This window comes from Alkanindiges illinoisensis, assembly GCF_004377485.1.
In the GTDB taxonomy this organism is placed as follows: Bacteria; Pseudomonadota; Gammaproteobacteria; order Pseudomonadales; family Moraxellaceae; genus Alkanindiges; species Alkanindiges illinoisensis_A.
On record NZ_SNTY01000005.1, the window covers coordinates 1 to 98,264 of the forward strand.

Annotated in this window: 88 protein-coding genes and 2 pseudogenes; 58 read left to right on the top strand and 32 right to left on the bottom strand. The window is 45.9% G+C overall.

Annotation, left to right across the window (positions count from 1 at the left end):
* Positions 1-136 precede the first annotated feature (136 nt).
* Positions 137-1,291: pseudogene (locus E2B99_RS00460) on the bottom strand (carbon starvation CstA family protein); the annotation flags it as partial.
* 758 nt (positions 1,292-2,049) lie between these two features.
* Here E2B99_RS00460 and E2B99_RS00465 point away from each other — a divergent pair.
* Positions 2,050-3,828 (top strand): hypothetical protein, encoded by a 1,779-nt coding sequence (locus E2B99_RS00465; protein ID WP_134243055.1) that lies wholly within the window; start codon positions 2,050-2,052, stop codon positions 3,826-3,828.
* Positions 3,829-3,851: 23 nt separating this feature from the next.
* The gene (locus tag E2B99_RS00470) at positions 3,852-5,951 is read left to right on the top strand and encodes an EAL domain-containing response regulator (RefSeq protein ID WP_134243056.1); all 2,100 of its coding nucleotides are present in this window, start codon (positions 3,852-3,854) and stop codon (positions 5,949-5,951) included.
* An 88-nt stretch (positions 5,952-6,039) separates the two neighbouring features.
* Here E2B99_RS00470 and rpmE read toward each other — a convergent pair whose 3' ends face one another.
* From rpmE to E2B99_RS00490, 4 genes are all read right to left on the bottom strand, one after another.
* Positions 6,040-6,261 carry a 50S ribosomal protein L31 gene (gene rpmE, locus E2B99_RS00475; protein WP_026470662.1) on the bottom strand — a complete coding sequence of 74 codons (222 nt, stop codon included), beginning with the start codon at positions 6,259-6,261 and terminating at the stop codon, positions 6,040-6,042.
* A gap of 254 nt (positions 6,262-6,515) precedes the next feature.
* Positions 6,516-7,514, bottom strand: a complete 999-nt coding sequence (locus E2B99_RS00480) for a bile acid:sodium symporter family protein (protein ID WP_134243057.1) — start codon at positions 7,512-7,514, stop codon at positions 6,516-6,518.
* Between the two features lie 2 nt (positions 7,515-7,516).
* Positions 7,517-7,900, bottom strand: coding sequence for a lactoylglutathione lyase (gene gloA, locus E2B99_RS00485; RefSeq protein ID WP_026470664.1), 384 nt, complete (start codon positions 7,898-7,900; stop codon positions 7,517-7,519).
* A 19-nt stretch (positions 7,901-7,919) separates the two neighbouring features.
* A complete protein-coding gene (locus E2B99_RS00490) occupies positions 7,920-9,473 on the bottom strand; it encodes an AmpG family muropeptide MFS transporter (protein ID WP_205669612.1) in 1,554 nt (517 codons plus the stop codon).
* Between the two features lie 309 nt (positions 9,474-9,782).
* On the opposite strand from E2B99_RS00490, the gene E2B99_RS00495 reads away from it, so the two are divergent.
* A complete protein-coding gene (locus E2B99_RS00495) occupies positions 9,783-12,413 on the top strand; it encodes a Lon protease family protein (protein WP_240687673.1) in 2,631 nt (876 codons plus the stop codon).
* A 1-nt stretch (position 12,414) separates the two neighbouring features.
* Positions 12,415-12,753 carry a DMT family transporter gene (locus E2B99_RS00500; RefSeq protein ID WP_134243059.1) on the top strand — a complete coding sequence of 113 codons (339 nt, stop codon included), beginning with the start codon at positions 12,415-12,417 and terminating at the stop codon, positions 12,751-12,753.
* A 74-nt stretch (positions 12,754-12,827) separates the two neighbouring features.
* On the opposite strand, the gene E2B99_RS00505 is transcribed toward E2B99_RS00500, so the two are convergent.
* Complete coding sequence (locus tag E2B99_RS00505; RefSeq protein ID WP_134243060.1) at positions 12,828-14,066, bottom strand: diguanylate cyclase; 1,239 nt, start codon at positions 14,064-14,066, stop codon at positions 12,828-12,830.
* A 262-nt stretch (positions 14,067-14,328) separates the two neighbouring features.
* Between E2B99_RS00505 and E2B99_RS00510 the strand changes: the two genes are divergently transcribed.
* Positions 14,329-15,147: a TenA family transcriptional regulator gene (locus E2B99_RS00510; protein ID WP_134243061.1), complete on the top strand. Its 819-nt coding sequence runs from the start codon at positions 14,329-14,331 to the stop codon at positions 15,145-15,147.
* Between the two features lie 107 nt (positions 15,148-15,254).
* Here E2B99_RS00510 and grxD read toward each other — a convergent pair whose 3' ends face one another.
* Positions 15,255-15,617 carry a Grx4 family monothiol glutaredoxin gene (grxD, locus tag E2B99_RS00515; protein ID WP_051526578.1) on the bottom strand — a complete coding sequence of 121 codons (363 nt, stop codon included), beginning with the start codon at positions 15,615-15,617 and terminating at the stop codon, positions 15,255-15,257.
* Between the two features lie 191 nt (positions 15,618-15,808).
* Between grxD and E2B99_RS00520 the strand changes: the two genes are divergently transcribed.
* Positions 15,809-17,041 (top strand): aspartate aminotransferase family protein, encoded by a 1,233-nt coding sequence (locus E2B99_RS00520; RefSeq protein ID WP_205669613.1) that lies wholly within the window; start codon positions 15,809-15,811, stop codon positions 17,039-17,041.
* A gap of 96 nt (positions 17,042-17,137) precedes the next feature.
* Here E2B99_RS00520 and E2B99_RS00525 read toward each other — a convergent pair whose 3' ends face one another.
* Together E2B99_RS00525 and E2B99_RS00530 are read right to left on the bottom strand one after the other, a co-directional pair.
* A complete protein-coding gene (locus tag E2B99_RS00525; RefSeq protein WP_134243062.1) occupies positions 17,138-18,082 on the bottom strand; it encodes a LysR family transcriptional regulator in 945 nt (314 codons plus the stop codon).
* A gap of 71 nt (positions 18,083-18,153) precedes the next feature.
* Entirely contained in the window at positions 18,154-18,915 is a 762-nt protein-coding gene (locus tag E2B99_RS00530; RefSeq protein ID WP_240687674.1) for a peptidoglycan DD-metalloendopeptidase family protein, read from the bottom strand.
* 473 nt (positions 18,916-19,388) lie between these two features.
* On the opposite strand from E2B99_RS00530, the gene E2B99_RS00535 reads away from it, so the two are divergent.
* From E2B99_RS00535 to E2B99_RS00575, 9 genes are all read left to right on the top strand, one after another.
* Positions 19,389-19,796, top strand: a complete 408-nt coding sequence (locus E2B99_RS00535; RefSeq protein WP_134243064.1) for an MCR_0457 family protein — start codon at positions 19,389-19,391, stop codon at positions 19,794-19,796.
* A gap of 98 nt (positions 19,797-19,894) precedes the next feature.
* Entirely contained in the window at positions 19,895-21,052 is a 1,158-nt protein-coding gene (locus E2B99_RS00540) for a D-alanyl-D-alanine carboxypeptidase family protein (protein ID WP_134243065.1), read from the top strand.
* A 125-nt stretch (positions 21,053-21,177) separates the two neighbouring features.
* Positions 21,178-21,663, top strand: a complete 486-nt coding sequence (locus E2B99_RS00545; protein ID WP_134243066.1) for an NUDIX hydrolase — start codon at positions 21,178-21,180, stop codon at positions 21,661-21,663.
* Positions 21,664-21,764: 101 nt separating this feature from the next.
* Entirely contained in the window at positions 21,765-22,955 is a 1,191-nt protein-coding gene (gene mnmA, locus E2B99_RS00550) for a tRNA 2-thiouridine(34) synthase MnmA (protein WP_134243067.1), read from the top strand.
* Positions 22,948-23,733: a DUF489 family protein gene (locus tag E2B99_RS00555; RefSeq protein ID WP_166738949.1), complete on the top strand. Its 786-nt coding sequence runs from the start codon at positions 22,948-22,950 to the stop codon at positions 23,731-23,733. The genes mnmA and E2B99_RS00555 overlap by 8 nt, the downstream gene beginning before the upstream one ends.
* A gap of 197 nt (positions 23,734-23,930) precedes the next feature.
* Entirely contained in the window at positions 23,931-25,334 is a 1,404-nt protein-coding gene (gene purB / locus E2B99_RS00560) for an adenylosuccinate lyase (protein ID WP_134243069.1), read from the top strand.
* A 269-nt stretch (positions 25,335-25,603) separates the two neighbouring features.
* Positions 25,604-26,254, top strand: a complete 651-nt coding sequence (locus E2B99_RS00565; protein WP_134243070.1) for a DUF2238 domain-containing protein — start codon at positions 25,604-25,606, stop codon at positions 26,252-26,254.
* Positions 26,255-26,268: 14 nt separating this feature from the next.
* Complete coding sequence (locus tag E2B99_RS00570) at positions 26,269-27,441, top strand: cupin domain-containing protein (protein WP_134243071.1); 1,173 nt, start codon at positions 26,269-26,271, stop codon at positions 27,439-27,441.
* 96 nt (positions 27,442-27,537) lie between these two features.
* Complete coding sequence (locus E2B99_RS00575; RefSeq protein WP_134243072.1) at positions 27,538-28,248, top strand: hypothetical protein; 711 nt, start codon at positions 27,538-27,540, stop codon at positions 28,246-28,248.
* Between the two features lie 88 nt (positions 28,249-28,336).
* On the opposite strand, the gene E2B99_RS00580 is transcribed toward E2B99_RS00575, so the two are convergent.
* The 3 genes from E2B99_RS00580 to ppsR all read right to left on the bottom strand — a co-directional run bounded on the left by E2B99_RS00580 (position 28,337) and on the right by ppsR (position 32,488).
* Positions 28,337-29,338: an alpha/beta hydrolase gene (locus E2B99_RS00580; RefSeq protein ID WP_134243073.1), complete on the bottom strand. Its 1,002-nt coding sequence runs from the start codon at positions 29,336-29,338 to the stop codon at positions 28,337-28,339.
* A 431-nt stretch (positions 29,339-29,769) separates the two neighbouring features.
* Complete coding sequence (locus E2B99_RS00585; RefSeq protein ID WP_205669614.1) at positions 29,770-31,479, bottom strand: FMN-binding glutamate synthase family protein; 1,710 nt, start codon at positions 31,477-31,479, stop codon at positions 29,770-29,772.
* A 172-nt stretch (positions 31,480-31,651) separates the two neighbouring features.
* The gene (gene ppsR / locus E2B99_RS00590) at positions 31,652-32,488 is read right to left on the bottom strand and encodes a posphoenolpyruvate synthetase regulatory kinase/phosphorylase PpsR (RefSeq protein WP_134243074.1); all 837 of its coding nucleotides are present in this window, start codon (positions 32,486-32,488) and stop codon (positions 31,652-31,654) included.
* Between the two features lie 147 nt (positions 32,489-32,635).
* Here ppsR and ppsA point away from each other — a divergent pair, with 147 nt between their 5' ends.
* The 5 genes from ppsA (at position 32,636) to E2B99_RS00615 (ending at position 39,101) form a co-directional block, all read left to right on the top strand.
* The gene (gene ppsA, locus E2B99_RS00595) at positions 32,636-35,017 is read left to right on the top strand and encodes a phosphoenolpyruvate synthase (protein ID WP_134243075.1); all 2,382 of its coding nucleotides are present in this window, start codon (positions 32,636-32,638) and stop codon (positions 35,015-35,017) included.
* Positions 35,018-35,192: 175 nt separating this feature from the next.
* On the top strand, positions 35,193-35,990 hold the full coding sequence (locus tag E2B99_RS00600) for an RDD family protein (protein WP_134243076.1): 798 nt from the start codon (positions 35,193-35,195) through the stop codon (positions 35,988-35,990).
* Between the two features lie 252 nt (positions 35,991-36,242).
* The gene (locus tag E2B99_RS00605) at positions 36,243-36,839 is read left to right on the top strand and encodes an ANTAR domain-containing response regulator (protein WP_166738955.1); all 597 of its coding nucleotides are present in this window, start codon (positions 36,243-36,245) and stop codon (positions 36,837-36,839) included.
* A complete protein-coding gene (locus E2B99_RS00610) occupies positions 36,839-37,996 on the top strand; it encodes a CmpA/NrtA family ABC transporter substrate-binding protein (RefSeq protein WP_134243078.1) in 1,158 nt (385 codons plus the stop codon). Before E2B99_RS00605 ends, E2B99_RS00610 begins: the two co-directional genes overlap by 1 nt.
* A 91-nt stretch (positions 37,997-38,087) precedes the next feature.
* Positions 38,088-39,101, top strand: a complete 1,014-nt coding sequence (locus E2B99_RS00615) for an MBL fold metallo-hydrolase (RefSeq protein WP_134243079.1) — start codon at positions 38,088-38,090, stop codon at positions 39,099-39,101.
* 29 nt (positions 39,102-39,130) lie between these two features.
* On the opposite strand, the gene E2B99_RS00620 is transcribed toward E2B99_RS00615, so the two are convergent.
* From E2B99_RS00620 to E2B99_RS00635, 4 genes are all read right to left on the bottom strand, one after another.
* A complete protein-coding gene (locus tag E2B99_RS00620; RefSeq protein WP_134243080.1) occupies positions 39,131-39,775 on the bottom strand; it encodes an ATP-binding cassette domain-containing protein in 645 nt (214 codons plus the stop codon).
* The gene (gene modB / locus E2B99_RS00625) at positions 39,762-40,496 is read right to left on the bottom strand and encodes a molybdate ABC transporter permease subunit (protein ID WP_134243081.1); all 735 of its coding nucleotides are present in this window, start codon (positions 40,494-40,496) and stop codon (positions 39,762-39,764) included. The genes E2B99_RS00620 and modB overlap by 14 nt, the downstream gene beginning before the upstream one ends.
* A 49-nt stretch (positions 40,497-40,545) precedes the next feature.
* Positions 40,546-41,316 carry a molybdate ABC transporter substrate-binding protein gene (gene modA, locus E2B99_RS00630; RefSeq protein ID WP_134243082.1) on the bottom strand — a complete coding sequence of 257 codons (771 nt, stop codon included), beginning with the start codon at positions 41,314-41,316 and terminating at the stop codon, positions 40,546-40,548.
* A gap of 386 nt (positions 41,317-41,702) precedes the next feature.
* The gene (locus E2B99_RS00635) at positions 41,703-42,053 is read right to left on the bottom strand and encodes a winged helix-turn-helix domain-containing protein (protein ID WP_134243131.1); all 351 of its coding nucleotides are present in this window, start codon (positions 42,051-42,053) and stop codon (positions 41,703-41,705) included.
* A 367-nt stretch (positions 42,054-42,420) separates the two neighbouring features.
* Between E2B99_RS00635 and E2B99_RS00640 the strand changes: the two genes are divergently transcribed.
* The 25 genes from E2B99_RS00640 (at position 42,421) to E2B99_RS00760 (ending at position 69,873) form a co-directional block, all read left to right on the top strand.
* A complete protein-coding gene (locus E2B99_RS00640; RefSeq protein WP_134243083.1) occupies positions 42,421-43,761 on the top strand; it encodes an MFS transporter in 1,341 nt (446 codons plus the stop codon).
* A gap of 28 nt (positions 43,762-43,789) precedes the next feature.
* Complete coding sequence (gene nirB / locus E2B99_RS00645; protein ID WP_134243084.1) at positions 43,790-46,327, top strand: nitrite reductase large subunit NirB; 2,538 nt, start codon at positions 43,790-43,792, stop codon at positions 46,325-46,327.
* A gap of 11 nt (positions 46,328-46,338) precedes the next feature.
* On the top strand, positions 46,339-47,934 hold the full coding sequence (gene nirD, locus E2B99_RS00650) for a nitrite reductase small subunit NirD (RefSeq protein ID WP_134243085.1): 1,596 nt from the start codon (positions 46,339-46,341) through the stop codon (positions 47,932-47,934).
* A 200-nt stretch (positions 47,935-48,134) separates the two neighbouring features.
* Entirely contained in the window at positions 48,135-50,978 is a 2,844-nt protein-coding gene (locus E2B99_RS00655; protein WP_134243086.1) for a nitrate reductase, read from the top strand.
* A 56-nt stretch (positions 50,979-51,034) separates the two neighbouring features.
* Complete coding sequence (gene mobA / locus E2B99_RS00660) at positions 51,035-51,757, top strand: molybdenum cofactor guanylyltransferase MobA (protein ID WP_166738950.1); 723 nt, start codon at positions 51,035-51,037, stop codon at positions 51,755-51,757.
* Positions 51,757-52,824 carry a GTP 3',8-cyclase MoaA gene (gene moaA / locus E2B99_RS00665; RefSeq protein WP_134243088.1) on the top strand — a complete coding sequence of 356 codons (1,068 nt, stop codon included), beginning with the start codon at positions 51,757-51,759 and terminating at the stop codon, positions 52,822-52,824. Before mobA ends, moaA begins: the two co-directional genes overlap by 1 nt.
* Positions 52,825-52,829: 5 nt before the next feature.
* Positions 52,830-53,192 (top strand): hypothetical protein, encoded by a 363-nt coding sequence (locus E2B99_RS00670; protein WP_134243089.1) that lies wholly within the window; start codon positions 52,830-52,832, stop codon positions 53,190-53,192.
* Positions 53,193-53,215: 23 nt separating this feature from the next.
* Positions 53,216-53,464 (top strand): MoaD/ThiS family protein, encoded by a 249-nt coding sequence (locus tag E2B99_RS00675; protein WP_134243090.1) that lies wholly within the window; start codon positions 53,216-53,218, stop codon positions 53,462-53,464.
* A 30-nt stretch (positions 53,465-53,494) separates the two neighbouring features.
* Entirely contained in the window at positions 53,495-54,055 is a 561-nt protein-coding gene (locus E2B99_RS00680; RefSeq protein WP_430981433.1) for a molybdenum cofactor biosynthesis protein MoaE, read from the top strand.
* A 90-nt stretch (positions 54,056-54,145) separates the two neighbouring features.
* Positions 54,146-54,742, top strand: coding sequence for an RBBP9/YdeN family alpha/beta hydrolase (locus E2B99_RS00685; RefSeq protein WP_205669615.1), 597 nt, complete (start codon positions 54,146-54,148; stop codon positions 54,740-54,742).
* A gap of 122 nt (positions 54,743-54,864) precedes the next feature.
* Entirely contained in the window at positions 54,865-55,788 is a 924-nt protein-coding gene (gene moaCB, locus E2B99_RS00690; RefSeq protein WP_134243092.1) for a bifunctional molybdenum cofactor biosynthesis protein MoaC/MoaB, read from the top strand.
* Positions 55,785-57,017, top strand: coding sequence for a molybdopterin molybdotransferase MoeA (locus E2B99_RS00695; RefSeq protein WP_134243093.1), 1,233 nt, complete (start codon positions 55,785-55,787; stop codon positions 57,015-57,017). Before moaCB ends, E2B99_RS00695 begins: the two co-directional genes overlap by 4 nt.
* 471 nt (positions 57,018-57,488) lie before the next feature.
* Entirely contained in the window at positions 57,489-58,523 is a 1,035-nt protein-coding gene (cyoA, locus tag E2B99_RS00700; protein ID WP_134243094.1) for a ubiquinol oxidase subunit II, read from the top strand.
* Between the two features lie 3 nt (positions 58,524-58,526).
* Complete coding sequence (gene cyoB, locus E2B99_RS00705) at positions 58,527-60,512, top strand: cytochrome o ubiquinol oxidase subunit I (protein ID WP_134243095.1); 1,986 nt, start codon at positions 58,527-58,529, stop codon at positions 60,510-60,512.
* A gap of 3 nt (positions 60,513-60,515) precedes the next feature.
* Positions 60,516-61,133: a cytochrome o ubiquinol oxidase subunit III gene (gene cyoC, locus E2B99_RS00710; RefSeq protein ID WP_134243096.1), complete on the top strand. Its 618-nt coding sequence runs from the start codon at positions 60,516-60,518 to the stop codon at positions 61,131-61,133.
* Positions 61,133-61,480, top strand: a complete 348-nt coding sequence (gene cyoD, locus E2B99_RS00715; RefSeq protein WP_134243097.1) for a cytochrome o ubiquinol oxidase subunit IV — start codon at positions 61,133-61,135, stop codon at positions 61,478-61,480. Before cyoC ends, cyoD begins: the two co-directional genes overlap by 1 nt.
* A gap of 12 nt (positions 61,481-61,492) precedes the next feature.
* Positions 61,493-62,377 (top strand): heme o synthase, encoded by an 885-nt coding sequence (cyoE, locus tag E2B99_RS00720; RefSeq protein ID WP_134243098.1) that lies wholly within the window; start codon positions 61,493-61,495, stop codon positions 62,375-62,377.
* 326 nt (positions 62,378-62,703) lie between these two features.
* Positions 62,704-64,884, top strand: a complete 2,181-nt coding sequence (locus E2B99_RS00725) for a hypothetical protein (RefSeq protein WP_134243099.1) — start codon at positions 62,704-62,706, stop codon at positions 64,882-64,884.
* Positions 64,885-64,886: 2 nt separating this feature from the next.
* Positions 64,887-65,627: a DUF3142 domain-containing protein gene (locus E2B99_RS00730; RefSeq protein ID WP_134243100.1), complete on the top strand. Its 741-nt coding sequence runs from the start codon at positions 64,887-64,889 to the stop codon at positions 65,625-65,627.
* Between the two features lie 138 nt (positions 65,628-65,765).
* The gene (gene rpsF, locus E2B99_RS00735; RefSeq protein ID WP_026470710.1) at positions 65,766-66,167 is read left to right on the top strand and encodes a 30S ribosomal protein S6; all 402 of its coding nucleotides are present in this window, start codon (positions 65,766-65,768) and stop codon (positions 66,165-66,167) included.
* An 11-nt stretch (positions 66,168-66,178) separates the two neighbouring features.
* Positions 66,179-66,406: a 30S ribosomal protein S18 gene (gene rpsR, locus E2B99_RS00740; RefSeq protein WP_026470711.1), complete on the top strand. Its 228-nt coding sequence runs from the start codon at positions 66,179-66,181 to the stop codon at positions 66,404-66,406.
* 8 nt (positions 66,407-66,414) lie between these two features.
* Entirely contained in the window at positions 66,415-66,861 is a 447-nt protein-coding gene (rplI, locus tag E2B99_RS00745; RefSeq protein WP_026470712.1) for a 50S ribosomal protein L9, read from the top strand.
* Between the two features lie 218 nt (positions 66,862-67,079).
* Entirely contained in the window at positions 67,080-68,531 is a 1,452-nt protein-coding gene (dnaB, locus tag E2B99_RS00750) for a replicative DNA helicase (protein WP_134243101.1), read from the top strand.
* A gap of 19 nt (positions 68,532-68,550) precedes the next feature.
* Entirely contained in the window at positions 68,551-69,645 is a 1,095-nt protein-coding gene (gene alr, locus E2B99_RS00755) for an alanine racemase (protein WP_134243102.1), read from the top strand.
* A complete protein-coding gene (locus tag E2B99_RS00760; protein ID WP_134243103.1) occupies positions 69,646-69,873 on the top strand; it encodes a hypothetical protein in 228 nt (75 codons plus the stop codon).
* 279 nt (positions 69,874-70,152) lie between these two features.
* On the opposite strand, the gene E2B99_RS00765 is transcribed toward E2B99_RS00760, so the two are convergent.
* From E2B99_RS00765 to E2B99_RS00780, 4 genes are all read right to left on the bottom strand, one after another.
* Positions 70,153-70,890 (bottom strand): proteasome-type protease, encoded by a 738-nt coding sequence (locus E2B99_RS00765; RefSeq protein ID WP_134243104.1) that lies wholly within the window; start codon positions 70,888-70,890, stop codon positions 70,153-70,155.
* A gap of 83 nt (positions 70,891-70,973) precedes the next feature.
* Positions 70,974-71,750, bottom strand: a complete 777-nt coding sequence (locus E2B99_RS00770) for a transglutaminase family protein (protein ID WP_134243105.1) — start codon at positions 71,748-71,750, stop codon at positions 70,974-70,976.
* A complete protein-coding gene (locus tag E2B99_RS00775) occupies positions 71,747-72,349 on the bottom strand; it encodes an alpha-E domain-containing protein (RefSeq protein WP_026470718.1) in 603 nt (200 codons plus the stop codon). Before E2B99_RS00775 ends, E2B99_RS00770 begins: the two co-directional genes overlap by 4 nt.
* Positions 72,346-73,935, bottom strand: a complete 1,590-nt coding sequence (locus tag E2B99_RS00780) for a circularly permuted type 2 ATP-grasp protein (protein ID WP_134243133.1) — start codon at positions 73,933-73,935, stop codon at positions 72,346-72,348. Before E2B99_RS00780 ends, E2B99_RS00775 begins: the two co-directional genes overlap by 4 nt.
* A gap of 465 nt (positions 73,936-74,400) precedes the next feature.
* Between E2B99_RS00780 and E2B99_RS00785 the strand changes: the two genes are divergently transcribed.
* Complete coding sequence (locus E2B99_RS00785) at positions 74,401-75,546, top strand: helix-turn-helix transcriptional regulator (RefSeq protein ID WP_134243106.1); 1,146 nt, start codon at positions 74,401-74,403, stop codon at positions 75,544-75,546.
* 34 nt (positions 75,547-75,580) lie between these two features.
* On the opposite strand, the gene E2B99_RS00790 is transcribed toward E2B99_RS00785, so the two are convergent.
* Positions 75,581-76,996: a M48 family metalloprotease gene (locus E2B99_RS00790; RefSeq protein WP_166738951.1), complete on the bottom strand. Its 1,416-nt coding sequence runs from the start codon at positions 76,994-76,996 to the stop codon at positions 75,581-75,583.
* A gap of 412 nt (positions 76,997-77,408) precedes the next feature.
* Here E2B99_RS00790 and E2B99_RS00795 point away from each other — a divergent pair, with 412 nt between their 5' ends.
* From E2B99_RS00795 to E2B99_RS00810, 4 genes are all read left to right on the top strand, one after another.
* The gene (locus tag E2B99_RS00795) at positions 77,409-77,975 is read left to right on the top strand and encodes a hypothetical protein (protein ID WP_134243108.1); all 567 of its coding nucleotides are present in this window, start codon (positions 77,409-77,411) and stop codon (positions 77,973-77,975) included.
* Between the two features lie 39 nt (positions 77,976-78,014).
* Positions 78,015-79,829: a copper resistance system multicopper oxidase gene (locus E2B99_RS00800; RefSeq protein WP_134243109.1), complete on the top strand. Its 1,815-nt coding sequence runs from the start codon at positions 78,015-78,017 to the stop codon at positions 79,827-79,829.
* Between the two features lie 12 nt (positions 79,830-79,841).
* The gene (locus E2B99_RS00805) at positions 79,842-80,915 is read left to right on the top strand and encodes a copper resistance protein B (protein ID WP_134243110.1); all 1,074 of its coding nucleotides are present in this window, start codon (positions 79,842-79,844) and stop codon (positions 80,913-80,915) included.
* Between the two features lie 182 nt (positions 80,916-81,097).
* A complete protein-coding gene (locus tag E2B99_RS00810; RefSeq protein WP_134243111.1) occupies positions 81,098-81,952 on the top strand; it encodes an SDR family oxidoreductase in 855 nt (284 codons plus the stop codon).
* A 146-nt stretch (positions 81,953-82,098) separates the two neighbouring features.
* Here E2B99_RS00810 and E2B99_RS00815 read toward each other — a convergent pair whose 3' ends face one another.
* Positions 82,099-82,809, bottom strand: coding sequence for an NAD(P)H-dependent oxidoreductase (locus E2B99_RS00815; protein WP_134243112.1), 711 nt, complete (start codon positions 82,807-82,809; stop codon positions 82,099-82,101).
* Positions 82,810-83,222: 413 nt separating this feature from the next.
* On the opposite strand from E2B99_RS00815, the gene E2B99_RS00820 reads away from it, so the two are divergent.
* From E2B99_RS00820 to E2B99_RS00830, 3 genes are read left to right on the top strand one after another with little or no spacing between them, the layout of a single operon-like run.
* On the top strand, positions 83,223-84,131 hold the full coding sequence (locus tag E2B99_RS00820) for a pirin family protein (RefSeq protein WP_430981434.1): 909 nt from the start codon (positions 83,223-83,225) through the stop codon (positions 84,129-84,131).
* 48 nt (positions 84,132-84,179) lie between these two features.
* The gene (locus E2B99_RS00825; RefSeq protein WP_134243113.1) at positions 84,180-84,584 is read left to right on the top strand and encodes an OsmC family protein; all 405 of its coding nucleotides are present in this window, start codon (positions 84,180-84,182) and stop codon (positions 84,582-84,584) included.
* 32 nt (positions 84,585-84,616) lie between these two features.
* Positions 84,617-84,985, top strand: a complete 369-nt coding sequence (locus tag E2B99_RS00830; RefSeq protein ID WP_134243114.1) for a glyoxalase superfamily protein — start codon at positions 84,617-84,619, stop codon at positions 84,983-84,985.
* A 105-nt stretch (positions 84,986-85,090) separates the two neighbouring features.
* Here E2B99_RS00830 and E2B99_RS14520 read toward each other — a convergent pair whose 3' ends face one another.
* Together E2B99_RS14520 and E2B99_RS00835 are read right to left on the bottom strand one after the other, a co-directional pair.
* Positions 85,091-85,246, bottom strand: coding sequence for a hypothetical protein (locus E2B99_RS14520; protein WP_166738952.1), 156 nt, complete (start codon positions 85,244-85,246; stop codon positions 85,091-85,093).
* 152 nt (positions 85,247-85,398) lie between these two features.
* Positions 85,399-86,376: a 2-hydroxyacid dehydrogenase gene (locus E2B99_RS00835; RefSeq protein ID WP_134243115.1), complete on the bottom strand. Its 978-nt coding sequence runs from the start codon at positions 86,374-86,376 to the stop codon at positions 85,399-85,401.
* 133 nt (positions 86,377-86,509) lie between these two features.
* On the opposite strand from E2B99_RS00835, the gene E2B99_RS00840 reads away from it, so the two are divergent.
* Genes E2B99_RS00840 through arsB form a run of 3 tightly spaced genes read left to right on the top strand, consistent with a single transcriptional unit; the run spans position 86,510 to position 88,352 of the window.
* On the top strand, positions 86,510-86,851 hold the full coding sequence (locus E2B99_RS00840) for an ArsR/SmtB family transcription factor (protein WP_134243116.1): 342 nt from the start codon (positions 86,510-86,512) through the stop codon (positions 86,849-86,851).
* 2 nt (positions 86,852-86,853) lie between these two features.
* On the top strand, positions 86,854-87,288 hold the full coding sequence (gene arsC / locus E2B99_RS00845) for an arsenate reductase (glutaredoxin) (RefSeq protein WP_134243135.1): 435 nt from the start codon (positions 86,854-86,856) through the stop codon (positions 87,286-87,288).
* A 44-nt stretch (positions 87,289-87,332) separates the two neighbouring features.
* Positions 87,333-88,352, top strand: coding sequence for an ACR3 family arsenite efflux transporter (gene arsB / locus E2B99_RS00850; protein ID WP_134243117.1), 1,020 nt, complete (start codon positions 87,333-87,335; stop codon positions 88,350-88,352).
* Between the two features lie 32 nt (positions 88,353-88,384).
* Here the strand turns inward: arsB and E2B99_RS00855 are convergent, their stop codons facing one another.
* The 6 genes from E2B99_RS00855 to E2B99_RS00880 form a co-directional block, all read right to left on the bottom strand.
* Positions 88,385-89,161, bottom strand: a complete 777-nt coding sequence (locus E2B99_RS00855; protein WP_134243118.1) for a hypothetical protein — start codon at positions 89,159-89,161, stop codon at positions 88,385-88,387.
* Positions 89,162-90,709 (bottom strand): 2-isopropylmalate synthase, encoded by a 1,548-nt coding sequence (locus E2B99_RS00860; protein ID WP_134243119.1) that lies wholly within the window; start codon positions 90,707-90,709, stop codon positions 89,162-89,164.
* A gap of 140 nt (positions 90,710-90,849) precedes the next feature.
* On the bottom strand, positions 90,850-92,775 hold the full coding sequence (locus tag E2B99_RS00865) for a M48 family metalloprotease (RefSeq protein ID WP_134243120.1): 1,926 nt from the start codon (positions 92,773-92,775) through the stop codon (positions 90,850-90,852).
* 68 nt (positions 92,776-92,843) lie between these two features.
* The gene (locus E2B99_RS00870) at positions 92,844-93,440 is read right to left on the bottom strand and encodes a LemA family protein (protein WP_134243121.1); all 597 of its coding nucleotides are present in this window, start codon (positions 93,438-93,440) and stop codon (positions 92,844-92,846) included.
* Between the two features lie 171 nt (positions 93,441-93,611).
* Positions 93,612-93,986, bottom strand: coding sequence for a DUF962 domain-containing protein (locus E2B99_RS00875; RefSeq protein ID WP_134243122.1), 375 nt, complete (start codon positions 93,984-93,986; stop codon positions 93,612-93,614).
* 192 nt (positions 93,987-94,178) lie between these two features.
* Positions 94,179-95,315, bottom strand: coding sequence for a GNAT family N-acetyltransferase (locus tag E2B99_RS00880; protein ID WP_166738954.1), 1,137 nt, complete (start codon positions 95,313-95,315; stop codon positions 94,179-94,181).
* A 142-nt stretch (positions 95,316-95,457) separates the two neighbouring features.
* Between E2B99_RS00880 and E2B99_RS00885 the strand changes: the two genes are divergently transcribed.
* Positions 95,458-95,772 carry a DUF3144 domain-containing protein gene (locus tag E2B99_RS00885; RefSeq protein WP_134243124.1) on the top strand — a complete coding sequence of 105 codons (315 nt, stop codon included), beginning with the start codon at positions 95,458-95,460 and terminating at the stop codon, positions 95,770-95,772.
* 109 nt (positions 95,773-95,881) lie between these two features.
* On the opposite strand, the gene icd is transcribed toward E2B99_RS00885, so the two are convergent.
* Positions 95,882-97,138, bottom strand: a complete 1,257-nt coding sequence (gene icd, locus E2B99_RS00890; RefSeq protein WP_134243125.1) for an NADP-dependent isocitrate dehydrogenase — start codon at positions 97,136-97,138, stop codon at positions 95,882-95,884.
* A gap of 202 nt (positions 97,139-97,340) precedes the next feature.
* On the opposite strand from icd, the pseudogene E2B99_RS00895 reads away from it, so the two are divergent.
* A pseudogene (locus E2B99_RS00895) lies at positions 97,341-97,862 on the top strand (pseudouridine synthase); the annotation flags it as partial.
* Between the two features lie 41 nt (positions 97,863-97,903).
* Here E2B99_RS00895 and E2B99_RS00900 read toward each other — a convergent pair.
* Positions 97,904-98,264 (bottom strand): IS5 family transposase (locus E2B99_RS00900; RefSeq protein WP_134243127.1); only part of this gene is annotated, 361 nt, incomplete at its 5' end.

A 98,264-nucleotide genomic window follows, 5' to 3' on the forward strand; every position in this document is an offset into this window, starting at 1 on the left:
AATCACATAGTATCTTGAATTTGCTGCCAGATATCATCGGTAAGAAGAGTACGTGCCATTGAAAATATAGAAATAAAAATAACTCAAAGGAAGATCTTAAGTATGTAAAACCAATTCTTCAAATGAGGACACGCCCTAGTACAGATGCACAAATCAGCGCCATAATGGCGACAAAGGATTCCATTAGCATTGCGCCATAGCCAATAAAGCGAATATGACTTTCATTCTCAACCAGTTTTGGCGTTGTTCCACTGGACACTAGCGCGTGGAAACCGGAAATTGAACCACAGGCAATCGTGATAAATAAAAACGGGAACAGGCTACCGGCAAATACAGGGCCAGTCCCATCAATAAACGTCGTTACTGCGGGCATTTTAAGCATGGGCATGGCAAACACAATTCCAATAGCCAGCCCGACAATCACGCCAATTTTTAAAAAAGTAGACAAGTAATCCCGCGGTGCCAGTAGCAGCCATACTGGCAAAACAGATGCAATAAATCCATAAATTACCAGCACCCAGGTTAAAGTGGTGCCGGATAGCGTAAACAATGGGGCCCAGTAAGGATCAGCTGCCACATTACCACCATAAATAATGGCCAGCATCATTAGCACAAAGCCAATAATGGACACTTCAGCAATTTTACCCGGTCTTAAGTAGCGCATATAAACGCCCATCAACAAGGCAATGGGAATCGTTGCAGCAATGGTAAATGTGCCCCACGGACTATTGGTTAAAGCCTTTACCACTACCAGTGCCAGTGCTGACAAAATAATAATCATTACACCCAGCGCACCTAGCATGACCACCACACCCGCAAATGAACCCAGTTCCTGCTTGGCCATTTCTCCGAGCGAACGGCCATCACGGCGTGTGGAAATAAACAGAACCAGAAAATCCTGCACGGCACCAGCAATCATGACCCCAACCAGAATCCATATCGTCCCAGGCAAAAATCCCATTTGCGCCGCTAGAATTGGCCCAACCAGTGGCCCTGCACCGGCAATTGCTGCAAAGTGATGGCCAAACAATACCCATTTATTGGTAGGGACGTAATCCAGTCCATCATTTAATCGTACTGCAGGTGTCAACCGACGGGCATCCAGCTCAAACACACGTTTTGCAATAAACAGGCTATAAAAGCGATAAGCAATGCTATAGCAGCTGACAGCGGCAGCTACCAGCCATAAGGCATTGACCTGTTCTCCCCGGCTTAGTGCCAGCATGGCAAATGAAAAAGCACCTATCAGTGCAACAACAAACCAGATGAGTTTGGATTTAAGCTGAGTCATTCAAGCGTCCCTGTCTTATTCTTGATGTTTTTCACTGTCTTGCTGAATTTACAGTGACAGTCAAAATTAAAATATTCTTAAAAATACTCTTTTTATTTTCTGCATCAAAGTAGACTTTGGCCTAGATTGACAAATCCGCTACAACAAAAACTGTCTTTTAGATGGATTTGCTCAACTATGTAAAACTTTAAATCCTATAATCTTATCTATGTATTAACCCTTTATCATAAATAGAGTTACCTGATTTTAGGTTATTAACCCAACAAAAACCGGGAAGCAATCATCGATTCATGTACTAGAATTAATAGAATAAAATACTTTGCGTCTTTTTAAGCACTCAAACAAATGAAAGTTGAAGTAAGAAAAAAAGAATTGTGCTGCGCTAGCAACTTGCACAATAGTAATGCAAGCTAACCCTTATAATCTTATAAAAATAAACAAATAATCATGTTAAATCAAACTGTTCTTTTGCGCGGAATCAATGATAATATAGATACACTTGTTGCATTAAGCGAACAATTATTTGAAAGCCAAGTGCTACCCTGTGATCTAAGTGTAGTTGGACGGTAGAAGCGCCACTTATTTTGATAGAATGAACAAGATGTAATAGCCTTTTACAGGGTACTGATGTCTATGTCACCGGGCTATTTATTGCCAAAGCTGGTACGTGAAATTGCAGGCAAATGCCACAAGATTCCGTGAAACCGAAATAGGCTTGGTTATATGGAGAATCTTGGTTTTAAGGGAAAATAACTTCAATGAATCAGAACATTAGCAATTTGCTTATTAATGATCAGCCAGAAATGACCGTTGCACAGTTAAGTCTTGTGCAAGCCAATAAAAATAGCGTGCGGGACTGGCTTGCCAATCTTTCCATGCTTAACCTCGGTGATACAGCACGTCAGTTGTACACTACCCTTAAAGAATTGTCCCAGTTGCAAACTGATGAACAGACTCGCTTTGAGCTGATTGAACTGTTGCGCCCTTCTGTTCATACCATTATTTCTTCCCTAAGCAAGCATTACTTTAGCCAGAATTTTTCGCTTGACCAGCGTGCACAGCGCATTGCCACACTGGTTGAAGAAATCCGTGTGTATCTCATCGTTATTTACGATACGATTTCAATGCACTGTTACCAGAAACTACAGTCACAAAACTTTGGCCTATTTAATATCAAAAACAAGAAAAATCTGCTGGATCTGATTGGTCTGTCTAGCCATCGTGCACTGACCGAAATGACAGGTTTGCTCTATGAGCTGCAATCACTGTACTTAACCATTCCCAAAGGTTTATGGAAAAAAACTCATACCCTGTATCAGCGGGCACTCCAATTACATCTCACCAAGATGGAAATTGAGGACAAAACCAATCCTATTATTGTATTGTCCAATATCAAGCGTGCTTATAGCCGCATGATTATCATGGGAGCGAGTAATACCAACAAATTGCGCCAATCGGAAATCAAAGCTATCTATCAGTCTACTATCCTATGGGCAGACCTGATTTCACTGGATAACACGGAAACACCGTATCACCTGTTTAGCATTGACCTCGAACTGGATCAGCCCCCTATTTATATTACAAAAAGAGCAGGTTCGCCTGCGTCCATGCTTTTTGTCAATGCGCAAAAACTGCTGCAACACTTTAAAAATCTGATGAATCAGTATCCGCAGTATTTGCACGCCAGCGAACAAAAACAGTTTAGTACAGCCCTGAAAGTGCATTTGGTAAACAATTTTTCAGCGCCTTCTGAGCGTATTCATACCCGCCATCCCTACTCTGGCAAGGTAGATATTGCTTTTGGATTGCTTGGAATTCATTACCATTTATCGAATGGTAAAACCTTTGAAGACATTATCAATATTCATCGTGACTATTTACTTACCAGTGATACTGAAGTTAAAAGCCTGTTTGGTCAGGTTGAATATGATGTAGATATTGACTTTCCGGGTCAGAATAGCCTGAAAAAAACCGAAGCTGTGGCAGAAATGTCAGAGCTTTATTCGTGCGAAATTGTCAATATCAGTCCGGGTGGCTATTGCCTGCGCTGGCAGGGTGAAAGCCCTACCACACTGCGTACGGGTGAACTTGTGGTAATTTGCGAGCCATCTGACAAAGTATGGCACATTGGCCTGATCCGCTGGGTAAAACAGATTCCAATTAAAATTATTGAGTTTGGCATCGAAATCATTTCGTCTCGTGCCAAAATTTGTGGTATTCGTGCTTCACAGCGCAACGATAGCATTGACAGTTTCAAGCGGGCAATCTTGCTACCGGAAATCCAGAGCTTAAACCGTCCTGCCACTTTAATTACTCAGGCTTTTGCCTTCCATAGTAATCAGCGCGTGATTATCCGTTATGGCAATGAAGAAATCCGTGCCATTTTGAATAAAGAATATCTTATTACCCAAAGTTTCATTCAATTTGAATATACAATTGAGGAAGATGACTTAAACTCGACGAAAATTGAGAACCAGTCTACAATTAATACCAATGCATTAGTAAGTCCTGACGATGAAGTCTGGAAGATACTGTAATCTTTTAAGGGATTTAAATTTTTATGAATAGTCGCTCTCAACACCTCCAACTTCTGGTTATTGATGATGAGCAGACGACTGCAAATAATCTTGCACAATTGCTGGAACAACAACACACAACAACTCAGTTTCAACTACTGGATGATCAGGAAGAATTTGAAAAAGCCATCCGTACCCATTGGGACGTCATCTTATTTGGCCACGCGTATGATCTGGATTACCAAAAAGTTCTCCAGTTATTAAAAGATAATAATCTCGAAATTCCAGTTATTGCTATTCCTGACGAAATGGCTGCCCCTGCTGATAATCAGGATACCTCGCCTGATCTGGTGGCCGGGTTTAAGCTGGGTTTAACTGATATAATTCCCCGCCATCGCTTAACCCATCTGGCTTATGCAATACAGCGGGAGGCAAAACACTCCCGCAATATCGCACGTAATCTTAAGCTTAGTAATCAGTTCAAGGAAGCAGAACGACGCGCCCAGCTATTAGTAAAAAACTCAAAAAGTGCCGTAGCCTATATTCATGATGGCGTTCATATTTATACTAATGAAACCTATAACGAACTGTTTGGTTATCATTCTCTTGAAGATTTGGTAGGTATGCCGGTTATTGACCTGATTGAAGGCAAGGACATTAATTCTTTTAAAGAATTTTTACGGGCGTATAGCCGCGGTGCAACCCAGCAATCTGAATTCAAGTTTAATGGCATCAAGGCCGATGGCACTGAATTTGAAGCACTGTTGCAGCTTGCACCTGCAAGTTATGATGGTGAAGACTGTATCCAAATCATTATTCAGCCGCAGCTACAGTCCAGCGCTGCGCTGGCTGCACAGCTTGCAGTAATTGAACGGGTTGATAATCTAACCAAGCTTAACAACCGGCTTGCCTTTGAAGAAGACCTGACCAAAACACTGGCTCAGCTACGCATCACGCCTGCTGAGCATGCCGTACTATATATTAATATTGGCAATATTGGTCATATTCATGCCATTGCCGGTCTTTCAGGTAGCGACACTGCCATTCTGGATATTGCCAAACTCCTGAAAAAAGAGTTAGCACCAAACGAGCTTTATCGTTTCCGCGAATCCAGTTTTACTGTTATTTTGAATGGCCAGAATATTGAGGAAGCGAGAGCTACTGCCAAAAATCTATGCCATCTCGTGTCTGAACACTTGATTATGGTTGATAAACGTACTGTTCAGGCAACCATTAGCATTGGCGTTGTGCCCATTAACCAAAGCTCACCAGGTCAGGCTGAAATACTGGATCGTGCATATCAGTCCTCGGAAAAGGTTAGATTACAAAATCAGGGCAGCGGTAATGGGATATATGTGTATAACCCTGCCGAAAATGCTAACAACTCTGATAGTGCCTTGCGTGAACTTCTGGAAAATGCACTAAATCGTGGGCAGTTCCAGCTGATGTTCCAGCATATTTATGATACGACTGAACAGGATCAGGAGCTATTTGAGGTGTATGTTCGCCTGCCGCTGGGTGATGGTAAAGTCATGGGCCCGGATGAATTTCTGGCAGTTGCCCAGCAATATCATCTTGAAGGCAGAATTGACCGCTGGGTGCTGTTAAATGCCTCGAAACTGCTCAAAGCGTTTATGACTCAGCATCCTAAGGCCCGATTACTCATTAATCTGGGTGCCGAATCCATTCAGGATCCAAGCCTGCCTGATGTCATTACTAAGCTGCTGGGTGCGCTTAACTCGCCTTATAAGCCGTTAATCCTACAGTTTAATGAAGCCAATGTATCAACTTATATGCAATTGGCGAAAACCCAGCTGGAAGCTTTAAGAAATGTGGGAGCGAAAGTTTCTGTCAATGACTTTGGTTCAACTTTAAATAGCAAGAATCTGCTGAACTATCTAAAGCTGGATCTGGTTAAGCTAGACAAAGCATTTATGACCAATCTGAATAATGATGATAATTACAATGCCACACAGGCACTGGTATCAGAAATTCAGGGATATGAAATTGATATTATTGGTGGTTATATTGAAGCACCCCAAGAGGTTGCCAAGGCATGGACACTGGGTGCACGCTATCTGCAAGGCTATTACTTCCAGAAACCCATGGACAAACTGGTATTGAATCAGGAAGAGCAAATTTGACAGCTATGGCCTCTTAAACCCTAAAAGCAGACAAACAAAAAACGGGCAATTGCCCGTTTTTTGATTTTTGACATACTGCTGCAAATAATTAACGCTTGATGCTGCGGCTCATGCCAAAACGCTGCTTGAACTTGTCAATACGGCCACCAGTATCTACTGATTTCTGTTTGCCTGTGTAAAACGGATGGCAAGCAGAACATACGTCGAGGTAAAGAGCATCTTTACCAATCGCAGAACGGGTTTCAATGACGTTGCCACAAGAACAGGTAGCAGTTAATTTTTCATATTTTGGGTGAATATCGGCACGCATGGCGATCTCCTAAACAAGATTGGCTTATGCTGTCATCGCAATTTACCACTCCCAAAGTATTTTTAACTATCATTAAAAATCTTTGAGGAAGCTTTCAAAACTTAATGTTTTTAAAAGCAGGTAAACACCACAACAGACCAGTCTTTTGGCTCACCGAGATTCGTAATCAGGGCCAAGCTCAACAAGGTGATCTATTCTAGCACAATATTGCAAAATTTTCACGTCTTGTGCTGATCAATTGACCATTATGACTATTACTCAGTTATTGCGGGTTTTTCCTGACGCCTTGCATAACGCGCTGCCAGAATCCCGCACACGACGAGTTGAATCTGATGGAATAAGATCAGCGGTAAAATCAACATGCCGATGGGATGACCAACGAACAGAATTTTAGCCATTGGCAAACCACTGGCCAATGTTTTCTTGGAACCACAAAAGACAATGGTGATTTCATCTTCCTTGTTAAATCCAAGTGCACGGCTGGCATATGTCAAACCAATCATTACGATTGCCAGAAGAATGCAGCAAATAATGACCAGTGCCAGAAGAATGGAACCGGAGACCTGCTGCCATAAACCTTCATTAATGGCTTCACTAAACGCGGCATATACCACCAGTAAAATTGAGCCTTGATCGACCACTTTCACCATTACCGGGTAACGCTGAATCACCGGAAAAACCTTGCTACGACATAACTGACCCAGCACGAAAGGTACCAATAGCATTAGTACGATGCTCAAAGCCGCTTTTGAAGAATCAACATCCTGCTGGTTGGCCTCAGCATTAATCAAAAGTCCGACCAGTACAGGGGTTAAAAACATACCCAGAATATTGGATAGCGATGCGCTACATATTGCTGCAGCGACGTTGCCTCGCGCTACTGAGGTAAATGCAATGGATGACTGCACTGTAGATGGCAGGACACAAATATATAAAATACCCAAGTATAAGGTTGGGGTGAGAAATGGTTCAAAAATAGGTCTGAATATCAGACCTAACACAGGAAACAGCATGAAGGTTGCTGCAAAAATAAATAGATGCAAGCGCCAGTGCGTAATGCCTTGCCCAATTGCTTCACGGGACAGTTTGGCACCATGCAAAAAGAATAACAATGCAATTGCAATGTCAGTACCATGATTAAATACAATCGCTGCCTGACCTTGCACTGGCAATAAGCTAGCCAGTATCACCATGACAAACAGCAAAATCGTAAAGTTATCAAAAAACATGCGCAGGGATTTGAAAATATTCATTCTCACTCTTGCTGTATCAGTTCAACCTTATAGCCATCAGGATCTTCTACAAAAGCAATCACCGTTTTGCCATGTTTCATTGGCCCTGCTTCACGTACTACTTTACCGCCTAAAGATTTTATTTTTTCACAAGCGGCGTACGCATCAGGTACACCCAATGCAATATGTCCATAAGCATTGCCCAGTTCATAAGCAGATGTATCCCAGTTATGGGTTAATTCCAGCACGGTATTGGTATCTTCCGGTCCATACCCTATAAATGCCAGCGTAAAGCGGCCTTCGGGATAATCATTCTGGCGCAGGAGCTGCATGCCCAGCACTTCAGTATAAAACTGCAATGATTTTTCCAGATTACCCACCCGTAACATGGTATGAAGCATACGCATTACAAACTCTCCTATTGCGTTAACTTTCAGTTGATGAACTTGAATGTTGACCAAGCTGACGTTGCACCAGCACAATCAGCAACAAAACCGGCAAGCCAATCAAGGCAGTAAACAAAAAGAAATTTGGATAGCCAGCGCTTTCTACAATAGTTCCGGAATAACCACCAATCACTTTAGGAATCAGGGTCATCAGTGAGCTAAAAATGGCATATTGTACGGCGGTAAATGATACGCTGGTTAAGCTGGATAAAAATGCAATAAATGCCGCACCAGCCAGACCCGACGCCAGATTATCGGCCACAATGGCAAAATACAGCCACGGCAGGCTATGTCCGGCATGAGAAAACCCAATAAATATCAGATTGGTTGCACTGGATAAAATTGCGCCGAGCATTAATACTTTTAGCACTGAAAACCGTTGTGACATCAAGCCGCCTAAAAAGCCGCCAGCTAGACTAAATACCACCCCGAACACTTTAACCGCAGTGGCGATTTCATCCTTGCTAAAGCCCATGTCCTGATAAAACACATTGGAAATGACCCCTGCGACAATATCTGAAATGCGATACAGGCCAATCAATAAAAGCAATAATGAAGCTGTTTTAACCCCATAGCGTTTAAAAAAGTCTTTTACAGGTGCAATCCAGGTTTCTATTGCCATTTGTGAATTGACCAATCCGGCTTTAACCAGTAAATAACCCGCAGCCCCCGCAGCCCCAATGGCGCATAAAATTCTTAAAGCTTCATGCAAAAATAATAAAAACGGGTTAGCATCTTCGCTGATCACCCACAACCGACCAACCTCGATAAAGGTCGCTACAAATGCTGAAACTGCAATTAAAAACACCAATACCAGCCGCACATAATCACTACCCTGATAAGGCCGTGGCGGACGCTGGCGCGCTGGTTCACGAATTATCAAGGTCGTGAACACCCCAACCAGCATGACAGCGGCCATAATTAGATAAGTCGATTGCCAAGCGCTATACAGGTAATGACCCTTTTCAGAACCAAAGCCACTGGCCAGGAATAATGCCCCAGCACCAGCAACAATCATGGCTATCCGGTAGCCTGCGTTATAGGTTGCCGCCAGTGCCGACTGCATCTCTGCTTCTGCCAACTCAATCCGGTAGGCATCAATCACAATATCCTGCGTTGCTGCTGAAAAACCCAGCAATACAGCACCTATGGCCATTTGTATCAGACTATCCTGTCCCTGCGATGGGTCAGTCATGGCCATAATAGCAATGCCAGTCATAATCAGTAGTTGTGCAATCAACAGCCATGCGCGGCGGCGACCCAATGTGCGCGTTAAAAAAGGTAGCGGCAACTCATCAATTAAAGGTGCCCAGACAAACTTGAATGAATATCCCAGCGCTGCCCAGCTAAAAAAAGTCACTGCTTTTTTTTCAATTCCTGCTTCACCCAGCCACAGCGATAAACTGGAAAAAATCAGTAAAATCGGTATGCCCGCTGAAAATCCCAAAAAAAACATAATTACTGCACGTCTGTCAGCAAATACAGAGAGCGCCTGTCCCCATCCTGACAGTCCTGATATTTTGGATGATTTCATGTTTTTATTAACCAGAAAAAGTCCTAAAACAGCCAGATTACCCTGATGCGCCACACAAAGCTATGGTCTAAAAACAACTGTTCAAATATTCTGCAAACCTGATGTTCAGGTATTAAAAAAGCCCAAAAACTTGATGGATTAAACTAATGAAACTGGCATTTTTCCTGCTACACTCATGTGATATTACAATTTTTTAGAGCAATGTTTTAAATAATGACTTCCAGACAAAGTATTCAATTGAATGAGCAAAAGGTCACCTCCTTAGCAGAAGCTGCTGTAGCAAAGCCATCAAAACGTCGGGATAAGTCTATGAAAACTACCTCTATGCAAAGCACGTCTATCATTGCCCCTACCCATACCCGTGAAAAAACCCGGCTGCAACCCAATCAGCTAACACGCCTGCCGAATCTGGATAATATTCCTGCATCTACCCGTCGCATCAAGCCTTTAAATGATTTTTTAGGCCAGCAGCGAGCACGAGCCTCGGTTGAGGCTGCCTTATCCTTACCTTACGATGGCTATAATATTTTTGCTGTCGGCCCTAGCGGACTGGGCAAGCGCACCATGCTCAAGCGTTTGTTGCTTAAGCAGGCAGCGCAAATGCCAACGCCAAGTGACTGGGTGTATGTCAATAATTTTGCCGACACCCGTCAGCCGATTGCACTGGAATTACCGGCGGGACAGGGTCCAAAACTTAAAAAAGCCATGCACCAGCTTTGGCAAACCATGCTGAATACCCTAGAGCGCCGCTTTACCACCGATAGTTATCACGCACGCATTGAAACCATTCGCCAAGCCACTGGTCAGCAACAGCAGGATGCTTTAATCGAGCTAACCCAGGAAGGTGAAGCGCTGGATTTGCGCCTGATTTCGCGTAATGAAGAACACCGTTTTGTCCCTGTGCATCATGTTGAGCCGCCATCAAATGCTGGACAGTCAAATGTTGAACAGCCACAAAACAACTTGCCGCCTGAATTAACCGAAGAAGAAATGGCTGCACTGGCACCCAGTGTACGTGCCCGTATTGCCCAGAATGTGCGGCAAATGGACAAAAAACTGGAAAAACTGGGGTCACAACTGGGCCAAATGGAAGAACAGGCCCGTGCCAAGGTTTCTACCATCAACCGCGAGCTGGCCAGCAGTGTAGTTGAACCCAAGATTATGCAAATTGCCCAGCGCTTTGAGCATGTCAATGGTCTAGATTCATATTTAAAAGTATATGCACAGGATGTAATTACGCATGTTGAGCATATTCTGGCACAGGATGAAGAAGACTTTTTACCGGGCATCTTTGACCGTGTACCACCGCGTTATCAGGTAAATGTCGTGGTTACCCACAAGCCCAACAGTGGTGCGCCAGTCATTTTTGAAGACCTACCAACCCACTATAACCTATTGGGTCATGTTGAACAGCTCACCCAAATGGGCACAATTACCACTGACTTTACTCTGATCCGCTCCGGGGTACTGCATCATGCCAATGGCGGTTTTTTAATTCTGGAAGCAGATCAGCTGCTAGAACAACCTTATGCCTGGCAAGGCCTAAAACGGGCATTGCGTTCCGGTCACATCAAGCTGTCTTCTCTGGAACACATGATTACCCTGACTGGCAGTATTTCCATTGAACCGGCAGCTATTCCGCTACAGGTGAAAGTGGTACTGCTGGGCGAACCCTATATTTATTATGAACTGCTGGAATTTGAACCCGAGCTTAACAGCCTGTTTAAGATCAGGGCAGATTTTACCGATACCCTGCCGCGCAATGATGAAAATGAACAGGCTTATATGCGCCTGATTGCCGATTATGTGCAAAAGGAAAAATTGCTGCCGTTTGATCGCAGTGCATTGGCTGCCCTGCTAACTGACTCCAGCCGTCAGGCCGAAGACCAGACTTCTCTGTCCCTGCATGCAGCAACTTTAGGTGACCTGCTCCGTGAAGCAGCGCATCTTGCTGCCAGTCGGGACGCTAGCATGGTGAGTGCCCAGCACATTGCTGATACCTTAGAACAGCGCCGCTACCGCTTGGGCTATTTACGTGAACTGTATTGGCAGGACTTGTCACGTGGTACACAACTGATTGAAACCAGCGGCCTGCGTTATGGTCAGATTAATGCGCTCACGGTCGTGCATTATGCTGATAGCGAATTTGGCCTGCCTGCCCGTCTCACTGCCTCGGTCTATCAGGGCGGCGGCGATATTCTGGATATTGAACGCAATGTTGAGCTGGGCGGTTCACTGCATGCCAAAGGCATCCTGATCATGTCGAGCTTCCTGCGCTCGCACTTTGGCCGCTCACAGCCCCTGCATTTTTCAGCAGCATTGGCCTTTGAGCAAAGCTATGGCGAAATTGATGGTGACAGTGCAACTTTGGCTGAATTAAGTGCCCTTATTTCTGCCATCAGCCATATTCCCATTGATCAGTCATGGTCTATTACCGGCTCCATGAACCAGTTGGGTCAGGTACAGCCTATTGGTGGTATTAATGCCAAGATTGAAGGTTTTTATGATGCCTGCAAACTGCAAGGTCTAAGTGGCAAGCAGGGTGTTATTTTCCCGGTACAAAACATGCAGCACCTGATGCTGCGTCAGGATGTGATTGAAGCGGTGGAACAAGGCAAGTTTCATTTACATGCAATCGACACCATTGAACAGGCGCTTGAGCTGTTAATGGATCGCCCGGCAGGTCAAATTGACGCAAAAGGTAAATACACCAAAGGCAGTATTTATGCCGAGGTCATGCGTCAGCTTAAATCATGGCAAGTGCTGGAAAGTGGTGAGCCGGAAAAGGATAAAAAGCGCAAAAAAAAGAAATCCAAGTCCAAAAAGGCTGGCTTGCAAAAGCAACCAGTTGAAGAGATTAATGAGGATAGTTCAACTGCTCTCAATGAAGCTGGTGAAGTGAAAACCAGCTCTAGTCAGCCAGATGAGCAAGGTAACTGAGATGTTATGGCAAGCAATCATTTATCTGGCGCTGGCCATTGCCTGCGAAATTGCCGGAACCATCTGCCTGCGCCTGTCTGATGGCTTTAGCAAATGGCCGTATATTATCGGAATTGCCGCAGGTTATGGCCTAGCTTTCTGGTTTTTATCATTAAGCCTAAAGCTAGGTATGCCGCTTGGCATGGCCTATGCCATCTGGGCAGGACTTGGCACTGCCATTATTGCAGTGGTTGGCATTCTGGTATTTAAAGAACCCTTGGCCTTGCTGCAATGGCTTGGCATTTGCTGCATTATTGTTGGTGTTGTCTTACTGAATCTGGGTGGCAAAGTAAGCCATTAGTTTTAATGGCTTGTTTTAAATTCCAGATTGATTCTCAGCTATAAAACTCCACAATGAACTGATTCACTGCGCGTTTATGACGCTTTGGTATTCGATAAGGATTGGGGCGCCAGATGGGCAAATACATAGCCATCACGGCCTCTGTTCTTGGCCTTATATAACGCATGATCGGCACAATATAAAAAGTCATTCACGTCTTCATTCATTTGCGGTACATAGGTTACAACACCAATACTTAAAGTCACATGCTGCGATATTTCGCTGGCCGGGTGTGGAATGTGCAGGTTTTTAATGGCCCGTAACAACCTCTCAGCCTGGCGAATGGCATGTTGCTGGCTGGTCATCGGTAGTAAAATCACAAACTCTTCACCACCGTAACGTGCTACCAATTCACCACTCCGCGTGGCAACCTTGGTAATGGCGTGAGCGATTTTAAGTAAACATTGATCGCCTGCCAGATGCCCCAGTGAATCGTTATAGGCCTTAAAATAATCAATATCAATCATCATCATGGATAGCGGAGTCTGGTGACGCATGGCGCGATACCATTCTTCTTCCAGCATTTCATCCAGATAACGGCGGTTGGCAATCCCGGTTAGGGCATCCTGACGTGACATGACTTCCAGTTGCTGGGTCTGCTGTACCATTTCAATGCGATGTAATTCCAGCAGACAGGATTGCAAATAATTTTCGCGATGATGGCGATCAGTCACATAGGCCAAAGCCATGCCCAGAAAACTACTGAATGTATAGGTGCGGTTGAGCAGGGTCCATGCAATTTCATTACTAAAATACATGCTAACCAATGTGCCTAATGCACCCCCTACCCAGCCTGCCAGAATGGCCACATAAAAACGCAGCCCCACAAAACCATAAACAATTACTACAGCATACATAATAGCGGCATGTAACAGCACACTACCCTGTTCATCATGAACCAGATTAACAATCGTAAAGGAAATGGCAATTGCAATTGTCGAACCAATGGTGGCATACCAATCAAACCACTGGTGCATTTTTTCAAACCAGCTAAAACCCCAGGCTGTCAGGATAATAATGCCCACACAGCCATACAGCTTTAGCCACAGGCCCACTTGTTCAGCAGGTAACAGCTGATAAATGCCATAACTCAAGAATAGGTAAAGCAGCAGGATAATTGGGCCACGATAACGAAATTCGTGTGCAGCTTCATTTTGATATTGAAATCGATAGTCTTTTTCCAGTTTTGCAGGAAACCAGACAAAGTTCAAATCCTTACCCAGTAATTTTTGGATTTCTTTACGTTCCAGCAGATTGGAACCTTGTAGTTTCATTATGGCCGCATCCTTGGTGGAAGTGCTTAAACACCTCACTGTCCTTATAACAATCCCACAGTCATCCTAACATTGGGAAAAAGTAGTTCTATTAGTTTTATATTGTGTAAAAATAGCAGAAGTTTTATATTTTTTAATAGTTCGAATTACAAAATGTAATAAAAGGCTTACACGTTAGGTCACGAAATAACCTTGCCAATACGTACTGGAAATTATTAACTTCTATAAAGGATAAATATAAGCTACAGGTTAGGGATAAACCATGAACTCATTGAATAACTCTATAGATAGCATCACTCCCACTTTAAATGGCAGTCAAACCAAGGATTCTCAAGCTAAAAAAGCTTACAGCCATGAGCTGGAAATAACGCCACACAATGAATGGTCACAGGCTTTCTGGGATCAGTTATTGCCTGCCAAAAATCGGGTTAGCCAGCATCCCTTATTTCAGGATCTGGCAACCGGACGGCTAAGCCTGGCCTGTTTTAAACATGCACTGTTAAATTTCTACCCACTGGTTGCCCATTTTCCTTCCTATATGGCAATGAGTTTGGCAAAAGCCACTGCATTTCAGCTGCCTGGTGTGACTGAAGCACGTAACTGGCTTATCCAAAACATCAAGGTAGAAGAGCGACACTTGTACTGGTATCAGGACTGGGCGTTGGGTTTTGGTTTAACTGTTGATGAGCTTGATCATGTCTGCCCACCAGCCGCCATGAATGCCGTGAACCATTATTTATGGAGCGTGGCCTATCGCGGAACTTTGGCAGAAACTATTGCAGCAACCAACCTTGCCATTGAATGGGCGACTGGCGACTGGACAATTCAGGTTTATAAAGGCATAGAAGCCTATGCCAAGCATCCTGAAATCCAGATTAGCAGCAGAACAGTGGCATGGTTGCGTGCACATGCGCACTATGATGATTTGCATCCTTATGAAGCCATGGAACTGATCAAGCGCCTGTGTAATCACGATGTTGTAATGCAGCAAAAGGCCTTACAGGCTGCCCAGCAGGGCTTGGCTTACTATGAGCTGGCGCTGGACGAATGCTACAAAATCCAGAAACTATCCAAGGCTTAATTTTAGAACTCTCAGTTATTTTAGATTTTAGATTTGACCAATAAAAAAGAGCCTGATTTGAGGCTCTTTTTTATTGATTTATCTTTTATGGATTCATCATGCAACGCTTATTGCGCTTCTGGACTATTTTGTTCAATCAGAGGCTTAAGCTCACCTTTTTGGAACATTTCCAGCACGATGTCACTACCACCAATCAGCTCACCACCGACCCAAAGCTGCGGAAAAGTAGGCCAGTTGGCAATACGCGGCAGGGTTGCCCGAATGTCCGGGTTTTCCAGAATATTCACGTAGGCAAAAGGACGACCAATCTGGCTTAAAGCTTCAACTGCACGCGCCGAAAAGCCACACTGTGGAAACTGGGGAGTGCCTTTCATGTATAAAATCACAGGATGCTTGGCAATTTGCTCACGAATCAAAGTTTCGGTGCTGTTGTCAGCATGAGCTGGGTTAGGGTTGGCTGCGTCAGTCATAAAACAAACCTCTTTAAATGTCGCGCTATTATAGCGGTGATTCACCATAACGGCTATTGGATTAAATTAGGCTTACATGCACTGATTTCAAGCCTGCCCTTTGGTGAAAATTCTGCAAAAGCGTCTCACCTTGGATAAAAGTTTTGTTAAGATGCTTAACTCCTGTTTTGTCCCAACAAAGAGCGCTGACAATGACCGTGCCCCCTGATTTTACTTCTGTAAAAAAACAAACCAATAATCAAACTAGCAGTTTAATGCCCACTTATGCACGTCAACCCATTGCTTTTGTTCGAGGCCAGGGCAGTTATTTATATACTGAAGATGGCACAGCCTATCTGGATGCCTTAACTGGGATTGCCGTGTGCGGGCTGGGTCATGCGCATCCTGTAGTAGCGCAGGCTATAAGTGAACAGGCTAGCCTACTGGTGCATACCAGCAACCTGTTTGAAATTCCCTGGCAGGAAGCTGCTGGCCAGCTCCTGACCCACGTTGCAGGCATGCAACAGGTATTTTTTAGCAACAGTGGTGCCGAAGCCAATGAAGCAGCGATTAAGCTGGCACGCATTAGTGGGCATAAAAAAGGTTTTAGCTCACCAAAAATTATTGTCATGGAAAAATCATTTCATGGCCGCACGCTGGCTACATTGTCTGCGACTGGCAATGCCAAGGTACAGGCTGGCTTTGCCCCACTGGTCGAAGGCTTTTTGCGTGTTCCCTTTGGTGATGTTGAAGCTATCAAGCAACTGGCCAGCCAGCATGATGATATTGTGGCCATTCTGGTCGAGCCCATTCAGGGCGAAGGTGGCATCAATACGGCGCCCCAGGGTTTTGAGTACTTAAACCAGCTACGTGATTTGTGTGACCAGCATGACTGGCTATTGATGCTGGATGAAATTCAAACCGGTAATGGCCGTACCGGTAAATATTTTGCCTTTCAGCACACCAGCATTACACCTGACGTCCTCACGACTGCCAAAGGTTTAGGTAATGGCTTTCCGGTTGGCGCCTGTATGGTGCAAGGCAAGGCGGTTAACCTGTTTGCTGCCGGTAATCATGGTTCTACCTATGGCGGAACGCCCCTAGCCTGTCGCACGGTCTACACGGTAATCGATTGTCTGCAAAAAGAAGGCGCTATTGAAAACGCTGCCAAAATGGGAACTTATCTGGTTGAACAACTCCAGCAAAAACTGGCACAGCATCAGGTGAGCGTACGTGGTTTTGGCCTGATGATTGGTATTGAGCTGCCAATTGCCTGTAGTGAACTCGTGGCTCAGGCGCGTGATGAAAAGCAGCTGATTATTAATGTCACAGCGGACAAGGTGGTACGCCTGCTCCCTGCCCTGAATATTTCACAAGCGGATGCTGATGAAATTGTAAACCGACTGGTGCCACTCATCAGCAATTTTATTCAAAGCAAAGCCTAAACTGGCCTAATTTTCAGCCTTAAAACATAGCTGCATAAAAAAACCGCCCAGTTTCAATCCTGAGGCGGTTTTTTTATAACAATAGAAAATTAAATTTTAGCCAGTGATTTCATCGGTTAAACGGCGTACCGAACGGCCACCGGGTAACTGGCTAAAATATTGTGACAGGGCGTCCAGACAGCGATAAATCTTGGTAGGTTGCTGCTCACGTTTTAAGGTTACAGCATACAGAATATAATCCTGCATTTTCCATTGGGGCAAGACTTCGACCAAATCACCCCGTGCCAGTTCCTTCTGCACATCCAGATATAAAATGCGTCCAACCCCATGCCCTGCCAGACACAATGACTTGGTAACAAACACATTATTATTATGAATGCGCGCAGGCATAAACACATGCTTTTGCTCACCAGTGGCTGCGTTGGTCAGGTAGATATCCTGCGGATTTTGCACCAGATCAATCGGCAAAAGCTCAAGCTGGGTTAAATCCTCCGGTGTTTGAATAGGTGCAAATTTTCTTAAATACGTGGGTGATGCACACAGGATCTGGTCAACACGTGCCATAGGCCGGGCAATTAATGAAGAATCGGCCAGTGTTGGACTCATACGAATGGCAATATCAATGCGCTCTTCAATCAGGTCAATATAGCGATTATCCGCCTCAAAATGCACTTTTAGGCTAGGATGCGCTGCCAACCAGCAAGACAGTGCAGGCACCACATGCATTGCTCCAAGCTCTGGTGTCGTGGCAATCCGCAAATCACCTACCAGATCATCACGCAATTCACTAATACGGATGCGCCCGCGCTCAGCAGCAGCTACCATTTCCTGACAACTATGAAAAAATGCCTGACCCGCTTCTGTTAAACTCAATTTACGGGTAGAACGATGCAACAGCAGTACATCCATTTCCTCTTCCAGCGAACGAATCTGCTGGCTCACTGCACTGGTGGTTATTCCCAGTTCTCTGGCTGCACCACTAAAAGAACGACGTTCCACCACGCAGGCAAATACTGCCATACTTCGTAAATTATCAAGCATTGTTTGCGCTCACCTCAAAAGGATGTTACTGATTTATTTATTTTATGGTTTTCGCTTAATTATCATAAACCCTAACGGGCAGGCAGCAAGCTGGCTGGATTAATCGGTTTACCATTTAAACGAACCTGAAATTCTAGCATAGTTTGCGTCGTTCCACTGGAACCCATTTCGGCAATTTTCTGGCCTGCTTTCACACGGTCATTCTCCTTAACGATCATTTTACTGTTATGGGCGTATGCCGTGACATAACCATTGCTATGACGCACCAATACCAGATTGCCATATTCTGTCAGCCGGTCACTGGCATAAACCACCTCTCCATCAGCCGCAGCCCGTACGGGATCACCTGGGTTACCGCTGATACGCACCCCTTTAATATCGCGTGCCAGATCAAATTGCTGAAGCACCGGCCCACTTGCCGGCCATTGCCAGCTCAGACCGGAGGGCAATGTCGTTGGGGTATTGGGCAAAATAGGTGGTGGGGTTACTGTCGGCGTATTACGCACTGTGCTGGCAGGCTGTGGCGTGGTTCTTACAGGCTGCTGTACCGGTAAGGTCGTGGTTTGAATGGCCACAGGTGCAGGCGTTGCAGAGGTTTTTACCTGGATGCGTGGTGCATCCTTACCGCCGTTATGCAAGCGCAAGCTCTGGTTGGTATATATGGTATAGCTGGAATCAATATTATTAATGCGTGCAATTTCGCGGTAATCCAGATTATAACGTGAAGCAATCTGGCTTAAGGTATCGCCTGCTTTAACCGTATAATATTGAGGAATAACAATCAGGCGAGACTGGGTTGGATTCACAACCGGTTTTGATGCACAACCTGCCATTAGCAATACAACAGCACTGCATAGGATGGGTCTGTATTTAAAAGGGAAATTTCTGTGTTGATCGGTTGCTATCTTTGTCTGCTTTGGTGCGCAATTTTGCATGGAAAGCCCTGATAAATAGCTCAACCACTTCATAAAATACCCCTGCTTTGAATAACTTTATCTCACTTGAAAATTTGCGTTTGCTCAGCTAATTTTTTACAAACACCGTGAAAGCATAACAAGAAAAATAGTTTAGAAACGTTTTTTTCACGAACTGATAACGAAAACTCACAGTATGCTTTAGAAAAAATCAATAATCGCTCAACGCTAATAGTTTTAAGGGATTGCTATAAATTTTTCTTATGAAAAATCAACAAAAAGCTTCAGTAACTGTTGAGGAATTGGCTTTATGCTAGCGCTGCTTATAATCTGGAATTTTATACATGACTAGAACAAACCTGAATTTAATAAACCTTTCCTGGGTTAAAACAATGGCATTTGTAGTGTTGTGCACTGGCGGTATTACCTTTGCAAATGCAGCACCGGCCAGCAATGCAGCAAGCCATACAGCCAGTAAAGGCGATAAGGTTGAGTTTAAAAGCTCATTACCTGTCACTCAAGAAGAAATTGCCGCAGTCGATGTTCTAGGGGAAATTTGTCCCAAATTAATTGGCAACAATAAAAAATTTGATGCTGGTTATGAGCGACTGCTTAAAGACCTGATGCCGAATATTGATCAGCCCGTGCTGGCCCTAAAAGCCCTGGCAGACGATGCTGAATATCAGGGCAAGCTAAAGGAAGCACGTGAAGATGCTAATCGTGCCAGTGTGCAGGATAATCGTGAAGTTTGCCAAGATATCCTGAATTATCCGGCAAATAGCAAGAAAACTAAAAAATAATTTTTTTGCATTGTCTGGGCAATCATGCTTGGTTGCTCAGGCTTCATGGCTTAGAATCTCCGGCTTATGTTTATTTTGCTAAAATGGAAATTCTAGCCATGTCTAGCCTACGCGCCTTAGCTGTTGCTGCTGTGTTTACTGGTTTTACAATTAATGCACATGCTGTGACAGCATTACCTCTTCCTCCTACCCTTGATAATAAAGCATACGTACTCGTAGACTATGACACAGGCCAGGTTTTGGCGGGTTCTAATGAAAATGCAGAGTTGCCTCCTGCATCCATGACCAAAATGCTGACCAGTTTTATTATTGAAAAGCGCCTGATGTCTGGTCAGCTCAAAGAAACTGACATGGTACGCATGAATGAATCCGCATGGTGTCGTGGCAGTAGTTCAGAATCCTGTATGTATGTACCGCTCAATGGTTCAGCCAGTGTCATTGACATGCTGCGCGGCATTATTATCCAGTCTGGTAATGATGCCTCCAAAGCGATGGCTGAGCATATTGCTGGCAATGAAGGCGCTTTTGCCGAGATGATGAATCAGGAAGCCAAGCAGCTGGGCATGAATCATAGTCATTTTATGAATGCAACTGGTATGCCTATGGATGGTCATTATTCATCGGCACTGGACATGGCTATTCTGGCACGTAACATTATTAAGGATAGTGCCAAATATTATCCAATTTACTCTGAAAAAGAATTTACCTACAACGGGATCAAGCAAGGCAATCGTAATGCTCTGCTATATACCGATCCTAGCGTGGATGGTTTAAAAACGGGTCACACGGATGCAGCAGGTTACTGTCTGGTTGCTTCCAGTAAGCGTGGTCCGATGCGCCTGATTGCCGTGGTCATGGGTACACCCAGCATGGATGAACGTGCTAGCCAGACCCGTGCCATTTTAAACTGGGGCTTTAGCAATTTTGAAAATACCACGCTGCGTCCAGCAGGTCAGTCGCTGGCCACTACACCGGTATGGTTTGGCCAAACAGACAAGGTATCTGTAGGTCTGGCAGAAAATATGGCGGTAACCCTGCCACGTGGTCAGGCTGCCAATATTAAAACCCAGCTGGTCATTAACCCTGATTTGAAAGCCCCGATCCAGAAAGGTCAGGTTATTGGTAAAGTGGTTGCCAATCTTGATGGTAAAATGCTGACTGAAAAACCATTGGTTGCTCTGGAAGCCGTAGAAGAGGCAAGCTTTTTCGCCCGCATGATTGACCATATCAAGATTTTCTTTAGCAAGTTTTTTTAATTGAGCGTTGATACATTGCTAATGAAAGCCGGATTAAATGTCCGGCTTTTATTTTTTACCTTCATTGCCCAAAACTGGCAACTTTCGTATCATACTCACTTTATTGTCTAAATGTGATTTCGCCTATGTCCTGGATGCCTCATGTGACGGTTGCCACCATTGTGCAGGATGAGCAATGTTTCCTGTTTGTGGAAGAACAAAGCCTGTCTGTCAGTCATCTGGTGATTAACCAGCCTGCCGGTCATGTGGAAGCCAATGAAACCCTCATTGAAGCAGCTATTCGTGAAACGCTGGAAGAAACAGGCTGGATTGTTGAAATTACAGGCCTGCTGGGCATTTATACCTATACACCGCCAGCCGATCCGGACTGTACCTATTACCGGTTTTGTTTTCTGGCCAAAGCCCTGTCACATGATGCCAGCCGTCCACTCGATACCGGCATTGAACGGGCCACCTGGATGACGCTCGAACAGCTTGAGCAAACAGCCCGCGCGCGTAGTCCGCTCGTCACTCGCTGTGTACAGGATGCGTTGCAGGGCAAGCACTATCCACTGGATATTATTTTTGAACAGCCTTTATTTAATGCTTCACCTGATCTGCTCAATGCTTGAGAAAAGACATTCTGCCATATGAGCATTTGGTTCAATGCAGGTTTTCAAGTAATAGACAATGCACGGCAACAGCCAGTCTTAAATTTTAAAAAGGTTTACTGATGAGTAACTATGTCATTGTAGGCATGTCAGGCGGTGTGGATTCATCGGTATCTGCGGCATTACTGCTGGAACAGGGCTATCAGGTTGAAGGCCTGTTCATGAAAAACTGGGAAGATGACGACGGCACCGAGTATTGTACGGCCATGCGTGATCTGGCTGATGCGCAAAGTGTCTGTGACCGTCTGGGTATTCCCTTGCGTACTGCCAATTTTTCCATGGAATACTGGGACCGTGTGTTTGAGCATTTTTTAAAGGAATACTCGGCAGGCCGTACACCCAACCCGGATATTTTATGCAATAAGGAAATCAAGTTCCGGGCTTTTCTGGATCATGCCTTAACACTAGGTGCTGATTTTATTGCAACAGGTCATTATGCACGCCGTGGTGCGGTACAGACCAATAGCCTCGGTGAGCAATATGCGCCGCTATTACGCGGACTGGACCAAAACAAGGATCAAAGCTATTTTTTACATGCCGTCCACGGCCGTGAAATTGCCAGAACCCTGTTTCCAGTGGGTGAACTTGAAAAGCCACAGGTTCGTCAAAAAGCCATTGAATTGGGCTTAAGCACCGCCAGTAAAAAAGACTCCACTGGCATTTGCTTTATTGGTGAACGTCGTTTTAAGGACTTTTTAAAGCAATACCTGCCTGCCCAGCCGGGTGAGATTATTACTGATGCCGGGGAAGTGGTTGGCCGTCATGATGGCCTGATGTATTACACACTGGGGCAACGCGGTGGTATTGGCATTGGTGGTTTGAAGAATCAGGCAGAAGGAGCATGGTTTGTGCTGGCCAAGGATATGCAGAATAACCAGCTGATTATTGGACAAGGGCATGAGCACCCCCTAATGCAAAGTAACATGCTTTGGAGTGAAAGCATTGACTGGGTTGCTGGTGTTGCCAATATTCCACCGCAAGCCCTGGCTTGTACGGCCAAAACGCGTTATCGCCAGCCCGATCAGCACTGCATGGTTTATCGGGACGATAGTCTACAACCTGGTGGTGTACGGGTTGAATTTAATGATCCCCAACGTGCAGTGACACCGGGACAATCTGTGGTTTTTTATCAGGATGACGTTTGTCTGGGTGGTGGAATTATTCACCATACCAATGCAGGTACATTAACTTCAGACCAGCTGCCGATTGCAGCAATCAGTAATATGACAGATGACAGGCTACTTCATGGCTAAGCAGCGTTTTACCACAGAGGTTCAACAGCATCTTGATGATGCCCTCACCAATTCAGGTATTACCGAACGGCAGAATCGTCTGCTGGCGCTGGTTGCCCTGTTTCAGGCTGCACAACTCACCTACTCACTGGCGACACAGGGTAAAAACACCCTGACAGGGCTGTCAAACCAGAGCTTTAATGCCCTGCTACAGGCTAGCCTCAAGATTCATGATAGACAGCCGGACAGCCTGTTTAGCCTTGATCTGTATGGCAACATGGAAAACCTGAATATTGGCCTGCGCAGTCTGGAAGGTGCTTTAATCCAGCCTTACCAGAATACCCGTTCACGTTTGCCTTTACCGCGCCAGTATGGTGAAACATTCCGCTATGCCATGGCGCTCATGCAGCTTGAAAAGAAGGTTTATAAAAAGCCTGCGTTTGCCCAGCGCATTACCGGTGAACAGGCCAACATTAAACAGCGCCTGAGTTTTTTTGACCATAATGTGCAGCATCCCGCAATTTTAGCCAGCCTTGCCAGTTTATATATTGATACTGCCGGCCAGTTGACGCCGCGCCTATCGGTGCGCGGTAAACCGGAATACCTTAAAAATCAGTCAACCATTGATGCCATCCGCGCTTGTCTGTTCTCAGGCTTGCAGGCCGCGCATTACTGGCGACAACTGGGTGGTAACCGTTTTCAGCTGGTATTTGGCCGTAAGGCCATGCTGGACGACCTGCGCCATTTGGCACGGATTCGCTATCAGGCCGCGCCCGGTTTTTATGAACCTGAAGCCTAAAACCATTACATGGTAATTTTTGGATCGACCTTTTAAATCAGGCTTGCCATCAGAATTTGCTGGGTTTTAATGGATGTTTTGACATAAAATCGCGGCAATTTTAAACCCTACTGTTTGACTGGTTTATCGGCCTCACTTTAATTGATTTATATTGATTCGCTTTTAATTTTTAGTTTGTCATTAGGAAGCAACCTCGCATGAACTCTTTAACCGCGCTTTCTCCACTTGATGGCCGTTATGCCAAAAAATGTGATGCCCTTCGCCCCTATCTTTCAGAATTTGGCCTGATTGCGGCGCGCGTTACCGTTGAGGTCCGCTGGCTACAATCGCTGGCTCGCCATGAAGGCATTGCTGAAGTCGCCCCATTTTCTGATGCCACCAATGCTGCCTTAGATGCCATTGTCAGCAACTTTAGTGAAGATGATGCCCTGCGCATCAAAACCATTGAAGCCACTACCAACCATGATGTCAAAGCAGTGGAATATTTCCTCAAGGAAAAAATTGCCGGCATTGATGAATTGGCCACGGTTGGCGAGTTTATTCACTTTGCCTGTACTTCAGAAGATATCAATAACCTGTCACACGCCCTGATGCTAAAAAATGGCCGTGAAGTACTGCTGGACAATATGCGCCAGCTTCGTGATGCCATTACAGCGCTGGCACTGAAACATGCTGACCAGCCCATGCTGTCCCGTACGCATGGCCAGACTGCCAGCCCAACCACTTTAGGCAAGGAAATGGCCAACGTGGCGTATCGTCTGGCACGCCAAATCAAACAATTTGAACAGGTCGAACTGCTGGGCAAAATCAATGGTGCAGTGGGTAACTACAATGCCCACCTGTCTGCCTATCCTGACATCGACTGGGCAGCGCATGCCGAAGGCTTTGTGACTTCGCTGGGTCTGGATTTTAACCCGTACACCACCCAGATTGAGCCACACGACTATATGGCTGAACTGTTTGATGCTCTCAAGCGTTTTAATACCATTCTGATTGACTTTAACCGCGATGTCTGGGGCTATATTTCTCTGGGTTATTTCAAGCAAAAGCTCAAGGAAGGCGAAGTGGGTTCTTCCACCATGCCGCACAAGGTTAATCCCATTGACTTTGAAAATTCTGAAGGCAACCTGGGGATTGCCAATGCCGTGCTGGCTCATCTGGGCGAAAAGCTGCCTGTATCGCGCTGGCAACGTGACTTGACCGACTCTACGGTACTGCGCAATATGGGTGTGGGTTTTGCACAAAGCCTGATTGCCTTTGAAGCCTGCCTAAAAGGCATTGGCAAGCTGGAACTCAACAGTGACCGTCTGCTGGCTGATCTGGATGCCGCGCAGGAAGTGCTGGCCGAGCCAATCCAGACCGTAATGCGCCGTTATAATGTAGAGCAGCCTTACGAAAAACTGAAAAAGCTCACCCGTGGTCAGGCCATGACTCGTGATGTGATGGTGAGTTTTGTACAAAGCGAGGAACTGGCTGCCGTGCCTGAAGCTGACCGTCAGCGTCTGGCTGAAATGACCCCTGCCAGTTATACCGGTAGTGCAGCCGAGCAAGCCAGAAATCTGCCACAGTTACTGGACAAGTTAACAGGTTCTGCACGTTAATTAGCCAGTGTTGCAGTTCATCAATGCAACTGCTTATAGCTGTAGAAGGTGTTGATATTAGGTGGTAGTTATTAAAAGGGTGAATTGGATTTGCCCTTTTAATTTGCTAGCTGTTTTAAATTTACACTAGGATATTAAGTTAGCAAGGTCATCCTTGCCTAAAACAAGCTTTAAGTCATTACCATGACGGTCGCTTTACCCTAAAACCTTATCGACTTTAAGCACACAGCCTATAAAAAATGGATTACACAACAAAGGAAATCATGTAAATGTCTTTTTTCAGCCCTTATCGACAATTTCCAAAAACCGGCCCGTGGCATTGGATGTTATTGGCGCTTGTGGTTTTGGCCAGTGTGGTTGCTTCAATTCATCCACTGGATTTTAATTCTTATCTATTACATCAAGTGGGCACTGTGCTGGGCCTGGCTGTATTAATGACATTGCAATTACAGCGTAAAGTCAGCATTTCAGGCTTTACCCTAGCCGTTTTATTTATACTGCTGCATATCTTAGGTGCACACTATTTATATTCTTACGTCCCTTATAATGACTGGATAAAAGCATGGTTTGACTTTGACCTGAACGGGCATTTTGGCTGGTCACGCAACATGTATGACCGCCTGATTCACTTTGGCTATGGCCTACTGTTATTTAAGCTATGCCGCGATGTATTTTCACTGTGGTTGCCACAGACCAGGTCTTTTAAAATTACCCTGATTGCCATTCAATTTATTATGGCATCCAGTATGGTGTATGAATTGATTGAATGGTGGATTGCCATTGGCATGTCGCCAGAAGCAGCTGAAAACTATAATGGTCAGCAGGGCGACATCTGGGATGCACAAAAAGATATGGCGCTTGCCACTATAGGTGCCCTGTTTGCCGCGTTTATTCACCGTTTTTATTTATTGTTTAAATAGGAAGATGCAGGAAAATGCAAAATCTACAGGTACTGGGAGGCATTAGTGCAGCCGAATTTTTTGCTGAATACTGGCAAAAAAAACCGTTGCTGGTCAAAAATGCACTGCCAGATGTCAAGGGCTTACTGGTACCAAATGATATTCTTGAACTGGCACAGGAAGAGGGTGTTACCGCCCGCTTGCTGACCCAGCAAGGCGCCAGTAACGAGCAATGGAAGGTCAAAAATTCTCCATTGAACGCCAAGGACTTTAAAAAACTCCCGCCGTTATGGACCTTGCTGGTGCAGGCACTGGATCACTTTTCACCGGAAGTTGCCCAGCTTTGGCAGCATTTTGATTTTATTCCACAGTGGCGTCGCGATGACATTATGGTGTCCTATGCGCCCAAAGGTGGTTCAGTAGGCCGTCATTATGACCAGTATGATGTGTTTCTGGTACAAGCTTACGGCAAACGCCGCTGGCAACTGGGCCAGTATTGCACGCCTGATTGCGAGCTAATCCCTAACCAGCCGCTGCGCCTGTTGCCCGATATGGACGTACATTTTGATGAAATCCTTGAACCTGGGGACTTGCTATATGTACCGCCCACCCTGTCACATTATGGCGTGGCCGAAGACAACTGCCTGACCCTGTCATTTGGTTTCCGGATGCCGGATAGCACCCAATTGCTGGATCAGTTTACTGATCATCTGCTCAGTAAGCCCGATACCCAGATTCCGGTTGCTGACCTGGCTGCGCGTTCTATTCAGTCTGCGGGCGAAGTCAGCCCAACTGACCTGGCCATGTTAAAGCAGCAGGTTATTCAGTTACTGCAACATACCAGTTATTTTGACGAAGCAGCGCTGAGCTTGCTCACAGAAACCAAATACCCTGACAGCCTGCCGGAGAATGAATCTCTCAGCCCTGAAGAACTCAAGGAATTACTTGAGGAAGGCGCAATCATTCAGCGTGAACCTGCCACACGGCTACTGTATCGCCATACTGAACAGGCGCAACTGGAATTCTGGGCTCAAGGTGAAAAACTGGATGTTCCTGCTGCGCTTACACCCATCTTAAAACGGCTGGCAGATGGTGAACCTCTTAACTTGCAATCCCTGGATCTGCAATCTGTGGAAGCTGATCAGCTCTTGGCCATGTTTTGCGATTTATACGAAGATGCCATTGTGCTGGTTTATATTCCCGAATAAGGTTTTAGTACAATTGTGAGCAATAAATCTGGCACTTTATTGCTACAGTTTAAGGATCAAACCTATAGCGTTGGAATAGCCAGCAGGAGAATTGCAATGCATGACGCCAGTTCTACGCCGCCTGAGCAAAGCATTGGTACCAATGACCCGGCTGGTGAGTTGAATGATGGTATAGACTATGTTCCTGTTCGGGTGCAGGCTGATGCAAACGCCGCGCGTGTGGTAAAGGTTGAGAACCCGGAAACGCTTAAGCAAAGTAAGCACTCTGCTAATTCATCCACTCAAAAGGCTGATGAAGATTCTACTGGCGAAGAACAATTACCAGATCAACGGGTGGCTATTGCAGGTAAGGATGTTCTTCAGCAAGCAATAGTCAAACTGCTTGGTCTGGCCCGGCGGGAAGTCTTGATTGTGCTGCCATCCATGCACGAATTATTTGATGATGCGCGAATTGGCCAGGGTTTGCTGGATTTCATCAAGCCTTCTCCCAGGCGTGAGGTATTAATGCTGCTTAATAGCCTTGCTGACCAGCAGGCTACTACCCATCAATTGATTAAACTGGCTCAGCGCATTTCCAGCCGGATACAGCTTAAACAGGCCAGCAGCCTGCTGGAACCGCCAGTGATGGAATCAGATTATCTGGTGGTAATAGACAGGAGTCACATTTTGCGTATTGATGATATTGATAAATATTCTGGCTGGTTTGATGTCAACTTTGCCAGTCGTGCGCAAAAATACGCTGGTAGCCTTTTACAGCAATGGCCCAAGGCTAGGGAAATTACTGAATTTCGCCAGTTTAGTCTTTAGTTTTTGTTCGATCTGTACTGGTTAAAAATATAAAAAGATAGCACAGTCAATGTAATATCTTTTTATATGAAAAATAATTAGTAAAGTTTTAAAAGTTACGATTATCGTTGGCATTAAATGCTTTATGTAAATTACTCACTGCAAATTCTACAGCCTCCTTAGCCTTTCCTACTGCGCCGCCTAGACCAAAGAACTCATGGGTTACCCCAGCATAACGCCGGGTGCTCACCTGCACACCTGCATCTGCCAGACGCTGGGCATAGGCTTCCCCTTCATCCCGTAATGGATCAAGCTCAGCAGTAATTACAATAGCGGGTGGCAAGCCGGTGAGATCAGGGGCACGCAGCGGTGAGGCATAAACATGCTCCCCTTCACTCATGGTATTGAGATAGTGTTCCCAGAACCATTTCATCATGGCAGCATTGAGCGGTTTGGCTTCGGCTTGCTCGGTATAGGATGGGGAATTCATCTGGCTATCTGTCACAGGATAAACCAGTAATTGTGCCACCGGCAGCAGGCCACCTTCATCCTTGGCACGCAAGCAGGCTACCGTGGCCAGATTACCACCGGCACTTTCGCCAGCCACCGCTACCCGCAGCGGATCGCCATTTAAGGCTGACGCATTTTCCAGCACCCATTGCAGTGCTGCATAAGCATCATCCGTTGCTGCCGGGAACTTATATTCGGGTGCTTGTCGATAGGCAACCGATACCACAATGCTATCTGCTGTATTGCATAAGCAACGACAGGTTGGCTCATAGACATCCAGATTTGCAATAACCCAGCCACCGCCATGAAAATAGACAATTACTGGAAATGGTCCATCACCCTCTGGGGTAAATACGCGAGCCAGTAGTTCGCCGCTGTCTGCTGGAATTAAAATATGGTCAATGCGTCCTACAGGCTCTGGCAAGCTCGGCATCAACAGATTCTTGGAACGAATCAAGGCACTGTCTGCCGACATTTCCTCTACCGCATTTTTTAAGGTCGGGTTATTTCGCGCATTTTCTGGAGATAATTTTTCAATGGGTGGTGCATTAAATTGAGCAAATTGATCAAGTACAGTCTGCATTTGTGAATCAGTGGTCATGTGTTGTAGATCCAGTTTTTATAAGAGTATTGATCCTAAAAGTTTTTTTTCTTGATCCTGTATAAGAACCTTAAGGGATGTGACAAAGTACCCAAGTGCTTTGCCACTTATTCCTCAATCTATTCACGCTTAAATCATTTATTTATAATTACTTTTTAAAGATAAATTATTTTAATTTAATATTGGGTTTTGTTGAGGCTGCTATAAACAATTACTTAACTTTGCTTAAAATTACATCAGCTTGCTTAAATAATATGTGATTGCATATTGCTTTATAGATTAGGTCTCTTGCATAAGTCTGGTTTCGACAAGCTCAACCAACGCTGCCTTAGCCTGTCGAAGGCAAGTTGGTACAACTTATGAAAGAAGTCTATTAAAAAGTCAGCGCAAACCTGATAAGAGACTATGCAATTTTGCGCGATGATGCAATTCTATGTAAAGCATTCGGTTAAGCACTCGAAAGATTCAGCTTGCGCTTTTTTCCACATATCATGGTAAAAATTGCTGTCTATAGTGTCTTTAAGCAAATCACCCGGTTTCAAGAAAAAGTGGATTTGCTCATAGTTTTTGATTTCAGTGGCTGAATAACGACGTACCAGATGATGCGCTTTAATATCGCATGGATGATGCAAACCTGCGGCCGCAATCATTTCTGCCAGTGCGTGCAAAGTATTTCGATGGTAACGATACACACGTTCGCCTTTATCGGTTACTACCAGCGCCTTTTGCCGTGATTCACTTTGGGTTGCAACGCCAGTTGGACACTTATTGGTATTGCAGCTTAGAGACTGAATACAACCCAGTGCAAACATAAAACCGCGTCCGGCATTAACCCAGTCCGCACCCAGTGCAAAAACCCGTGCAATATCAAAAGCACTGACAATTTTTCCTGCTGCACCAAGCTTGATTTTGTCACGCAGATTTACCCCAACCAGCGTGTTATGCACAAATAACAAGCCTTCCCGTAAAGGCGCACCGACATGATTGGTAAATTCCAGTGGCGCTGCACCTGTACCACCTTCTGCACCATCGACCACAATAAAATCAGGCACAATACCGGTTTGCAGCATGGCTTTGACAATGCCCATAAACTCCCAGGGTTGACCAATACAAAGCTTAAAGCCGACGGGCTTGCCGCCGCTTAATTCACGCAAACGCTGAATAAACGCCATTAATTCCAGCGGATTGGAAAAAGTAGAGTGGCCTGCGGGCGAAATACAATCCTCTGTCATGGGAATACCGCGCACAGCAGCAATTTGCGGGGTGATTTTTTCTTTGGGCAAAATGCCACCGTGTCCCGGTTTTGCCCCCTGGCTGATCTTGATTTCAATCATTTTTACCGATGGTAAGGCAGCCTGTTTGGCAAATTTTTCCGGGTCAAACTGGCCGAAACCATCACGGCAGCCAAAATAAGCACTACCCAGCTCCCACACCAGATCACCACCGAATTCGAGGTGATAGGGGCTAATGCTACCCTCGCCGGTATCATGCGAAAAATTGCCTTTTTTGGCGCCCTTATTTAAAGCACGAATCGCATTAGCACTTAAGCTGCCAAAACTCATGGCCGAGATATTAAAAATTGAACAGGAATAAGGCTGCTTGCATTGTTCATTGCCAATTGTAATCCGGAAACTGTCAGGATCAGCCTGCTTGACTGGAGTAATGGACTGGCTAATAAACTCATAGTTAGTGGCATACACATCCAGCAAAGTACCAAATGGTTTTTCCGAACTTAAATTCTTGGAACGCTGATAAATCAGGCTGCGCTGTGCTCGGGAAAAGGGTAGATAATCTTCCTCGCCTTCAAACAAATACTGTCTAAGCTCAGGACGCAGCATCTCAAACAGATAGCGAAAATGGCCAATTACCGGATAGGTACGCAGCAAGGTGTGCTTTTTCTGGATTACATCATATAAACCCAGTGCGCTTAACAGTACAGTGATTAGCGTTAGGCTATGCTGAATGCTGGATGAAAAAAACAGGCTTATAATATTTTCACTATAAGGCCAGGATGCAAAGCTAATCAGGGTATACAGAATGGCAATAATCCAGACCAGATAGCGCATCAAAAAAGAACCAATAATGATGCTGCTGATTTGTGCCAGCACACTTCTTCCCAGTCTGCTTCCGGGCTTGCTCATCAATAACCTCAAATTCTTGCAAATGACTATATTGCCTTTGAAAGAAACTATGGGTTAGTTGCAGGCCGTTTTTAAATTATTGAATTGTAAGAGTAAGCAATAAAACGTTATTGGCTTGCCTGTTTATTATGCGTATACAGAACAAACAGGCAGATCTTATGCAGGAAATAACTTAGCTGATACGGCGTTTTAGGCCAGTGGTTTGCAGAATGCGGGTTGAGATTTCCTCAATCGACATTTCAGACACATTCAGGTAAGGAATGCCTTCAGAAATATAAATACCCTGAATGGCACGCAGTTCCATCTGGCATTGCTGAAAGCTGGCATAGCGACTATTGGCCTTGCGCTCACTGCGAATGGCGACCAGACGCTCAGGTTCAATCATTAGGCCAAACAGTTTTTTCTTGTGTTCCTTAAGCACCTTGGGCAAGCGGTTATCATCAAGGTCTTCCTCGGTAATCGGGTAATTGGCCACCCGGATACCAAATTGCAACGCAAGATAAATCGAGGTTGGTGTCTTGCCAGAGCGTGATACGCCAATCAAAATCAGGTCTGCCATATCGTAATGACGGGTTTTGGCGCCATCATCATTGTCCAGCGCATAATGGACAGCATCAATCCGCGATTTATAGTTTTCAGAATCCACGCTGCTATGGGCATTGCCCACTTGAGGTGAAGCTTTCACATTCAATTCGGTTTCAATCTTGCTGATCAGGCCTTCAAAAACGTCTAGATTGATGGCATTGGCAGTATTAATCACATCACGCACCAGTGGGTCGACCAAAGTATCAAAGACTAAAGGTGGAGCACCATCGCGAATTGCACACTTGTTAATTTCCTGTACCACATCCATGGCCCGTTCTTCACTATCGACATAGGGAATAATATGTATTTCAAAATCAACGGTAGGAAATTGTGCCAACAGGGAATGACCGAGGGTTTCGGCAGTAATCGCTGTACCATCTGAAACAAAAAATACACTGCGATGCACTGCTGTTTTATCGACCATTTTAACCTCTTTAATATTTGTCTAAAGTAAACATTATCTTTATAGTAACCTGATATTTAGTAGCTGTCGCCTGTCACTATCCTGTAGGCGATGCATTCTTGTATCATTGCTGCGATCCAGTAATGTTTTTTAAATGGAGTGTCAATTTTGGAAGCGCGCGTAATTGGTTTAGAAAAGCTGGGCAAACATGACGTAGAGCAAGTGGGCGGCAAGAATGCCTCACTTGGCGAAATGATCAGTCATTTGTCCAATGCGGGTGTCAGTGTGCCGGGTGGCTTTGCAACAACAGCACAGGCCTACCGTGACTTCCTCGAACAAAGCGGCTTAAATGCAAAAATCCAGGCCGAACTTGATTCCTTAAATGTTGACGATGTTCAGGCGCTCACCGAAACTGGTGCAAAAATCCGTCAGTGGGTGATTGACACTCCCCTTATCCCTGAACTTGAACAAGAAATTCGTGAAGCCTTTGCAGCACTCGCTGGTGACAATCCAGACATTGCGGTAGCGGTGCGCTCCTCTGCAACCGCTGAAGACTTGCCGGATGCGTCATTTGCCGGCCAGCAGGAAACCTTCCTGAATATCCGTGGCATTGACAATGTGCTGGTTGCAGTGAAAGAAGTGTTTGCTTCACTGTTTAATGACCGTGCAATTGCCTATCGTGTGCATCAGGGCTATGCGCATTCCAACGTGGCACTGTCTGCCGGTATCCAGCGCATGGTTCGTAGTGAAACTGGTGCAGCAGGCGTGATGTTTACGCTGGATACCGAATCCGGCTTCCGTGATGTGGTATTTATTACCGCCTCTTATGGTTTGGGCGAAATGGTAGTACAAGGCGCCGTAAACCCGGATGAATTTTATCTTTCCAAGCCATTACTAGAAAATGGCAAACTGGCAGTGGTACGCCGTAATCTGGGCAGCAAGCACCAGAAAATGATTTATGGCGAAACTGGCGTTACCGGTAAATCTACTGTGATTGTCGATGTTGAAAAACAGGAACGTCATCAGTTTGCCTTGAATGACCATGAGCTGACTGAGCTGGCCAAGCAAGCACTGATTATTGAAAAACACTATGGCGCACCGATGGATATCGAATGGGCCAAAGATGGCGATGACGGCAAGCTGTACATTGTTCAGGCACGACCTGAAACCGTCAAAAGCCGTCAAAACGTTGGCACCATGGAACGCTACCTGCTCAAGCAAAAAGGCAATGTGCTGTGTGAGGGCCGCTCGATTGGCCAGCGCATTGGCTCTGGTAAAGTGCGTATCGTTACCTCCATTAAGGAAATGGACAAGGTACAACCAGGTGACGTGCTGGTATCTGACATGACTGACCCTGACTGGGAGCCAGTGATGAAGCGTGCTTCCGCGATTGTCACCAACCGTGGTGGACGTACCTGTCACGCCGCGATTATTGCCCGTGAACTGGGTGTGCCAGCCATTGTAGGTTGTGGTAATGCCACTGAAGTGCTTACCGAAGATCAGGCCGTGACCGTTTCCTGTGCCGAAGGCGATACTGGCTTTATTTATGAAGGTGCACTGGATTTTGAAATTCAGCGTAACTCGATTGAATCCATGCCACCGCTACCATTCAAGATCATGATGAACGTGGGTAATCCAGATCGCGCGTTTGACTTTGCCCAGATTCCCAATCAAGGTATTGGTTTGGCGCGCCTTGAGTTCATTATCAACCGCATGATTGGCGTACATCCCAAGGCCCTGTTGAACATTGAAAGCCTGCCGCGTGAAACCCGTGCTGCGGTGATGGCACGCACCTGTGGCTATGCCTCACCCATTGATTTTTATGTTGAAAAACTGGTGGAAGGTATTTCCACACTGGCTGCTGCCTTTGCCGACAAGCCAGTAATTGTGCGTATGTCCGACTTTAAGTCTAATGAATATGCCAACCTGATTGGCGGCAAGCTGTACGAACCGGAAGAAGAAAACCCGATGCTGGGTTTCCGTGGTGCCAGCCGCTATGTCTCGGATAATTTCCGTGACTGCTTTGAGCTGGAATGCCGTGCGCTGAAAAAAGTACGTGATGAAATGGGCCTGACCAACGTCAAGATCATGATTCCGTTTGTGCGTACTGTAGGTGAAGCTGCTCGTGTGATTGAACTCTTGGCTGCCAATGGCCTGCGCCGTGGTGAAAATGGCCTGGAAATCATCATGATGTGCGAATTGCCAACCAATGCGCTATTGGCTGATAAATTCCTTGAGCATTTTGATGGCTTTTCGATTGGTTCTAACGACTTAACTCAGTTAACCCTTGGTCTGGATCGTGATTCCGGCATTGTATCGCACCTGTTTGATGAGCGTGATGAAGCGGTAAAAACTTTACTGTCCATGGCAATTCAAGCTTGTAATAAAGCAGGCAAATATATTGGCATTTGCGGTCAAGGCCCATCTGACCATCCTGATCTGGCGCTATGGCTGATGGAGCAGGGCATTGATTCGGTATCCTTAAATCCGGATTCCGTGCTGGAAACCTGGTTTTTCCTTGCCGAAGATCAGGCCAATAAAGGCGCTTAATAGCATTTGCTAATGAGGGGTTGCAACCTTGCTGCTCCGCTTACTCAGGCTTAATCTTATCTAGAGCTTAATCTGGCCTGAGTAAGTTCAAAATTCTTTTCTTAATGACCCATGCCGATGGGTCTTTTTCATTAAAATAACGCAAAGTCACTTTTTAGCTTTAAGGTTTAACACAATGCAAATTTATCTGGCACGTAACAATGAACAGGCTGGCCCGTATAGTCTGGAACAGGTCAACCAGATGCTCGCAAGTGGACAAGTGGTGCTCACTGATCTGGCCTGGCATGAAGGCATGAGCGAATGGAAACCCTTAGGTGATCTCACTAATGGTCAATTGGTTTATCAGCCACACTTCTCGCCATTTCAAAATCAGACAGTTCAAAGTCGATCAGAAGCTACAACGACGTCATCAAGCCAGCAAAATAAAAGTGCATGGGCTAACCATAACCAGCCAGCACGCAGCACAGTGGCATTTCAACTGGCTTCTGTGAATAAGCGGGTATTGGCCAAGATTATTGATATTTTATTATTGTGGCTACCCAGCTCTTTTATTTTTAGCCAGTTTGTTAGCCCTGAATTTATGCGCAAGTATCAGGCAATTGCCGGACAGTCTGTAATGCCTACGCCTACCCAACAGGAGCAAATGCTGAACCTGCTGGGAACTTTACCATCTACGGCATACTGGGCTGTGGGCATTTATGCCTTACTGTATTTTGCTGGCCAAGCTTTTCTGCTCTACAAAAGTGGACAATCGGTGGGCAAAAAAGCCCTGAAAATTAAAATTATTGATGAGCAGAATGGCCAGATTCCGCAACTAACCCGCAGCTTTTTGATTCGCTCTATTGTGTTTATCATCATTAACTACTTTGCCTTCTTTTTTATCATTATTGATTTTGCTTTTATCTTCTCTGAGCGCCGTCGCACCCTGCATGACCGTCTGGCAAAAACATTGGTAGTAGACGCTAATAATTAATCTAAAAACATCATCAATTGCTTTAACGGCATAGTTATTGCTTCTTAAAATCTTATCAATAGGGATAGATTCTGCTGCTTTTTAAAGTGTGCAGAATAGTCCCTTTTTTGCCAGTCTGGATAAACCTGAATCTTATTACAGGCAATGCCGCCTTAAAATAAATGATGAATTTGAGCCTGTTTGATTCACCAATGTTGCTGAATCGTGCACTTTTAAGCGCTAGTTACCACTTTGGTGCAGCCAGTTGGAGAAATCATGTCGTTACGCATCATCCTGATTGATGACGATATTAGTCGTGCTACCTTTTTAACCGAAACGCTGGCTGCTGCCGATTACACGGTGGTTGCCCAGCTTTCCGCACAGGACAATCTTGTTGAGGTGGTTGAGCGACTGGATGCTGATATTGTGCTGGTTGATATGGATAACCCGGCGCGTGACATGCTGGAAAACTGCGCCCACATGACTGCACGGGCACCACATCCCATTGTGCTGTTTACCAAACAATCTGACCCGCAAACCATTCGTGATGCCGTTCGTGCAGGCGTTACTGCCTATATCGTGGATGGCATTGATGCCCAGCGTCTTAAGCCGATTCTGGATGTGGCGATTGCCCAGTTCAAGGAACACCAGAAACTGCTGGCTGATCTGGATGATACCCGCACACGTCTGGCAGATCGCCGTGATATCGACCGGGCAAAAGCTATTTTGATGCGTTTAAAGCAACTGGACGAAAATGCAGCCTATGCCCTACTGCGCAAAAATGCCATGGCCAAGCGCATCACGCTGGGTGAGGCCGCACGCACTGTACTGGCGGCAGCCGAGCTGCTCGATCATCAGGGAGAACACTAATGCAAACAAGCATGCAAGCACTGGAAAAAACCCAGGTTACTATTGGCTTTATGCCATTGCTGGATTCTGCACCGATTATCTGGGCATGGCATCGTGGTTTTTTTAAGCAATTTGGCCTTGAGGTCAGTTTGGCCAAGGAAGTGTCGTGGGCCAGTTTGCGCGATCGGTTGGCCTATGGTGCACTGGATGCTGCCCAATGTCTGGCACCCATGATTCTGGCAGCTAATCTGGGTGCTGATCAGGTTGGCGTGCCTTTTGTTAGTGCGCTGACCCTGTCTGAAAACTGGGCTGCAATTAGTATTTCATCACAGCTTGCCCAGCAACTGGATATAGACTTTCAACACCACACTCCGCGTGAAATTGCACAGGCATTGCAGCAACTGGTTCAGCAGGGCCAGACGCTTAAACTGGCACATGTGTTCCAGTTTTCATTGCATCACTATCTATTGCGTGAATGGTTATCGCTCGCTGATCTGGATGAAAAATCCATAGAGTTTTGCACCGTACCGCCTGCACAAATGGTTAATCATCTGCAAACTGGTCGTATTGATGGCTTTTGTGTGGGTGAACCATGGAACACGGCAGCCGTATCATCTGGTATTGGACAGGTGGTGACCAATGCACAAGCCATCTGGCCACATGGTGCAGACAAGGTACTGGGCGTCACGCAAGCATGGGCACAGCGCTATCCCAATACCCATCGTGCGTTGGTTGCGGCGATATTAAAGGCACAGCATGAGCTTGCTACCCAGACGTATTATGCCGAACTTATTCAAATACTTGAGCAGCTCAATGTGCTGGAACTTCCAGAAAGCTGGCTTAATGCAGCACTGGATGGCTTTAGTGCCGGAAATCCGGCGCGCTTCCTGACCGGTTTGAATGCACGGCCCAAGCCTTCAGATTATGCCTGGGTGAGCCTGCAAATTATTCGCTGGCAACAGTGGCAGCAACCCATTGATCTGGCTACTTTGTCGCAACAATCCTGTGACATGGGATGCTTTGATGAAGCTTATGCGCTTTTGAGCCAGCAGGAAAAAATGCCTGAACAGTTAAGCCTGTCCAGCCTGCCAAAACATACCATTGATATCCGGCAGGCAGTTAGTTACCTCATCAGCAAAGGCTGGACTTCTCAGGCTGCTGAAAAAATATTGTTGTGATAATCTTGACCTGATAACAAAGAAAGTATTGTCTATTGTTAACTTCACTTGTTTAATTTCCCAACATTTAATCTATAAACAGAGTAAATCAATGAAATTATTAAAAACATCACTTGCCTTAACGCTGGTTGGGTTAAGTAGCTGGGGACAAGCGGTAACCCCATTAAATCCACAACAAACCAATAATCCGCCCTTGGCCACCAAACAAGTGGCTGGTTTTTATCATCTTCCATTGGGTCGTTTTCAGGTGACTGCCCTTTATGATGGTTATGTGAACTTGCCAACCACTATTTTTAAGGGTGAAAAACCTGCCACACTGGAAAATTTATTAACCTCCGGCTATGTTGATTACAAGAACGGTATTCAGACCTCAGTGAACGCATATCTGGTCAATACAGGTTCGCATCTGGTACTGATTGATAGTGGAGCTGCCAAGTGTTTTGGTAATACTTTGGGGTCTATTGAAGAAAATATTCAAGCTGCCGGTTATCGTCCAGACCAGATTGATACTGTCTTACTAACGCATTTACACCCTGATCATGCGTGTGGCATTAGTCCTGTTGAAGGGCAAAAAGCATTTAAAAATGCGACTGTCTATGTCAATAAACTGGAAGCTGACTTCTGGTTAAATCCGGCAAACCTGCAAAAATATCCTGCAGCAAAACAGGCGATGTTTAAGGATGCCTTTGCAACTACTGCTCGCCTGCTCAAGCCGTACCAGGACAGCCAGCAATATAAAACCTATCAGGCTGGCGATACAATTATTGATGGGATTAAAGTTATTCCTACCTATGGGCATACCGTAGGACATACCAGCTATCTGGTCGAGTCTGGTCAGCAGCAATTAGTGGTACTTGGCGATGTGGTACATAATCACAGTTTGCAGTTCCAGCGCCCTGATATCAATCTGGATTTTGACTTTGATGCCAAACAGGCCATTCAAATTCGCCAGCAACAATTTGGTGAAGCGGCTAAATCAGGTCGTCTGGTTGCTGGTGCACACCTGCCATTTCCGGGTATTGGCCACATTCGTCAGCTTGGCAAAAACCGCTTTGAATGGCTGCCAGTTGACTACAATCCGGTGCTAAAACCTGCCCAGCCTTAACATTACAAAGCAGCCATACAAATACACGCTCAAGGTAAATGAATCAGTTTGCCTTGGGCCATGTGCAGAATATCTGCCTGTAGGTATTCCAGTTCCTGTGGTTGATGGGTCACATAAATCATAGGAATCTGGATTTCATCACGGATACGGGCAAAAAATGGTAAAATTTGCTGTTTAAGCCGTGTATCCAGTGCGGATAAAGGCTCATCCAGCAGCAGTAATCTGGGTGAATACAATAAGGCACGCCCTAACGCCACCCGTTGTGCCTCTCCACCCGATAGCTGGGTAATCCGTCGTTCAATCAGGGCATCAATGTCCAGCAGCGCTACAATTTGCGCTAGCTCAAAGCGCCGCTGCGCAGGTTTTAAATACCGATAGCCATACAGCAGGTTTTGTCGTACGTTTAAATGCGGAAACAACTGCCCATCCTGAAAAACCAGCCCTACATGGCGCTGATAACTGGGAGTATACTGCCGGGTCTGGCTATCAAAAAAAACTTGCTCATTAAACTCAATACGGCCTTGCTGGGGCTTTAGCAAACCAGCCAATACCTTAAGCAAGGTACTTTTTCCTGAACCTGAAGTACCCAGAATTCCAGTCACCTGCGCCTGCGTTTGCAGTGCAATATTGAGCTCAAATTGCCCGCGCCGATAGCTAAGATCACAACTGAGCACGGGACAGATATCCTATTTTTTGCTGATAGCGCTGGGTAATCCAGTAATTGGCCAATAAGGCAGCAAACGCCAGCAGCATGGATAACACCACAAGCCGCGCGGCGGCTGCCTCTCCGCCCGGTTGCTGAATAAATGAATAGATTGCCAGCGGAATAGTGCGAGTTTCACCGGGGATATTGCCGACAAACGTCATGGTTGCACCAAATTCGCCCAAACTGCGGCTAAAGCACAAAATGCTCCCAATTAAAATACCCGAACTGGCAAGTGGCAGGCTAATGGTTAAAAATACCTGCCACGGTTTTGCCCCCAGCGTTGCCGCAGCTTGCTCCAGCCGGTGATCCACCATTTGAAACGCCAGCTTGATGGGCTGCACCATAAGTGGAAACGCCATAATAATTGACGCCAGTACTGCCCCTTTCCAGTTAAAGGCCAGCTGAATATCAAACCATTGCTGCAAATAGCGGCCAATAAATCCCTGTGTGCCAAAAGCCACCAGCAATAAATAACCGAGCACCACTGGTGGTAGCACCATTGGGAGTTGCAGGGCCGCTTCGACAATAAACTTGCCGCGAAATTGATGTCGTGCCAGCGTCCATGCCAGCAGCATGGCCAATGGCAAACTAACCAGCGTGGCAAACAGTGCAATTTTGGCAGACAGATATAGCGCACTAAGTTCTTCGGGACTAAGTAAGCTAGAGTTTGCTAAATCAAGACTTAGCATAGATATGCCATAAATTTTGCAAAAGACATTGGATGATCAGGATAGTTTATCACTTGAGTGAAAAGCCGTAGTGCTGGAATGTTGCCCGTGCTGAGGGGCTGCTTTTCAGGTAATTCAGGAATTTTTGTGCCTCACGGTTGGGTTGCCCCTGAATGGTTAACGCCACAGGATAAACAATCGGCTGATGGGAGCTTGAAGGTAAAACACCTACCACACTCACCTTATTGCTAATTTTGGCATCGGTTGCATACACAATGCCTGCAGCACATTCGCCGCGTTCTACAAATGCCAGTGCACCGCGTACATCATCGGTTTCCACAATGCGTCCTTTTAACTGATTCAACCAGTTTAACTTAATCAGACTTTGCTTGGCATAAATTCCGGCAGGCACAGATTCCAGTTGTCCGGTGCATAACTGACCCTTAAATGCCTGATCAAACTTGAAACCAGGTTGTGCTTTGAATGCAAAACTGCGCCCTTTTGGTGCAATCACCACAAGCTGGTTGCTCAATAAGCTCATCGGTTGATTGGCAGCAATCCTGTTTTTATCAACCAGATAACTCATCCATTTTTCATCGGCAGAAAAGAAAAGATCGGCGGGTGCACCTGCTTCTACCTGTTTGGCCAGCATGGAAGACGCACCAAACACTGGCGTCACTGTAGTTTTGGGATTGGCTTTTTCAAATTGTTTTGCAATATCGCCAATGGCATTGGTCAGGCTGGCTGCTGCATAAATCTTGATATCCTCAGCTTGAGCTAGACCGAAAAAACTACTAGCCAGAACAAGACTGATTACAACTAATGGATTGAACTTATTCATAATTCTCTCGTGAATTAAGCTAATGCTAAAGGCTATATTTTGAGGTGATTACAACTTGAACAATAGGTTCAGACACCGTTGGTTCAATCGGTTGGTGCCCTTCGACAGGCTCAGGAAACGTGTCGAACCATCCTTCGGCACGCTCAGGAACCGTCCTTCGGCAAGCTCAGGAACCGTCCTTCGGCAAGCTCAAGCATCATGGTTGGTGAGCCTGTCGAACCATGTCGAAACCAGACTTTTAAAAGAAATCTGATTATCCAGAATCCTGAATTTTTACCAGCAAGAATGCTTTAACAGTTAGTTTTCGTCATATCTGCAAGAATATAACGCTTTTTAAAATAGACATATTATTTTGATTTCACAACTATTATTTTATTAAAAAACTATTAAGGCTTTAATAAGGCCTTCCATTGTTGCTGGTAACTTGTACTTTGCTCTAATAGTTCCTGTTCCATTTTGCGAAATAAGGCCAGCACCTGTAAGCCATTCTGGGTGAGCACTGCCCCACCGCCCTGATTGCCGCCCGTCTGTGTTTCCACCAATGGCGCTGCAAAACAGCCATTCATGGTATCCACCAGTTGCCATGCGCGCCGGTAGCTCATTCCCATTTGTTTGGCAGCCTGCGAAATTGATCCTGTTTGGGCAATGGCTTCCAGTAGATCAGCCTTGCCGGGGCCAAAGGCAATCTTGTCATGATGCAGCAGGCGCAAGCGTACGGCAATCTCAGCAAGGTGCATTGGATTTGTAGGGATTGCGTTTGCAGAATTCGTAGAATTAGTCGCCATACTTGGTTTTTAACTCCTGAGCTTATTTCCAATGCGAATGCCTCGCACCAGTTAGATGCACCATTGTAGTGATTTATTGTAGTGCATCTGTTTAATAATACCTGAACAAAACTAGCGTTTAAAATTCTCCTGATTAATAATTAATAAATTTATCAATTAAATCAAATAATTATTATTTTGGCACAGCTATTGCTTAGCTAATAGCAACATGATCAGCGTTGAGCATGTTAAAGAATTTTTTGCGGTCAACGACGCCCGCACTTCTGTTTGGCTATTTTCAATTTGTATTGAAAGACCATTAAGGTTTTCAGGAGTTGCTATGTCGTCCAAAGCCACATCAATCGACTTGTTTAGTTTCAAAACTCCAGCCATGCGTGCATTTCATTTAAGCTGGCTGGCTTTCTTTGTGTGCTTTTTTGCATGGTTTGCCTGTGCACCGCTCATGCCGGTGATCAAGGGTGAATTTGGCCTGACCAAAGACCAGATTGCCAATATTAATATTGCTGCTGTTGCGATCACTATTATTGTACGCATTATTGTTGGTCCACTTTGTGACCGTTTTGGCCCACGCAAAACCTACACTGCCTTGTTGCTATTGGGCTGTATTCCAGTATTTGGGGTTGCCGCATCACAAAGCTATGAATCCTTTTTGTTCTTTCGCTTACTGATTGGTGCCATTGGTGCCAGCTTTGTGATTACCCAATATCACACTTCGGTAATGTTCGCACCCAATGTCGTGGGAACTGCCAACGCTGCTTCTGCTGGCTGGGGTAACGCGGGCGGCGGTGCAACACAGGCGCTCATGCCACTGATTCTGGCAGCGATTGTGATGTTTGGTGTTGAGCAGGCTTTGGGCTGGCGCATTGCCCTGCTGGTTCCTGGCGTACTGATGATTATTGTAGGCATCATGTACTGGGAACTTGCTCAGGATTGTCCTGAAGGAAATTTCAAGGAATTGCGTGCCCAAGGTGTGGAAGTTGGTAGTGGCAAGAAAAGTGGCATGGCGGTGCTATTAACTGCCGCCAAGAACTACCGCGTGTGGATGCTGTTTATCACTTATGGCGCCTGCTTTGGGGTAGAGATCTTCATTCATACCATTGCCGCCAGCTACTACGTTGACCAGTTTAACTTTAGCTTAAAAGAAGCCGGTATGGCCGCAGGGATTTTTGGTTTACTGGCACTGTTTGCCCGTGCCCTGGGCGGTTATGTGTCTGATAAGGTAGCCATTAAAAAAGGCTTGGATGGTCGTACTTTCATCCTGTTTATTCTAATCCTGCTGGAAGGGTTTGCCCTGCTGCTGTTTTCAAACATGCAAACACCGCTGCTTGCGATTCTGGCAATGACGTTCTTTGGCCTGTTTACCCATATGTCCTGTGGAGCAACCTATGCATTGGTGCCCTTTATTGACCGCAATTCACTGGGCGGTGTCGCTGGCATCATTGGTGCAGGTGGCAATGTGGGCGCGGTGGCAGCAGGCTTTTTGCTCAAAGGTATGCTGGACATGCAATCTACCCTGCACCTGATTGGCATTCTGGTGATGGTTGCTTCGGTATGTGCCATTGCCGTGCGCTTTAGTGTGGCTCACAAACAAAAAGAACAAGCGCTGTTTGACGAGGCCATTCGGGCAAACAGTGATTTTAACAAACAGCAAGTTGCTTAATCTGAACCATACATAGAGGAAAAATGACATGAAAATCGTTGTAATTGGTCATGGTATGGTTGGTCATAAACTGATTGAAAGCCTGGTTGACCAGGCTGATGTCGAACTTACCGTCATTGCCGAAGAGCCACGCCCTGCTTACGACCGGGTTCACCTAACCGAGTATTTTTCTGGTAAAAGTGCCGATGACTTATTGCTGGCACGGCATGACTTTGCGGATGCCTACGGCATTGCCCTGCACCTGAACACCAAGGCCACCAGCATTGATACTGCCAATAAGACCGTGACTACAGCAGATGGTCGCCAGATTGACTACGACAAATTGGTACTGGCGACTGGTTCCTATCCGTTTGTTCCGCCATTACCGGGCAAGGATCGCGACAACTGTTTTGTATACCGTACTATTGAAGACATGGATGCCATGCGCAATGCCAGCCTGACAGCCAAAACCGGTGTAGTGATTGGTGGTGGTTTGCTGGGTCTTGAAGCGGCTAAAGCCTTAAAAGACCTCGGTTTGCAAACCCATGTGGTGGAATTTGCACCACGCCTGATGGCCGTACAAATTGATGATGGCGGCGGCAAAGTCCTACGCAAGAAAATTGAAGCGCTGGGCGTGGGTGTACACACCCAGAAAGCCACGACCGAAATTGTGGATGGCGAGAATGCCTTCCACAAAATGAACTTTGCTGATGGCTCATTTCTTGAAACTGACATGATCGTGTTTTCTGCCGGGATTCGCCCACGTGATGAGCTGGCGCGTCAGGCTGGCCTTGCACTGGGCGAACGCGGTGGCATTGTCATTAATGATTACTGCCAGACTTCTGACCACGACATTTATGCCATTGGTGAATGTGCACTTTGGCAAAACAAGATTTTTGGACTGGTGGCTCCTGGCTACGACATGGCACGGGTGGCGGCTGACCATATTCTGGATCAACCCAGCAAGACCTTTGCCGGCGCTGACATGAGCACCAAACTGAAACTGATGGGTGTAGATGTTGCTTCTATCGGTGATGCACATGGCATGACACCAGATAGTCTGTCCTATCAGTTCTGTGATGAAACCAGACAAGTTTATAAAAAACTGGTGGTGAACAAGGACAAGACCCGACTACTGGGTGCGGTGCTGGTGGGTGATGCCGCTGAATATGGCGACCTGTTGCAAATGATGCTTAACGGCATGGATTTGCCTGAACAACCTGAAGCACTGATTTTACCTGCAACCGGCAATGCGCCCAAAGCGGCAGGCGGTGCCGGTGTTGACTTGCTGCCCGATTCAGCAGTGATGTGTTCCTGCAACAACGTAACCAAGGCTGATTTATGTAGTGCCATTGGTGCCGGTAATACTACGCTGGCCAGTTTGAAAAAATGCACCAAAGCAGCCAGCTCGTGTGGTGGCTGTGCGCCTTTGGTCACTCAAGTTTTAAAATCCGAGCTAAAACGTCAGGGCGTAACTGTTAATAATCACCTGTGCGAACACTTCCCCTACTCACGTCAGGAAATTTACCATCTGGTGCGGGTGGGCAAAATTCAGAGCTTTGAAGAATTGCTGCACAAGCATGGTACTGGTTTAGGCTGTGACATTTGCAAGCCAACAGCAGCCAATATTCTGGCCTCCTGCTGGAATGACTTTATCCTCAAGCCACAACATGCCGGCCTGCAAGACAGTAACGACTACTTTATGGGCAACATCCAAAAAGATGGCAGCTACTCCATTGTACCGCGTATTGCCGGTGGCGAAATTACTCCCGAAGGTCTGATTACCATTGGCCAGATTGCCAAAGATTACGGCCTGTACACCAAAATTACTGGTGGGCAACGTATTGACCTGTTTGGCGCCCAAGTGCATCAACTGCCTGAAATCTGGGAAAAGCTGATTGATGCCGGCTTTGAATCCGGTCATGCCTATGGCAAGTCACTGCGTACCGTGAAGTCCTGTGTAGGTAGTACCTGGTGCCGCTATGGTGTGGGTGATTCAGTCAAACTGGCGATTGATCTGGAAAACCGCTACAAGGGCCTGCGTTCTCCACACAAGCTGAAAATGGCAGTGTCCGGTTGCACCCGCGAATGTGCCGAAGCGCAAGGCAAGGATGTAGGCGTGATTGCCACTGAAAATGGCTGGAACCTGTATGTCTGCGGCAATGGGGGGATGAAACCACGTCATGCCGAACTGCTGGCTGGCGACTTAAGCACTGAAGATTTGATCAAATATATTGACCGTTTCTTTATGTTCTATATCCGCACTGCGGATCGCCTACAACGCACCAGCGTATGGCGTGACAATCTGGAAGGCGGCTTGGATTACTTAAAGGATGTGATTATTCACGACTCACTGGGTTTAGGCGCTGAGCTTGAAGCAGAGATGGCCATCATTATTGCCACTTATGAAGATGAATGGAAAAACGCCGTTACCAACCCTGAAGTTCGCCAGCGGTTCCGTACCTTTGTGAACAGTGCAAAATCGGATGAGCATATCGAATTTGTCGCTGAGCGTGGCCAGATTCGCCCAATCAATAATGAAGAGCGTGCTGCACGCAAGCGCATTAATACTGTTGAGCTGGTTTAAGGAGCAGGCAAATGAATCAAATGGTTAATACATGGATTGAGGTTTGCGCCTTAACAGAAATTGCCCCGGATACTGGTGCCTGTGCCCTGATCAACGGCCAGCAGGTTGCCGTGTTCCGCATGCGCGAAGATGACCGGATTTATGCCATTGGTAACTATGATCCGGCTAGCGGTGCGAATGTGCTATCTCGTGGCATTGTGGGTGACTTGCAGGGTGAGCGCGTGGTGGCCTCACCTATTTACAAGCAGCATTACAGTCTGGCAACGGGTCGCTGCATTGAAGATGCGCAATATCAGGTGCCTGCCTATCCGGTGCAAGTGGTTGATGGCACCATTTTTGTGGGCAGCTTGCCGCAAAAAACCTATATCACCACGCCACAAGCCCGCGAAGAAAAAATGCGACTGGTAATGGTGGGTAATGGGCTGGCTGGCATGCGCATGCTGGAAGAACTGCTGGAAATTGCACCCGACCTGTATGAGATTGAAGTGTTTGGTGCTGAGCCACATGGCAACTACAACCGCATCATGCTTTCACCTGTGCTGTCTGGTGAAAAAAAGCTGGATGACATCATGCTGCATCCGCATAGCTGGTATGACGAGCGTGGGATTACCTTTAACGCTGGCGATGAAGTGGTCAAAATTGACCGTAAGCGTCGTCTGGTTTTTGGGAAGTCTGGTTATACCACGTCGTATGACCGTTTGGTGATTGCAACAGGGTCTTCACCATTTGTACTGCCATTGCCCGGCCGTGAGCTGGAGGGTGTCACCACATTCCGCGATATTTATGACATCAATAAAATGATTGATGCGTCTGAAAACTACCAGCATGCCGTGGTGATTGGTGGTGGCCTGCTGGGTCTTGAAGCAGCGCATGGCTTAAACAAGCGCGGCATGAAAGTCACCGTGATTCACCTGATGGATCGCCTGATGGAACGTCAGCTGGATCATGTCGCAGCTGATATGCTGAAAACCACACTGGAACAACGCGGCATGCGTATTGAACTTAGCGCGCAAACTGAAAAAATTCTGGGCAGCGAACGCGTTACTGGTATTTTGTTGAAGGATGGTCGTGAAATTCCGGCTGATCTGGTGGTGATGGCCGTTGGCATTCGCCCCAATATCGAGCTGGCCAAGTCTGCTGGACTCCATTGCGAACGGGGTGTGGTGGTCAATGACATTATGCAAACCTTTGATCCACGTGTGTATGCCGTAGGTGAATGTGTGCAGCATCGCGGCATTGCTTATGGACTGGTTGAGCCACTGTGGGGTCAGGCGTTTGTTTGTGCAACCCAGTTGGCTGAACGTGGCAGCATTCAATATCGTGGCACGCAGCTTGCTACTCAATTAAAGGTGAGTGGTGTTGAAGTGTTTTCGGCGGGCAATCTGGACAGCGATGAAAGCTGCGAAGATCTGGTGATCCGTGATCCAAAACGTGGCATTTACAAGCGCCTAATCCTGAAAAACAACCATGTGCAAGGTGCAGTGCTGTATGGCGATGCGCGGGATGGGTCATGGTACAGCGACCTTATCAGTGAACAAACTGACATAAGCGCCATTCGCAACCGCCTGCTATTTGGCCGCGACTTTGCCATGAAGCAGGCCAGTTAAAGTTATTACCCAACTTAAGCAATAGGTGATGAAAGACATGGATGTCATGTTATGGGTGGTGTTCACGCCATGGACGGCGAGTTTGCCCATAACAACGCTTTAGTTACTTTTGCTCTCAAAAGTAACGCTTAGCGCAGCGTAATCCCTTTTGGATTGATGCGCTGCCAAGACAGCTCAACTGAGAGAATCAAGGAATATCCATGAATAGCATCGTATCCAAACCAATTACAGTACATCAAACATTGGATACTGCTCAAAGCACGCACACCACCTGCCCCTATTGCGGTGTTGGCTGCGGCGTGGAAGTCAGAAAAACCAAAAATAGTCTGACCCACAACCATCAGGTTAATGGTATTGTCGGCCATCCAGCCAATCAGGGTCGATTATGTGTGAAAGGTAGCAGCCTGGCTGAAACCATTGGCACTAAAAGTCGTTTATTGTTTCCACAGTTTCAGGCCAATGGACAAACTGAACAGGTATTGTGGTCACAGGCGCTGGACAAAATTGCCAATACCTTTAAAGCAACCATTGAGCAGCATGGTGCAGATAGCGTGGCTTTTTATGTGTCGGGCCAACTACTGACCGAAGATTATTATGTGGCTAACAAGTTTGTAAAAGGCTTTTTGGGTACAGCCAATATTGATACCAACTCGCGCCTATGCATGTCCTCAGCCGTTGCTGGCCACAAACGTGCCTTTGGTGAAGATATTGTGCCCGGTTGCTATGAAGACTTTGAACTGGCCGATATGATTGTACTGGTGGGTTCTAACACCGCATGGTGCCATCCGGTGCTATTCCAGCGCATTGCCAAAGCCAAGGAAAGCAACCCTGATCTATGCGTGGTGGTGATTGATCCACGCCATACTGCCACCTGTGATATTGCAGATATTCACTTGCCTTTATTGTCTGGCACCGACGTTGCCCTGTTTAACGGATTATTACACTGGCTTCATCAGCATGGAGCACAGGATCACCAGTTTGTAACTGCACATACACAAGGCCTGTCCGACGCTCTTAAGCAAGCTGGCGAGCATCGCGATACCAAAGCGCTGGCTGAGCTTTGTGGTGTGCAATTACAAAACCTTGAAGCATTTTTTAAAAAATTTGCCCAGACTGAAAAAGTCATTACCCTGTTTTCAATGGGCGTTAACCAGTCCAGTCAGGGTACGGATAAAGTCAACAGTATTATCAATTGCCACCTTTATACTGGGCGTATTGGCAAACCCGGCATGGGACCTTTTTCCATGACTGGCCAGCCCAATGCCATGGGCGGCCGAGAAGTCGGCGGCTTGGCCAATATGCTGGCAGCACACATGGAGCTGAACAATCCGGTGCAGCGTGACCGTGTGCAGCGCTTTTGGCAAAGCCCCCTGATTGCCTCAGAGAACGGTCTTAAAGCCGTTGAGCTGTTTGAAGCAGTAGAAGCCGGCCGCATTAAAGCCATCTGGATCATGGCCACCAATCCGGTAGTTAGCCTACCCAATGCCGATCAGGTTAAGCGTGCCCTCTCCAATTGTGATTTTGTGGTGGTGTCTGATATTACCGCCAAAACCGACACCACGGCCTATGCGGATGTATTATTGCCTGCACTGGGCTGGGGCGAAAAAGATGGGACTGTCACCAATTCAGAGCGCTGTATTTCACGTCAGCGTGCATTTTTAAATGCTCCCGGCGAAGCCATGCCAGACTGGTGGGCCATTAGCCAGGTGGCAAAACGCATGGGGTTTGACTCAGCGTTTGACTATCACCATCCTTCAGAAATTTTTGATGAACATGCCCGGCTTTCAGCATTTGAAAATTTGAGCAGCGAGTCAGACACGTATGACGTTTCCGCTGCGCAAGCCGAAAACCTTGTTCTCGCAATGTCTAATAGCAATCCCAGCACGAATTTTGATTTTCGCTACTTTAACCTCAAGGGCCTATGTGGCTTAAGCAAGGCCGCTTATGATGCTCTGCCACCTTTGCAATGGCCCGTATTAACGCCTTATCAGGGCACTAGCCGGGTGCTCACCAATCACCGTTTCTCCCACCCTGATGGTAAGGCACGTTTTATCAGCGTGAAGTATGAACCACCACGTCATAAGGCCAGCCGTGATTATCCGCTTGCCTTAAATTCTGGCCGTATCCGTGACCAGTGGCACACCATGACGCGTACAGGTCTGGCACCCACGCTAGGCTCACATATTCCAGAACCGTTTATTGACATGCATCCTAACGATGCCTTGTCATTTGGTATCAAGCAAAATGAGCTGGCTCGCCTGCACTCACAATGGGGTACGCTGGTCGCACGGGTACAATGCTCCGGCAATATGCGTCGTGGGCAGGTATTTGTGCCCATTCACTGGACAGCACAAACGGCTTCAGATGCCCGGGTTGGTGCACTGGTCAATCCGGTCGTTGACCCGGTATCCGGCGAACCGGAATTCAAGCATACGCCCGTGCGCATTGAGCCATTTCATGTGCAATGGCAAGGAGTAGCTTATAGCCGCTATGCCCTCAATCTGGAACAGGCGGCATGGTGGACGCAGATTCAGACCCAGGCCGCTTTACGCTATGAACTGGCTGGCCGGCAACGCATCAATACCGTAACCGAACATGGCAAGGCACTGTTGCTTAGCCATCGGGCACTGGCCGAAATGGTACACAACAATCAGGCCGACTGGCTGGAATACAGTGATCACAGCAGCGGCATTTATCATGCTGCCATCATGGTAGACAGCCAGATTCAGGCTTGTATTTACATTGCCCCGCGTGAACTATTACCCAACCGGGAATGGATTGCCAGCCTGTTTGTCAAATCCCGCTTAAGCAGCCGTGACCGCATGGCGATTCTGGCTGGTGCACCGCTGGGCAGTGCCAATGATGCCGGGCCTTTAGTATGTTCCTGCTTTAAGGTGGGCAAAAATACCATTTTAAATGCCATTCGGGAAAAAGGCCTTACCACGCCCAAAGAAGTCACGGCCTGTGTCAAAGCGGGTGGTAATTGTGGTTCGTGCGTCCCCGAGATTCGCACCCTGATTGCCACCTGTCTGGTAGAATCCTGATTACTCATGTTAAAACTGTAACGATGACTAAAATATCTTAAATCACTGGCATGAGAATGACATTAGAGACTGTTGCTGACGAACTTGGTAAAGCTGAGGAATTAGTTGATGATGGCCTGGTTGAACATGGCTTAGCTGAGCACGAACAGAAGGTTAGCATTGTTATCCTGGCAGGTGGTCGCGCCACACGAATGCATGGTCAGGATAAAGGACTGGTTTTGTTGCACGGTCAGCCGCTGGTTGTGCATCTTTACCAGCAAATCTCGTCCTTAAGTGATGATATTTTAATTAATGCCAACCGTAATCAGGCAACCTATCAGCAATTACTGCCTGCTTGCCAAATCATTAGTGATCAATGGGCGGATTTTAAAGGCCCGCTAGCAGGTATGCACAGCGCGCTACGACATGCCAGCCATGAATATATCCTGATCATTCCCTGTGATTTGCTGATGTTGCCTAAAGAGTGTCTGGGTCAGTTATGGCAAGCCATGCAGAAAAATCATAGCAAAGCCGCTTATGCCAGTTTTAATGGTCAGGCCCTTTATCCATTTTGCATGTTGCATCGTAGCTTGCTGGATAGTCTTGCGCTGGCACTTGCCAATGATCAATATGCAGTGCGGCATTGGCTGTTTGAGCAGGAGGCTGCCGTGGCTGATTTTGCAGTTGATAACATTTTGCCGCTGAATTTAAACACGCCAGATGATGTGGCCCTGGCTGAGCAGTGCTATGCTAGCGAAATACCTATTTTTTCAGACCATTTTAATTCAGGAGCAAAATAATGACTGTTTTAGTCACTACTGTTGATCCTGAATCCTTAAAAGAACTTTTATCTCATCACTCAGCTTCATCACTTGTAGACCAGTTTGGGCGGCATAAGCATAAACTCCGGATTTCCCTTACCGATCGTTGTAATTTTCGCTGTAACTACTGCATGCCGGATCAACCCGACTGGCTGGCTAAAAAAGATATTTTAAGTTTTGAAGAATTATTAAAATTTGCCACCGTTATGGTTGGCATGGGTATCCGTCATATTCGCCTGACTGGTGGTGAACCCTTAATGCGCCAGGGCGTTGTTCACTTTATCCAAAGCCTGAGTGAACTTAAGAAAATTGGCCTGCAACGCATTTCCATGACCACCAATGCCTATTATCTTAAAAAATATGCACGTGCTTTGAAACAGGCAGGCCTTGATGATTTAAACATTAGCCTCGACAGTGTGAATGCTAGCACTTTTCTAAAAATGACCCAGCGGCCACTTAAACCTGTACTGGATGGCATACAGGCAGCGGTTGATGCAGGCATTCCAGTTAAGCTGAACTGTGTCATTGTGGCGGGTCAAAACGCGCACGAAATTGTAGAACTAACCCAATGGGCCTATCAGCACAATCTGCCCTTACGCTTTATTGAATATATGCCACTGGATGCTCCCAGCAACTGGCAGGCAGATAAAGTTATTACCGAAGACCAGATCATTGGCAACCTTGCCCCATATTTTCGGATTGAAAAGCAGCAGCGCTTAAATGATCCAGCCACCATTTATCAGCTTAGTCCTCTTTTTCCTCATGAATCTGCCACTCTAAAATCCCCGTTTGAACTGGGCATTATTTCCACCATCAGTAAGCCATTTTGCCAAACCTGCGACCGTTTACGCATCACTGCCACCGGTGAGCTGTTTACCTGTCTATTTGCCAATAGCGGCACCGCCATTCGCCCGCTATTGCAACAAGCCAATAGCGCCTTATTACAACAGGTCATTCTGCAAGCGGTCTGGCATAAAAAAGCCGGATTCATTGCTCAACAGCAAGCGCCTGTACGCAAGATCAGCATGCATGCCATGGGTGGTTGATATTTATGAGCGGGTTACCTATCTCTGAGGAAAAAATATTAGATTCTATTAATAAAGCTTATGATCGCATGTCTATTGCACAACGCAAATTATGGGAAGTAATTAAAGTTTCTCCTCAAAAATGGCAACAAGAGCCTTATGGTGATGAAGGTGAAGGTTTTTGGGTCGTCGCTATTTTTGGCAATTCTGTGATTTGGTTTAATGATATTGAAGAGGGCTACAACACCTCAAGTTACTCAATTTTTGGAACGATTAATGAATATCGCTGCAATCAGGATGAACTGGAGTGGCAGATTCAAAATGTTATTAACCAGATTAAAGATGGTTATGATTCTGCGGGATATAGCGACTTAGTCAACAGTAATTAATTTTATTCAGGATAAACATTTGAATGTCACAAATCACCTTTGAATTTTATGGCCGCCTTGAGCGTCTGGCTCATCAATCGGAAATTAGTTTAAAACTGAACACTCCTGTTTCCATTGAAAACGCATTACAACAACTCGCTGAGCTGAAGCCCGATCTGAGTGAAAATCTGGAGCGTTGCGCCTGTGCCATTGGTGATGAACTGGTGTCCCGTTCCATGCTGGTAGACGCCAACACCCGCGTGGCACTGCTTCCCCCAGTAGCAGGAGGTTAAATCATGAATATTGTTGCTACTCATCCTCAAATCAATGACAAAATTAACGAAAGTATTGAACGCATTCAGGATCATGACATTGACCTGAACACCCTGCTGGCCATGCAACATTTTCCTGAATGTGGTGGGCTGGCCCTATTTGCCGGAACGATACGTAATCACCATAATGGCAAGGATGTACAAAGCCTGAAATATACCGCCTACAAGCCACTGGCAGAAAAAATGATCCGCCAGATTGAACAGGACATTGAACAAAAATATGGCGTGTCCTATGTGCGTGTCGTACACCGAATCGGGCATTTAAATATTGGTGAAGTAGCCATTTATGCAGTGGCTCGCAGTGATCATCGCCGTGAAGCGTTTGCAGCCTGTGAAGAAGCTGTTGAACGCGTTAAGCATGAAGTGCCAGTATGGAAAGAAGAGTTTTATACCGATGGCAGCAGTGTTTTTGTTGAAGGCTGCTGCATTCGTACTGATTTTGCGCCAGTATCAGAAAAAAAGCCCGAGGCATTTTCTAAAGCTCAAGTTGGTTCTATTCAGGCAGATCCTCATTTAACTTCTCATCAGCATGCGCACTGTTCACATAAGTAAGCATGAGCATAAACATAACCAAAGTTATCTACACGCCCAGATAACCCAAGCTATGATAATGCAGGTTTTAAATTCTGAGGTGAAGCCCGCATGCAGTCAGAACATATGACATCAGAACAGCAGCCGAACATTAAAGTTTATATTATTCATGGCTATGGCGCTGGGCCACAATCACATTGGTTTCAGTGGTTAAAACAGCAATTCGAAGCACAAGGCATCATCGTGTACGTGCCTGCCTTGCCTGATTCTGAACATCCCGTCAAGGAACAGTGGGATGAGTGTCTAAAGCAAACCATTGGTGTGCCAGATGAATACACCTATTTTGTGGCGCACAGTTTAGGTTGCATTGCCCTACTGGATTATTTTCGCCAGCTTGAACCACGCCCGCAAATTGGTGGCATGATTCTGGTATCTGGTTTTTCAACGCCTATTTCTGGTTATTCACTGATTAATCCTTTTGTTGGCAATGCGTTTCATCCAGAACACTTTATTGCCATGACAGCGCAACGTGTGGTGATTGCAGCCAAGGATGATCCCATTGTGCCCTTTGCGCAAACTGAACAACTGGCTCATGATCTTGAAGCCCGGTTTATTACAGTTGAGCATGGCGGACACTTTCTGGACAGTGAAGGATTTACCGAGCTGCCCTTAGTGCATGAACAACTAACTGCCATGATCAATCCTTAGCAGGCATTAAGCTTGGAACATACACTCTTTGCGTTTAGTATTTTACTAATCTATTCAATCCTTTTATTTCATTGATTATTCAATTGACTATTTTTAATTTTTGCAAAACTTGAGAACACACAATGAAAAACGTTGGCATGAAACCCGACAGCTATCGCAAAGCCACGGCAACTGCCGAGCTACTCGCCCCGCCGCATTGTATTGACCTGCTGCGCACAGGCCAAACTGAAAAAGGCGATGCGTTAAAAACAGCTCGCATTGCCGGAATTTTAGCCGCTAAGCGCACCGATGAGCTGATTCCCTTATGTCACCCATTGCCTATTTACCGTGCCGATGTAGATTTTGAATTGCTAGAAAACCGGGTGATTGCCAGTGCAGAAGTCGAAACCATTGGGCCAACTGGTGTAGAAATGGAAGCGCTGACTGCAGCCAGTCTGGCAGTACTCACCATTTACGACATGCTTAAACCGCACTGTGAACCGCATGAACTGATCATTCGGGAGTGTAAGCTGCAAGAGAAAAAAGGCGGTAAGTCACACTACAAGCGCGAGTTACGTCAGGCCGTTTCGGCGGCAGTGATTGTACTATCCGACACCGTTGCAGCAGGCCGTAAACCGGATACCGCCGGTAAAGCTGTGATGAGCACACTTGAACAAGCCGGTTTCAATCCAATTCATTATCAGGTGTTGCCCGATGAATCAGACCAGTTAAAAGATCTGGTGGAAAAACTGGTGGCAGAATATGCATGTGTCATTACGGTAGGGGGCACAGGTATTGGCAAACGTGACATTACTGTCGATACCCTAAAACCACTAATTGAACGCGAACTGCCGGGCCTGATGGAAGCAGCGCGTGCCTTTGGTCAGCAGCGTACGCCTTACGCTGCAATGTCACGTGGCGTGGCCGGCTTTATTGATCGCTCACTCTTGATCACACTCCCGGGCAGCCGTGGTGGTGCCACTGAATCCATGGCTGCAATTCTGCCAGCACTAGTGCACATTTTTGATGTCTGCCGTGACCTGCCACATCCGGGGGGCTACGAATGAGCCAGCCTGCTTGCAGCCATGAAGGACTAATCAGCCTTGATCAAGCGCTGGCCAGTTACGCTAGCGTTAATATCTTGCCTGTTATTAATATACCGCTCATTAATGCCCATCAGCACATACTGGCAGAAGATGTCATTTCTCCAGTCGAACTGCCGCTGTTTGATCAGAGTGCGGTTGATGGTTATGCCTTACGTCAGGCTGATATTGATGCCGGAATAACACACTTTGAACTGGTTGGCGAAATTCGCGCAGGCTTTTCACAACAAGTCGAGCTTAATCCGGGTCAGGCCTTGCGTATTTTTACCGGAGGTCAACTGCCTGCCTGTGCCAATACTGTGGCCCGGCAGGAAATTGTTGAGCGTGAAGAACACCATATTAAGCTGATGCAAACCATTGATGCTGGCACTGATATTCGCTATCGCGGGGAAGAACTGGCCAAGGGAACAATCTTGGCCAGACAGGGACAAGCACTAAATAGTGGCCTGATTGCAGCGCTAAGTATGGCAGGTGTACAGCAGGTCAAAGTGCATCATCAACCTAACATTGCGGTGCTGATTACTGGTGATGAGGTACGTAAGGAACGCGACAATGACGCTCAAGTGTTTGATGCCAACGGCCCATTGATTAGTAGCTGGCTTAAGGAACGCGGACTATCGGATATCACCCTACAGCATGTACCTGATGAGCCTGAAGTTCTTAAAAATATGTTAAATCAGGCTTTTAGCCAACATGATCTGGTGATTACTACCGGAGGCGTTTCAGTCGGTGATTATGACCTGATACGGCCTATATCCATGCAGTTAGGTGCACAACAAATCTTCTGGCAAGTGGCCCAAAAGCCCGGAAAACCGCTGTATTTTGCCAGCTATCAAAAAGCACAAACAGGACAACAAGGGTATTTATTGGGCTTACCGGGAAATCCAGCTGCTGTACTGATTGGCTTACACCTGCACCTTACGACGTTGCTTTCCTGTCTGCAACACAAGCAGAATGCCCAACCCCAATGGCAAGCTGGTTTGTTTACAGGTCATTTAAATCCTGATAGCCGTGAGCGTTTGCTGCGTATGCATATGCATGTTTCCCCTCAAGGACAAGTGATTTTGAAATCACTGGATAAACAACAATCGCATATGCTGAGCAATCTTGCCAGTGCCAATGTCTTGGTACGGGTTCCTGCCCATCAACAAATTAATGAGCATACTACGCTACATTTTCTGCCAATCTTATAAATCCTTAACTAATTTGGAATGCTTTTGTCATTACAATGGCATTCCAAGCTTCAACATTATTAGTTTTTTGTACTTCGTTAAAATTTAGAAAAATGAATTTGAAGTTAATCTAAAACTTAATTGAAACTTAAATTTACATAAATAAAACAAGTTTAATTTAAAAAATAAGTGCTTAAATAAACTGTTTTCTTGAATTCCCTATAATTTATAGGGATTTACCACATTATGCTAAATTACAGATACTTAAAATTCATCATTCAGCATCTTCGGTCATTAATTGTTATAGCTTCACATGCCTAGTTAAGGCTATAATGCGCCGCAAAGTAGCAGTGCTGTACCTTTTGGTGCAACGCATGTCAGTTTGATTTTTACCTGTTTTTTGACCTGTACAATGGCAAGCTGGATTCACGCAAGCACTCTAATAGCAAACCCATTTTTCGCTGTAATGGGACTCTTAACCGAGGTTGTAAAATGAGACAAACCTTTTTAGCCGTATTGTCTTTATGCGCTATAGCGGTCTTACTGACTGGCTGTAGCGGAGACATTGTCATCTTTAACTCAAAGGGACAAATCGGAATTGAGCAGCGCGACCTAATCATCATTTCTTTTGTCTTGATGTTACTGGTTGTGATTCCTGCCATTTTCATGACGTTTTACTTTGGCTGGAAATATCGCCAGGGTAATGGTTCCGCCGAGTATTTACCAAAATGGGCACACTCCACCAAGATTGAAATCGTGGTTTGGGGCGTACCTATTTTAATCATCTGTGCGCTTGCCTATTTAGCAGGTACAAGATCATTTAGCCTTGATCCATACAAACCAATCACTGCTGAGAAAGTTGCCCAGTCGGTTCAAAATAACCCAGATCAGGCAATTGCAAATCAGGCGAAAAAACAGCCTGTTACCATTCAGGTGATTGCAGAGCAATGGAAGTGGGTGTTCATTTATCCGGAACAGAACATTGCGACTGTCAATGAGATTGTTTTACCGGTAAATACCCCCATTAATTTCCGTATTACCTCCAATTCTGTAATGAACTCGTTCTTTATCCCGCAACTGGGTGGACAGGTCTATGCAATGGCAGGTATGCAAACCCAGCTTCACCTGATTGCTGATGAATTAAGTGATCGTGATGGTAAGCCTGGCATTGGTCCGGATGATGGTTATCGTGGTATATCGGCCAACTACAGTGGCTACGGTTTCTCCAATATGCGCTTTAGAGCTCATTCTGTAACTGATGCAGAGTTCAATGCCTGGGTTAATCAGGTCAAAACCTCGCCACAAACACTGGATATGGCCAAGCTTCGTGCTTTAAGAGACGACCCGAAAAATCGTCAGCCTCATCCGCATCCAGTTGAACACTTCTCTTCTGTAGAGCCTAACCTATTTAAAATCGTTATAGATCAGTATATGGCCGCACAGCACAGTCATACAGCATCTAAAGCAAACCATGCAAATGGTCATGCTGCTGGTGAAGGCAGTCATACTGCTGTTGTAGAGGAATAAAACATGTTGTTAGGAAGGTTAAATGTAGATGCAATACCTTACGATCCTATCGTACAGGTTACAGTTGCCGGGATGATACTTGGCGGGCTATTGCTGCTCGCGGCCATTACCTACTTTAAGAAGTGGAAGTATCTCTGGACCGAATGGTTTACCACGGTAGACCATAAAAAAATTGGTATCATGTACGTCATCGTTTCGATGGTGATGTTATTGCGCGGTTTTTCCGATGCCATCATGATGCGCCTACAGCAGGTACTTGCCACCAATGGTGCCGAAGGTTACCTGCATCCAGAGCACTACGACCAGATTTTTACTGCCCACGGCGTGATCATGATTTTCTTCGTGGCCATGGGTCTGGTAGTTGGCCTCATGAACATCGTGGTGCCTTTGCAAATTGGTGCACGTGACGTGGCATTCCCGTTGTTAAACTCTGTCAGCTTCTGGCTATTTGCAGTCAGTGCGGCACTGGTGATGATGTCACTGGTACTGGGTGAGTTTGCAGCAACTGGCTGGCTGGCCTATCCTCCGCTTTCGGGCATTGAGTACAGTCCGGGTGTAGGCGTTGACTACTATATCTGGTCGTTACAGATCTCCGGTCTGGGTACCCTGCTGACTGGTGTGAACTTCTTCGTAACCATCATTAAAATGCGTGCCCCTGGCATGACTTTGATGAAAATGCCGATTTTCACCTGGACTGTACTGGTTACTGTAATCCTGATTATTGCCGTGTTCCCGATTTTAACCGGTACTCTGGCAATGCTAACCGTTGACCGCTTGTTTGGTATGCACTTCTTTACCAATGAAGCTGGCGGTAGCCCAATGCTTTATGTCAACCTGATCTGGACCTGGGGCCATCCTGAAGTATACATTCTGGTATTGCCTGCGTTTGGTGCGTTCTCAGAAATCGTTGCAACATTCAGCCGCAAATATCTGTTTGGTTATAACACCATGGTCTACGCAACTGTAGCCATTGGTTTACTGTCCTATGTAGTTTGGGTTCACCACTTCTTTACCATGGGTGCTGGTGCCAACGTTAACGCGTTCTTCGGTATCATGACCATGGTTATTGCAATTCCAACTGGTGTGAAGATTTTCAGCTGGTTGTTCACCATGTATAAAGGCCGTATCCGTTTTACCACGCCAATGCTGTGGACAATGGGCTTTTTGGTAACCTTCTCTATTGGTGGTATGACTGGTGTTCTGCTTGCAATTCCACCAGCAGACTTTGTCGTACACAACTCCCTATTCCTGATTGCTCACTTCCACAACGTAATTATCGGTGGTGTGGTATTCGGTATGTTTGCTGCCCTGACCTACTGGTTCCCAAAAATGTTTGGTTTCACACTAAACGAATACTGGGGCCGTCTGTCATTCTGGTTCTGGGTCATTGGTTTCTATCTGGCATTCATGCCGTTGTATGTGCTGGGCTTTATGGGTATGACCCGTCGCCTGAACACCTATGACAATCCTGACTGGGAACCGTACCTGTATGTTGCTTTTGTCGGTGCCGTATTTGTAGCTATTGGTATTCTGTGCCAGTTAATCCAGATTGCAGTCAGCTTCCGTGATCGCAAGAAAAATGTGGACCTGACAGGCGACGTTTGGGATGGCCGCACACTAGAATGGAGTACGACTTCTCCTGCACCATTTTACAATTTTGCCCATATTCCATACGCTGGTGAAATTGATTCTTTCTGGGTGGACAAAGAAAAAGGCGTTGCCTATCAGCGTCCTGCCAAGTATGAAGACATCCACATGCCGACAAACCGTGCTGCTGGTGTTCTGATTGGTGGCCTGCTGTTTGTATTTGGCTTTGCCATGACCTGGTATATCTGGTGGCTTGCAATTGCTTCACTGGTTGGTTCAATTATCGTGTTCATTGCAAGTTCATTTACCAAGAAAGTGGACTACTATGTACCCGCTGCTGAAGTTGAGCGTATTGAGAATGAGCGCTTTCATAAACTTGAGCAGTTTCAAAAGCAGGGCTAAGACATGTCTGAAGTAATTCATCATCACGACGAGCACGGTCACGATCATCACCACCATGATGATACCGACATGACTGTGTTCGGTTTCTGGACCTATATCATGAGTGACTTGATCTTGTTCTCAAGTCTCTTCGTGGCATATGGTGTGTTACATAATCACTTTGCAAATGGGCCGACCTCTCAGGAAGTTTTTGGTGAATCCTTAAGCTTTGTGATGGTTGAAACCTTTTTGCTGCTGGTAAGTAGTTTTACCTTTGGTATGGCTGTTCTGGCCCGTTACAAGGAAAAAGCAGGTCAGGTTCTAGGCTGGCTGGCAGTTACCTTTGTTCTGGGTGCAGGCTTTATCGGCATGGAAGTCTATGAGTTCCATCACCTGATTTCCATCGGTCATGGTCCCAATGTTAGTGCTTTCCTGAGCTCTTATTTTAGTCTGGTGGGTACACATGGTCTGCACGTGACCGCTGGCCTGATCTGGATGATCGTTCTAATGTTCCAGATTGCCAAAAATGGGCTTACCCTGCCAAATACCCGCCGTCTGGCTTGCTTAAGCCTGTTCTGGCACTTCCTGGACATTGTCTGGATTTGCGTATTTAGTGTGGTTTATTTGTTGGGAGCAATATAATGGGTCATCACGCACATACCGATGCCGCTGGTGCTAGCCACGGCAGCACCAAGCAGTATGTTATTGGTTTGATTATCTCCATTGTTCTGACTATTATTCCGTTCTGGATGGTAATGCAGAATGTGGAACAGCCTGGTAGTTTTGAACGTGGCCCGCTGGTATGGACCATTGTTGTTACTGCCATTGCACAGGTGCTGGTACAGTTGGTGTTCTTCCTGCATTTGAACTCATCTTCAGAGCAGCGCTGGAACCTGATTGCATTTGTTTATACTGTTCTGACAATTGCAATCCTGATCATTGGCTCAATCTGGGTCATGGATTACCTGCACTATTTCATGATGTCATGATTGGCTTGATTAATGATTAAGAAGTTTATTTACTTAACCAAGCCTGGAATTATTTTTGGTAATTTCATTTCGGTCATGGGGGGCTTTTTTCTAGCCTCCCAAGGCAACATCGATTTATGGCTTCTACTGGTTACTTTGCTTGGAACCTCACTCGTTGTTGCTTCTGGTTGTGTAGTAAACAATATCATTGATCAGGATATTGACGTCAAAATGGAGCGAACCCGAAACCGTGCACTTGTAAAAAAGTCGGTTTCAAATACTGCGGCATTTATTTATGCCGCAGTACTGGGAATTTTCGGGTTTGCTCTGCTTTATTTCTTTACTAACTTACTGGCAGTTGCATTTGCTGCCTTTGGTTTTTTTGTCTACGTTGTTCTATATAGCCTTTATCTAAAGCGCCATTCCATTCATCAGACACTGGTCGGTAGCCTTTCAGGTGCCTGTCCTCCAGTTATTGGTTATTGTGCAGTTGCCAACCAGTTTGATGCTGGTGCACTTATTCTGTTTATTCTATTTTGTATCTGGCAAATGCCACATTCTTTTGGTATCGCAATCTTTCGCTTAAATGATTATATATCTGCCCGTATCCCGGTATTACCCGCCAAAAAAGGCATTTATATTACCAAGCTGCAATCAGCCGTTTATGTCTTATTGTTTACATTAACAGGCAGCCTTCTCTACGTGTTTCATTATGTGGGCTTGATTTATCTGGTGGTATTTGCTGGCTTGTGTGGTTATTGGTTATATCTGGCTGTAAGTGGTTTTAAAGCCATTGATGACCGTGTTTGGGCTCGTCGTTTCTTTTTATTTTCAGTTATCCTGATTACTGTTTTTAGTGTGCTGATTTCTGTTGATTATGAGCCACAGCCCAGTTACGGTTTTATGGTTACCCTTTAGCCTGGCTAGCAAAAATTTCTCTATATCAACTATTTTTATTAAAGCAATAGTGCCTATGCTTAGGTAAAAAAACCTAAGCCAAAAATTAGAATCAACTTAAAACAGCCATTGTTGCTTTTGTTATTTTGCATTAGCCTTTTTTATGTGTACTCTGTAGTCTTTTATCCTCAGCGGACTGTGAAAAATTTGCCTGTGGTTTATTGCTGAATTTATTTTTATTCGTTTAACCCTCACATCTTTAGCGATTATATAATCTGCTTCATCCCATAAATCGTTAATTTCACTATTCGCTTTTAAGACCATTTTAAAACAACAAGAGATTACCAATGACGCTATCTATTTTTTATCGTTTCTGCTGTCACACTGTATTGATGCTGGGTCTAGGCATATTGGGGTTAACCAAAACCTATGCTAGCTCTGATAATTACTGCTTACTAAGCTGGTCTGCACAAATGAAGGTTTACGATAGTTGTAGCAATTTACCTATATTTAGTCCGGCTAATGACAGTGAAACCAATATGCGTTTGCTGCTGGCAGATATGCAACTGGCAAAAATCAGAACACCTCAGTCTTTACCTAGCTGGACAGAAGAATATGGCCCTGTGCCATTTGCTCTTAATGAACTCAAAGAAGCAATTAGTAATGCTGTCCCCTCCCAACGCCAAAAGCCTTTAAAACCCGAGCCCTATGATTCAAGCTGGATCAAAGTGAATGAAGAGCGCTGCCAAAGCAAGGATACAGGCCAGCATAGCTTTATTCATCAGGTCAATCGTGACCCCGCTTTAAAACCTGCTGAAAAACAGTTTTTAATTAAACAGCGACAGGCAATCAATCCCCAGTGCGACAAGGCGCTAACCTTTACTAAGGTACAGCCAGAATGGAATGCGCTGGTGCGTCAGTATGTTTCTTATATTAATGGCACTATTGCCTTTTATAATGGGGATCATCAGCCAGCACAAAAGATTTATGGCGCGCTTACGACCGTTGCTACACCGTGGATTGCAGAAACAGCTACTTACATGCAAACCCGGACTGCTGTAGAAGACGCTTACAATACCGGGCTAGATGAATATGGTTCAGTCTCCTCTGCCAAGATCGATAAATCAGCGCTGACCAAAGCCTTTGATGCAATTGCCCAGTATTTTAAAAGTTATCCTAAAGGTCAGTATAGCGCTTCGGCACGGGGCTTATTACGCAGACTATACTGGCTGGGTGGCCAGCAGCGTCAGTTAATTGACGAGTTTTCATGGCAATTTGATCATCCTCAAAGCTCGCAATTTAACCTGGAAATGCTGTATGTTCCTGAAGAAATCCACCAGCGTATTTTTGAAAATCACCTGTTTAATCCAGCCAACTTTAAGGATCCGTTCTTTTTAACTACTTATGATTTAATGTACATGCGTGAAGACAACTCAGACAAATACAAACCGCTTAGTTGGCGCGAGCTTCAGGCACAACAGGATTACTTTAAGACCCAGCCGGAACTGTATCGTTATTTACAGGCGGCTCATCTGGTATTTGTGCAAAACAAACCACAACAGGCATTAGAATATTTACCCAAAGGCAATCCGCCAGAGCGCTTGAGTTACCTACAGCTTAGCCAGTTTATTTTAAAGGGACGTATTTTTGAGCAAATTGGTCGTTATGATGAGGCTCATACACTATGGACGGTACTACTTAACTCTGCCAAGGCTCCCTATCAACGCCAGATGGTTGAACTGGTACTGGATTTAAATATGCAACGCAGCCAGGACTTTGCTGCTATTTTCACAGCAGACAGTTTAATTCGGGATCCAGCCATACGTGCTATTGTTATCAAGCGAGCGGCCAATGCCAATTTGCTGGATTCTATTATTAACTCAACCACCACTACGGCACAGGAAAAACAGTTCGCACGTTTTGTATTGCTTTTTAAGAACTTGAAGTATCAGCAATACCAGCAATTTGTAGATACTTTAAAATATTTGCCTGCTGATGCAGCTCAATATAAAGCCTCGGAAAGCACTAAGGAGGCTTTAAAAGAACAACCACAATTTAGTGTGTTTATGTGGCAGGGCAACAAAATCAATAACCAGTTAACCTGTCCTTCACTAACTACAATTGCCAAAATACTGGCCACCCGGCCGGATGATGAAAAAAGCTTAATATGCATGGGTGAATTTTTCCGGCTCAGTCATTTTGAAGGGTTAGGTTATCCTCTGGAATATAGCTATGTTGACCCTAAGAATAAACAGCACTGGAACAGGATTTTGGGCGCAGAAGCGCTGCCATTTAATGGTCCTGCGTTTTCACGTGGAGATGTGTACAAAAAAATTATCGCAACCAGCACCAATGATGACTTAAAAGCCTATGCGCTTTATCGTGCGGTGAATTGCTACGCACCCGCTGGCGATAACGATTGTGGCGGCGAGGAAGTTGACAAAACCACCCGTAAAAACTGGTTCAATCAGCTAAGACGAGATTATCCTGCCAGTGAGTGGGCCAAGTCGCAAAAGTATTTCTGGTAAGCATGCTACATTTTTTTAAAAACGTGTGTTTGGTATTAACGCTAGGGTTGGCAGGTTTTCTACTTAGTGCCTGCCACCCACTACCTGATTCTAACCAGACTGTAAATGCAGCAGACTATCAGCGCTTTTGGGTATGGGGCCGGGTTAATCCAGCGCCTTATCTATCGTATGCCCAAGAGTTCTATATTTTACAAGGAGAAGTAGGGTTTTCGCGCGGCCAGCAGCGTATTGTGTTTAGCCCGCAAGGGATGCGCTTAACCCGTTTGGCACCAGTACAGGTATGGCTTGTTTACCGTACCACGACACTGCAATGGTCACCAGCACTCATACAGGCCATAATCCGGCGGCTTGATAGCTGGCAACGCTACGGTAATCAGGTAACCGGCTTACAAATAGATTTTGATTCAGCAACTGGCCAACTAGAACAATATGCTGAATTTCTGCAAAGCATTCGACAGCAGCTTCCTAGCCAATACCAGCTCAGTGCCACCGGTTTACTGGACTGGAGTAATGCCAGCCCTGATACCCTATTGAAGCTTGGCAAGGTACTCAATGAAGTAGTGATTCAAACTTATCAGGGTACACATACCATTGATAATTACCGCGCGTATTTGCCTGCGCTGGCTCGCCTGAATATTCCCTTTAAAATCGGGCTGGTTCAGCATGGTCAGTGGGTTACAGATCGCATAATTGAAAAAAACCCGTACTTTAAAGGCTACGTGGTGTTTTTACTCAGGGAATAATCTAATTATTTCCTTGTATATTTTTAGGTTTTCTATACAATAACGCACTGCTTTATAGCACGCGAAAATAATTTTTTCGTGTTACTCCTTGCCATTGATGTTGGAATCAGTGGCTGTCTAAACCGTAAGGAGCTTAATATGCGTCATTACGAAATCGTGCTGTTGGTTCATCCAGACCAGAGCGACCAGGTTGTTGGGATGGTTGAACGCTATCTCACTCAAATTAAAGAAGCTGGCGGTCAGATTCACCGTCTTGAAGACTGGGGCCGCCGTCAACTGGCTTACCCAATCAACAAAATCCATAAAGCGCACTACATTCTGATGAACGTTGAATGTGGTCAGCAGACTCTGGATGAGCTTGAAGAATTGTTCCGTTATAACGATGCGATCATCCGTAACCTGATCATCCGTCGTGAAAAGGCAATTACTGAAGAATCATTGCTGGCCAAGAGCGCTGAAGAAAAACGCGCCCGTAAGGCTCAACGTAATGATGATGGTCAGTCTAACGACCAAGATCAAAACCAAGCTGCTGAAGCATAAGGAGAACCCACATGGCACGTTTCTATCGTCGTCGCAAGTTCTGCCGCTTCACCGCTGAGAACGTTGCATATATCGACTACAAAGACATCGATACCTTAAAACAGTACGTTACTGAAAACGGCAAGATTGTTCCTAGCCGTATCACCGGTACTAAGGCTCGTTATCAACGTCAGCTGGCGCTTGCAATCAAGCAGGCTCGCTATCTGGCCTTGATCCCTTACACTGACAATCATAAGTGAGGTGATCTGTGGACGTTATTCTGTTACAACGCATTAAAAACCTGGGTAAGCTGGGCGACAAAGTATCTGTTAAAGCAGGTTACGGTCGTAACTTCCTGATCCCTCAAGGTAAAGCAGTTTCTGCTACCGAAGCCAACACGGCTGCTTTTGAAGCGCGTCGTGCTGAGCTGGAAAAGCAGGAAGCTGAAGTATTGTCTTCTGCACAAAGCCGTGCTGACAAACTGAACGAAGTAAATGTTGTTATCACTGCTAAAGCTGGTGATGAAGGCAAACTGTTTGGTTCTATCGGTACTCGCGACATTGCTGATGCCCTGACTGCTTCTGGCATTGAAGTTGACCGCGCTGAAGTACGCCTGCCTAACGGGGCGCTACGTCACACTGGCGAGTTCAATGTTGCAGTACAACTGCACCATGATGTTACTGCTGAAGTTCTGGTAACGATTGTTTCTGAATAATCGTCACTGAATAATCAGTAGGCTAAGTAATTCTGTATAGAATCATTTAGTTAAAAGCATGCTTTCGGGCATGCTTTTTTTATATCAAAAAAATGTCTTTATTTTTCAGCATCTCATTCTGATATTCAGTCAACTGCCGTTTAAAACAGCACACCACCTGCCCGATTTTTGCTTTAATAAGCACACGGATTTGGGTTTAATTATTTGGGATATTCACTATGACTTTGTCCTCTGCTCTTGACGCTACGGCGACGAACAAACCAAGCGACGGCAACATTGTGCATATGCTTCCCAATGGTCGTGAAGTACGTGTCCCGCCGCATAACCTGTCAATGGAGCAAGCGGTACTGGCAGCACTAATGACCATCTCCGAATCCTGGGACAGTATTAGTGATTTATTGCATGAAAATGACTTTTACGCGGTGCGCCATCGCCTGATTTTTCGCGCCATTAGCCATCTGGCTGGCACCAACATGCCTTACGATGCCGTTTTAGTAAATGACTGGCTATCCAAGAACCATCAACTGGAAGAAAGCGGTGGTGAAGCCTACCTGATGCAACTGTTGGCAGAAAGCCCGGCCAGTTTGTATAACCTGACTGCCTATGCCGAAAAAGTGAAAGAGTTGTCTGCACTGCGTGAGCTCATCAAAGCGGGTAATGACTTGCTACAAACCGCTTATGACTCCAAGGGCAAATCTGTTACTGACATTCTGGACAGTACCGAAAGCCGGATTTTTGCTATTAGCGAGCAGCATAATAATCGTAACAAGGAAACTGGCCCGCAACCCTTGGTAGGTGTATTAAAAACTGTACTGCATAAGGTTGAAGAATTACAAAAAAATGATAGCCCGATTACTGGCTTGTCGACGGGTTTTATTGAGCTGGATAACAAGACCTTTGGTATGCAACCCGGTGACCTCATCATTGTGGCAGCACGTCCGAGTATGGGTAAAACTACTTTTGCCATGAATCTGGTTGAGAGTGTACTGTTTAATGCCGATTTGCCAGCTTTAGTGTTTTCTATGGAAATGCCAGCAGATTCGATTGCAACGCGTTTGATTTCATCGTTTGGCCGTATTCATCAGGGCCGTTTACGCTCAGGACGACTGGAAGAAGGCGACTGGGTCAAGTTTTCCAGTACGCTCATGCAGTTGCAAAGCAAGTATTTGTACATTGATGACTCCTCTGCTTTGCCTCCTAATGAATTACGCTCGCGGGCGCGCCGGGTTGCCAAAAATCACGGTGGCAAGCTGGGTTGTATCATGGTCGACTATTTGCAGCTAATGAAAGTGCCTGGCATGGGTGATAACCGTGTGGGCGAGATTTCGGAAATTTCGCGCAGCTTAAAGGCACTGGCCAAGGAAATGAACTGTCCGGTTATTGCCCTGTCCCAGCTTAACCGAAGCCTTGAGAACCGTCCAAACAAACGCCCAATTATGTCTGATCTACGGGAATCCGGTGCGATTGAGCAGGACGCCGACCTGATTATGTTTATTTATCGGGACGAAGTGTATAACAAGGAATCCAAGGAAGCCGGGACTGCCGAGATTATTATTGGCAAGCAGCGTAACGGCCCCATTGGTACAGTACGCCTTGCGTTTGAAGGCCAGTTCACCAAGTTTGAAAATTTAAGTCCTGAATATTATCGCTCTGCCGATGATGACGAATAATTCTTTATCTAATCTTACAATGAATGCCATAACAAAACGTCAGCCAAGGGTAGAACTTAGCACCTCTGCCCTGCAACATAATCTCAAGTGTGTGCGTGAGCTTGCACCACAAAGTAAAACTATCTGTATGGTCAAGGCCGATGCCTATGGTCATGGGATTGAATTTGCCTTAAATGCCTTGCAGGATACTGATGCCTTTGGTGTAGCCTGCATTGAAGAGGCGCGGCAAATCCGGCAACTGGGCTGTTCACAGCCTATTACCCTGATTGAAGGGGTTTTTAATGAGGCAGAATGGCTGGAAGCCAGCCAGCAGCAGTTTGAATGTGTGGTGCATCAGCAGCAACAAGTGGACTGGGCACTCGCGCATCCACAAATCTATCAGCAAAATAATCTAAAAATATGGCTAAAGCTAAATAGTGGGATGAACCGCTTAGGGTTACAACCCGATGAGCTGCTAAAAGCGGCACATCAATTGCGTGCAGCAGGTTTTGAATTAGTCCTAACCATGCATTTTGCCAATGCCGATGTACCGGATCATCCCTTAAACCAGCAACAAATCCAGACTTTTTTAAATTTAAAACAGCAACTGGAATCCATCGAAGCATCTTGCTGTAATTCGGCTGCTATTTTTAACTGGCCCGAACTGCACTTTGATTACGTCCGTCCTGGCATTATGCTATATGGTGCATCGCCCTATAGTGATATCAGTGCAGCCAAGCTGAATTTGCGCCCAGTCATGCATCTTAAAAGTAATTTGATTGCGATCCAGCATGTGAAGGCTGGCCAGGTAATTGGCTATGGTTCACGTTTTACCACAACCCGTCCTACTCGTTTGGGTATTGTGGCAATGGGTTATGGTGATGGTTATCCGCGCGCATTAACCCATGGAGCATATGTCAGCATTCATGGTCATGAAGCCCCTCTGCTGGGTCGTGTGAGTATGGATTTACTGGCTGTGGATTTAACCGATTTGCCGAGCACTATTAATATTGGTAATGAAGTAACACTATGGGGCGATAACCCATCTGTGGACCTGATTGCACAGCATAATAATACCATTGGCTATGAGTTGCTGTGTCGTTTAACGAACAGGCCTAAACGTATAATATTTTGAATGAAGCTTATTCCTTATTTTTCCTGTGAAAAAATTTCTGATAAACCTTCAGATGAAGTTATGCAAATTCTTAAAACCAATATTGCAGCGGATAGTTACTCTTTATTAACTTATAAAAATTATACTTTTACTATTCAGCGAAATATAAATTACAGAAACTCTTTTTTGCCGATTGCTTTTGGAAGCATCACTGAAACTAGTGAAAAGATTAGTGTTAATATTTCATAAGAATGCATTGGGTTATAATTATCTTCTTATTTATATGGTTCACTTTTTTAATCATTGCCTTAGTTGTGTTGCTTTTATCTTCTGCGCCTTTAACATTTATAATGGGTGTAATTGCTTTAATCACATTCGGCTATGTAGTTGTAGAAGTAGGTTTCTGGTTTGAAGCTAAAAAGCTAATCAGCATATTTAATGAAATTTTCTCTATTATTTAAAATAAGAATTTTGCTTTTTATAAAAGTGCTTAATAAATTATTTTATTAAGCACGGTTAATTCAACCACTAACGCCAATAATCATCCGGTGGCTGTGGCAGATTGGTCATGGTACTACGCAAGCCATCTGACCATTGTTGCCGAATCATAGAAAAATAGGGATCAGTGTCATACAGACGGCGGCCTTCCGGCAGATTAAACTGATTGGCACGATATACAATCAAATCCAGCGGCGTTCCGACAGACACGTTGGAACGAATGGTGGAATCAAATGAAATCAGCGCACAACGCAGGGCTTTATCCAGTGGCGTATGATAATTTAATGCACGATCCAGAATCGGCTTACCGTATTTGCTTTCACCAATCTGAAAGTATGGGGTATCCATCGTGGCTGCAATAAAGTTGCCTTGCGGATAAATACTATAAAGCTCGGGTGGCTCGCCCTTGATTTGCCCACCAATTAAAATGGAGCTGGAAAAATCATATTCATTGCTTTGGGCCAGACCAGTGACATGCTGGATTTCATGCGCCATGCATTCCCCAACAATTTCAGCGGCTTCAAACAAAGTACTGACATTGTGCAGATTACGCTCGGCATTGGACTGAATCTGATGCTGTAACCGGGTAATTACTGCTTGCGAGGTGGCAAGATTCCCGGCAGTTTGCAGCACAATAATCCGTTCACCCCTGACGCCAAAACGGTGCAGCTTGCGAAAGATTGCAATATGGTCTACTCCGGCATTGGTGCGTGAATCACTGACAAATACCAGCCCTTCCTCAAGTCGCATTGCTACACAATAGGTCATAACTCTTCCTGTATAAATTTGAGGAGTAAACTAACAAATTACTCTCTACTTTTCCAGTTGAACCCATCTCGTTAAAAAAGGCCTTAACTGGCCAGTACTTGCACCAGTGCTCGCATCGACTCCTCGCCACCGCCCTGTCGTGTTCCACGTACTGGTGCAGCATCAAAATAATCACGGCCTACGGCTAAATATACATGATGATCAAGCGAGAAAAGTTGGTTGGACGTATCAAAACAGTACCATTTGCCATTGAGATACACTTCAGCCCACGCATGGGTTGATAAATGCGTGCTGTCACTGCTGTGCAAATAACCAGACACATAGCGTGCAGGCAGCTTAAGATGGCGCGCACATGCCAAAAATACGTGTGTATGATCCTGACACACCCCTTGCCCCAGATCAAACGCTTCAGCCGCTGTAGTCAGGACATTGGTTGACATCGGGGTGTAAGGCATACGCTCTAAAATAGCAGCCGATAAATCAATTAAATCTGATCGGTCAGTTCCTTTGCCATATTGCGTTATAAAATCCAGCAAAGGTTCATGGCAGGCAGTTGTTTCGGTGGCATGGGTAAAAAACATGGGTGATAAACGGTTGTCTTCAATCGCTTCAGTGGGATTAATTTCAACCTCGCCCTGCGCCATGATCAGTAGTTCCTGATGCGGCTGGTTCACAGTGAGGCTGGTCCAGATATTACCAAAGCCATCCTGCTGCGTACATTTAATGCCCGGTGCAGCCAGCTGCCATGCATGTACAATCTGATGTCCAAAGGTTTGTGGTGTTAATCGAATATATTGATTACTTCTTTTGACTGCACTTTCATAGTTATAGTGCGTTTGATGATTAATCACCAGATTCATGGACCCTCCTCAAACAGTGCCTGCATTTGGTCACAGAAACTGTAGAGCGCAGTAATGTCTTTGTTTTGCTGCAATTCAACCCATGGTGCTTCCAGTGCAGTCCAGCCAATCGGTGATAGCATTTCTACGACGGTACGCAAATCCTGAATGGCCATATCGGGAGAGCGCTTAAGCCGCAAGGCATTGTCAATCTGTTCAATACACTGGCCCAGTTGCCAGAACAGGCGCACGTTTTCATCTTCATCCAGCACAGCTTCGCAGCAACCGGAAATGAGTTCACAGACCTTGTTTTTAAATTGCTGCTTGGGATTAGTCAAAATATTGAGTGACTCAAATACTTCCTGACTAATAACCCCGCGCACACACTGCATGTTTTCACGTACAGCACTGAGGTTCGCAATAATGGATGCAGGCTGATTAGGGTCCTGTAGCAAGGCATTTAAGGTCTTGGCATCCCATGCTGACAGCGAAAAGGCATGGGAAAACTGCAAGGCTTCCTGATCATCGGTAAATGGTAATAAGCGGCACAGTCCATCAATCCGGATCATGTAGCGACCCAGCCAATACAGGTTGGAAGCCGTAGACAACAGTAAAATCATGCAATGCCTCCTGCTGCATCATGAGTCATTACGGGCAAGGTGGTGTCCTCCAGATCAATAATCCATGTGTCTTTTGTACCGCCACCCTGTGATGAATTAACAACCAGGGAGCCTTGTGTTAATGCAACACGGGTTAGTCCACCTGACGTAATTTTGACCTGCCCCGGACTGCTTAGCACAAAGGGACGCAAATCAATATGACGTGGGGCAATGCCTTCTTCCACCAGTGTCGGGCATACGGATAAAGCTAAAGTGGGTTGTGCAATATAGGCCGCAGGGTCATCGGTTAATCGACGGCGAAAATCCTCAAGTTCAGCCTGTGATGCTTTAGGGCCAATCAGCATGCCATAGCCACCAGAGCCTTGAGCTTCTTTAACCACCAGCTCTGATAAATGCGCCAGCACGTAATTTAAGTCATCTTTTTTACGGCACTGCCATGTGGGAACATTGTGCAGGATAGGCTTTTCACCCAGATAAAATTCAATCATATCGCCCACATAAGGATAAATGGACTTATCATCGGCAACCCCGGTACCCGGAGCATTGGCAATCATCACTTTTCCAGCGCGGTAAGCAGCCATCAGGCCGGATACACCCAGCATGCTGTCCGGCCTAAACGCCAATGGGTCTAAGAATGGATCATCCAGACGGCGATAAATCATGTCCACGCGTACCTTGCCGCGTATTGATTTCAGGAAAACTTCATTGCCTTCAACAAACAGATCGTAGCCATTAACCAATGGCACGCCCATTTCACGTGCCAAAAAGGCATGCTCATAATAGGCGCTATTAAAGCGGCCCGGCGTAAGCACCACAATGGTTGGGTTTTCAACCAGTGAGTTGGCAATCAGGGTTTGTTTGAGTAAAGCAGGATAATCGTGAACCGGTGAAATTTTATGACTGGCAAAGATTTCTGGCATTAATTTCTGGCTAATGGAACGACCTTCCAGCATATAGGATACCCCGGACGGCGTTCGCAGGTTATCTTCCAGCACATAATACTGGCCATCACCATGACGGATCAGGTCAATGCCGCTAATCTGGGCATAGACTTTACCTGGCAGGTCTACATTGAGCATCCAGGGCTGGAAGCTGTCATGGGCAATCACCTGCTCGGCTGGCACAATACCCGCGCGAATAATATCCTGATTATGATAAACATCATGCAAAAAGGCATTTAGGGCACGGATACGCTGGTCGCATCCGGCTTCAAGAATTTTCCATTCTTTTTGTTCAATAATGCGTGGAATAATATCAAATGGAATTACCCGTTCCGTACCGTCTGCATCACTGTATACCGTAAAGGTAATACCTTTTTTATAAAAGTGTGAAGTGGCCTGCCCATTGAGTTTGTTGAGTTGCTCAATGCTTTGCTGGTTAAGCCAGTGAAAAAAGTTATGGTAGCTTTGTCTGATATCACCGCTATCAAGCGACATTTCATTAAAGAAACGCGGTAACAAGCTTTGGGCAATATCGTAGGGTAAAGCACCACTTGATAATGTATCACTAGCCAAATTGATTGATGTTTCAGAAATCTCACGGGAGATTACAGTCATGATCGAGCCCTTCTCAAACTTGTAAATCATGTTATGCAAGGCGAATACCAAGTTAGTGAGAAAGCATTTGAAAAATACCAAACACACCGGATTGCACAAAAAACATGCAGCGCCTAAAACTTATAAATAAACATGATTCCCTTGTGCTGCTATCATGCCCAAAGCGTTTAACCACAGTCATTAGCGTTATTTAGAGCGAATTGTTTTTAGTGTAACAGGACGTATTTTTTGCAACAAATTTAGCAATTTGCTGTAAGTGCTTTTACTGAACAATTACATGGAGATTTTGAGCTGCACTAAAAATGAACAAGCCCGCTCTAAGAACTGGCAACCGGATGTCAGCATATGTTCAAAAGACTTATGGATAGCCCTGAAGTTGAAACAAAAAATAATTTGATCCGACTGGCTAATAAAGTGTGCAATTTTTTGCTATGGTTTAATGAATTTAATGACTGTTGTTAAAACAATGAAAATGCAGGATGGAGATACTGGGGAATGAGTCTGCCAAAAAAAGCCCAAGCTACAACGCAATCGGCCACAGCAAAATCAGTAACAGCAAAACCGGAAGCCAAGAAATCCGCCAAATCTGTAGCGGGCAAAACTGCTGGCACAGCCTCCAATGAAAAGGAAACCGTTAATAGTCTATATCGGCAGTGGCAAATTTTATCCAAACTTCCCACCGGGAAATGGATTGGTACACGCCAGCTTCAGGAACAGTTGCAGCGCGAAGGGATTGATATCAGCATCCGTACCATTCAGCGCGATTTGAACCAGATTGCCAGTCGCTTTCCCATTGAAAGTAACAAGGAAACGCCGCAGGGCTGGCGCTGGCAGGAAGATGCGCCTATTCAAAGTTTGCCACACATGAACAGCTCGCAGGCAGTGACATTTATGATGGTGGAAGACCACCTCAAGCATTTGCTGCCCCCCAGCCTGCTGGATGAAATGCGACCCTGGTTTGACCTTGCACGCCGCAGCTTGTCCTCTGAACATAACAATGTACGCCAATGGATCAACCGGGTGCGGATTGTACCAGCCACCCAGCCGCTGATTCCTCCGGCAGTAGATGCCAGAGCGCAGCAAAGTATTTATGAGGCGCTATTGCAGGATCGGCAGTTACGGGTTACCTATAAAGCACGGGCACATCAGGGTGAAGATACGGTTTATACCTTAAATCCGCTGGCACTGGTGCAGCGTGGCGCGATCATTTACCTGATCTGCACGCGACATGACAAACCGGATGTACGCCAGTTTGCCCTGCACCGGTTTAGCCATGCCACGGTACTGGAAAGCCGTTCCATGCATCCGGTTAACTTTAATATTGATGAATATCTGGCAGCGGGTGCATTGGGCTTTACCTCGTATAACCAGCAAAGTGTAGAGCCTATTTTTATTGAATTGCTGTTTCATCCTAAAGCCGGACAAACCTTTTTTGAATCCCGTTTAAGTGAAGACCAGACTGTAGAAAAACTGGAAAGTGGTGAGGTGCGGGTAACGGCTACTGTGCCATTTACCGCACAACTGGTGTGGTGGTTACGCGCTTATGGCCGGATGCTGGTTGATATCAAGCCAGAGTTTCTGGCCGAACAGGTGCATGAAACTGCATTTTTGCCCAAGCCTGAACCTGTAACTGATGTTTAATTTTTAAAACTTCCATAGCAACTCTAAAAATGATTTAGCCTCTAAATTTGCGGGCTTCCTGCATTTCGCTTAGCCGATTTTCTAGTTTGGCTTGCATGCTGTAGTTGTTTTGTGCCAGTTTGCTGGCTCGCATCAGTGAGCGAATGGCATTATCGACATCACCTTGCCAAAATTGGGTTTCTGCCCGAAAGCGCAACACTTGCAGGGTTTTTAGCGGGCTTTCCGGCAACCGACTGGCAGCAGCCTCCATGGTTTGCCATGCCACTGAATCACGCGAATTTTTATTCACCAATGGCTGCAATAACTCCAGTGCCGCTTGCCCTTTACCCAGAGCGCTATAAGCCCGAGCGGTATAGATGGCCAATGCACGGTTTTCCGGCATGATCCGGTTTTGAGGCAGTATAATCTCTAGCGCTTGCTGGGGCTGGTTGGCCATCAGTTCAATTTCAGTCTGGGTAATGGCAGCGATAACAGCTTCTGGCTGCTGTTGTGCAAATTGTTTAGCCAATCCACGCGCCTGTTCATACTTGCCCGCTCGGGCATAAAACAGCGCCAATGCTGGTATAGCCGCTGGGTCACGCTCAGCAGCAATCACCAGACGATTTTCAGTGACCTGATCACTTAAAACTGCCATGCGATATTGCATGACATGCAGGTTGTTTTCATCAGTTAAATTTAGACTGGTTTTATGTTTTGGATATTGGGCTGCACGCAGACGCGCCTCACTCATACGCTCGGTAGATAACGGATGGGTTAGCCAGAAATCCGGCATAAAGCTGATTGTGCCGGTTTTACGGTTCATGGTTTCAAAAAAGTCTGCCATGGCAACAGGGTTATAGCCCGCCGCATACATCAACTGCATACCGATCCGGTCTGCTTCACGCTCCTGATTACGGCTATAGGAAAGCTGACGATCAATCATGGCAGCCTGTGCCCCCAGTGCGACTGCCCCTGCTGCATCCGATGACTGTGAAGCCAGCAAGATACTGGCCAGCATGCTACCTAGGGTAATGAGCGTCTGATTTTTAAAGGCTTCCTTGCTGCGACTATAATGGCGTTGCGAAACGTGCGCTACTTCATGCCCCATGACGCCTGCCAGCTCATCGATATTTTTAACCGATAACACCAAGCCCATATTAATGGCAAATAACCCACCCGGTACTGCAAAAGCATTAATGGAATTGTCGTCAATAATAACCAGTCCAAGAGGTGCTGCAATAGTAGAGGCTTTGTCTGCCGCAGAAGCGCTATAAATCCGGCTAAAAATCTTGCCAAGTTCATCTTGTGTCCAAGGATCCTGGTATAACGGCATTTCCTTACCAATCTGGCGTAACACCATTTCTCCCAGCCGGGTTTCCTGCTGTTGATCTAACAGACTGGTGCCCGCGCCCAAGTCCGGTATTTCTACGCCAAACGCACTTTCATTATGGTGATGGAACGGTTCAGTCATCGCAGCTCTGGATGTATTCAGCAATGCTGCGGCATTCTTTCCTGTAGTATCACTTCGTGTAAGATCATTCACAGCCTGAACAGATTGCACTCGGTTGGCTTGCTGCCTAGAATTAATAGTATCTGCAAACATTAAGCTGTTAGTGGCTGGAACTGCTTGAGATGACAGCACGCTCAATACTGTAAAAAAACTAAAAACCTTTTTCTTCATGGGTTCGCATAAACCTGTGCTTCAATGCATTTGTATGTGATGCATTTATTTTTAAGGATTGTGCAAGGCTTTTTCAGCTTCTTCTACAGGATTTTTGCAATGTAGCCTTCATCGTCTCTAGCCAGATTTTTACCGCATTTAAAGTAAAATCTGCTGTAAAACAGGCTGCAAAAACCGCATAAATCCTGTATAAAACCAGACTATGTATCCGGCCATTTTTCGCCTGTTGACTGTTATTTTTCAGGACAACAGCCTGACCCCATCAAAAACCAGCCTGAAAAAAATGCTGGCCAGTTTTATGTGCCTACTGCTTGTAAATGCCGGAATTGGCTGTTGGCAGCATGTGGCTGCGCAGCCTCACGTATTACAAAATAAGCTACAGCAACCGCTATCTCACCAACAACATCATGCTGGCACAGCCTTAATGGCTTGCCACCAGACACTTGCTTTAAAACATTCAGTTGGTTTAAAACAAGTAGCTGTTTCAAGTAATGCGCATCACGGATCAATGCCACAAGATTTATTCAAGAAAAATCAGCAGGCGGTTTCCAGCCCAGATCCCATAAGTGCAAGTTCTACCACTACACATGCTGTATCACATCATCACTGTGCTTTAACCTGCTCGCTTTACACACCCCCTGCTGACTTAGCACAATACACTGTAGCGCACAGTACTTTGTTGCCTGCAAACAGGCCTTTTTATCTTATTGCAAACCCGCTTCAGGCGTGGCTGCGCGATCTGGAACGCCCTCCACAATTCCTCAGTTAATACTGTTTTTAGTCATTAACACGTCAATGAGGAATGATCATGTCTCTGTTTTACCGCAGCTTTTCCAGTAGTTCGTTTTCTAATAATTTGTCGTCAAATTTTTCGGCACCTTCACGTCGCCAGTTTATTCAGGGAATTGGCATTAGTACCCTGCTGGCCAGTAATATCAGTCTGGGCAAGAGCCTGAAAAACCCGGAAAATCTGCTTTCACCAAATCAACCTAATGAACTGACAGGCAATGTATTTGACCTGCACGTAGGTTATCAAGCCGTCAATTTTTCCGGCAAAGCACGGATTGCAACTACGGTAAACCACGGCATGCCCGGCCCATTATTGCGAATGCGCGAGGGTGACACCGTAAGCATTCGGGTACATAACCATTTGCAGCAGGACACCTCAATTCACTGGCATGGCCTGCTGTTGCCCTACCAGATGGATGGCGTGCCTGGTATCAGTTTTGAAGGTATCAAGCCGGGACAGGTATTTACTTATCAATTCAAACTGCAACAAAGCGGCACTTACTGGTATCACGCGCATTCTACGTTTCAGGAGCAAACCGGGCTGCTAGGTGCCATGATTATTGAGCCAAAAGCAGGCGAGCGGCATACCGCAAATCGTGAGCATGTTTTGTTGTTGTCCGACTGGACTGACCTTGATCCAGTATATTTGCTGTCTAAACTTAAAAAACACAGCCACTTTGATAACCAGCACAAGCCCACGCTGATCAAACTTATGCAGGACATTAAGCAACAGGGTTTTGGACAGGCCATCCAGCTACGCCAAATGTGGAATCAGATGCGCATGAGCCCCACTGATTTTGCTGACCTGTCGGCAGGTACTTATACCTTTTTAATGAATGGACATGCTCCAGCGCAGAACTGGACAGGCCTGTTTAAAAAAGGTGAAAAACTGCGTCTGCGCATTATTAACGGTAGTGCCAATACCTTTTTTGACCTGCGCATTCCCGGCCTGAAAATGACCGTGATTGCTGCCGATGGACAGGACGTGGAACCTGTGACTGTCGATGAAATCCGGCTGGGCGTGGCAGAAACCTATGATGTGCTGGTGCAACCTGTTGAAGATGCCTACACTATTTTTGCGCAAAGCATGGATCGTACTGGATTTGCTTGCGGCACACTGGCAGTACAGGCAGGATTGACTTCCACTATCCCTGCACTTGACCCTGTAGAATGGCTGGGCATGCAGGATATGGGACATGCCATGACAGGCAATATGGCCATGGATCAGATTAGTCATTCTGGCCATCGTATGAGCGATATGGCACTTGGTCACACATCTTCGATGCAACAACAACCTGTACGGCATGCCAGCACGGAAATGAACAACCCCAATGTCGACATGCAGGTTAACCAGCCACGCACCAATCTGGACGATCCCGGCGTTAACCTCAGGCAAAGTGCCAAAACAAGGCGTGTGCTAACCTACGCCGACCTGCATACGATTGGCGGCAGTCTGGATTCCCGCATGCCCACACGGGAAATTGAGCTGCATCTAACCGGCAATATGGAGCGTTATGTGTGGGGGCTGGACGGTCAGACTTTTCATGAAGCTAAACCTGTTCACCTAAAGCCCAAGGAACGGGTGCGCTTTACACTGGTGAATGACACCATGATGACCCATCCCATGCATTTACATGGCATGTGGAGTGAGCTGTGTAATCCGGAAGCTGATCATCAAACCAATCACTTTCAGGTTCGCAAGCACACGATTAATGTGCAGCCTGCCCAGAAAATCAGCTTTGACGTTACCGCGATTGAAGGCCGCTGGGCCTGGCATTGCCACTTGCTGTACCACATGGAAGCAGGCATGTTCCGTGAAGTTGTGGTGGCCTAGGAGCAGCAGAACATGAACTTTCAAAAACCGAATGGGTTTAATTTGCGCTCAAATGCTGCCTTACTGACTACCCTTCTCAGCTTTCCAGCACTGGCACTTGCTGCACAAGCTGAGCGTGACCAGTCTCCCAGCCAGCATGACCAGCATATGATGCATGGCGCAAGCATGCCACAGCCGCAGGCCAGTGAGTCACCAGAGCCAGTACCACAGGCACCCGATCCAGTAGTCATGTCCCATGATGAGCATTTAGCACATTCTGAACCTGTAAACCCTCAATCTGAAAACCCTGAGTCTAAAATTGGCAGCGTAAAGCCTGACAGTACAAAACCTGTTCCTGTGCGCACTGTTCATGGTACTCATGTGTCTACTGCTCCGCAGGGTGGTAAGTTGCGTAGCCCCGATTATTCTGATGGTTACCAAAATACCGCGTCTCACCATATGATGAGCAGCCCGAATTTGTGGAGCGTTGATGCTGAAAAACTCGAACTGGCGCATGATGATCATGCACAGCAGAACAGTGGCCAATATGAACTAAAGCTCTGGTATGGCAACGATTACAACCGGCTTTATCTTAATACCAGTGGTGAGTTTGCAAAAAACGATCTGGAACAGGCCAGTACCAGCCTGATATGGTGGCGGCCCTTTTCACCTTACTGGAATACCACGTTTGGGTTAAAACAGGATTATGTCGCCGAAAACACTGATCAGACATGGCTAGGTTTTGGGATTAGTGGCCTTGCGCCCTACTGGTTTGATGTTGAAGCCAGTGTTTATGGCGCTTTAACTGGCCACAGCCAACTGCAACTTAATGCCAGCTATGACCTGAACATTAGCCAAAAATGGGTATTACAGCCCGAAGTGGAGCTACTGGCCTATGGTAAAACGGATGTCCAGCATCGCTATGGCGCAGGTCTGGCAGAAATCAAAAGTGGACTGCGCTTGCGCTATGAAATAACGCCACAGTTTGCGCCGTATATTGGTTTTGAACACGAGCGTTTTGTAGGTAAAACTGCAAAGCTTTACAAAGATCTTGAGGATGACCGTAGCAGTCGCAAAATCCTGCTAGGGCTTCGCTTCTGGTATTAATATTAACAGGTTTTCATAAACCTCTGCTGTATTTAACACGTTCATGCCCATGTCTATACTCAGGTTTAGATCATGGGCATGCTGGCACTGCGCAACAATTACAATAAATACTTACTAAAACTCAATAGTTTAAGAAAATTTTTAAATTACATTAGAGGCAAGCATAAATTCTGGAGAACACCATGTCCATTGTGGTAACTGGAGCGACCGGCAGACTGGGACAGCTAGTCATTCAGGAGTTACTCAAACGCACCTCTGCCAACAATATTGTTGCTATTGTCCGAAATTCCGACAAGGCAGCACAACTGGCAGCGCTGGGTATTGAAGTAAGGCTGGCCAATTATGATGAGATTGACAGCCTGCATACCGCACTGGTGGGTGCTGAAAAACTGCTGCTGATTTCATCCAGTGAGGTTGGCAAGCGTGCTGTGCAGCATTTTAATGTGATTGAAGCTGCACGGCAGGCTGGGGTTAAACATTTTTTCTATACCAGCCTGCTGCACGCAGATCGCTCACCAATGGCGCTTGCTGAGGAACACTGGCTGACTGAACAGGCGCTGTTTAAGTCTGGCCTGACCTATACCATTTTACGCAATGGCTGGTACACCGAAAACTATACCAGTGGCTTAAAAATTGCCTTAAACCAGCATGTGATTATTGGGGCTGCCGATGACGGCCAGATTTCCTCAGCCAGCCGTCAGGATTATGCCGAAGCGGCGGCCATTGTGCTGACTACCTTTGCGCATGAAAACAAGACTTATGAACTATCTGGTGATAAAGCCTACACCCTCACTGAGCTGGCCTGTGAAGTGAGCCGCCAGACTGGACAGAATATTGTTTATTTTAATATGACTGAACATGACTATCGGGAAAAGCTTCTTAGTATGGGTACTGAGCCTGCGGTTGCCAACCTGCTGGCCAACAGTGATGCTGGCGCAGCCGCTGGGGCTCTGTTTGATGACAGTGGTTGCCTGCGCCAGTTGCTGGGCCGTGAAACCACACCGCTAAGTGATTGCGTGCGACAAGGGTTGCTTTAATTAAGTACTGTCTTAGATAAAGCATGTTTTAATCTTTACAGGTCACATTGAGCTTACCAAAAAGGTAAATATTAAACTGGTAAGCTCAATGATAGACAGGTTCTCAAACCATTAAAGCACTCTATCTATTTTTTTATAAGCTAAATTTAATGCTCGCCCTTTTTGGGATATAACTTGTCATCAAACTGATCCAGCGTTGGAAACTCAAGCGGCTGGAGCTGATCCAGATTTTGCAGATATTGCTTGTAGTCTTCCAGAATTTGCTGGCGCGCTTCCGGACTAATATAGGGCACATGATAGCCAATAAACGGTGGCAGCACATCCATACCCACATAATACAGCGTACCTCGCAGCACCGGACGCAGCATGGTTTCAATTTCTCCATGAATGGCATCGGCACCAAACATATGCTCTCGCCCGCCCAGCGTAAAACTTAGCAAGGCTTTCTTGCCTTTTAAACCACCCTGATCATAAAAGCGCTTGCCGCCATAGGTTAGGCCAGAAACCAGCACGCGGTCAATCCAGCCCTTTAATATGGCGGGGATTGAAAACCAGTAGAGTGGAAAACTAAAAATCACCAGATCAGCAGCCACCAGCTTTTCAATTTCAGCAGCAATATCCGGGGCAATAGTCTGGTTTTCATAATTGATGCGTTGTTCTAGTGCATACACCAGATAGTCCGGGTTTTTGCGGCTGCCAAAATCAGCAGCTGAAGCAACTGGATTAAAATTCATCGCATACAAATCAGACACTTCAACCTGATGTCCAGCATTGCTAAGCTCCTGAACCGCCAAATCCTTCATGGCTGTGGTAAACGATTGCGGTTCCGGATGTGCATGGACAATAAGTACATTCATGGTAAAAGCCCTGTTCCTGAAAAAATTAATGATGAAAGATTAATACGAAAAGACCGGTTGTCAAAAACTGGCAATGCCAGCAAAACTGCCTGAAACATAGCACTTGCTTGCACAAGATACAATTTCTTCTGAACTATAGCGCCTGATCAACATAGACAGTTTAAATAGATGCGTTAAGCCCATGATTTAAATCCTATGTTTGTTAAAGCGTTTGTTGCAAAACTGGAACACTGCATCTTGAACGGCTTGCTGTTTATCAGACAAATTTAGGCTAACCTGTATTCATCTGTTTAGCCGTTCGTCCAATAAGCCTGCAAAAGGAATAAATCATGTCTAAACCCTGTTCTGGTGATGCTGCCATTGAATTTGATAGCGGCGCTACTGCTTCCTTACCAGTTTCCAGTGCAGCTGAAATGACACCACAACTGACTAATACCACCATGGTGCATATTCCTACCCGGGTTGCCATTGTTGGCGACAATCTTAAAATTCACCGCGCGCTACCTTCCCGGCAAAAACGCCTGATTGGGGCATGGTGCTTTCTGGATCATGCAGGCCCCACCATTTTTAAGGAAGGTGAAGGCTTTAGTGTGGGGCCACATCCCCATATTGGGTTGCAAACCTTTACCTGGATGATTGAAGGGGAAATTTACCATCAGGATAGTCTGGGCTATCAGCAAACTATCCGCCCCAATGAAATCAACCTGATGACTGCCGGGCATGGCATATCGCATATTGAGCGTTCGCCTGAAGGTCATTCACCGCATTTGCATCTGGCCCAGTTGTGGATTGCCCTGCCCAAAGCGCAATGCGACATGCCCCCAACATTTGAGCATTATGAAAAACTGCCTGTGATAGAACAGGATCACTGCCGCCTTACCTTGCTGGCAGGTGAATTTCTGGGCCAGACTTCGCCGGTAAAAGTTTATTCTGACATGATGGGCGTGGATATTCATGCGCTGGCCAATACCAGTACTGTCCTGCCGCTAAATCCGGATTATGAATACGGCATTTTGCTGTTGCAAGGTGAACTTAGTGTTGAACAGGACACGCTGGATAGTGGCACCCTATTGTATTTTAAGCCCGGCCAGCAACAACTGCATCTGGAGCTGAACGCCAATACACGTTTACTTTTGATTGGTGGCAAGCCTTTTGAAGAAGACATTATTATCTGGTGGAACTTTGTGGGCCGTAGTACCGAAGAAATCCAGCAGGCCGCCAATGACTGGATTAACCAGACCCGTTTTGGTGAGGTTCAGGGCTTTGAACACGACCGCTTAACTGTGCCTGCCATTCCTGACAATCTTAAAGCATCCCGATAACGCATTCCCATCTATACTTCCACTAAAAAATCATTATAGAGAATCGCCATGAAAACAATCGCCACCGCCACTACCCAAACCAGTAATGTCCACTATAAAACCAGTATACAGATGGGTGATTTTGCATTGATTGCTGATGAGCCCGTGCATGCAGGCGGCCAAAATGCAGGCCCTGCCCCTTATGATTATTTGCTGGCAGGTTTGGGTGCCTGTACGTCCATTACCCTGCAAATGTATGCCGAGCGCAAGGGCTGGAACCTTGGTGAATTAACCATCGAGCTTAACCTGCAAAAGGATAGCGAAGGCAACACACACATTGAACGGGTATTACATACAACGGAAATATTAAGTACTGAGCAACAGAAAAAACTGCTGGATATTGCTGGCAAAACACCAGTAACGAAAACCCTGCTACAGGGCGCAAGTATTAATACCCAGTACGCAAACTCATAAACAATAAAACTAAATAAGCCCGAGTAAAAAGTATGACCTTACAGACCATCGTTCCTATTTTACGAATTTTTAATGTGGAAAAAGCCAGCGAGTTTTATCTTGATTTTTTAGGTTTTCAGTTGGACTGGCAGCACCGCTTTGGTGATAACTATCCGCTATACTTGCAGGTTTCCAGGGAGCAATGCATTTTGCATTTATCAGAACATCATGGCGATGCCAGTCCCGGTAGCAGCATCCGTATTCATTGTACGGATATACAGCAGTATCATCAGTTGTTACAAGCCAAAGATTACCAGTTTGCCAAACCTGAAATTCAACAAACACCATGGGATACTGAAGAATTTCAGCTTACTGATCCGTTTTATAATCGGCTGGTGTTTTGGCAGGATATAAGCAAGTAAAAATAAACAAATAAAATGAGTGATGGAATATTTTTGATATGTGATCACGCTAGGCAATAGATGAATCTTCTATGCTAATACCGTAAAACAGTTGCTGGCTTAACCTTAGCTCGCAATCCCCATGTGGCTTAAAATCATAAAACCCATGACCAGCCCGGCAGCCAGAAAAAACCACAGGTAACCTGCTTCCAGATTATTATTAGTGCGGCTTACAGTTTGTACATGGTATTGCATTATCTTGTGTACACGTTGAGTTTTCATAGCATCCCCAGACTTTTACCACCAAAACGTCCTGCTTGGCTTTACATCACTATTCATCAAATAATCTGAATACGCACAATCTGAATTTTATTGCTAAAACCACATAATTTGTGTCTTAAGTCTCATTCTATCAACTTATCGTGAAATGTAAATTACAAAGTCGGCCAAACTGAAGGATTCACCATATAGGTGGGCCGTATTCCATTCAATGCATTGGATAAATTCTCAAATGCCAGATTATTCATGGCCTGACGGGTTTCGATGGTCGCTGACCCGATATGTGGCAACGTCACGACATTGGGCAAGGCAAAAAGTGGTGAAGTTTGTAATGGCTCCTTGGCATAAACATCCAGCCCGGCACCTAGAATTTGCTGCTGGTTCAGGGCATCTATTAGCGCCTGCTCATCAATTACCTGACCGCGCGCTACATTAATTAAAATAGCTGACTTTTTCATTTGTGCCAGTTGCTTACGGCCAATCAAATGATGGGTATGCTCACTTAACGCCACATGCACTGATACAAAATCCGACTGCTGCAATAGTTCATCCAGACTACAACGCTGGGCGCCCAGTTGCTGCTCCAGCTCTGGTTTGGCATGCTGACTGTAATACAGCACGTTCATGTTAAAGCCAAAGCGACCACGCCTTGCCATGGCAGTGCCAATATTTCCTAAGCCAACAATGCCCAGCGTTTTGCCATACACATCTACGCCATATTGCGCTGGCTGCACGGTTCTTTGCCAGTTCCCCTGTTTGGCCCACTGGTCAAGCTCAGTCACTCGCCGTGCAGCTGCCATCAGTAATGCAAAGGCAAGGTCTGCAGTGGTTTCAGTCAATACATCCGGCGTATTGGTGAGCAAAATACCACACTGATTTAGATAATCCACGTCATAATTATCAAACCCCACCGAAATACTGGAAATTACTTTCAGCTTATGAGCATATTGCAGGATTGATTGATCTAGCTTGCGGCCAGCACCAATCATGCCATCGGCTTGCGGCATTATGTCCTGAAACTGCGCCTCAAGATTGCCTGCCTTGGGATTAAGCAGCAACAGGTTAAAGTGGGTTTTAAGTTTTTCCTGAAGATCATTTGTCAGGCTGCTAAAGCCAACCACTGTTTTTTTCATAACTACACTATCCTGTAAATTACAGCTAACTTAGCAGCTTTTATGCATTTGTTCATTTTCAAACCTGTGAATCACTTAAACACATTTAATCAAACCAGTTGAATCAGTTAAATATTTCAACTATTATTGAAATATGGAAACCAAATCTGTTGTTGCTGCATTAGCGGCACTCGCCCAAGAAACACGCTTAACCATATTCCGTTTACTGGTACAGGCTGGCCCGAGTGGTTTGCCTGCCGGACGTATTAGTGAAATTGCAGGAATTGCCCCGTCATCCCTGTCCTTTCATTTAAAGGAAATGAGCCATGCCAACATGGTTACTTCACGGCAAGAGGGACGCTATGTCATTTATAGCGCTAACTTTGACACTATGAATACTTTGCTGGCTTACCTAACCGAAAACTGTTGTCAGGGGGTTCCCTGCACACCGGATATGGCGTGTAAGACACCCTTAACGCCAACGCATGAGAACTGATGATGTCTGATCCTAAAGCTGTGGTGATTTACCATAACCCTGATTGCGGCACCTCACGCAATACGCTGGCACTGATCCGTAATACGGGTCTCGAACCCGAGATTATTGAATACCTGATTAATCCACCCAGCCGGGAACAACTGGTGACCCTGATCGCAGGGACAGGTTTATCGGTACGTGAAGTCCTGCGCAAGAATGTTGAGCCCTACACCCAGCTTAATCTGGATGATCCGGTATGGACTGATGAGCAGTTACTTGATTTTATGTTGCAATATCCAATCCTGATTAACCGCCCTATTGTAGTGACTAAGCTCGGTATTCGCCTGTGTCGGCCATCTGAAGTGGTACTGGACATTTTACCATTACCCCAATTAAACGAATTTACCAAGGAAGACGGTGAACCAGTGATTAATGCAGAGGGCAGCCGTGTCAACTAAGCCTTATGCCTTGGCAATGCAGCAGTTTAAAAAGGATATCAGCCATGAGCATTTTTGAGCGCTACCTGACGGTCTGGGTTTTCCTGTGCATTATTGTCGGCATTGTACTGGGCCAGTTTTTCCCTAACCTGTTTCAAGCGATTGGCCACATGGAAATTGCCAGGGTAAATCTGCCCGTGGGCCTACTGATCTGGCTGATGATTATTCCCATGCTGCTTAAAGTGGATTTTTCAGCATTAAGGGATGTACGTCATCATGTCAGAGGTATTGGAGTTACCCTGTTTATCAATTGGCTGGTAAAACCATTTTCCATGGCATTTCTAGCCTGGCTGTTTATTCGCCATGTATTTGCCCCATGGTTACCAAGCGATCAACTGGATAGCTATATTGCCGGGCTGATTTTACTGGCCGCAGCACCCTGCACCGCCATGGTGTTTGTGTGGAGCCGCCTAACCAATGGCGATCCGCTATTTACCTTATCGCAAGTGGCCTTGAATGATGCCATTATGGTATTTGCATTTGCACCCATTGTCGCCTTGCTGCTAGGCTTATCGGCCATTAGTGTCCCGTGGGATACGCTAGTCACTTCGGTGCTGCTATATATCATTGTGCCTGTGATCATTGCCCAGATACTACGCAAAATTTTACTAAGCAAAGGTCAGGCTACTTTTGAGCGTACCCTGGAAAAAATCAGTCCCTGGTCAATTATGGCACTGCTGGCAACCTTAATCCTTTTGTTTGCCTTTCAGGGTCAGGCCATTCTTGAGCAACCGCTGGTCATTGCCTTGCTGGCCGTTCCCATCCTGATTCAGGTGATTTTTAATTCATCACTGGCTTACTGGCTCAACCGCGCTGTGGGTGAAAAACATAATATCGCCTGCCCATCAGCCCTGATTGGCGCTTCCAACTTTTTTGAGCTGGCCGTTGCGGCTGCCATTAGTCTATTTGGCTTTCACTCTGGTGCAGCATTGGCCACTGTGGTTGGCGTACTGATTGAGGTTCCCATCATGCTATTGGTGGTACGTGTTGTTAATCAAAGCAAAGGCTGGTATGAAAGGGGTTAAGTGCTAACTTTTTAAAAATAAGCTCTATGTGGCTATTTTTCCTTTAAGAGTTGCCACAGCAACCGTTTTTTGAGTGGTGCTTCAATCAGCTCCGATAAATGTGGCAAGCGCTCAATCCGGTCAGGACAAACCTCATCAGCCAGTTCACTCATGATACCCACGCGCTTGTCCAAACCCAGCCGGAACAAGAACCCATTCAAGGCAGCTTTGGAACCTGTCATACGCTGCCAGCGTTGCCCTTCAGACAAAGGCCATGAAAAATGGCTAAGCTCCGGCTGACGGAATGCCAGCAGGATATTTTTCCATAATGTACTTAACTGCGGGTTTTGTAAATCTGCTTCGTTCACCAACACAATCCACTGGTTAATTTCACAAGCCTGCAAGCGAAAACTATGCAGGTTCATCGTAGCAGCAGATTCTGCTTCAAAATGACTAATATCCTCTATAGCATTATTTTCAGTGAGCTGATCAACCTGATCAGCATTACTCTTGGCCACCAGCTCAGACTGCAATACTGCCGCCTGCACTGCTTCAGAATGATGATCCAGATTTGCTGGGGCTTGACTAACTCTGGATGTGGCATTAGTGTCAGCAGGGTTTTCAAACTGATTAGAATGGCTGGCAGCTTCATTAAGCAGAGAATTTGCTACAGCTACTTCAGCATTATTAGGTGCTAATTCATATTCATCGTTTGCGTGACGCCATAATTGTACCGTTGGCGCAGATGCAGATTTTGTTGCAACAGCCCGGGGCACCCATTGACGGATGCCAAGCGCCGATAAAATAGCTCGCTGCCGGGCGTCATGCATTTACATTACTTCTTCGGTTTGCGGGTTGGCCTTGCCTTCGGTGGTTAGCCAGTTCAACGCATCCAGATAAGCCTTGGCACTGGCGATTACAATATCCGTATCAGCACCCTGACCTGTAACGATGCGTCCGTTTTGATTTAAGCGCACAGCTACTTCACCCTGACTGTCCGTGCCGCTGGTAATGGCATTCACCTGATACAGCTCAAGGCTGGAGCCGGATTTTGCCAGTACTTCAATGGCCTTGAAAGTTGCATCCACCGGGCCAGAACCGCTCTGGCTGACCGGCATGTCCTTGCCATCAATTTTAAGCACCAGATGCGCACGCGGAGTCTGGCCAGTTTTACTAGTCACTTCCAGCTCTACCAGTTCAAAACGCTTGATAACATCCGAACCCTGATGGCCTGCAACCAGCGCATGTAAATCTTCATCAAAAATTTCGCTCTTACGATCAGCCAAATCCTTGAAGCGTGCAAACAGTTCATTCAGGTGCTCATCAGACTCGATGCCAATGCCCAACTCATCCAGACGGGCACGGAATGCAGCACGGCCAGACAGCTTGCCCAGCGTCAGCTTGTTGGTTTTCCAGCCCACATCTTCAGCACGCATAATTTCATAGGTTTCACGGTGTTTTAAAATACCGTCCTGATGAATGCCCGATTCATGCGCAAAGGCATTGGCACCGACAATGGCTTTATTGGGCTGCACCACATAACCGGTAATGGTCGACACCAGACGTGAACTGGGCACAATTTCCTCGGTACGAATATTGGTGGTGACATCATAAATATCACGGCGCACGCGGGTGGCCATGACAATTTCTTCCAGCGCGGCATTGCCTGCCCGCTCGCCCAGCCCGTTGATGGTACATTCCACCTGTCGCGCCCCGCCACGCACAGCTGCCAGCGAGTTGGCGACGGCCATACCCAGATCATTGTGGCAGTGCGCCGACCAAATTACCTGATCCGAATTGGGCACTTGTTCCAGCAAGGTTTTGAAACGCTCATAAATCAGCTCAGGCGTGGAATAACCCACTGTATCGGGCACATTAATGGTTTTAGCACCCGCCTTGATTACTTCATCAAAAATCCGCACCAGAAATGGCACTTCTGAGCGAATCGCATCTTCGGCAGAAAATTCCACATCATCGGTGTATTCACGTGCAATCTTAATGGCCTTAACCGCTGCTTCAATCACCTGATCCTCACTCATCCGCAATTTATACTGCATATGAATGGGACTGGTCGCAATAAAGGTATGCACACGCCCACGATTGGCAGCTTTAATGGCTTCACCAGCACGGCGGATGTCTTTTTCATTGGCACGTGCCAGCGAGCAAATGGTGGAGTCTTTGATAATGCTGGCAATGCTTGAAATGGCATCAAAGTCACCAGGACTGGCTGCGGCAAAACCGGCTTCAATCACATCAACACCCAGACGCTCCAGTTGCCGTGCGACCCGGAGTTTTTCTTCCTTGGTCATGGCAGCACCGGGACTTTGTTCCCCGTCACGCAAAGTGGTATCAAATATGATTAAACGGTTGCTAGTCATGGCTACCTGTCCTTATTGATCAAAAACGCATGGGATGTGGCTAACGCAGCAACATCGCAACTTAAAAAAGATGCTTATTGTATATTGATTTGCAGGGTTAAGCTTAAAAATTCAAGGTTGAATCGTGACGACTCCCTGATTTAGGAGCTGATCTCAAGCGCAATTTTTCTGGCGGTATAATCAGCCAGCGTTTTGGCTTCAAATCCCATTCGCCAGTAAAGCAGATCCAGCACATCCTGTTCTTCCTGACTAATCACCGTGTCTGACCATAAACAGGTTTCGGCGGCTGCCAGAATATTCATACGCTCACGCTTGAGCAGGCCTGCCAGCTGATGCAACACCTGTCCAAGATTAACCGGGTCACCAGTGATCCGTTTCTTTTGTGCGGCTTCAAATTGCCGCGCTGACAAAATTGTTCGTAAAACCCGCAAACGGGCCTGTGCAATTTGTTCAGGTTTCAGCTTTTGTACATGCAACAGTGCCTCTACCAGGAAAGTAATGGCTGGGCCACAATGATCCAGCGAAACCGGCACTATAGGTGGTAACTGATTGAGCTTGGCTTTAACACGCTCCAGCAATAGCACATCCAGTAAGCCAATATGTCCATCAAGCTGGATAATATCAGCCAAACGTGACAAGAACTGTCGTGCTGCACTAGCGGGTAATTCGCCCAGCGCATCCACTCCTTGCAAAAAAATACTGGTATACAAGCGCGGATCAAGTCTGGCCAACGCCTCAACAATGGCACGGCTCACCTGCTGCTTTTCCGGCTCACAGGCAATCTGCTGTCGTAACGCTAAAATGGCTGCCAGCAATTCACGGCAACCTGCTGAGGTACTCAGTGCCCGCTTGATTACATCGGGCCGTGCGGCATTCTGACGCATCTGCGGATTTAAGGGCTTGATAGCATCCTTGATATTTACCGTCACCGGATGCAGGCGAACTGTCGGGAGCGGTAATGGCGGATGCCACTCAATCGGCGCAACTTCCTGTTTCTGCTCCAGTGACAGCACTTCTTTTTGTACCGCCATTTCTGCTTCAATCTGGTCCACCTGCTTGCGTGCCAGAATACGCTCCTGCACCTTGGCGCGCCGTAATGCCGCTGGACTAATCTCACAAATTCGCTGATCAAGCTCAGGGTGCGTGGCAAACAGGCTATTGCTATGCAGCGCTTGACCAAAACAAAAATGGCTAATGGATTCGGTATAAACCCCATGTAACTGGGTGCCAATATGATGGGTACGAATTCTTAGCAAGGCCTGAAGCACGCCATTGGTGCGGGTAAACTGCATGCTGGAAGCATCAGCCAGAAACTCACGCTGGCGTAAAATGGCAAACTTGAGCAAACGGGCCATCAGTACGCCCAAACTACCAACCAGCCAGACCAGCCCACCAATCGCAATAAATAGCGCATCCGCATGTCGGTTGCGTTGGACATGCCGTTGCAGGGAAAACCCGGTCTGGGCAATCCAGCTTCCCAGCTGGCTTACTGTAAGCAGTCCGGCAACCCAAGCCACCAGGCGTAGATTAAGCTGGGTATCACCATGCCGGATATGGCTATATTCATGGGCAATTACGCCCTGTAGCTCATGGCGATCCAGCGTCTGTAGCATGCCCCAGGTGACTACCAACGCCATGTCCATCGCGCGGTAACCCGCCACAAAGGCATTCACGCCCAGCTCATCATCCAGTACATAGAGCGCTGGCATGGGCACACTGGACGCTACCGACATTTCCTCAACCACATTTTTAAGCATGCGTTCTTCAGGCACTGTGGTTTCAAACTGGATACGGCGCGCCCCCAGACGGCTGGCCAATGCCCGTCCGCCCTCGCGTAAGCGATAAGCTTCCCAGAGTGAACCGCCCAGAATTACTACTAGCATACCGGTAATAATCATGGGTGTGAGTGAATGCATAATCAATGAGCCAGATTGTTCAAAGGGATATAGCACCATGCCAACCAGCAGGTTCATGACAAAAATGGTAAAGCCCACTGCCAACATAAACAATATTAGCAATATCAGTGTGTAGCGCTTTGCCTGTTCCTGCCTGCCCCAGAAGTCCACGTTATTATTCCTGTTCGTGTTGTTTAATAGTCCAGTTTAATAGCCTTAATCTAACAGTTAACAACAACCTATAAACTGATGCGCGGTGCGGTACGTACGGTTTTAGGGTCATCCAGTACCAGCAGCTTCATTGGCTTAAAGCTAAATCCACCGGCAATAAAATTACTGGGAAACATCTCACAGGCATTGTTGTAAAACATCACCTGATCATTATAGGCCTGCCGTGCAAAACCCACCCGGTTTTCAGTACTACCCAGTTCTTCCATCAATTCCTTGACCACGCTGTCAGCTTTAAGCTCAGGATACTGTTCCATCACCGCAGTGAATTGCGCAAGACTGTTGCCTAGGCGTTGCTCGGCCAGTCCCAGTTTTTCAACCAGTTCAGGCGATTGATAAGTACCACTGGCAGCCAGATTACGCTGCGCCTGTACCGCAGCATCACGCGCCGCAATCACCCGTTCCAGCGTATCTTTTTCATGACTCATATAAGCACGGGTGGCTTCCACCAGATTGGGAATCAGGTCATGGCGGCGCTGTAACTGCACATCAATCTGGGAAAAACCATTACGGGCCGCATTGCGTTTGGCAACCAGTCCGTTAAACAAACCAATAATGTAAAATACGCCACCCAAGATGATGGCCAGAAAAATAATCCATCCCCACATTGTATGAATCTCCTTCTCTTATTGTGTAATCGGTTTTCCTATAATGCCATAAAAAATAGCTGGATAACGCACTTTTATATCTATAAGAAAAAACGGACTACTACCCCAGGCAATAGTCCGTTTTTTAAAAATAATCAGGCTAAACGGCAGTAGTAGTACCTATGTTACTACTCAATTTACCTTGTCATACCTCTGGTGACGCAGGCTAACCCGGCCACGGCACACGTCACTGAGCATGCGCCAGTCAGACACAAAACTGTATAAGGGCTGTTTAAAAGAGGCTGGCTTGTTTTTTTCAAAGAAAAAATGCCCAACCCAAGCACAGGCATAGCCGGTCACAATCCCTCTTAGCAAATAACGCTTGCGGCCTGTTTTAATGGTCTTATAAATCCCGTATAAACCGGCAATACTGCCTAGCGCGTGCAAGCGGCGGCTCATCACATTGCTATGTTCAGTCAGGTAAAACCGGTAAAACTCGCCATAATTGCGAATTGGCATGGCTAATGGCTGACTTGATGATTCTTTGGTTGAGACGGCTTGATTCATTACTATACTCCTTCACTGTACTGCCCGGGCTGTCTTTAAACAGACAGTCTTTACGGCTCATATCTGACTGAACTCAATCTCAGTTAATAAACTGGCTTTAAAATACGCAAGCGGCTGGCTTTAACTCCCGATAGTACAACTTGTGATCTATCAAGTCTGTTTAAAGGGTGTACTGGCGAGTGCGGCCTGATATTAGTTATCAATATACTCTTTTTCCTGCACACAATAGTTCTGCACTGCCTGCATAAATTCAGGGCGCGCTAGCCAGTGTACCGAATAGGTATATATAGGTGCAAAACCGCGAATCAGTTTATGCTCACCCTGTGTGCCCGGATCAAAAAACTGTAATTGCTGTGTAATGGCGTACTCAATTCCCTGATAGTAGCATACCTCAAAATGCAGGCAATCTACCTGCTCTACTGCACCCCAGTAGCGTCCATACAGGGTCTGTTCATCCTTAAAGAACAGCGCCGCAGCAATTCCTTGCTCATCACGGCTGGCTTTGATCAGTAGTATCTGCTTGGGCATCTGCGTTACCAGTTGCCCAAAAAATTCACGGCTTAAATAAGGATGCTGACCACGCACATAATAGGTATTGGCATAACACTGGTAGAAAAAATTGATGTCTTCGTCACAAATATCAGCACCTTCAATCCATTGTACGGTAATTCCCTGCTGGATAATTTTCTGACGCTCAACCTTAATGCTTTTACGTTTTTTGGCAGTTAAAGCAGCTAAAAAATCATCAAATTGCCCATAGCATTCATTTCGCCATAAAAATTGGCAATGATAGCGAATAGCCACGTTAGATTGTGTTTGGAAGAAATCCAGCAGAGGCTGGTCTATAAATAAACCATGCCATGACGACGCCTGCTGTTGTGTGGCAATCGCCTGTATGGCGTCAAAAACAGTGGGCCAGACTTCTTCAATATGATAACCCTCGGCCAGTAACAAGCGCTGGCCAGTAACCGGGGTAAAAGGCACACTGCTAACCAGCCGTGGATAATAATTTAAGCCATGTCGTGCATAGGCATCTGCCCAGGAGTGGTCAAATACATACTCGCCACGATGATGGGTTTTAATAAACAGGGGCAAGAAAGCCACCGGGTGCCCTGCATCTTCCAGCAAAATATGGGAAATCTGCCAGCCCGTATGCAGGCCAATGGCATGCTGCTGTTCAAGCGCTTGCCAAAAGGCCAGTTGCAAAAATGGCTGGGCTGGTGCCACAGTACCAAATAGCAGTGCTGCTTCATCTACAGATTTTAAGTAGCGCACCTGATACGCCTGAGTTTGATCATTAGCATATTGATTTAACTGCTTGTGCTGCACCCTGAACACCCCTTAAAACTGATCGTTCAAGTATTGAAGCGCGCCCATAAAATGTAAAGATGCGATTGGTGATGAATGTGATGGAATTCCAGTAAACGTTGGCTCAAAATAGAACTTCCATGGTTAATAAATTATTGATGCAATGACTGATATAAAGAATCCAGATGCTGGCAATGAAATCAAACCCAATGATTTTTATGATCGTGTAGATGCCCTGATTCATATAGCCAACCAGCAGTGCAATCAGGTAGATAAAGGCAAAGTCAGTGCTTCCTTTTTATTTGCCGCAGCACGCTTTAATAGTTGGGTCAGTGCTTCTGGCTTTGAAAATAGCGAACTCATGCAGGCGAACCGGCAGGAACTGGTGCAATATTTTGTCCAGCAATACCAATCAATGCTGGAAGATAATCTAGATGAGTTTATTAGCAATTTTTCCAGTTATCAAAAAGGTAAATAGCCTTTATTCAAGGCAGTTTTACAGTTTGGGTTAAACGCAAAGCCATAAAAAACCCTCAGCCAATCATCTAACTGAGGGTTTTTTTATTTACTATCACTAACTGGAAGTATTAATCTTCCATATTATGGATAATTGCATCACCAAACTCGGAGCAGCGTAGCAAGGTTGCATCCGGCATTAAACGCTCAAAGTCATAGGTGACTGTTTTGGCTTCAATCGCACCGGCAATACCCTTGATAATCAGGTCAGCGGCTTCGGTCCAGCCCATATCACGCAGCATCATTTCTGCCGACAGGATAATGGAACCCGGGTTTACCTTATCCTGGCCTGCATATTTTGGTGCTGTACCGTGTGTTGCTTCATAAACGGCAATTGCACCACCAATGTTGGCTCCCGGAGCAATACCAATACCGCCCACTTCGGCTGCCAGCGCATCAGAAATATAATCACCGTTCAGGTTCAGGGTTGCAATGACTGAATAATCTGCTGGGCGCATCAGGATTTGTTGCAGGAATGCATCTGCAATCACATCCTTAATGATAATGTCCTTGCCAGTTTTCGGATTCTTGATTTTAACCCACGGGCCACCCTCCAGCAGCTCCCCACCAAAGCGCTCCATGGCCAGCTCGTAGCCCCACTCTTTGAACGCGCCTTCGGTATACTTCATGATGTTGCCCTTGTGCACCAGCGTCACAGAAGGCTTGTCATTATCAATCGCAAACTGAATGGCTTTACGCACCAGACGTTGAGTACCTTCTTTGGACACTGGTTTCACACCAATACCGCAATTTTCATCAAAGCGGATTTTGGTTACGCCCATTTCCTCTTTAAGGAATTTGATGACCTTGATGGCTTCTGGTGAACCGGCTTTCCATTCAATACCGGCATAAATATCTTCCGAGTTTTCACGGAAAATAACCATGTCAGTCAATTCAGGATGATGAACCGGGCTAGGTACACCCTTGAACCAGCGCACTGGACGAACACACACGTATAAATCAAGTTCCTGGCGCAGTGCCACGTTCAGGGAACGGATGCCACCACCAACCGGGGTAGTCAGCGGGCCTTTGATGGAAACCACAAATTCGCGCAGGGCTTCAAAGGTTTCTTCCGGCATGTAACTGCCATAAATACGGTCAGCCTTCTCGCCACAATAAACTTCCATCCATACGATAGATCGCTTTCCGCTGTATGCCTGTTGAACTGCGGCATCAACAACCTTAATCATCACCGGTGTAATATCAACACCGATACCATCACCTTCAATAAACGGAATGATTGGATGATTGGGGACGTTCAGTGACAGGTCTGCATTTACGGTGATTTTGTCGCCATCTGCAGGAACCACGATCTTCTGATAACCCATTGTACAGGTGCTCCCTTTTTCTAGTGATTAAACTCTTTCAAATGTAAAAACTAACATGTTTTGTTGCGCATCTACATGTACTATATGTTAAACATTTCTGCATGTTTTTGTGATTTAAAAAACAAATATCTATATTTTCCTGCGTGATAAAACACCCTGAAACACGTTGTTTTTACACCAGAACTTCATTTTCCGGATCAAAATGGCCCAGATTGTCCTGTTTAACAAACCTTTCAATGTACTTACCCAGTTCCGTACTGATGACGAGCGTATTACTCTTGCACAGTTTATTCATAATAAAAATTTACGGGTGGCCGGGCGTCTTGATTATGACTCTGAAGGCTTATTGCTATTAACAGATGACGGCCAGATTAACCAGCAACTAGTTCATCCGCGGGCGCGGCAATATAAAACCTATTTGGTACAGGTGGAAGGAACGCCAACTGATGCAGCTTTGCAGCAGCTCCAGCAGGGTGTGGTGTTAAAAGATGGGCTTACCCTGCCTGCCAAAGCAAGAGTCATTGATGAACCGGATTTTTTATGGCCACGCAATCCCCCTATCCGCTTTCGCGCCGCCATTCCGACCACATGGCTTGAAATTCAGATTTGTGAAGGTAAAAACCGTCAGGTCAGACGTATGACTGCCGCCGTAGGCTTACCGACCTTGCGCCTGATTCGAAGCAAGATAGGGCCATTTTTGCTGGAGAATTTGCAGCCGGGAGAGTTAAAAATTTTCGATACGCTAAAAGATGTTAGGGCGTGTCCTCATTTGGCTTTACACCAAATCAACATGCAAGCAATGTAAATCATAGACTGATAATTTCGTGCAAGCTTATCAAATCGGGTTGCAATAGCACGGAAATGTTTTAGTCTCGCAAAAGCATTTTCAACTAAATGTCTTAATTGATATAGATATTTATCAAACTCCTTATTCGATCTCTTACTATTTGATCTCATTGGAATGATGGGAATCATATCCTTGTTCTGGGCACATATTCTAATGTGCTCAGCATCATACCCCTTGTCAGCAATGAGATAAGTTGCCTCGCCTACAGTATCAATCAGTTGTTTTGCAACTTGACTGTCGTGGACGTCACCCCCAGTGATTTTAAAATCAATCGGTAAT

Coding starts and splice junctions, on each gene's coding strand:
- E2B99_RS00765 (WP_134243104.1), bottom strand. CDS start 70,890: ATGACCTATTGTGTAGCAATGCGACTTGAGGAAGGGCTGGTATTTGTC.
- E2B99_RS00770 (WP_134243105.1), bottom strand. CDS start 71,750: ATGAATCTGGTGATTAATCATCAAACGCACTATAACTATGAAAGTGCA.
- E2B99_RS00470 (WP_134243056.1), top strand. CDS start 3,852: ATGAATAGTCGCTCTCAACACCTCCAACTTCTGGTTATTGATGATGAG.
- E2B99_RS00855 (WP_134243118.1), bottom strand. CDS start 89,161: ATGCATGACGCCCGGCAGCGAGCTATTTTATCGGCGCTTGGCATCCGT.
- E2B99_RS00555 (WP_166738949.1), top strand. CDS start 22,948: ATGGCTAAGCAGCGTTTTACCACAGAGGTTCAACAGCATCTTGATGAT.
- E2B99_RS00505 (WP_134243060.1), bottom strand. CDS start 14,066: ATGAAACTACAAGGTTCCAATCTGCTGGAACGTAAAGAAATCCAAAAA.
- E2B99_RS00870 (WP_134243121.1), bottom strand. CDS start 93,440: ATGTGGGGATGGATTATTTTTCTGGCCATCATCTTGGGTGGCGTATTT.
- moaA (WP_134243088.1), top strand. CDS start 51,757: ATGACTGTTTTAGTCACTACTGTTGATCCTGAATCCTTAAAAGAACTT.
- modB (WP_134243081.1), bottom strand. CDS start 40,496: ATGCTAAGTCTTGATTTAGCAAACTCTAGCTTACTTAGTCCCGAAGAA.
- E2B99_RS00825 (WP_134243113.1), top strand. CDS start 84,180: ATGAAAACAATCGCCACCGCCACTACCCAAACCAGTAATGTCCACTAT.
- arsC (WP_134243135.1), top strand. CDS start 86,854: ATGTCTGATCCTAAAGCTGTGGTGATTTACCATAACCCTGATTGCGGC.
- E2B99_RS00540 (WP_134243065.1), top strand. CDS start 19,895: ATGTCTAGCCTACGCGCCTTAGCTGTTGCTGCTGTGTTTACTGGTTTT.
- purB (WP_134243069.1), top strand. CDS start 23,931: ATGAACTCTTTAACCGCGCTTTCTCCACTTGATGGCCGTTATGCCAAA.
- E2B99_RS00600 (WP_134243076.1), top strand. CDS start 35,193: ATGCAAATTTATCTGGCACGTAACAATGAACAGGCTGGCCCGTATAGT.
- E2B99_RS00835 (WP_134243115.1), bottom strand. CDS start 86,376: ATGAAAAAAACAGTGGTTGGCTTTAGCAGCCTGACAAATGATCTTCAG.
- E2B99_RS00465 (WP_134243055.1), top strand. CDS start 2,050: ATGAATCAGAACATTAGCAATTTGCTTATTAATGATCAGCCAGAAATG.
- E2B99_RS00805 (WP_134243110.1), top strand. CDS start 79,842: ATGAACTTTCAAAAACCGAATGGGTTTAATTTGCGCTCAAATGCTGCC.
- modA (WP_134243082.1), bottom strand. CDS start 41,316: ATGAATAAGTTCAATCCATTAGTTGTAATCAGTCTTGTTCTGGCTAGT.
- E2B99_RS00675 (WP_134243090.1), top strand. CDS start 53,216: ATGTCACAAATCACCTTTGAATTTTATGGCCGCCTTGAGCGTCTGGCT.
- E2B99_RS00525 (WP_134243062.1), bottom strand. CDS start 18,082: ATGCTTGATAATTTACGAAGTATGGCAGTATTTGCCTGCGTGGTGGAA.
- E2B99_RS00860 (WP_134243119.1), bottom strand. CDS start 90,709: ATGACTAGCAACCGTTTAATCATATTTGATACCACTTTGCGTGACGGG.
- E2B99_RS00685 (WP_205669615.1), top strand. CDS start 54,146: ATGCAGTCAGAACATATGACATCAGAACAGCAGCCGAACATTAAAGTT.
- E2B99_RS00810 (WP_134243111.1), top strand. CDS start 81,098: ATGTCCATTGTGGTAACTGGAGCGACCGGCAGACTGGGACAGCTAGTC.
- cyoE (WP_134243098.1), top strand. CDS start 61,493: ATGATTAAGAAGTTTATTTACTTAACCAAGCCTGGAATTATTTTTGGT.
- moaCB (WP_134243092.1), top strand. CDS start 54,865: ATGAAAAACGTTGGCATGAAACCCGACAGCTATCGCAAAGCCACGGCA.
- nirB (WP_134243084.1), top strand. CDS start 43,790: ATGAAAATCGTTGTAATTGGTCATGGTATGGTTGGTCATAAACTGATT.
- alr (WP_134243102.1), top strand. CDS start 68,551: ATGAATGCCATAACAAAACGTCAGCCAAGGGTAGAACTTAGCACCTCT.
- cyoB (WP_134243095.1), top strand. CDS start 58,527: ATGTTGTTAGGAAGGTTAAATGTAGATGCAATACCTTACGATCCTATC.
- E2B99_RS00575 (WP_134243072.1), top strand. CDS start 27,538: ATGCATGACGCCAGTTCTACGCCGCCTGAGCAAAGCATTGGTACCAAT.
- dnaB (WP_134243101.1), top strand. CDS start 67,080: ATGACTTTGTCCTCTGCTCTTGACGCTACGGCGACGAACAAACCAAGC.
- rpsF (WP_026470710.1), top strand. CDS start 65,766: ATGCGTCATTACGAAATCGTGCTGTTGGTTCATCCAGACCAGAGCGAC.
- arsB (WP_134243117.1), top strand. CDS start 87,333: ATGAGCATTTTTGAGCGCTACCTGACGGTCTGGGTTTTCCTGTGCATT.
- E2B99_RS00490 (WP_205669612.1), bottom strand. CDS start 9,473: ATGAAATCATCCAAAATATCAGGACTGTCAGGATGGGGACAGGCGCTC.
- E2B99_RS00800 (WP_134243109.1), top strand. CDS start 78,015: ATGTCTCTGTTTTACCGCAGCTTTTCCAGTAGTTCGTTTTCTAATAAT.
- E2B99_RS00790 (WP_166738951.1), bottom strand. CDS start 76,996: ATGACTGAACCGTTCCATCACCATAATGAAAGTGCGTTTGGCGTAGAA.
- E2B99_RS00565 (WP_134243070.1), top strand. CDS start 25,604: ATGTCTTTTTTCAGCCCTTATCGACAATTTCCAAAAACCGGCCCGTGG.
- E2B99_RS00635 (WP_134243131.1), bottom strand. CDS start 42,053: ATGCACCTTGCTGAGATTGCCGTACGCTTGCGCCTGCTGCATCATGAC.
- E2B99_RS00510 (WP_134243061.1), top strand. CDS start 14,329: ATGAACTCATTGAATAACTCTATAGATAGCATCACTCCCACTTTAAAT.
- gloA (WP_026470664.1), bottom strand. CDS start 7,900: ATGCGTATGCTTCATACCATGTTACGGGTGGGTAATCTGGAAAAATCA.
- ppsR (WP_134243074.1), bottom strand. CDS start 32,488: ATGGTCGATAAAACAGCAGTGCATCGCAGTGTATTTTTTGTTTCAGAT.
- grxD (WP_051526578.1), bottom strand. CDS start 15,617: ATGACTGACGCAGCCAACCCTAACCCAGCTCATGCTGACAACAGCACC.
- rpmE (WP_026470662.1), bottom strand. CDS start 6,261: ATGCGTGCCGATATTCACCCAAAATATGAAAAATTAACTGCTACCTGT.
- E2B99_RS00570 (WP_134243071.1), top strand. CDS start 26,269: ATGCAAAATCTACAGGTACTGGGAGGCATTAGTGCAGCCGAATTTTTT.
- E2B99_RS00780 (WP_134243133.1), bottom strand. CDS start 73,935: ATGATTTACAAGTTTGAGAAGGGCTCGATCATGACTGTAATCTCCCGT.
- E2B99_RS00535 (WP_134243064.1), top strand. CDS start 19,389: ATGGCATTTGTAGTGTTGTGCACTGGCGGTATTACCTTTGCAAATGCA.
- mobA (WP_166738950.1), top strand. CDS start 51,035: ATGACATTAGAGACTGTTGCTGACGAACTTGGTAAAGCTGAGGAATTA.
- E2B99_RS00670 (WP_134243089.1), top strand. CDS start 52,830: ATGAGCGGGTTACCTATCTCTGAGGAAAAAATATTAGATTCTATTAAT.
- rpsR (WP_026470711.1), top strand. CDS start 66,179: ATGGCACGTTTCTATCGTCGTCGCAAGTTCTGCCGCTTCACCGCTGAG.
- E2B99_RS00885 (WP_134243124.1), top strand. CDS start 95,458: ATGACTGATATAAAGAATCCAGATGCTGGCAATGAAATCAAACCCAAT.
- E2B99_RS00775 (WP_026470718.1), bottom strand. CDS start 72,349: ATGATTTTACTGTTGTCTACGGCTTCCAACCTGTATTGGCTGGGTCGC.
- E2B99_RS00580 (WP_134243073.1), bottom strand. CDS start 29,338: ATGACCACTGATTCACAAATGCAGACTGTACTTGATCAATTTGCTCAA.
- E2B99_RS00760 (WP_134243103.1), top strand. CDS start 69,646: ATGAAGCTTATTCCTTATTTTTCCTGTGAAAAAATTTCTGATAAACCT.
- E2B99_RS00875 (WP_134243122.1), bottom strand. CDS start 93,986: ATGAATCAAGCCGTCTCAACCAAAGAATCATCAAGTCAGCCATTAGCC.
- icd (WP_134243125.1), bottom strand. CDS start 97,138: ATGGGTTATCAGAAGATCGTGGTTCCTGCAGATGGCGACAAAATCACC.
- E2B99_RS00730 (WP_134243100.1), top strand. CDS start 64,887: ATGCTACATTTTTTTAAAAACGTGTGTTTGGTATTAACGCTAGGGTTG.
- E2B99_RS00840 (WP_134243116.1), top strand. CDS start 86,510: ATGGAAACCAAATCTGTTGTTGCTGCATTAGCGGCACTCGCCCAAGAA.
- cyoC (WP_134243096.1), top strand. CDS start 60,516: ATGTCTGAAGTAATTCATCATCACGACGAGCACGGTCACGATCATCAC.
- E2B99_RS00495 (WP_240687673.1), top strand. CDS start 9,783: ATGAAAACTACCTCTATGCAAAGCACGTCTATCATTGCCCCTACCCAT.
- E2B99_RS00830 (WP_134243114.1), top strand. CDS start 84,617: ATGACCTTACAGACCATCGTTCCTATTTTACGAATTTTTAATGTGGAA.
- E2B99_RS00725 (WP_134243099.1), top strand. CDS start 62,704: ATGACGCTATCTATTTTTTATCGTTTCTGCTGTCACACTGTATTGATG.
- E2B99_RS00820 (WP_430981434.1), top strand. CDS start 83,223: ATGACACCACAACTGACTAATACCACCATGGTGCATATTCCTACCCGG.
- E2B99_RS00695 (WP_134243093.1), top strand. CDS start 55,785: ATGAGCCAGCCTGCTTGCAGCCATGAAGGACTAATCAGCCTTGATCAA.
- E2B99_RS00500 (WP_134243059.1), top strand. CDS start 12,415: ATGTTATGGCAAGCAATCATTTATCTGGCGCTGGCCATTGCCTGCGAA.
- E2B99_RS00795 (WP_134243108.1), top strand. CDS start 77,409: ATGTATCCGGCCATTTTTCGCCTGTTGACTGTTATTTTTCAGGACAAC.
- mnmA (WP_134243067.1), top strand. CDS start 21,765: ATGAGTAACTATGTCATTGTAGGCATGTCAGGCGGTGTGGATTCATCG.
- E2B99_RS00610 (WP_134243078.1), top strand. CDS start 36,839: ATGCAAACAAGCATGCAAGCACTGGAAAAAACCCAGGTTACTATTGGC.
- E2B99_RS00815 (WP_134243112.1), bottom strand. CDS start 82,809: ATGAATGTACTTATTGTCCATGCACATCCGGAACCGCAATCGTTTACC.
- E2B99_RS00545 (WP_134243066.1), top strand. CDS start 21,178: ATGTCCTGGATGCCTCATGTGACGGTTGCCACCATTGTGCAGGATGAG.
- cyoA (WP_134243094.1), top strand. CDS start 57,489: ATGAGACAAACCTTTTTAGCCGTATTGTCTTTATGCGCTATAGCGGTC.
- E2B99_RS14520 (WP_166738952.1), bottom strand. CDS start 85,246: ATGAAAACTCAACGTGTACACAAGATAATGCAATACCATGTACAAACT.
- E2B99_RS00655 (WP_134243086.1), top strand. CDS start 48,135: ATGAATAGCATCGTATCCAAACCAATTACAGTACATCAAACATTGGAT.
- E2B99_RS00480 (WP_134243057.1), bottom strand. CDS start 7,514: ATGAATATTTTCAAATCCCTGCGCATGTTTTTTGATAACTTTACGATT.
- nirD (WP_134243085.1), top strand. CDS start 46,339: ATGAATCAAATGGTTAATACATGGATTGAGGTTTGCGCCTTAACAGAA.
- E2B99_RS00585 (WP_205669614.1), bottom strand. CDS start 31,479: ATGAGCAAGCCCGGAAGCAGACTGGGAAGAAGTGTGCTGGCACAAATC.
- E2B99_RS00785 (WP_134243106.1), top strand. CDS start 74,401: ATGAGTCTGCCAAAAAAAGCCCAAGCTACAACGCAATCGGCCACAGCA.
- cyoD (WP_134243097.1), top strand. CDS start 61,133: ATGGGTCATCACGCACATACCGATGCCGCTGGTGCTAGCCACGGCAGC.
- E2B99_RS00520 (WP_205669613.1), top strand. CDS start 15,809: ATGACCGTGCCCCCTGATTTTACTTCTGTAAAAAAACAAACCAATAAT.
- E2B99_RS00530 (WP_240687674.1), bottom strand. CDS start 18,915: ATGGCAGGTTGTGCATCAAAACCGGTTGTGAATCCAACCCAGTCTCGC.
- E2B99_RS00615 (WP_134243079.1), top strand. CDS start 38,088: ATGAAATTATTAAAAACATCACTTGCCTTAACGCTGGTTGGGTTAAGT.
- E2B99_RS00640 (WP_134243083.1), top strand. CDS start 42,421: ATGTCGTCCAAAGCCACATCAATCGACTTGTTTAGTTTCAAAACTCCA.